Here is a 112,289-nt window from a genome sequence, read left to right as displayed (position 1 = left end):
CGTACTCCGTGGAAAATGACGACACCAGCCCTCACCCGGTCAGGCGCAGTCGATGCACCGTCGCGCGGTGGGTCTGGCCTCCAGGCGCCCGGGCCCGATCGGACGGCCGCACTGCTCGCACGTGCCGTAGTCACCACGGTCGAGCCGCTCGAGTGCGGCGTCGATCTCCTCGAGGTGCGCTCGACCCTGCCGCACGAAGGCGTCGACCTGCGAGCGCTCGAACGCGATCGTCGCACCCTCCGGGTCGTGCTCGTCGTCGGCGTTGCTCCCTTCGCTCGCCTCGACGAGTGCGGTGAAGTCGTCGGTGAGCACCGACAGGCGCTGCAGCGTCGCCCGGCGCTCCTGCTCAAGGCGTGCTCGCTGGTCCTCCATCGGGTCCATCCTTCCAGTCATCGAGCGGGCGGGTGCCCGGTCAGACGCGGCAGGCGCGCTCCCGGCGCACCCGCACGACCAGCGCCCACAGGAGCACGCCGATAGCGGTGGCGGCGATCAGCGGCTGCACGGGCGCGAAGTACTGCAGGGCGCCCGCGTAGCCGAGCGCGAGCAGGACCAACTTGTTGCACACGGGGCAGCCCACGGCGAAGAAGGTCGCGAACGCCCCGACCATGCCCAGGCGGGAACCGCGCTGGCCCCCTTCGTCCGGGTCACGACGGGCAACGTACGTGGCGGTGACCATCCCGGCCAGCACCGAGGTGAGAGTGAGCACCGGCCACGCCCACGCGGTCGTCGGGACGTCCCGGCTGAAGATCGGGGTGGGGACCATCGCGGTGGGGACCGCCGTGACGATCATCGTCAGGACCGCGACCCCTGCCGCGGTCCACCAGCGCCGTGCCTGCCACGTGCGCAGCTCGTCGAGGAGTGACGTCGTCGTCCCCGGCTCCCGGGGCGGGGTCAGGGTGTCCATGTCACTTCTTCCTGCTCACCAGATCGGGGCCGGCGGAGTGCTGCTCCGCGTCGGAGGGGCCGTCGGTCGGCGAGTCGCGCCGCCCATTGCGCTGGCGCCACAGGGCCACTCCACCCAGGACGACGACGGCCGCGACGATGAACCAGACGTCCGAGACCCCGGAGCTCCAGCTGCTCAGTGTCGACTCGGCCGAGCGCTGGGTGCTGACCGTGAAGACGCCGCTGAGGCTGGCGGTGCCCTCGGTGAGGATCAGCAGCACGCCGATGGCGATCGACAGGACCCCGGAGATGACCATCGCCCAGGTGTTGCGCCACGGGCCGATCGAGACCTCCTTGGGGGCGATGACGGCCCGCCCGCGCGTGCCCAGCCGCTTCCAGACCGCCGCGAGCACGAAGAGCGGGACGGTCATGCCCAACGCGTAGAGGGCGAGCACGGAGCCACCGTAGATCGGGCTGCCGCTCACGGCCGCCACCATCAGCACCGACCCGAGGATCGGCCCGGCGCACACCCCGGCGACGGCGTACACCGCCCCCAGGGCGAAGACCGACCCGATCGAGGTGCTGTCGCGCTGCTGGTCGGTGGATCGGGACAGTCCCGGCACCGGCAACCCGGACAGCTGCCACAGACCCAGGAGGATGACCACGGTCGCCGCCACGGTCACCAGCGTCATCCGGTGGGTCGTCAGCAGGGAGCCGAGCGACCCGGAGAAGATGCCCAACGGCACGAGCGTGACGCTCAGGCCCGCGTAGAAGATCGCGGTCCGACCGATGAGAGCGCTCGGTGAGGTGAAGGCGTAGGCGAAGAAGGCCGGGAGCAGCATCACCGAGCACGGACTCAGGAGAGTGAGGATGCCGCCGAGGAAGGCCCCGGTGTATCCGATGTCCATCTAGCCCTCCTCGACGGAGTCGAGCTCCTCGTCGATGATGTCGCGGAAGGCATCCGTCGGCTGGGCGCCCACGATCTTCTGGTCACCGATGACGAAGGTCGGCGTCCCCGTCGCGCCCACCTGCGTGGACGCCTCGCGGGCGTCGGCCTCGACCTTCTCGCGCAGCTGCGGGTCGTCGAGGTCCTGCTCGAACTGGTCCAGGTCCGGCACGTCGGCCTCCTTCGCCCAGGCCATGACCTTCTCGTCGGTGATATCCAGGTGGCCGCGCTGGGGCGCGTCCTGGTACATCGCGTCGTGGTACTGCCAGTACTTGTCCTGCTCGCCGGCAGCCCGGGCGGCCATCGCCCCCTTGAGCGACTCGTCACCGAAGACGGGGAAGTCGCGCCACTCGAAGCGCAGCTTGCCGCTGTCGATGTAGTCCTCGATCAGCACCGGCATGGTGTCGCGGGCGAAGGCACCGCAGAAGGGGCAGCGGTAGTCGGAGTACTCGATGAGCACGACCGGTGCGTCGACATCACCCATGGCGGTGACGTCGTCGGCGTCCCGGCGGGCCAGCCCGACCTCCTCCTCGGTCATGCTTCCCTCGCTGGCGGTCTCCCCCGCGCTCGCGCCCGAGGAGCTCTCGGAGGAGTCGTCACCCCGGTCGGAGAGGAAGACCCCCGCTGCGAGCAGGACGACGACCGCCACGGCAGCGACTATGGTCAGGACGCGTCGGTTGGTGCCAGTCATGACAGCGACGGTACCTCAATGTATAGACATTTCATTCGAGAGGTGGACGTGCGGACACTGCCACGGTGGCGCGAGATCAGCGACGACCTCCTGCGCCGGGTGCAGGAGGGCGAGTTCGCCCACGGCTTCCCGGGTGAGCTCGCCCTGTCCGAGCGCTACGGAGTCAGCCGCGGCACGATCAGGCAGGCCCTGACCCCGCTGCGCGAGCAGGGGATCGTCGGTGGTGGGCGCGGTCGCCGCTCCTACGTGATCAACACCAGCCGCACGTCCGGCCACGGGCCGATGTACAGCCTGCGCGATGCGATCACCGCCCAGGGCAGTCGCGAGACCTCCGAGGTCCTCGCCCAGCGCCTCGTGACCAGCCCCGAGGTGTCCACGGCGCTCGGCCTGGCGGCGGACACCCCCTTCATCCATGTGGCGCGGGTACGCAGGGCCGACGGCGCCCCCTTCGCCATGGACCGGCTGTGGATCATCGCCTCCGCGGCCGAGCCGCTGCTCGAGGCGGACCTGACGCAGGCCTCCGTCTACGACGTGTTGCGCACCCGGTGCGGCATCGAGTTCGACGCCGGGGTGGAGTACACCCACTCCGTCCCGGCAACGGGCGACGTCGCCGCCCGTCTGGAGGTGGACGAAGGGAGTCCCCTGCTGACCATCCGCCGCAAGTCCTGCCTGGCCGGCCGACCGGCAGAGCTGCGGGACACCTGCTCCGTCGGTGACCGGGTCACCCTGACCCACGTCTTCGGCGATGCCTCGGCCGTCCTGAACTGCGGCGGCAACGGGCGTCCCATCGAGATCCCCTGGGATTGATCGAGGGCCGGTGACGTCGCGGCCGTCACGCCGGGATCAGACCAGCAGCGCCGGCACGGACTGCGCGGCGGTGAAGGCGGCGATCGCCAGCACGAGCACCGCGAAGGCCTGCGAGAGTCGGTCCGCAGGGAGCCGATCGGCGACGCGGCTGCCGATGAGGCTGCCGATGACGGCGACCGCAGCGAAGCCGAGGATGAGGGGCCAGTCGAGGTCGCCGACGCCCTGCTGCGCCCGTGCCGCGAGCGCCGTCGCGCTGTTGATGGCGATGACGAGCAGGGAGGTGCCGACCGCCACGGGCATGGTGAAGCCGAGCACGAGCACCAGGGCGGGGACGAGCACGAAGCCGCCACCGACGCCCAGGAATCCGGTCAGCAGCCCGACGAGCGTGGCCGCGACGACGAGCTTGAGCAGGCGCGGGCAGGAACAGCTCAGCGGGCGGAGGGTGAGGATGGGCTCGTGGGGTACGGCCTGGTCCCTCTTCGGCGCCCCGTTGCGGCTGCGTCGCAGCATCAGCACGGCCACGACGACCATGAGCACCGCGAAGACGGTCATCAGGACCTCTCCGGGCACTGCCCGGGACGCCGCCGACCCGGCGAAGGAACCGGCCGTGCCCAGCAAGCCGAAGGCCAGGCCCTGCCCGAACCTCACGCGCTGCGCACGGTGGTGCGCCGGTAGCGAGAGGAGGGAGGTGATGCCGACGATGATCAGCGAGCTCGTGGTGGCCGTGACCGGGTCCTGCCCCAGCACGTGTACCAGTGCGGGCACGGCGAGGATCGAGCCTCCACCACCCAGCGCCCCGAGGGCGAGGCCGATGACCAGGCCGAGGGGGATGACAGCAAAAGGCATGAGGTCGAGCGGTCAGCCGCGCCCGAAGAGTCGGGCGAGAGGCCCGCGGGAGGCGCCGCCTCCCTTCGTCGGGGTGGAGTGTCCGGGGCAGCGCTGACCGCTGGGCACTGACTTCATCACCTGGTCGACGTGCTGGCCGCAGCCGGCCCAGGTGGTCTTGCCGCACTGACGGCAGGTCGCTTGACGGCACACAGGGGTCTCCTTGGGGTTTGGGGGAAGGGGGTGTGTCAGGGGGAGGAGGTCATCGGCAGTCCGGCGTCGCCGGCGCCCGCGAAGTCGTCGTCGACGAGCACGACCGTGTGGTCGCGCGCGGCGAGGACCGACGCGGCGATCGAGGCCCGGTAGCCGCTGCCGCAGTGGATCCACAGCTCGCGCTGCGGGATCTCGTCGATGCGGTCGAGGAGCTCGCCGATGGGGACGTTCTGCGCGTCCTCGACGTGGCTGTCTGCATACTCGCCCGCGAGGCGGACGTCGAGGATGTGCACCGGGCGGTGGTGGCGTACTTGGGACAGGTCGGCGAAGACGGCGGTCTCCAGCGTGCCCAGCGGACGGTCGGTCCAGTCCTGGGGCCCACCGGTGGCGGCGCCGGCGATCCGATCCAGGCCGATCCGCACCATCTCGCGCTGGGCCTCGGCGACCTGCTCGGAGCTCTCACCGAGCAAGGTGACGCGGGCGCCCCAGGGGATGAGCCACCCGAGGTAGGTGGAGAACTGGCCGTCCAGACCGAAGTTGAGCGTCCCGGTCACGTGACCGGCCGCGAAGGCGGTGCGGGTGCGTAGATCAACGACCCACTCGCCGGCGTCGATGCGCTGGGCGAGAGTGTCCTTGTCGGCCCGCTCCGGAGCGCTCAGGTCGGGCTCGCCCGGACCCGCGGCATTGGCCGGGGTCATGTGGACGTAGTACGCCGGGTAGGCGTCCAGCCCCGCCAAGGTGTCGGCGACCCACTGCTCCTCCTGTTGGGTGAGCGCGGGGTTGGAGCGCTTCTCCTGGCCGATCGTCGACTCCGTGGAGCCACCGGTCGACCCGGCCGAGCAGAAGGAACCGAACCCGTGGGTCGGCAGCACCTCCGCCTGCTCGGGCAGCTCGTCGGCGAGGCGGTGGATCGAGGCGAACTGGTGGCGCACGAGCGCACCTGTGTGCTCCTGGCCGAGCAGGTCCGGGCGCCCCGTGGCCCCGAAGAGCAGCGAGCCCCCGGTGAAGACGGCCGAGGCGGTGGCGCCGGAGTCGGTGACCGTCTCCACCGCATAGGACAGGTGGGTGAAGGTGTGACCGGGGGTCGCGATGGCCCGCACCCGCATGCGCGGGGAGACGTCGACGACGTCACCGTCGCGGATCGGCTGCCGGTCGAAGGAGACCTCGTCCTCGGCGTTGACGTGGTACCGGGCGCCGAGGCGGCGCGCCAGGGCCAGTCCGCCGGTGACGTAGTCGTTGTGCAGGTGGGTCTCGAAGACATCGGTGATCCGCACACCGGCCTCCTCGGCGACCTCGAGCACGCGGTCGATGTCGCGCTGCGGATCGATGACGAAGGCGACGTCACCGTCGTGGGCGAGGTAGGAACGGTCGCCCAGGCTCGGGGTCTCGATGGTGATGATCGTGGGTTCCATGGGTGACAAATTAATACCCCTGGGGGTATGGTGTCAACATCGGCCGACGCGGCCGTGCAACGAAGGAGAGCGACATGCAGTACGCCATCACCACCGCCGTGGACGCCCCGTTCGACGAGACGTTGGCCGCCACCCGTGAGGCGCTGGCCGACCAGGGCTTCGGGGTCCTCACCGAGATCGACCTGGCTGCGACCCTGAAGGCGAAGGTCGGAGCCGACATCGACCCGCACGTCATCCTCGGCGCCTGCCGCCCGCAACTGGCCGAGAAGGCCGTCGCCCAGGAGGCCTCGATCGGCCTGCTCCTCCCCTGCAACATCGTCGTACGCGCCGATGGGAACCGGCGCACCCTCGTGGAAGCGCTCGATCCCGACGTGATGGTCGGCGTGACGGAGAATGAGCAGCTGAAGGACGTTGCCAGCGAGGCGCGCACGCGACTCGACGCCGCCCTGACCGCGCTGCCGACCCGCGTCGGCTCACCCGCCTGATCACGAAGGAGAAAACACATGGTCACCTTGGACATGGATGACATGGAGCCGGTCATCAACCGGCTGCGCCGGGCGCAGGGCCAGATCGGCGGGGTCATCCGCCTCATCGAGGAGGGCCGCGACTGCAAGGACGTGGTCACCCAGCTCGCCGCGGCCAGCAAGGCCCTCGACCGGGCCGGCTTCGCCATCGTCTCCTCGGGGCTGCAGGAATGCCTCTCCTCGCCGGACGGCATCGACGAGGACGACAAGGCCGCGATGGAGAAGCTCTTCCTCGCCCTCGCCTGATTCAGCAGATGGACCCACGCGGCCCGTGGGGCTGTCATGAGACCCCACTTTTGCCATTCGGCAACGTAGTTTGCCGAGGAGCGAAGGGGGGCGCATCCTCGACATGACGCGGTCGCACCCAGCGGCCCGAACTGTGCGGAGGAAAAAGATGTCTGATTCGACAATGGCCGTGGGCCCGGTGCGGGACGCGGTGGTCATCGGTGGCGGTGCCGCCGGGCTCGCTGGCGCGGTGACCTTGGCGCGTTCCCGTCGGCACGTCACGGTCGTGGACGCGGGAGCGCCGAGGAATGCACCCGCCGACGGCGTGCACGCCCTGCTCGGCCTCGAGGGGATCAACCCGCTCGAGCTGCTGGCCCGCGGCCGGGAGGAGGTGCGCGACTACGGGGGCGAGATCATCTCCGACACCGTCGTGGGCGTGACCCGGGCCGAGGAGGGCTTCGCGGTCGAGCTCGGCAGCGGGCAGTTGCTGCAGGCCCGGCGGCTCCTCATCGCCACCGGACTGGTCGACGAGCTGCCCGACATCCCGGGGGTGCGCGAGCAGTGGGGCCACGGCGTCCTGCACTGCCCGTACTGCCACGGGTGGGAAGTGCGCGATCAGCAGATCGCCGTCATCGCGAGCGGCCCGATGTCGGTGCACCAGGCGCTGCTCTTCAGCCAGCTGAGTGACAGTGTGCAGTTCCTGACCAACGGCGCAGACATCCCGGACGAGGGCCGCGCGCAGCTGGCCGCGATCGGCGTCCCCGTGGTCGAGGGCAAGGTCTCCGCTGTGGAGAGCTGTGACGGGGTCCTGAGCGGAGTGCGGCTGACGGACGGCCGTCTGATCAGGCCCGAATCCGTCGTCGTGGCGACGCAGATGGTCGCCCGGGCCACCCCCTTCGCCGGGATCGGGCTCGAGGCCACGCCGCACCCCATGGGGGCCGGCTCCTACATCGCGTCCGACGAGATGGGCCGCACCTGCGTGCCCGGGGTGTGGGCCGCCGGCAACTCCTCGGACCTGTCCGCACAGGTGGGGGCCGCGGCCGCGCAGGGCACCCGCGCGGGAGCGCAGATCAACGCCGACCTGGTCATGTCCGACGTGGCCGCGACGGTCCGAGCGGGCCAGGAGGTGGCGTGATGACCCACGACTTCGACAAGGAGTACTGGGACCAGCGCTGGCAGGACCCCGGGCACCGGGAGTCATCCATGCGCACCAACCCGCCCAACCCGCACCTCGTGGCCGAGACCGGATCGCTGACTCCGGGCTCGGCACTCGAGGCCGGCTGCGGCGCCGGCGCGGAGGCGATCTGGCTCGCCGAGCAGGGCTGGCAGGTCACCGCGGTGGACGTCGCGGCCGAGGCCCTGGCGAAGGCATCCCGGCGTGCCGCAGAGCACGACGTCGACGGCATCCGCTGGGTCGAGGCGGACCTGTCGACGTGGACGCCGGAGGGCACCTTCGACCTGGTGACGACGCACTACGCCCACCCGTCCATCCCGCAGCTGGACTTCTACCAGCGCCTCGCGGAGTGGGTGGCGCCCGGTGGCACCCTGTTGCTCGTCGGACACCTGCATCGCACTGGTCACGATGGCGACGGGCACGATCATGCGCACGAGCACGGCCATGGGCACGGGGGCGACCACCACGCGCACGACAACCATCCACCGGCTGCCGCCTCCGTGCGGGCGGACGATGCGGCCACGCGCCTGGACCCCCAGGAGTGGGACGTCGTCACCGCGGCCGAGTCCCGCCGGACGGTCACCGGTCCGGGAGGGAAGGACACCACGCTCCACGACGTGGTCGTGCGCGCTGTACGCCGCTGACCGTTCGCTGGTCCCCCCTGTCGCGCGGGGGCCAGCGGGGATAGCCTCGAGGTATCTGATGAAGGGGGCGAGGGACGATGGCCGCGACAGACGAGATCGAGCACCTCTCGGTCGACACCTGCTGGTCCCTGATGCGCACGACCACGGTCGGGCGTCTGGCCGTGGTCGTGGACGACCAGCCCGACATCTTCCCCATCAACTACGCGCTCGACCAGGGCACCGTGGTCTTCCGCACGGGCGAAGGGAGCAAGGTCGCCGGCGCGCTGTCCGGCGCCGTCGCCCTCGAGGCCGACGGCTACGACCCACGGACCAACCGGGCCTGGAGCGTGGTCGTCAAGGGCAAGGCGCACAGCATCGCCGAGATCGGGGACCTGATGGACACCCTCGACCTGCCGCTCTTCCCGTGGCAGGGAGGCGAGAAGGACAGGTTCATCCGCATCACGCCGGGCGAGGTGACGGGGCGGCGTTTCCCTGTGGTCGATCCGAGCACCTGGACGACGCTGCCCGACGGCCCCCACCGTGCGTCGTGCGAGTAGGCCATCGCGGCATCGCGAAGGGGGGGGGTCGGTCACCTCTCGCAGGCGATGCCGTCCTTGTCCCCGTCGCGGTACCAGCCGTACTCGACCGAGCCTCGACGGTAGGGCCCGTATCCCGCTGAAATGGCCTCGGAGCAGGTGCCGAACCGCGGGTCATTGCCCCGTGAGGGCTGTGGCCGCGCCACGACGGCACTCTTGCCCTTGCTCGGCTTGACGACCATGCGGGTGCGGCTGGAGCAGGTCGACAACGCTCGCTTCAGCGCCGCCTTCTCGCTGCGGTCCACCTTCAGACCCCACCGCCACTTCACCGCCACCCAGTGGCCGGCGTACCAGCAGCGACTGCTGCGCGGCATCCACTGGGCGGGGTCGCGATCCGACTTCGACCTGTTCGTGCTCGCGGAGACCGCGATCAGGGACGGGCCGTAACCCAGGTCGTTGGCGAACCCCTGTCGTCTGGCTGCGGACCAGGACGACGCCCCGGACTCCCACGCCTCCTTCAGGGCGACCACGTGGTCGATGTCGAGATCGGAGGCTCGGGAGAAGCGCCTGTTGTCGTACCGGGACGTCCACGACCCGGTCCTGACGGTGCAAGGCCTGGTGCGGGTGGCCTTCTTCCTCGACTCGGCCATCAGCACCTCGGCCCGGGTGTTGCAGCGATCCCGGTCCGCGTCGGTCCAGTGCGTGAACTTCGTCCGTGCGTACGTGGACCTGTGCCGCTCAGCGGCGACCGGTAGCTGCGCGAGCAGGACGGAGGCGGAGACCTTCTTGGCGGCGGCGTGCGCCGGGCTCCCGGCCGCGATCGATGCCGTCGGCACGATGAGCATGGCAGAGGCCAGTATCGCGATGACTCGGGTGGAGATGCGCACGGGGCATCGGTCCTGTCGAGAAGAGCTGCTGTCAGCTACGAGGGATCGCCCGCGTACTCGCGCGCAGGACCATAGTGCGGCACCCCTCGAGGAATGGGCAACTATCCTGAGCCCGTGTCCCGCCTTCGCGTTGCCCTGCTGGCTCTCCTGGTCATCGTGCTCGTCGCGGTGGTCGGCGGGTACTGGTACGCCCGACCGTTGCTGCTCACCGGCACCGGGTACGCCGCCCACAATGCGTGTGCCCTGCACCAGGTTGCCGGACGCGAGGATCCCGGTGACGACCTCCCGCCCAACCCACTGGTCCCACTGCTGACCAGCGACGTCGACCAGGACGGTGCCACCTCCAGCGTGCTCGGTGCGCTCAGCAAGCAGCGCGCATGGGCCACCGACGGCTACGGGTGCACCCTGGCCGACGAGCGCCCCGAGCTCGCCGAGCCGACCGCGGTGACGGCATCGGCCAACCCCTATGCCGACCCCGGGGAGCCGACGCCCTCACCGGCCGTCGAGGCGGCACTCGACACCGCCTTCGGCCAGGACCTGTCGTCGCAGGAGCAGCAGGACCTGGGCACCCGCGCGGTCGTCGTCCTCAAGGACGGTGAGCTCGTCGCCGAGAGGTACGCGGAGGGCTTCGATCGCAAGACCCCACAGCTGGGGTGGTCGATGGCCAAGAGCGTGACGAACCTGCTGACCGGCCGGCTGGTCAAGCAGGACGTGATCGACCTCGAGGACGACCATCTGCGCCCGGAGTGGGACGACGGACGTGATCAGATCACCGTCGAGAACCTGCTGCGGATGACCAGCGGGTTGTCCTGGGACGAGACGTACGCGCTGGGGACGCCGATCACCCGGATGCTCTACCTCGAGGGGGACATGGGCTCCTACGTCGCCTCCCAGGAGTTGGCGCACGAGCCGGGGGACTTTTTCCAGTACTCCAGCGGCAGCACCACGTTGCTGTGCTCGATCCTCACCGACCGATCCGGGGTCGGGGCGGACCTGCCCCGACAGGAGATCTTCGCTCCCCTGGGTCTGAGCAGCGCCGTGCTGGAGCCGGATGCCTCCGGCACGCCGGTGTGCAGCTCCTACATGTGGGCGACACCGCTCGACTGGGCCGCCGTCGGCCAGTTCGCGCTGCAGGACGGCGTCTGGGACGGCGACCGGTTGCTCCCCCGCGGGTGGATCAAGGAGTCCACGACACCGACGAGCGTCGACGCTGACGGGCAGGCCTACGCGAGCGGCTGGTGGGTCAACAGCCGACCCGACGGAAGCCTCGTGCACTCCGAGCTGCCCGAGGACGCCTACTTCGCGCAGGGACACGACGGGCAGAGCATCACCGTGGTGCCGTCGCAGGATCTCGTCGTGGTGCGCCTGGGGTTCACGCCGAGCCGCGAGGACAACCGCTCGGTCCAGCTCGCCGCCGACCTCGTCGCAGGCCTGGAGTGACATGGCCTGCACACGGTTGCCGATGACCGCCGGATCGGGAGTGCCGGACCTGCGTCGTCGCATCGGAGAGGCCGTTCGCTCCAGGGTGGCCGGACCCGATGCGGACGCGGCCCACGCGCGGATCTGGGACACCCCCGGCCCCCGGTGGTTCGCACCCACGGACCCGATCTGGCGGGTGCACAGCGATGCATCGATGTTCCCCGCCGGGATCACGGCACTGCTCCTGCAGTCCCTGCACCCCTCTGCGATGGCCGGCGTTGCCGGGCACAGCGGGTACCGCGGCGATCCGTGGGGGCGGTTGCAGCGCACCAGCCACTACCTCGCGACGACGACGTTCGGCACCATCGAGCACGCCCAGGAGGCGATCACCACCGTGCGCAGCGTGCACGAACGCGTCCGCGGGAAGGACGCGGAGGGACGCTCCTACCGGGCCAGCGACCCCGCTCTGCTGCGCTGGGTCCACATCGCCGAAGCGTGGTCATTCCTCACCGGCCACCAACGCCACGGCGCTCTCTCGCTGACGCCGCAGGAGGCTGACACCTACGTCGCGCAGAGCGCGGTCTCGGCGGCCGCGCTCGGCGCCACGGACCTGCCGATGACCGTCGTGGAGCTCGATGCGGCCCTGGCAACAGCCCGCTGCGACCTGCAGGCAACACCGGCAGCCCGCGATGCCGCCGTCTTCCTGCTCCGCGAGCCGCCTCTGCCACGGGGCGCCCGCCCCGGCTACCAGCTGCTGGCCCTGGGTGCGGTCGACCTGCTTCCGGACTGGGCCCGCGAGGAGCTCGGCCTGCCCCGTCGCCGGGGCGCGGGCGCAGCCGGAGCCGTGGGGACGCGTCTCGTGCGATGGGGCCTGTCTGCTCTCGATCAGGATCGACAGTGAGAGGCCCCGCACGCGTGAGCGTGACCGGTCCGGCCTCCGCGGAGACGGCGTGGCAGCGCTATCTCGAGCCGAGACTGTGGTCCAGCTGGTCCCCGCAGATCTGGTCGGTCGAGTACGCCCACCCCCAGCTGCTACCGGGGACGAAGGGGGTGGTGCGCACCTTCGGTGGTATCGGTGTCCCGTTCACCATCGAGGAGGTCTCGCCCACGGAGCACACGTGGCGGTGGCGGGTTGTCGCGTTCGGCCTCCCCCTTCGCCTCGATCACGGGGTGCGCGGCCACCCGCGCGGCTGCGAGACCTGGCTCGAGGTCACCGGCCCGCCGGTCATCAGCCGGGTCTACGCGCATCTCGCAACCATCGCGCTCCGCCGTCTCGTGCGTCAGGAGTGAGACAGTTGGGCGACGAGGCCGACGCATCCGCGGACGCACGCCGCCGGGAGGATCACGCCATGGAAGCCACTGGAGTCACCGATGCGAGTCTAGGCCGGCTACGCGTCTGGAACATCGGCCTGACCGTGCTGCACGCGGCCCAGGCCGTGCTCGTACTCGTGCTGGCCAGTGACTTCGCCATCACGGTCACCTCGCAGTATCCACAAGGCCCGCCCGGAACGGCACCGCCGGCGCCGGAGGCGATCTTCGATGTGCGGATCGGCGCAGCGATCGCGGTGTTCCTCGCTCTGGCGGCGTTGGACCACCTGCTCACCGCCACCGCTCTGCGCAGGCGGTACGAAGGGGGTCTACGTGCCGGCATCAACCGGTTCCGGTGGGTCGAGTACTCGGTCAGCGCGACTCTGATGATCATCCTCATCGGCTTCTACACCGGGCTGACAGGGATCACCGAGGTCATCCTCATCATCGGCGCCAATGTCGCGATGATCCTCTTCGGCTGGGTGCAGGAGCTGATGAACCCACCTGGTCGCACTAGGACGACGATGCTCCCCTTCTGGTTCGGCTGCGTGGCCGGGGCTGCGCCGTGGGTGGCGATCCTGGTGAACACCGTCGGAGCCGCCGAGGTCCCGGGCTTCGTCCTCGGCATCATCGCCTCGCTGTTCGTCTTCTTCATCAGCTTCGCGCTCAACCAATGGCTGCAGTACCGGCAGATCGGCCGGTGGGCCGACTACGCCTATGGCGAGAAGGTCTATCTTGTCCTCAGCCTGGTGGCGAAGAGCGCGCTGGCGTGGCAGATCTTCGGGGGGTCGCTCGCGGGATGATCCCTGCCTCGACCACGCGGGTGGATCCACTCTTGACGGCCCGGCGACCACTGGGACCCAGCAGATGGCGGACCGCAACGCAGAGCGCTCACTGCTGCGCGACCTTCTCCGCCCTGCGCCGGATCTGGTCGGACAGGACCGAGGCGAGCGCACCGATGAAGACGAGGTTGAAGGCCATCTGGATCGTCACCAGCACGCGGGCCACCTGACCGGTCGCATGCACGTCCCCGAAGCCGACCGTGGCCAAGGTTGTCATGGTGAAGTACAACGCGTCGGTCTTCGTGACGAGATCCGCGAACTGGTTCCCGCTGTGCTGCTCGATGACGAAGTACCCCAGCGCGAACAGCGGTACGACGAGGTAGATCAGCAGCAGCAGTGACTGGACGCGCACGGCGGTCTCGTGTCCCGCTCGCAGCTGTCGCTTCACCTGGTGGGTGATGGCCCACCCCAGGAGGGCGACGGCGACGAGAAGCGCGACGACGGCCATCGCCCACTCGCCCGAGGAGTCCAGAGGGCGCACCGGCACGGTGTAGTAGAAGAGCATGACTGCCGCGAACGCGGCAACACTGCGGAGGGACTCGTGCCGGGGCTGACGCATCGCGAGCGCTCCTTCTGGTCGACTGCGCGGACGTCGCGCTAGTCGTCCTGCGATGACGGAACTGTCTGCTCACCTCCCGGCCGCAATCGGAAATCAGAGAAGTCCCCTGTGCCGATCGCTTTCTGGATGAGCCGGAAACCGACGGCGAGTGCCACCCAGGTGACGCCGCCCAGGACCGCCTGCCACTGCTCCGTGGGGTCGCGCAGCCACGCCAGCCCTGCGACGAGGACGCCGAGGCCGCTGAGCACGAGGGCTGCTCCGCCGATCGCGGTCCCCCAGGCAACGAATCGCTCCCGCGCCTTCTCAGCCAGCCATCCCGCAGCGAGGGCGACCGCGGGGACGAAGACGACGGCCAAGAGGATGTTCCCCTCGCCCCCTTCGAGGATGCGATAGAGCCGACCTCCGACGATCGCGCCCACGAGCGCACCGACGACGAAGAAGACGAGCGTCGCAGCGACGCGTAGGACGATCCACGCGAGCAGCGCCGTCGACAACGCGATGATGAGTGCGGTGAGGAAGTTCGCCCCGAAGACGCTGGCCAGCAGCCAACCCGCTCCGAACCCACCGGCGACGAGGACCGTCCGGATGGACCACGCTCCGGCAGCGCCGAGCACGAGGCCCACGATGACCATGGCCAGACCACTCATGGCCCCTCCCCTTCATCAGCCGGTGGGTTGATCCCTCCCCCGATCTGTCCATCATGGCGGCAGGGAACGCGCGCCGCTAGTGCATGCCGACCATTTGGTCCCGACCGGGCGACGCAGACGGTCCGTGATGGCACTTCCACGGCGCCACGAGCAGACCCTCGGTGCCGGGAGCGCATCGGGGCCCCGGCTCAGACAGTCGTTGACGATCCGTGCCAGGCGAACTTCTCGAATGGAGCATCGACCGGCGTCTGCGCCACGTGGTTGGTGTAGTTCGACATCACCTTCTGTGAGATGCCGAGGATCACCTCAAGAACCTGACGCTGCGTGAAGCCGGCGTCCAGAAAGGCCTGTACGGCGTCGTCGTCGACGTTCCCGCGCTCGCGGATCATGGCGAGAGTGAAGGTTCGAAGCGCCTCGAGCCGTTCGTTCGGCAGTGGCGTCTCCTCACGCAGAGCCTCGGTGATCGCGTCGTCGACCTTCATGGCCTTGGCGATGCCGGTGTGCGCCGGGACGCAGTAGTGGCAGGAGTGCTCGACGTTGGCCGTCTGCCACACCACGGTCAGCTCCTCCTTGTCAAAGCTCGAGTCGACGAACAGCTGGTGCAGCACTTGGTAGCCCTCCAACAGTCCGGGGGCCTCGGCCATCATGGCGTGCAGGCCCGGGACCCTCCCGTTCTGCTCCTCGGACCGCGCTAGCAGTTCCGCACTGCCCTCGGGCGCCGTGCTCTGGTCGTGCATCTGGAAGTCAGCCATGAGCTCTCTCCTTCGACGGTGAGTCGGCAGCGCCGACTCGAACGTTGAGTTGTGTACCGAACGGTACCTTACGCGCCACGGCTTTTGGTACCAGGAGGATTCAAATACAGGGGGCGGGGTCGTAGACTCGTCGTATGGGCGAGTCTGCGAAGGCCACGGTGGGTCGTCCGCGACTCTTCGACGAGGAGGCGGTACTCCACGACTTGACCGACCTCTTCTGGCGCAAGGGCTACGGGCAGACCTCCATGGCGGACATCGTTCAGGTCAGCGGAGTCCACAAGCCGAGCCTGTACCGGACCTTTGGCAGCAAGGAAGAACTGTTCGCGACAGTGCTGCGCCGCTATCTCGCGCAGCGGATGACGATGTTCGCAGCACTGATCGATCAAGCGGGCCCAGGGGTTCGCGGTGTTCATCGATTCTTGGAGATGTTCGAGGCGGACGCGGTTTCTGAGCGCGGTCGGGACGGCTGCCTGATGGTGATGGCCTCCAACGAACTGCGCGGCACGCTGCCCGGCTACGACTTCTCCACCGACTACCGACAACAGATGCGCGAACAGATCCACGCACTCATCGCCCAAGCCCTGCCTCGCGAGGCGGTCGACTCCGAGATCGTCCGAGCCCGCACCGATCTGGTCACCACCTACCTGCTCGGGCTGCAGGTCATCATGCGCTCCGGCGCCGACGCCGCCGAGATCCATCAGTACCTCGCAGCGATGCACGTCACCGTGGACGCGTGGTAGCACGACCTCGGTCAGCAGGCACAACGTGGCGCATGTCGAGATGCAGCGCAGACTGCGCGAGACTCGCCTCTAGGTTGCACTGAACGGTATTCTCGCTGGCTGGCAGGGAGAGTATCCCTCGGGCAGAACCGGTGATGAGATGGTGCAGCCCGGTCGGTCACGGATGGGCGAGTCGAGTCAGCAACCGTTGGCTGAGCTCGATCTCGTGCGGCAGTTGGCTAAGTTCTTCGGCGTCGATGCACACGCCGTGACGATGCAGGGGTCGGCGAGGTCGACCCAGTGGTCAGCGGCTATATCCGCCTGGGAATGGCGGCCGTATGCCTCATCCGGACCCACCACCACGCGAGCGGTCTCCTGAATTTCCTCGACCGATGTCCTGCGCCAGATGTCGTCACCGCCACAGCTCCAACCACGGTCATCGAGCAGCGTCACCCGATGCCCGTCAGCCAGCACCGCGAATTGCACTGCTGAAAGGTGCATCTCATTCGGGTCGTATGGGTCCTCTGCAGACAGTTGGGGGCCCTCAGTGGTCGCTGCGGGAGCCCCGCCAGCAGGAGGCGGCTCGTCGATCAGGGGTTCCTCATCAGCACAAACGAAGGTCCGAAGGTCTAGGTCGACGACGGTCATGAGGAGGGCAACGACTGGCATGATCTTGCATGCTCGCTTACCGCCACCAAGGCTCTGAGACCGCGAGCCAACTCAGCCTCGGTCGCGAGTGGCTCGCTCGCCGGAGGCGGCGAACTCACGCGGAGGGCGGGTCCTCGTGCGGCATCACGACGACGGGACAGGCGGCATGCGTGACGACGTGCTGACTCACCGATCCCAGCATCAGACTGGCGAAGCCTCCACGACCACGACTACCGACGACCACGAGCTGCGCGCGCTCCGTGGCCTCGGCGACCACTTGCGCGGGGTGGCCCCGCACGGTCCGCTGCTCGACCCGCGCGTCGTCGCCCAGGGCTTCGCGGACGGCATCGGCGAGTGCGTTGCGGGCCTCGCCCTCGACCGACTCCTTGCTTTCCCACTCCTCGAGAACCACGCGCCCGTAAACGGTCTCCAGGTCCCAGGCCGTCAATGCCACCACGGGCGCGCCAACCAGTTGTGCGTAGTCGGCTGCCCACCTCAGTGCACGGACAGAGTCCGCGGATCCATCGACACCGACTGTGATCGGTTTGTCCGTCATGTCGCCTCTCCTGCCAGGTGTGCGAGGGCAGGTGCCCCCCGCCCGGCCGTTGACCCCGCGCGACCGGACACGACCAGAATACTGCTACGTGTCGTAGTGGTCACGCGCAGTCCGGACGACGTGACCTCAGGCACCCATAATCGGGGGCCGATGAACACGACTTGGGACCACCACCGTGGCTACTAGAAGCCACCCGAATCCTTCGCCATGTTCGAGAACCGCGCATAGTGTCCCTGGAAGCCCAGGACGATGTCGGCCGTCGGCCCGTTTCGGTGCTTGGCCACGATGATGTCGGCCTCCCCTTCACGCTCCGAGTCGGGGTCGCGGTCACGGTGGAGCAGGATGACGAGGTCGGCGTCCTGCTCGATGGAGCCGGATTCGCGCAGGTCGCTCATCACAGGCCGCTTGTCAGTGCGCTGCTCGGACCCACGATTGAGCTGGCTGATCGCGATCACGGGGACCTCGAGCTCCTTGGCCAGCAGCTTCAGCGCACGGGAGAACTCCGAGACCTCCTGCTGGCGGGACTCGACCTTCTTGCCCGAGGTCATCAGCTGCAGATAGTCGATGACGATGAGCTTGAGGTTGTGCTGCTGCTTCAGCCGCCGCGCCTTGGCGCGGATCTCCATGAGCGCGAGGTTGGGCGAGTCATCGATGTAGAGCGGGCTGTCGCTGATGCGGCCGACGACGCGGGAGAGCTTGCGCCAGTCCGGGTCGCTCATCTTGCCGCGCCGCAGGTGCTGCAGCTGGATACTCGCCTCCGCCGCGAGCACACGCATCGTGATCTCGCTGCGGCTCATCTCCAGGGAGAAGATCGCCGTAGCCATCCCATGGTGGATCGCCGCTGCGCGGGCGATGTCCACACCCAGCGTCGAGTTGTGCGTGGGGATCATCGATCGGCCAGCCAAGTAGAGGTGCTGACTGTTGTCGACCTCCACACAGCGCACCGGGACCGACTCGATCCGGCGGATGTCCGTGATGGTCCGGCTGGCCACTGCCGGGCGAGACTCCTTGTGGGACAACACCTTGTCAGCCACTCGGAACACATCAGCATCCGCCAGGAAGGCCATCGACCGGGGAGTCAAGGACTCCACCCGATAGCCCAGGCCCACGACGAGCTCGCCCAGCTGACCGAGCAGCTCGCCGCCACCGGCGACGACGACCCGACCTTCCTCATCCACCGATCCGGCTACATCCACCACACCAGCCAAGAGCGCGCTGCGCTGCACTTCGCCCGCCCTCAGGTAGACGGCGTCAAGGTCCACACCACCAACCTGACCCGTGTGATGGAGCAGGAGTGAAGCGGCGCGACCCCCTTCGTCCTCTGCCTCAAGGTGCATCCGCACCTCCGGTGAGAGCTCCCCTCCACCGACGCATTCGAGACCCAGACGGACACCCATCGCGTACGGCGCTAAGGGCAGGTCGACATCAGCCAACTCCAACGGCTGTGTCAGCGCCACTTCGTGCGCGGAGCCCAAACTCTTCGCGAGCTGCTCAGTCGTCCGCACCGCCGAGGCGGTCTGCCACTGGTGCTGCGCGTCAGCAACGATCACGGACCCGTCCGAGAACTCCACCTCGTAGCAGGGCCGGTCACTCATGACCTCAGTGGCCGCGACGACCCTCGTCGGTCGGCCATCTGCGTCGAGCAGCTCGTCGCCGACGGCGACCTCGCCCATCGTCGTCCACCCAGCTGGCGTCGGTAGCGGAGTGTCGAGCGCGAGCGCCTTGCCGACGGCCGGACGCGCCGCGATGACGACCATCTGACCGCCGTGCAACCCGTGCGTCAGCTCGTCGAGGTCGTGGAAGCCCGTCGGCACACCGGTCATCTCGTCGGTGCGACCGGCAGCGACCTCGATCTCGGTCATCGTGTCGTTGAGGGTGTCCCACAGCGGGGCGTAGTCCTCGCCGCCGCGCTTCTCCGCGACGGTGTAGACCTCGGCCTGGGCCTGGTTGACGATGTCCTCGACGTCACCACCGCCCTGGGCGTAGCCCATCTGGACGATCTTGGTCCCGGCCTCGACGAGTCGGCGCAGCACGGCCCGCTCAGCGACGATCTGCGCGTAGTAGCCGGCGTTGGCCGCGGTCGGCACCGACTGGATGAGGTCGTGCAGATAGGCCTGCCCGCCCGCTCGCTGCAGGTCGCCGCGCTTGCTCAGCTCGTCGGCGACGGTGATCGCGTCGGCCGGCTCGCCCCGGGAGTACAGGTCGACGACCGCGTCGAAGATCAGCTCGTGCGCAGGACGGTAGAAGTCCGTGCTGCGGACCGCCTCGTTGACATCACCGATGGCGTCCTTGCTCAGCAGCATGCCGCCGAGCACCGACTGCTCCGCGCCGACGTCCTGCGGGGGCAGGCGGTCCGGAGGGGGCGAGGAGTAGGAGGGCGCGTCGCTGAAGACGCTGGATTCCAACTCGCTCGTCGTCACGTGCTCCCCTTCGGTGTGGCTGCTCCAAGGCCCCCGGAAGGAGCCCACGCGCCCCTGCACAAGAGGGGCTCAGAGCAGACTCGCACCACCCTCTGACAACGCCAAATGACCCTGTGGACGACCATGTGGACAGACTGTGGACGACGCGCCATCGGACTGTGCACAGCCCGTGGAGAACTCTGTGGATCCTTTCCCGGAGTGACCGGCAACACGTGCTCTGACCTGCGCAAACGCAGATTTTCTTGTGTGGACGAGAACTCTTTTTCGTCACGGCCATCCACAAGCTCGCGACACGCCCCACTCACAATTTCCGTCTCCGCGCAAGTGCTGACCGTCCCGTGCCCGTCGTGCGTCCCTCAGTCCCTGGAGAGCACGTCCTTGGTCAGGATGATGACGAACTCCTGCTCGTCGGTGAGCACGTTGAGGTACCCCGAGTCGACGCTGAGAACGTGTCCCGTGACGATGCCTTCCGTGGTCTCGATCGTCTCCTGGGGGACCCAGGGGGTGGTGACGAAGGCCGCAACGACCAGTGCCGACACAGCCGCAACCCAGCTGGCCCGGGCGAGCCCCGCGATCAGGAGATGGCGCAGACTGCTCTCCCTCAGCAGTCGGCGGGTCACCGTGATCGCTGCCAGCACGACGAGCATCGTCGGCAGGAGCCACCAGCTGCGGAAGCTCACGGTGAGGGCGAGCATGGTGACCAGTCCGACCGTGGTCAGCAGCATCACCACCGGTCGGTGCCCGGGCGGACCCCACAGTCTGGCAGCGATCAGCAGCGGCACGACCACGACCAGGACGATCGACGTCACCAGGTGGCCGGCCATCAGCGAGCCGAACATCAGTGCCAGACCGTCGTCGATGCCCAACGTCGTGCTCACGAGGAAGGCCGTGTCCCAGTCATAGCCGGAGACGGCGAAGATCCGCAGGATGAGGAAGACGAAACCCCACGCCGCGAGGTGGGCAGCACCGCCGAGCGCTCCGGTCACTCCCCCACCGGGCTCCGGCGATGTGTCGGTGGTCGTCTCGTCTGCAGCGCTCACGGGGTCAACCTAGGGCAGGTACAGGCGCCCGAGTGGGCGGCGCGTCTCACCCGGTCGCGCCGTAGCGCAGCCGCGCCCGCTCCTTCGCCTTCGCGGCCTCGACATCACGGTCCTTGGGCTCGGCGCTCGTCACCAGGTGGTCAAGCAGGTGCTGCGTGACGGCAGCGACGTCCGCCACCGCCTCGTCGAAGGCAGCCTGGTTGGCCCGACTCGGCTTGCTCGACCCGCTGACCTTGCGCACGTACTGCAGTGCGGCGGCACGCACCTCGTCGCTCGTCGCCGGGGGCTCGAAGTTGTGCAGCTGGCGGATGTTTCGGCACATGCCACCAGTCTCCACCCGGGCACGGCGCGGGGCACCCCCTTCGCCGCAAAGCATTTGGTCGCCGCGCGTGCGGTGCCGGATCATGGACCCCATGCCCACGACCGCGCCCGAGGCGCACCCCGTCACCACGCCTGCGCAGACGACCCTCGTGCTGCGGGTGCTGACGGTCGCGACCTTCGTCGTGATCCTCAACGAGACGATCATGAACAACGCGATCCCGCGACTGATGGCCGACTTCGACGTGCCGGCGACGTCGGCGCAGTGGCTGACCACCGCCTTCATGCTCACGATGGCCGTGGTCATCCCGATGACCGGCTGGATCATGCAGCGGCTGGCGGTCCGGCGCACCTTCGCCCTGGCGATGGGCCTGTTCGCCGTCGGCACGACGCTCGCCGCCCTCGCCCCGACCTTCGAGATCCTCGTGGCGGCCCGGGTGGTGCAGGCGAGCGGTACCGCGGTGATGATCCCGCTGCTGATGACCACGCTGATGAACCTCGTGCCCGTCTCCGACCGCGGACGCACGATGGGCAACGTCTCCCTGGTCATCGCGGTCGCACCGGCCATGGGCCCGGCCGTCTCCGGGCTGCTGCTGCGGCTGGGGTCGTGGCGGCTGATCTTCCTCACCGTCCTGCCGATCGCCCTGGTCGCCCTGTGGGTCGGTCTGCGGCACCTGCCGGACGTCGGCGAGCGCGAGCACAGCACTCTCGACCTGCTCAGCGTCGTGCTGTCCGTCATCGGCTTCGGCGGGATGGTCTACGGCCTCTCCGGCATCGGCGGCGGAGCACCGGGCGAAGGGGGCCCCGCCCCGGAGCCGGTCGTCGACCCGCTCGTGGCGGTCGGCGTCGCGGCGGTCGCGATCGCTGCCTTCGCCTGGCGCCAGCGATCCCTCGTGCGCTCGGGCGACCCGCTGATGGATCTGCGCACGCTGCGCTTCCGCAGCTTCACCGGGTCCTTCCTCACGATGTGTCTCGCCTTCGCCGCCCTGATCAGCTCGCTCATCCTGTTGCCGATCCACCTGCAGGACGGGTTGGGCCTGACCACGCTCGAGGCGGGTCTGCTGCTCATCCCCGGCGGGCTGGCCATGGGGCTGCTCGGCCCGACGGTCGGGCGCCTCTACGACCGTCTCGGCGCCCGACCGCTCATCCTGCCCGGCAGCATCGGGATGACCTTCTCGCTCGCGCTGATGGCGCTGCTCGTCCCGACCTCGGGTCCGTGGACGATCCTCGTCCTGCACGTGCTGCTGTCGCTGTCGCTCGCGCTGCTCCTCACTCCGCTCTTCACCGCCGGCCTCGGTGCGCTGCCGCAGCACCTCTACGCCCACGGGTCGGCGTTGCTCGGCTCCTCGCAGCAGGTCTTCGGCGCCGCCGGGACCGCGACGAGCATCGCCGTGCTGGCGCTGGTCGCCGGCCCGGATCCCACCGCCGCGGACCTGGCGCGAGGGGCCCAGGGCGGCTTCGCGCTGCTCACCGGCCTCGCCGCGATCAGTATCGTCACCTGCCTGACCGTCTCGACACCGCCCGTCGAGGACGGGGCCACCGAGCCAGCCCCGACGGAGGGCGCCGCGACGCACTGACCCGCGGGCTGGGGCGCCTGACTTCAGGGGCCACTCCGCACCATCCGGGCGGGGATGTTGTGCCGCGTGATCACCTGCACCCCGGAGGCGAGGGAGGTCGGGGCGCCCGGCGCGAGTCGATGGTGCTGCAGCACGGCACGGATCGCCGAGCGGGCGTCCTCACGCAGGTCGTGGTGGAGGACGAGGTCGATCTCGCCGGTGCGCAGGAGCTCGACATTGTCCGCATCGAGGTCGTGGCCGACGAAGACGGAGGGGGTGACCCCCTTCGCCCGTAGCGCAGCCAGGATCGCCCGGTTGGCGCCACCGACGGAGTAGACACCGACGAGATCGTCGCCCGGGCCCAGCTCCGCGGTGACGACGTCCGCGGTGGCGGTGTCCAGACCGTCGGCGTCACTGACACGCCGCGGCGACAACCCGGGAGCGTCACGGGCCAGCTGGTCGACGAAGGCCTCCACGCGGGTGCGCTCGCCGACGAAGGACGAGCGGCTCAGCGTGACCAGGACTGCGCCCGTCTCCCGTCCGCTCCACCGGCGGATCAGGTGGGCCGCGGTCCGGCCGGCGGACTCGTGGTCGGGTCCGGCGTATGCGATGCGGGCGCAGCCGGAGACGTCGGTGATGAGGGTGACCGCCGGGATGCCACGCTCGGCCAGGTCGTCGATGGCCGCTGCCACCCGAGGGTGGTCGGGGACCTTCAGCAGCACCCCGTGGCTGGTGCTGCCCCGCCGTCCGATCCCCGCGAGCGTGTCGACGACATCCTCGACGGTGCCCGACTCACGCAGGTGGAACCGTGCCCGCACCGCCGCCGGCCGCAGCCCGGTCAGCTGTGACTCGAGCGCGTCCCGGACCTCCCCGGAGAAGCGGTTGGGCGCCTGCATCACGACGTCGAGGACGAGCGAGCGGGCGCCCAGGCGCAGGGCGCCGGCCTGGCGGTCGAGCTCGATGAGGGCCTGCTCGACCGCCCGGACCGCGCGGGGGCTCGCACCGGGCCGATCGTTGAGGACGCGGTCGACGGTCGCCGGGGACAGTCCCGCCTGCTCGGCGACGTCGACGATGCGGTGGCTGCGCACTCAGACCTGCTGGGCCGCCAGCGCCCGGTCCTGGTGGCAGACCGCGAGCGTGATCAGGGTCTGCCCCAGCACGTAGGTGAGCATCACCCAGAAGCCGTGCAGCGGCAGTTGGAGCGTGGCGAAGGCGCTGATCGCGATCAGACCGTCGGAGACGAGGAAGAGCACCGCCCCGGTGGTCGCGACGGCGTCGATGCCGGTGGCCAGCACCGCCATCCCGACGATGACCAGTCCGTAGAGCAGGACCACGGGGAAGAGCGCGCCGGCACCGTTCGCCGTCACCGCGATGATCACGGCGAGGAGGATGACGTACGGAGCCAGCAGCGCAGGCCTGCGCCGGATGATCGATCGGGAGGCGAAGGGGAGGAAGGCAGCCACGTAGGCCAGCTGCGCCAGGAAGAACGCCCCGAGCATCAGACCGAAGCCGAGGTCGCTCCCGTCCCCGATGAAGCGCGGCAGCGTGTCCCCCAGCCACGACAGGCCCAGAGCCAGGGCGACGAGACGCACCAGGAGGGACTTGGGGTTGGGCGTGCTCGTGAGCAGGACCCACAGCAGGGCCGGCATGAGCAGGATCTGGGTCAGGTCGGCCACCACGCCGTCGGGTGCGGCGACCTGTGCGCCGAGGTGGACGAGACTGACGACCACGAGGGCGAGTAGGGCAATCGGCATGGCCCAGAGACTAGCGACGCGGGCACCGGCACGGTGGGTGGTCGCCGGCGTCGTCGTGAGCCTCATACCCTAGGGGGGTAGCATTCGATGTGCACCACAGACCTCGCGGAAGGACTCCCATGAGCGCCACCACCACCTACACCGTCACCGGCATGACCTGCGGCCACTGCGTCGCCGCCGTCACCGAGGAGCTCCAGACGATCGCCGGGGTCCAGGACGTCGCTGTTGACCTCGAGTCGGGCGCCGTGAAGATCGCCAGCGCCGAGCCGGTCGACGACCCGGCCGTGCGCTCCGCCGTCGAGGAGGCGGGCTACCAACTGGCCTGAGCCGGCCCCGTCGCAGCGAGCTCCTCCCGCGCCACGGCGACGAGGTAACGCACCCCGTCGCCGAGCACGTCGTCGTTGACGTCGTAGTCGCTGCTGTGCAGCGGCGTCCCACCACGGCCCGGCTCGAGACCGTTGCCGAGGAAGGCGAAGCACGCCGGCACGTGCTCGGCGAAGACTCCGAAGTCCTCACTCGGCATGGCCGGTGGGCACTGGCCGTCGACCCGGTCGGCGCCCAGGGCCGTCTCGGCCGCCGCCACTGCGCGCCGGGTCGCCTCGGGGTGGTTGACCGTCGGGGTGAACTCGTGGGTGTAGGTGACCTCGCAGCTCACCCCGTGCGCGGCGGCGATGCCGGTCGAGATCTCCCGGATCCGGGCCTCGAGCAGGTCCTGGACCATCGGGTCGAAGCTGCGCGTGTCCCCGGTGATCCGCACCTGCGTCGGGATGGCGTTGCGGGCACCGTCGGTGACGAACCCGGTGCAGGAGAGCACCGCCGGATCCACGGGATCGACGTTGCGGGACGCGACCGTCTGCAGGGCCAGGACGATCTCGGCGCCCGTCACGAGCGGGTCGACCACCGCGTGCGGGCGAGCCGCGTGGCCCCCGCGGCCGGTCACGACGATCTCGAAGTTGTCCTCGCTGGCCATGAAGCCACCGACCCGCGTGTGCAGGTGCCCCGCGGGGATGCCGGGCATGTTGTGGATGCCGTGGATCGCATCGACGGGGAAGCGCTCGAGCAGCCCGTCCGTGATCATCGCGCGGGCGCCTCGGCCGGGCTCCTCGGCGGGCTGGAAGACCAGTCGCACCGTCCCGTCGAAGCCCTCCTGCGCCAGGACCGTCGCCGCCCCCAGCACCATCGCCATGTGCCCGTCATGGCCGCACGCGTGCATCCGTCCGGGGCTGGTCGATCCGTGGCGACGGCCCTCGACCTCGGTGAGCGGCAGGCCATCCATGTCGGCCCGCAGGCCGACCGATCGGGGGGAGGCCCCCTTCGTCATCGAGGCGACGAGGCCGGTGCCGCCGACACCCCGGGCCACTTCGTAGCCGGCCTCCTGCAGCACGGTGGCGACGAAGTCCCCGGTCGCACGCTCCTCGAAGGCCGTCTCCGGGTGCCGGTGCAGGTGGTGGCGCCAGGTCCGCAGCCGGGCGTCGAGGTCACTCATCGTCCTGCCGCCCCTCGGTGCTCAGCAGGACGATGGTCGCGTCGTCGGGCAGGTCGAGGTCGCGCCACAGGTCGGCATCGCGAAGGGCGGCACGCACCCCGGCGTAGGTGGCGGCACCGCTCGGCCCGGACGAGACACCCTGCGTCACGAGGTCGTCGGAGGCCTGCTGCGCCTCCTCGTCGGTGACGGTGGCAGCGGCGTCGACGCCGTCCCGCAGGACCGGCCAGGCGAGGCTGGAGATCGTCCCGCAGTTGAGCCCGGCCATGATGCTCGAGTCGGTCGCGACGGCCACCGGCTCCGCCGCGTCGAGGCTGGTGACGATGCAGTCGGCGGTGTCCGGCTCGACGACCAGCAGACGGGTGCGGCCGGAGGCGCCGGCCTGTCGGTGGTGGGCGACGACGGCCTGCGCGAGCGACCCGACACCGGCGGGGACGACGACGAGGTCCGGCTGGGCGGCGAGCTGCTCGTCGATCTCCTCGCAGAGGGTCTCGTAGCCCTCGACGATCCACGTCGGGACCTCCTCGTAGCCCTGCCAGGCGGTGTCCTGGACGAGCTCGCGGGACCCGTCGGCGGCGGCGTGCTCTGCGGCGGCCCGCACGGCGTCGTCGTAGTGCCCGTCCACGCGCACCAGCGTCGCGCCCTCGGACTCGATGCGGGTCGCGGCACGCTCGCGCATCCCGCCGGGGATGAAGACGGTGGCGCCCGTCCCCAGGTGCGAGGCCATGCGCGCGACGGCCCGGCCGTGGTTGCCGTCGGTCGCGGTGACGAGCTCGGCGCCGGGATGGCGCTCGATCACGCGGTGGCAGGCCCACGAGGCACCGAGCATCTTGAAGGCGGGCAGCCCCAGGCGCGACGACTCGTCCTTGACGACCACTCGCCCGACGCCGAATTCCTCGGCCGCACGGGGCAGGTCTACCAGCGGCGTCGGCGCGTACCCCGGGAGGGTGCGGTGGAAGTCGCGGACGCTGGTGATCGTCGCGCCCAGCGACCACTGCCGTGCTGCGGGGTTGCTGTAGGTGCTCATACCGCCAGTCTTCTCCGCCCGAACCATCAGGTCCAGCACGCATACTTGGCCATGACCCATCACTTCTGCTGATGAATCGAGGACTGCGTGCTGGACGTGCGACGGATGCGGCTCCTGCTCGAGCTCTCCCGGCGCGGTACCATCGCCGCGGTCGCCGAGGCGCTCGCCTACAGCCCCTCGGCGGTCTCGCAGCAGTTGGGTGTCCTGGAGAAGGAGGCGGGCACCGCCCTGCTCGAGCCCTTCGGTCGCCGCGTGCGGCTCACCCCCGAGGGGGAGGTCCTGGCCGCCCACGCCGAGACGATCCTCACCGAGCTGGAGCGGGCCGAGGTGGACCTCAGCGCCTCCAGCGGCGCGGTCCGCGGGACGCTGCGGATCGCCGCCTTCCAGAGCGCGGTCCTGACGCTACTGCCCGACGCCCTCATCGACCTCTCCCGCGACCACCTCGACCTGCGCGTCGAGGCCACCGAGATGGAGCCCGAGGAGAGCCTGCCCGCGCTGCTCGCCGGCGACTTCGACCTGGCGCTGTGCGAGGAGTACCCGGCGCACCCGCGTGCCGTCCCCCGCGGGCTCGAACGCACCGATCTCGTCACCGACGGCCTGCGACTCGCCGTGCCACAGGCATGGGGTCGGCCCGACCTGCCGGACCTGGCGGACGCCCCCTTCGCCATGGAGCCGGTCGGCTCGACCTCCCGCGACTGGGCCGCCGCCGCCTGCCGCACGGCCGGCTTCGAGCCCGACGTGCGGTACACGACGAACGACCTGCTGGTGCACCTGCGGATGGTCGAGCGTGGGCTGGCGGCCGCCTTCCTGCCCGACCTCGCGCAACCGCAGGATCGACCGGGCGTCACCCTGCGACCGCTCGACGGCCGGCCGGTCCGGCGGATCTTCGCGTGCACGCGTATCGGCTCCACCCGGCGGCCGGCGATCCGGGCGGCGCTGGAGACGCTCGCCGGCTGATCGGCGTCGTCCGGCCTGCCCGGGCGCGACGCCGGTGTCGGTTCCCCCTTCGTCATGGAGCGAAGGGGGCCGCCTCAGGCGGAGCAGCCGTCCGGCGTCGGAGCACACCCGCAGCCCTCGCCGCGCCACGCCGCCAAGCCCTCCCGCAGGGCGACCGCGGCGACGAGGAGTGCGGCGATCGGGTCGGCCCACCACCAGCCCAGGAGGCTGTTGCCCAGCAGACCGACGAGGACCACCGCGGACAGGTAGGTGCACAGCAGGGTCTGCTTCGAGTCGGCGACGACGGATCCGGAGGCGAGCTCACGCCCGGTACGGCGCTGGGCCCAGGACAGCAGCGGCATGATGACCAGCGAGACCGCGGCGACGACGATGCCGATCGTCGAGTGCTCCGGCGCCTGGCCGCCGATCAGGCTGCGCACGGACTCGAATCCGACGAACCCGGCCAATGCGAAGAAGGAGATCGCGATCAGTCGCAGGGCCTGCCGCTCGCGGCTCTCGGGCAGGGCGGTGCGGAACTGCCACAGGATCACCAGGCCGCTGGCCATCTCGACGAGCGAGTCCAGCCCGAATCCGACGAGCGCCATCGATGACGCGGCGGCTCCGGCGGCGATGGCGACGACCGCCTCGACGACGTTGTAGAGGACGGAGGCAGCGGCGAGCAGCTGCGCGCGGCGGCTCAGGGCGGCCCGCCGCTGCGACGTGGGCGAAGGGAGCGTCACGTGCGTGGTCATCGGGTGGCGGCCCCGTACGTCGGGCAGAGGGCGACCGCGTCACCGGTGAGCGCCAGCAGCCGCTCCGCGGCGGCGAGCAGCTCGAACGTCACGTCGGGCTGTGCGAGGGAGTACATCGACGCGCGGCCCTGCGCGCGAACCGCCACGAGGCCGCAGTCGAGCAGGCAGGCGAGGTGCTTGCTCACCGTCGACTGGGCCAGGCCGAGGTGGTCGGTCAGGTCGACCACGCGGTGCTCACCGAGGGTCAGGTGCTGCAGGATCGTCAGCCGGGAGACGTCGCTGAAGCCGTGGAAGAGGCACGCGGCGGCATCCAGTGCGGCCGGCTCCGACCCGGCTCCTGCATCGTCGGAAACTGTTGTCATCGCCATCCAGCGATGATGGCATCCGGGCCGGCACCGCGTCCACCCCCTGGGCCGCCCTGCTGCCCACCCTGGACCCCACGACGATGGGGTGGAAGGAGCGCCGCTTCTACCTCGACCCCGACCACGTCCGCCTGCTCTTCGACACCAACGGCAACGCCGGGACCACCGCGTGGTGGGACGGGCGGATCGTCGGCGCCTGGGTCCAGGACCCGGACGGGGTCGTCGACACGGTCCTGTGCCCCGGCGTCGACATCGGCAGCGAGGGTCGGGCCGCCCCGGTCCGGGAGGCCGAGCGGCTGACGACGTGGCTGGACGGCGTGCGCATCACCAACCCGTACGCCTCCCGACTGATGAAGGGGCAGACCCTTCCCTGACCCGGTCGCTAGGGTCGGTCGCATGAGCATCCTGGACACGCCCATTGCCCGGCTCGACGGCACGCCCGGCACCCTGCGCGACCTCACCGGCGGTCGACCCGCCCTGCTGGTCAATGTCGCGTCGAAGTGCGGCCTGACCCCGCAGTACACCGCCCTGGAGTCGTTGCACGAGGAGTACTCGGCGCAGGGCTTCACGGTCGTCGGCCTGCCGTGCAACCAGTTCGGCGGGCAGGAGCCCGGCACGTCCGAGGAGATCGCGCAGTTCTGCTCCGCGACCTACGGCGTGACCTTCCCGATGAGCGAGAAGGTCGAGGTCAACGGCCCCGGACGGCACCCGATCTACACCGCGCTCGTCGAGACCACGGACGAAGAGGGTGAGAGCGGCGACATCCGGTGGAACTTCGAGAAGTTCCTCATCGCCGCGGACGGCACCCCGGTCGCGCGCTTCGGCCCGCAGGTGGGCCCGGACGACGCGAAGGTGGTCGACGCCGTGAGGGCCCACGCCGGGTGAGCTCGCGGTCAGGCGGCCAGCAGTGCGTCGAGCTGACCGATCGCGGAGCTCGAGCCCTCGATGACGCCCATGTCGAGGACCTGCTGCATCGCCTCGACGCTCTCCCAGGTGGAGGTGTTGACCATGCGGGAGCCGTCCTCGGTGGCGGTGATCTCGATGACAATCCGGGACTCGGGCGCGGACTCGACGGGGTTGCCGTCGGCGTCGGCGAAGAAGTCGCGCACCTCGAGCCGGTGCGGCGCCTCGACGGCGATGACCTCCCAACCGCCCGGGAACCTCTGCCCGTCGGGACCGGTCATGTGGTACTTCACGAGACCGCCGGGCGTCAGGTCGTGCTCGGTGACCGTGGCGGGGTGGCTCTCGGGCCCCCACCACTGCTCGAGCTGGCGCGGGTCGGCCCACACCTGCCAGAGGCGTTCGGGGCTGACGGGGAAGTCGCAGGTCATGACGATGGTGCGGTTGTCGATGTCGGTGGTGACGTCGGTGAGGGGCATGGGAGTCTCCTGGATCAGCTGGTGCCGTCGGTGGTGTCGTCGCGGGCCAGCAGGGCATCGATCCCCTCGACCCGTCCGCGCCAGACGTCCTCGAACTCGGCGAGCATCGTCGCGACCGCACGCACGGCCTCGACGTCTCCGCTGGCCAAGGACTCGCGTCCGCTGCGGCGCTTGGTGACCAGGCCGGACCGCTCGAGCACCGCGACGTGCTTCTGCACGGCCGCGAAACTCATCGGGTAGTGCTCCGCCAGCGCAGTCACCGAGTGCTCTCCGGCGAGGACGCGTCGCAGGATGTCGCGGCGCGTGCTGTCGGAGAGCGCGTGGAAGAAGGCGTTTGCGGCCTTCTCGTCGGTCGGTGTCACCCGACCAACTTACAACCCTTCGGTTGTAGGTTGTCAAGGTAGATCCGCCACGAGTTTTCCGGGTGACCCGAAAATCCCCGCCTTCGCAAGGGTTAGATACTCCTGCGAAGGCGGAGGAAGTCATGCACTGCTGAGCAGCGGTTGCGGGATCAGCCCTTCACGAGCTCCGCGAAGACGACGATGTTGTCCTGGTGCCGTCGGGCGTTCTCGTCGTACGTGCCCCCACAGGTGATGACCCGCAGCTCCGGTCCCTCGGTGGCGCCGTAGACATCGACCTGCGGGAAGTCGGCCTTCGGGTATTCCTTCACCTGGGTGACCTCGAACGTGGCGGTCGTGCCGTCCTTGCGGTCGACCTCGATCCGGTCTCCCTCGCGGGTGTCACCCAGCTCGAAGAAGACCGACGGGTTGTGGTTGCTACCGGTGACGTGCCCCTCGAGGACCGCGGGACCGTCCTCCCCGGGGCTGGGTGAGCCGTCGTACCAGGCGACTTCGTCGTACCGGTCTCCCGAGGGGACCTTCAGTCCGCCCTGGGCGTTGAGACCCAGCGGGTGGACCGGCGACTTCAGGTCGATGGAGGGCAACCGCACCGCCACCGGCTTCGAGGCCGGCATCGCCTCCGCGACCGAGGGCGACGGCGACGATGTGGCTGAGGGCGACTGCGTCGTCGTGCTGGACCCGCCACTCGAGGTGGACGGAGTGGCGGAGGGGGTGGACCCCTTCGTCGAAGTGGTTGCTGCCGGAGGGGCCGGCGGGGGCCCGACCTGCTGGGTCGCTGCCCAGGTGATCGTGCCCCCACCGGCCAGGAGCAGGCCGACACCGCCGGCGACGAGCCCTGCGCGTCGCCGGCCGTGCCCGGGCTGCTTGGTCTGCATCAGCAGATCAGGCGTTCGTCCGCTTGCGTGCGGCGAACAGGCCCGCGCCACCGAGTCCGAGAGCCACGGCGCCGAGGGCGATCGCGGCCGGGTACTCGACGCCGGCGGTGCTCGTGCCACCGGTCTCGACGCCACCCTCAGGCATGGTCATCTGCGCCACGTCGAGCGTGCCGCAAGCGGTCGGGGCGGTCGCCTCTAGCGGCAGGCTGTCGTCCAGCGAGGACTTCGCGTCCCCGTCGTACTTGCCGGAGCCATCCAGGTCGACACCGTGGGCGACGACGACGCCGTCACCGTTGGAGATCTGCTCGGCGATCTCGTCCGAGACCGTGATCGAGCGCGAGTAGGTGTAGCTCTCCCCGGTCGGGAAGTTGGGGACGTCCAGGGCAGCCGACGCGTCGGTCTTGCCCGGGTCCTTGGTGAGCGACACCTGCACGCCGCCATACTGGCCGGCCGCGTCCATGGTCGTCAGGGCGCCGTCAGGACCGGTGCCCTCCTGATCGTTGGTCGGGCAGACGTTCTTGCCGCCGATGTGGATGTGCTGGGCGTGCGGCGCCTCGGCCGTCATGCCCTGGGTCTCGAGCTTGATGTCGACCTTGTTGCCGTCAACGGTGGCCCACGCGGTGCCCGAGGCACCGGAGTCGTTGAGCTGGGTCAGGTTGGCGGTCAGCTCGTGCCCGTCTTGGCCCTGCGCGCTGGCTCCGGCGGCCATCGGCAGCCCGACGATCGCGGCGAGTGCGGTTGCAGTGGCAATACGTCGTGTCGTTCGCATGACAGTCCTCCTGTTGTCGGCGACGAGGTGCCGCCTTGGTTGCAGGGGGACTTCGGGGCGGTGGTTCGTTGCGGATTGGATGAGACGGAATTTTTCTCTCAGGCGTTCCACACGGTGTGCCAGCTGACCTCCCCGCCGCAGTCATCCACCTCCTCGATCTGGGGGTCCCCGCCCTCGGCGGGCTCTCCGAGGCCGAGTTCACCGACCTCGTCCCACCCGACCCCGATGGCGACGGTGTCCTGGTGGTCTCGCCTTCGCTCATCCCCGCTGCCGACCTCGCGCCGCTGCTGCGTCATGCCGACAAGCCCGGCTTCGTCGTCGAGGACATGACCGACCTGGCGGAGTTCGTCCCGATCGAGGGTGAGGTCGTCCCGCATGCCCCGCTGTACTGGATCACCGACGTCGAGCGCGGTGACGCGATGGCGAACTGGTCACCGGCAGAGGCGCTCCCGGCCATCCGCGAGCGCGGCCGCCTCCCACTCACCGTGAGCGAGGGGATCAGCTGGCTGCTGCAGGAACCGGAGCAGCTCGAGCGCGGCAGGTGCTTCATGACCATCGGCTCACGCAAGCCCAAGGCGCGCGGTGGGCTCGACTCGCGCACCCCGGCACTGTGGATCAGCAACGGCACCGGGCGCGACGGGAGCACACGCAAGGGCGCCCCCAAGGTCGGCTGGTGCTGGGCAAAGAACAGGCACACGTGGCTGGGGTTCGCCTCGGCCGGCGACCGCATCCGACCCGGCGGGTGGAAGAACTCGGACGGGCCGTGATCCGCGGACGAGCAACGGACAGCCGCGCCTGGCACTCCTCGGCGGCCCGGGTTACCCGGTTCTGGCCGGGAAACCCGGGCCGGGCCGCGTCGTAGGTCGGCCCGCGCAGGATGTCCTGGCCACCTCAGGGCATCCCGGCCCTCCCCTGCGCAAAGTCCCCCGCAGCGGCCGCTCGGAAGGCCGGGATTCTCGGGTAACCCGATACTCCAGGGGCTGGTGTGACGTCGCTCGACGTCAGCCGGTATGCCGAGCCGCGTTGGCGACGATCGCGTCGTGCAGCCACTGCGCGGTGCCCGGCTCGATGTCCTCGTAGTGCGCGGTGAAGCGCGGGTCCGCGAGGTACATCTGCGCCAGGCACACCTGGAAGGCGTGGTCGCAGTCGTAGTGCCGCTCGATGCTCGCCCGGTGCCGCTCGGCCAGTGTCGCTGCCACGTCGCCCTCGGTGGGCACGCCGTCACGGACAGCAGCGGCGAGGTCTGCCTCGAAGGCCTCGGTCTCGGCCTTGATCCGCGCCCAGTCCTCCTTGGTCATGGTCGCCTGCCGCTGCCGGGACTGCTCCCACTTGTCGGTGTCACCCCACCGCTGCTGCGCCTCGGCCTGGTACTCCTCGTTGTAGCCGTCGCCGAAGAGCGCCTTGAGGTCCTCGGTCGTTGCTGGCTGGTCCGTCATCTCTGCCTCCAGGGCGTGCTCGATCGCGTCGACCAGCTCGGTCATCTGTGCCAGCCGGTCCCTGACCAGATCGCGTTGCCGTCGCAGGTGGTCGACCACCTCGGCCCCGTCTGCCTCGAGCAGCTCGCCGATCTCCTCCAGCGCGAACCCGAGCCGGCGGTAGATGACGATCGAGCTGAGGCGCTGGAGGTCCTCGCTCGTGTAGAGCCGGTATCCCGCACGGGTGCGCTCAGTGGGGCGCAGCAGCCCGACCGCGTCGTAGTGGTGCAGTGTCCGCACCGTCACGCCGAAGGTCTGTGCCACCTGTCCCACCGTGAGCGCCTCCACGGATCCAGTGTGCGACAGCATCGCGATCTCGGTCATGGGTTTGACCCTCCTGCCTCACGTCGCGTGAGGGTCAACCCGCGGAAGACTCCGTGATCACTGGGCAGACGTGGTTGACACCCTCAGCTGCCCCAGCTCTTGGGTACAGCGGGTCAGGGCCACGTACAGCCCGTTGTGGCCGCGCGGCTCGGCGATGATGTCGTCGGGGTCGACGACGAGCACCGCGTCCCACTCCAGGCCCTTGGCCCCGGTGGGCGCGACGACGGGGACGTCCGGGCGCACGGCGGCGCGCAGCCCCGGCACCCGGACGGCGGGGGCGACGACCCCGACGGTCCCGCCGGTCCACCGCCGGGCCAGCTCGTCGGCCGCGGCCGCAGTGGCGGCGGGCAGGCCCCCTTCGTCCACCTGCCGTGTCCACGGGTCGATCCCACTGGAACGCACCGCCCGTGGCGGCTCGTTGTCGCTGCCGGCCGCGGCGAGGACCTCTCCGGTGAGCGCCATCACCTCGCGGGGAGTGCGGTAGCAGATCGTCAGGCGCGACTGCCGCCAGCGCTCGCCGAGGACGTCACCGACGATGCCCTCCCAGGACGTGTGCGTGTGCGCCGCCTCGGTCTGGTCGATGTCCCCGACCGCGGTGATCGAGTACCCCGGTGCGCGGCGCGCGACCATCTGCCACTCCATCGGGGAGAGCTCCTGCGCCTCGTCGACGACGACGTGCCCGTAGACCCAGTCGCGGCGACCCGAGGCCCGGTCCGCGGTGAACTCCGCCTGGGAACCCACCTGCCCGTCGTCCCCGATCAGGTCGCTCATGGCGTCGAGCAGCGGGATGTCGCTGGGTGCCCAACCAGCCGGTTCCGCCGCCACGAGCGCACGCTCACCCGCGCCGAGTCCGGGCACGACCCGGGCGAGCGTCTCCTCGTCGGCGAGCAGGGTGGCCAGCTCCGCCGCCGGGTCGCGGTCGGGCCACCACTGCCACAGCCGGGAGGCGAAGGGGGCGTCGGCCCGGATCCGCGAGCGCAGCGCCTCGATCTCGGCCGGGGTGAGCTCGCCGTCGACGGCTGCGCCGGCTTCGCCGGTGGTCACGCCGCGGTCGTCGTCGCGCGCGAGGCTGGCGTCGACCGAGCCGAGGATGTCCTCCAGTCCCTCCTCCGCAGAGGCGAGGAGCTCGGCGGTGCCGCCGGCCACGAGGTCGGTGGCCACATCGATGAGTTGCGCGAGGAAGGCCCGGCGGGCCGAGTGGTGGTCGCGTCCGGAGCAGGCGGTGCGCAGCAGCCGCTCGACGGTGGCCCGCGGCACGACGTACTCCTCGTCCTCCCAGCGGATCGGCAGGTCCTGTGCGCTCGGCACCAGCGACGCGACGTGCTGCTCGAGCGCGTCCTGCCACCCCGCCCGGCCCTTGATCTCCGCGAGGCGCCGGGACTCCGTCCGCTCGGGGCGCACCCCGGGCAGGATCGTCTCGCAGGTCGCGGAGACCACCGCGGTCTCCCCCAGCGCCGGTAGGACGGACCCGATGTAGTCGAGGAATCGCTGCGAGGGACCGAGCACGAGCACCCCGGCCCGCGCCAGCTCCGGATGGGCGAAGAGCAGGTAGGCCACCCGGTGCAGGGCGACCACGGTCTTGCCGGTCCCGGGCCCGCCCTGGACGACGAGCGCGCCCCGGGAGGGAGCCCGCACGATGTCGTCCTGCTCGCGCTGCAGGGTCGCCACGGCGGTGCCCATGCGACCCGTGCGCCGCTCGTCGAGCGCGGCGAGCAGGGCGCCCTCGCCGACGAGCCCACCATCGCCGGAGCCGTCGAGCACCTCGTCATCGACACCGATGACACGCCTGCCCTCGGTGCGGATGTGGCGGCGACGCGCCTGCCCCTGCGGCTCCACGGCGGTCGCGGTGTAGAACGGCCGGGCGGCCGCCGCTCGCCAGTCCAGCACGAGGGGGTCGTCGAGCTCGTCCTGCCCGGGGACCCCGACCCGCCCGATGCGCCAGACCTCGCCATCGAGGGCGTCGAGCCGGCCGAAGACCAAGCCCGAGTCCGCGCGCTCGAGCTCGATCAGCCGGGTTCGGGTGGACCGCCTCGCCGTGGCGGCGACCGAGTCCTCCTCCACGAGTCCGTCCAGTCGTGCGGTCAGCTCACCAATCGCCTCGTCCCGGCGGGCCAGTGCGATGTCGAGCGCCTGCTGCTCCTGCGCGATGGCGGCATCGGTGATCTCGTGGTCGGGCATGCGTCTCCTGGGTCGAGGTAGGGAGGGGGAGGCATCGGCACAACGTCGGCACGCCGTTCGCTGTTCCCTCCTCTCGGTACGGCCAGGCCATCGCTGAGGCTTTTTTGAGGTCTTTTCGAGCCCGTCGGTACCCGACCGGGAGGACAGGCTGGGGGTATGACGACGACGTCCACCCCCTTCGCCCGGCTGCGCCAGACGGACTGCCGCGTCGAGGACCTGCGCGAGATCCTCGAGAGCCAGCCCACTGCCACCCCGCCGCACGCCGACCACGTCGAGCAGCAGGTGCCGATCTACACCGCGGCGCACCTGCACGAGGTCATCGCGACACAGGCGGGTGCCGCCGAGGTCGAGGCCGAGCTGGCAGAGGTCCTCGCCGAGGGGCCGGGGATCCTCGTCATCACCGGCGCCGTCGAGCCCGCGATGGTCGACCGCGTCTCGAGCGCCCTCGAGGAGATCATCGCCGAGGAGAAGGCGGCCGGAGGCGAGGTGGGTGACCACTTCGCGAAGGGCGGAGTCAATGACCGGATCTGGAATGCCCTGGAGAAGCTCGCCGTCGCCCACCCCGAGGACTTCGTCGACTACTACGCCAACGACCTGCTCGCGCTGGCCGCCCGCGCCTGGCTCGGCCCCGGCTACCAGGTCACCAGCCAGGTCAACGTCGTCAACCCCGGCGGTGTCGGCCAGACCGTGCACCGCGACTACCACCTCGGGTTCACCTCCCCGGAGGTCACCGAGCGCTACCCGCGCCACGTGCACGACCTCTCCCCGGTGCTCACCCTCCAGGGCGCGATCGCCCACTGCGACATGCCGGTCGAGACCGGACCGACCCTCTACCTGCCGCACTCGCAGAAGTACTCCCACGGCTACCTCGCGTACTGGCTCGAGGAGTTCCAGGAGTACTTCCGTCAGCACCACGTGCAGCTGCCACTGGCGAAGGGGGACGCGGTCTTCTTCAACCCCGCTCTCTTCCACGCGGCCGGGTCGAACACGACGAGCGATGTGCGCCGGATGGCGAACCTGCTGCAGATCTCCTCGGCCTTCGGCCGGGCGATGGAGGCCACCGACCGACACCGGATCGTCACCGCGATCTACCCGGCGCTGCTCTCCCGCACGGCTGCCGGCGTCGACGTCGAGCACGCCGTCGCCGCGAGCGCGGAGGGCTACGCCTTCCCGACCAACCTCGACCTCGACCAGCCGGTCGACGGCATGTCCCCACCCACCCAGGCGGACATCGTCCGCCAGTCCCTCACCCGGGGCGCCCCACCCGATGAGCTGGCCGGGCGCCTCGCCGGGTACGCCGCCGCCCGCCGCACCAGCTGACCGACCCCCTTCCTCCCCAGCAGACAGGACCCCCATGGAGCAGCTCCTCACCGACAAGGTCGTCCTCGTCGTCGGCGGCACCTCCGGTGTCGGCGCCGGCATCGCCCGCGCCGCCGCCCGCGAGGGCGCGCACGTCGTCGTCACCGGCCGACGCCCTGAGCCGGGGCGCATCCTGGCCGACGAGCTCGGCGAGCGCGTCACGAGCGTCACCGGTGACGTCTCCGACCCGACCGCGGCGAAGGGGGTCGTCGCCACGACGATCGAGCGGCACGGGCGGGTCGACTGCCTCGTCAACTGCGCCGGCCTGACCGACCGCGGGTCGATCCTCGACACGACGCCGGAGCTCTTCGACGCGCACATCGCGACGAACCTGCGCGGCCCCTTCTTCACCATGCAGGCGGCGATCGCGGACATGACCACTCGAGCGGCACCGGGCACGATCGTCAACATCGCAAGCATCAGCGCACGGGGCGGCCAGCCCTACCTGGCGCCCTATGTCGCCGCCAAGGCCGGTCTGGCCGGCCTGACGAAGAATGTGGCCCATGCGCACCGCTTCGACCGCATCCGGGTCAACGCGCTGAACATCGGGTGGACGCAGACGTCGGGTGAGGACACGACGCAGCGACGCTTCCACGGCGCCGGCGACGAGTGGGTCGAGGAGGCCAACGCGAAGCTGCCCATGGGCAAGCTCGGCCAGGTCGACGAGATCGCCGACACCGTCGTCTTCCTCCTCTCCGGCCGCTCCGGGGTCGTCACCGGCTCCGTCATCGACTGGGACCAGCAGGTCATCGGAGGGCAGGACTGACATGCGCATCGGACTCATCGGACTGGGCCGGATCGGCTCCTTCCACGCCGACACCCTCGCCGGCCTCGAGACGGTCGACGAGCTCGTCGTCACCGACCCGGTGGCCGCCGCCGTCGATGCGGTGACCGGCCGCATCCCGCAGGCGCGGGCCGTCGACTCCCCCCAGGCGCTGCTCGACTCCGGGGTCGACGGTGTCGTCATCGCCGCGGCCACCAACACGCACGCCGAGCTGATCCGCGCAGCGGTGGCGAAGGGGGTCCCCACCTTCTGCGAGAAGCCGGTCGCCGGGACGATCGCGGAGTCGCTCGCAGTGGAGCGGGCCGTCGCCGGCAGCGACGTGCCGGTGCAGATCGGCTACCCGCGCCGCTTCGATCCGGCCTTCGTCGCGGCGCGTGACGCGGTGCGCGCCGGCGAGCTCGGGCGCATCACCACCGTCCGGTCGACGACACTCGACCCGGCTCCCCCGCCCGCGGCCTACCTCGCGGTCAGCGGCGGCATCTTCCGCGACTGCTCCGTGCACGACTTCGATGCCGTGCGCTGGGTGACCGGCCAGGAGGTCGTCGACGTCCACGCCGTGGGCGCGGTCGATCCGGACGCACCCGAGGAGATGTACGCGGCCAACGGCGACCACTCGAGCGCGTCGGTACTGCTGACCCTGGCCGACGGGACGATCGGTGTTGTGTCGAACACCCGCACCAATGGTCGCGGCTACGATGTGCGGCTCGAGGTGCACGGGGTGCGGGACGCGGTGGCCGCCGGGCTGGACGAGGGGCTCCCCCTTCGCTCCACCCAGCCGGGGGTCACCTGGCCGAGCGGCCCGGCCCACGAGTTCTTCATGGACCGGTTGGCGCAGGCCTTCCGGCTCGAGCTCGCCGCCTTCACGCGGGTGGCCACCGGCGCGATCGACAACCCGTGCACCGTCGCGGACGCGATGGGTACGGCATGGACCGCCGAGGCGGCGACGCTGTCCGCGAGTGAGCACCGCCCGGTCTCCCTCGAGGAGGTCCGCGGCACGGCGATGCAGTAGCTCCTCGACGACGCGGTGGGGTCAGCGATCCGTCCCGGGAACGGGCCCGGCACGCACGAGCGCACGGTGCTCTGCGACGATCTGGTCATGGACAACCACGTCGTCATCATCGGCGCCGGCGAGGCCGGCGCCCGGCTGGCGCACGAGTTGCACACCGGTGGCTGGACCGGATCGATCACCCTCCTCGGGGAGGAGGACCGTCCGGTCTACGAGCGGCCGCCGTTGTCCAAGAACGTCCTCGTCGACGACCGCCCCTCCCCGGTCGAGCCCTACCGCGACGGTCGGCTCGAGTGGCCGGGACTGACCGTGCGCACCGGGGTCACCGCCCAGTCGATCAATCGCACCGACCGGACGGTGCGGCTGGCCGACGGCGAGGAGATCCCCTACGACCGGCTGGTCATCGCCACCGGCGCCCGGTCGCGCCGTCTGCCGGATCTCGCCGTCGGTGTGCGCACGCTGCGTACGTGGGACGAGGCCCTGCGGCTGCGGTCGGTCCTGGATGCGGGGGGCTCACTGCTCGTCATCGGCGCAGGTCTCATCGGTCTCGAGGTCGCAGCGAGCGCCCGGTCGCGGGGTCTGGCCGTGAGCGTCGTCGAGATGCGCCCGCGGGCGCTCGAGCGGGCCGTGCCGGAGCCCGCCGCCGAGGTAGTCGTGCAACGGCACCTCGCCGAGGGCGTCTCGCTTCACCTGGGGACGACCGTGGAGAGTCTGGAGGAGCGCGAAGGGGGGTGGCTCGCCCGCCTGTCCGACGGCACCGAGGTCGTCGCGGACGCGGTCGTGGCCGCGGTCGGCTCCGTCCCCGAGACCGCGCTGGCAAAGGCGGCCGGACTGCACGTGGACGACGGGATCGTCGTCGACGGGCAGATGCGCACGAGCGACGAGCACGTGTGGGCGATCGGTGACTGCTGCGCCGGCCCGGTCGACGTGCTCGGCCGGCGGGCGCGGCTCGAGTCCTGGCGCATGGCCCACGACCAAGCGGTCACCGCTGCCGCGGCCATCCGTGGCGAGGACGTGCGACACACCGCCATCCCGTGGTTCTGGTCCGACCAGTACGACCTGTCGCTGCAGGTCGCGGGAGCTGCTGCAGCGGCGAGCACCTGGGTGCAACGTCCCCAGCCGGACGGCAGCACCGTGCACCTCGGGCTCGACGACGCCGGCCGCATCGTCTGCGCCGCCGGCGCGGGCGGCCCCCGGGTCGCCAAGGACGTACGGATGAGTGAACGGCTGATGACCAGCGGCAAGGTCATCGACCCGGCACTCCTCGCCGACGCCGACATCCCGCTGAAGACGCTGCTGCGCTCCTGACCTGCGCCACCGTTGGTCCTGACAAACTGGACCCTGACGCCGACGTCACCCAGGAGGAACCCCGTGAGCTCCATCCCGCCCGAGGACATCGACACCACCGGCCACGCCGGACTGCTCATCGGATCACGATGGAGCCCGCCCGCTGACCCGACCTGGGTCGCGGTCATCGCCCACGGCTACGGCGAGCACATCGGCCGCTACCAGTGGGTGGCCGACCGACTCACCTCCGACGGCGCCGTCGTCTATGCGCACGACCACGCCGGTCACGGGCGCAGTGAGGGCGAGTCCGTCCTCATCGAGGACTTCGAGCCGGTCATCGATGACCTCCACCTGCTCGTGGAGCGTGCGCAGGCAGAGAACCCGACGCTGCCGGTCGTGCTCATCGGGCACTCGATGGGCGGGATGATCGCCGCGCGGTACACGCAGCGCCACGCCGACGCGGTCGCCGCGACGGTCCTGTCCGGACCGGTGCTCGGGTCGTGGGAACCGACGGCGCTGGCCGATCTCGACGAGATCCCGCCGACTCCGATCGACCCGACGACCCTGAGCCGGGAGGAGGACATCGGCCGCGCGTACCAGGAGGACGAGCTCGTCTGGCACGGGGACTTCAAGCGACCCACACTGCGCGCCCTCGCGACGACCCTCGAGAACGTCACTGCCGGCGGGCGCCTGGGCGTGCCGACCATCTGGCTGCACGGTCAGGACGACCAGCTCGTGCCGATCGACCCGAGCCGCGCCGGTTGGGAGCACATCGCGCCCGAGGGCGCGCCCGCGAAGGCCTATCCCGGCGCCAGGCACGAGATCTTCAACGAGACCAATCGCGAGGAGGTCCTCGACGACGTGCTCGCCTTCGTCCACGAGCACATCTGAGGGGCCACCCCTGCGCCGTCTGAACGACTTCCTCGTCGCTGCGCGTCGTTCTCGCTGACGCTCGCCCGACGCTTGCGCCTTCGTCAGTCGTTCTGCGGGAACCCCAGGTTGAGCCCGCCGTGGCTCGGGTCGAGCCAGCGCTGGGTGACCGCCTTGGTGCGGGTGAAGAAGTGCACTCCCTCGATGCCGTGGGCGTGGGTGTCACCGAAGAGCGAGTTCTTCCAGCCGCCGAAGGAGTAGTACGACATCGGCGTCGGGATCGGGACGTTGATCCCGACCATGCCGACCTCGACCTCGTGCTGGAATCGTCGGGCGGCGCCGCCGTCGTTGGTGAAGATCGTCGTGCCGTTGCCGTAGGGGTTGTCGTTGATCAGTGCCAGACCCTCGTCGTAGGAGGGCACCCGCACGACGCAGAGCACCGGACCGAAGATCTCGTCGGTGTAGATCGACATGTCCGAGGTGACCTTGTCGAAGAGCGTCGGCTCGAGGAAGAATCCGGGACCGAGGTCGGCGGCACCCTTCCGCCCGTCGATGACCAGCTCCGCCCCGGAGGCGACACCCGCCTCGACGTATCCCGTGACCTTCGCCAGGTGCGCACCCGTCACGAGCGGACCCATGTCGGACTCACCCATCCCGTCGCCGGTGCGCAGCGTGTGCGTGCGCTCGACGATCTTCGCGACCAGGTCATCGGCGATCGACTCGGTGGCCAGCACGACGGAGATCGCCATGCACCGCTCGCCCGCCGCGCCGTAGCCCGCCGACACCGCAGCATCCGCGGCCAGGTCCAGATCGGCATCCGGCAGGACGAGCATGTGGTTCTTCGCGCCACCCAGGGCCTGCACGCGCTTGCCGGACGCGACACCACGCTCATACACGTGTCGCGCGATCGGCGTCGAACCGACGAAGGAGATCGCCTTGACGTCGGTGTTGTCCAGCAGCGCGTCGACCGCCTCCTTGTCGCCGTGGACGACGTTCATCACGCCGTCGGGCAGACCCGCTTCGCGCCACAGGTCTGCGATGAGGTTGACCGCGGTCGGGTCCTTCTCGCTCGGCTTGATGACCACGGCGTTGCCGGTGGCGACGGCGAGCGGGACGAACCACAGCGGCACCATCGCCGGGAAGTTGAAGGGCGAGATGATCCCGACCACGCCGAGCGGCTGGAGGATCGAGTAGGCGTCGATGTTGGTCGAGACGTTCTCGGAGAAGCCGCCCTTGACCAGGTGCGGGATGCCGCAGGCGAACTCGACGACCTCCTGGCCCCGGGAGATCTCGGCCACCGCGTCCTCGTAGGTCTTGCCGTGCTCGGCGGTGATGACCTTCGCGATCTCGCCCTTGCGCTCCTCGAGCAGTTGGCGGAACGCGAAGAGGACCCGTACCCGCTTGGCCAGGGAGGTGTTGCCCCAGTCCTGCGCGGCGGACTTGGCGTGCGCCACGACCTCGTCGACGAGCTGTGCGCTGGCCAGGTCGAGCGCGCCGGTCACCTCACCCGTCGCCGGGTTGAAGACCTCGCTGGTGCGCTCGGCCCGCCCCTGCCAGGAGGTGTGTCCGACGAGGTGGGTGATGCGGGTGGGGGTGCTCATGTCTGCTCCTTGGACGAGTCTTTGTAAGGACATACTATCAATATGCTCAAGCGCGGATCGCGGGTGCCCGAAGGGCCACGTCGACCGGCGCGCCGGTGGCCAAGGACTCCATGCCGGCCGTGCACACCACGGTCGAGGCATGGCCGTCCCAGCTCGTCGGACCGACGAGCTCGCCGCGGCGCGTGGCATCGACCCAGGCCTGGACCTCGAGGTCGTAGGCGCGCTCGAAGCGAGTGCGGTAGTCAGGATCGATCCCGCCACCCCACGAGCCCGCACCGCCGCCCGGGACCGTCCGCGTGGTGTAGATCCCCGAGGCAGGGCGGCCGATGATCGCGCTGCCGGACTCGGCGACCGCCTCGCAGCGCACCTCGTAGCCGGTGCGGCTGTTGACGAAGACCTCGTTGGTCACGACCGCTCCGGAGGCCATCCGGAAGATCGAGACCTGGGGGTCGACAACGCCCTCGAGTGCATGTCGCGTCGGCGTCGGGGAGATCACCTGCACGGAGGCGATCTCCTCACCGAGGAGCCAGCGCGCGCAGTCGACCTCGTGGACGAGGCTGTCACGCACGATCATCTCCGAGGCGAAGTGCGGGTTGGGCACGGTCAGGTTGCGGTGGACCTGGTGCAGCATCAGGGTCCGCCCCAGGTCGCCGGAGTCCAGGAGCTGCTTCAGCCGCGCGTACTCCGGGTCGAAGCGGCGCATGAAGCCGACCTGCACCAGCGCTCTCCCGCCCGCCCGCTCGGCCTCGATGACCCGCATCGAGGACTCGCTGTCCATCGTCAGTGGCTTCTCGCACAGCACCGGCGTGCCCCGCTCGATGCAGGCGAGCAGCTGCTCGGTGTGCACCGCCCCGGGCGAGGCCAGCAGGACCGCGTCGACGCCGTCGTCGGCGATCAGCTCCATCGGGTCGGCGATCACCCGAACGCCCGCACCGGGCTCGTCGGCGAGCTCCTGCGCACGCTCGGCATCGGGGTCGGCGATGGCCACGAGGGTCGCGTTGGCGATCCGTGTGGCCAGTCGACGGACGTGGTCCGCGCCCATGACGCCGACCCCGACCACACCGACCCGCAGCGGGTGCCCGGACACGGCCGTAGCCGGGTCGGGGGACGAAGGGAGGGTCACACCTCCCCCTTCGTCCCGTCGTCGTGGTCGACAGGCGCGTCGGGGCCGGCCGACTCGTCCTGCGGATCGGCCGTCCTGCCGGAACCGACGCCACCGAGCTCGTGCTGCAGCTCGGCCAGCTCCTGACCACCGGCCATCTCCGCCGTCAGCTGGTCGAGGGAGAGCTCGTCCCGGTGGGTGTCGAGGGTGAGCCTGCCCAGCTTGAGGACGATGAAGCGGTTGCCCACGAGGTACGCGTGGTGCGGGTTGTGGGTGATGAAGACCACGCCCAGGCCGGCGTCACGCGCCTTGGCGATGTACTTCAGGACGACCCCGGACTGCTTGACGCCCAGAGCCGCCGTCGGCTCGTCGAGGATGATCACCTGGGCACCGAAGTAGATCGCCCGGGCGATCGCGATGCACTGCTTCTGGCCGCCCGAGAGGCCGGCGACCGGACGGTCGAGGTCACCGATGAAGATGCCCATCTTGGACAGCTCGTCCTCGGCGATCTGCCGCATCCTCGCCGTGTCGAGGAAGAGACCCCTGCGCAGCTCGTTACCCATGAAGAAGTTGCGCCACACCGACATCAACGGCGCCAACGCCAGGTCCTGGTACACCGTCGCGATTCCCAGGGCCTGGGCCGCACGGGGCGAGGCCAGGTTCCGTTTGACCCCGTTGACGGTGAACGTGCCGGTGGTGTGCTCGTGCAGTCCCGCGATGATCTTGATCAGGGTGGACTTGCCGGCACCGTTGTCGCCCAGGACACAGGTCACCTCACCCGCATGGACCTCGAGGTTGACCCCGCGCAGGGCATGGACGTTGCCGTATGACTTGCCGACGTCCTCCAGGGTGACCAGGGGCGCCGTCTGCTCGGGGCGATCGGTTGTTTCGGGTGCAGTGGTCATCAGCCATCAGCCTTCTTCTTCACGTACATGTTGACCAGGGTCGCCAGCAGGAGCATCACGCCGAGGAAGGTGTAGAACCAGTCGACGTTCCAGCCGGCGTAGTTGATGCCCATCTGGGTCATCCCGAAGATCAGCGCCCCGAGTGCGGCGCCGATGACCGAGCCGAAGCCGCCGGTGAGCAGGCAGCCCCCGACGACCGCGGCGATGATGTAGATGAACTCGTTGCCGACACCCTCCGCCGACTGCATGACGTTGTAGGAGAAGAGCAGGTGCATGCCCAGGACCCAGGCGCAGAACCCGACGAAGACGAACAGACCGATCTTCACCGCCTTGACCGGGACGCCGACGGCACGGGCCGCCGCCGCGTCCCCACCGACGGCGAAGATCCAGTTGCCCACCCGGGTGCGGGTGAGCACCAGCGACCCGACGACCACCAGGAGCAGCCAGTACGCGACAAGGGCCTTGATGCTCACCGGACCGATCTGGAGCTGCCAGGCGAACACGTTCTTCGCGGAGGCGAAGCCGGCCATGTTCGAGATCTGCGGCGTCGAGACCGTCCCGCCGACGAGGCGGGTGACGGCGAGGTTTGCTCCCTGGAGGATGAAGAAGGTACCGAGCGTGACCAGGAAGCTCGGTAACCCCGTACGCATGAGCAACCATCCGTTGAAGGCCCCGACGAGCAGTGAGAAGACCAGGGCGGCCAAAACCCCCACCCACACGTTCAGCCCGAAGTTCCACGCCGTCAGCGCGGCGGTGATGCCGGAAGCGGTGGCCGCCACCCCGGTGGACAGGTCGAACTCGCCGCCCACCATGAGCAGGGACACCCCGACGGCCATGACGCCGATGGCGGCGGCCGCGTAGAGGATCGTGCCGACGTTTCCCACGCTCCGGAAGCTCGGTGCCACGGCGATGAAGAGGATCGCCACGACGATCGCGCCGATGAGCGCACCGACCTCCGGGCGGGCGAAGAGGAGGTTCAGGCTCCCCCTGGACACCACCCGGTCATCGGCGGGCTGTGTGGACTGCGCAGCCACCTGGGATCACTTCTCCAGCAACAGGTCGACGTTGCTCTCGTCGACGAAGGCGGGGCCGGTCAGGACGGGCTGACCGCCGCCGACCTCCATGCCCTTGTTCGCCTTCAGCCACAGCGAGTCGACGGCCAGGTAGCCCTGGACGTAGGGCTGCTGGTCGACGGCCCAGATGATGTCGCCGTCCTTGATCGCCTGCAGCGCCTGGTCGTTGAGGTCGAAGGTGGCCACCTCGGCGTCGCTGCCGGACTCGTCGACGGACTTCAGCGCGATCATCGCGTAGGGGGCACCGAGGGTCAGCACGTGGGTGATGCTGTCGTCCTTCTGCAGCTTCGCGGTGATCGTCGACTGGACGTTCGCCGTGTCGGTGCCCTTGACGTAGATCTTCTCCGACTTGTCGAAGGTCTTCGCGACACCTGCACAGCGCGCCTCGAGTCCGACGTGGCCCTGCTCCTGGATCACGCAGAGGGTCTTTCCTGCCTTCTCCTCCTTCAGTCGCTCGCCGGCGGCCTCGCCGGCCAGGCCGTCGTCCTGACCGAAGAAGGAGAGGATGCCCATCTCCTTCCAGTCGTCCATGCCCGCGTTGAGCGCGACGACGGGGATCTCGGCGTTCACGGCCTTCTCGACATTGCCCTGCATCGCGTCGGGCTTGGCCAGGGTGACCGCGATGCCGTCGACGTCCTTGTCGGCGGCCTGCTGCACGAGCCGGGCCTGGTTCGACCCCTCGGGGTCGGCGGTGTACTGGAGCTCGACGTTGTCCTTCTTCGCCGCGTCCTCGGCACCGGAGCGGACCTGGTCCCAGAAGGTGTCGCCCGGAGCAGCGTGGGTGATGAAGGCGACGGTCATCCGCTCGGTGTCGGCGCCACCTGCGGATCCGCCTCCGTCGTCGTCCGTGGTCTCCTTGCCGCCGGAGGAGGAGCAGGCGGCGAGGAGGAGTGCGGCGGCGGCCGACGTCGCGACGACGCTGGCGCGAGTGAAACGTGACATGGGTTCTGCCTTTCTCGGGCCACCGCAGCGCTGCGGTGGGCGAAGGGGGACGGTGCCCTGCTGGGCACCGGTTTCAGTTGTGGGTGTGGCTGCTCGTCGGGTCGGTGGGGGTCAGGTACGTGCGTTGGTCTGCCTTGTGGCGGATGTAGTCGACGTGGGCCTCCTGGGTGCTCTCCAGCTCGCTGACCTGGCTGACCGGGACGTCCCACCACGAGGCGGAGTCTGGTGCGAAGACGTGGGGGTCGGTCTCGACGTGGATGACGACGGGTCCGCCGTCGGCGGGCGCCCCCTTCGCCTCCCGAATGGCTGCGGCCATGCCCTCGCGGTCGTGGACCTCGATGACCCGGCAGCCCAGCGACCGGGCGTTGGCTGCCAGATCCACGGGCAGTCGCTCGCCCTCGAGCCGCCCGGTCACTGCGTCGCGGGCCCGGTAGGCGGTGCCGAAGCGTTGCGAGCCGAGCGACTGCGACAGCGATCCGATCGAGTGGAACCCGTGGTTCTGCACCAGGACGACGATGACCTTGGTGCGCTCCTGCACAGCGGTGACCAGCTCGGTCGGCATCATCAGGTAACCGCCGTCGCCGACCATCGCGAAGACCTCCCGGCTCGGGTCCGCCCAGCGGATCCCGAGGGAGGCCGGAACCTCGTAGCCCATGCAGGAATAGCCGTACTCGACGTGGTAGGCCCGGCGGTCACGCACCCGCCACGTCTTGTGCAGGTCACCCGGCATGGAGCCGGCGGCACACAGGACGACGTCGCGCGGGTCACTCAGCTCGTTGACCAGGCCCAGGACGGTGCCCTGGGTGAGCAGGCCGTCGGCGAGCGCATCGGTGATCTCGGGCGAAGGGTGGTGGCTGGCTTCGACCTGGGTGTCCCACTGCGTCCACAGCCGCCCCTGCTCGTCCCGGTAGTCCTCGGGGACCGACCACCCCTCGAGTGCGGCGGTCAGGGCGGTGAGGGACTCGCGGGCGTCCCCGATGACTGTCAGGCCCGAGTGCTTCACCGCGTCGAAGGGGGAGATGTTGAGGTTGACGAAGCGCACGCCCTCGGCGGCGAAGGCGGTTCGGGAGCCGGTGGTGAAGTCCTGGTAACGGGTGCCGATACCGATGACGACATCCGCTTGCGCCGCAACCGCATTGGCCGCCGTGGTCCCGGTGGACCCGACCGCGCCGAGGAGCCGGGGGTTGCCGTGCAGGAGCGACCCCTTGCCGGACTGGGTCTCGCCGACGGGAATGCCGGTCGCGGCGCAGAATTCCGCGAGCGCCTCCTCCGCGCCGGAGTAGTGGACGCCGCCGCCGGCGACGACCATCGGGCGTCGCGCGGAACGGATGACCTGCGCTGCAGCGGCGACTCGGGAGGGCTCGGCCGGCGGCCGGGCGACGTGGTGGGTGCGCTCGGCGAAGAGCTCGAGCGGCCAGTCGTGGGCCTCGGCCTGCACGTCCTGGGGAAGGGAGACGGTCACCGCGCCCGTCTCTGCCGGGTCGGTGAGCACCCGCATCGCGGCCAGCAGGATGCTCGGCAGCTGCTCGGGCCGGCGCACCTCGTCGTAGAAGCGCGAGAGCGGGCGAAAGGCGTCGTTGACGGTCAGGTCGCCGGCCTGCGGTGCCTCCAGCTCCTGCAGCAGGGGGCCGGCTGCGCGGGTGGCGAAGGTCGAGCTGGGCAGCAGCAGCACCGGCAACCGGTTGATCGTCGCCAGTGCGGCCCCGGTGAGCATGTTGGTACTGCCCGGCCCGACGGATGAGGTGCACGCCCACGTCTGCAGCCGGTCGCGTTGCTTGGCGTAGGCGACGGCGGTGTGCACCATCGCCTGCTCGTTGCGGGCGAGCACGTAGGGCATGGCAGGGGGCCCGCCGTCGTTGCCCGTGCCGTCGAGCTCGTGCTGGAGCAGCGCCTGGCCGACTCCGGCGACGTTGCCGTGGCCGAAGATGCCCAGGCATCCCGCGAAGAGGGGCTGCCGCTGCCCGTCGCGCTCGCTGAACTGGTTGGCCAGGAAGCGCACGACGGCCTGACCGACGGTCAGACGGACCGTTGCTGTGCCACCCGCCACGGATGACCCCATCTGGGTGCTCACAGTCCACCTCCCAGAGGAAGCCGGGGGTCGATGTCCTGATCGGCCCACGTGGCCCTGATCTCGCCGTGGGCGGGGTCGTCGCAGATGAGCCACGCCCGCTCGGGGCCGGGGCCGGCCATGACGTTGAGGTAGTACAGATCGGCGTCCGGGGCGGCCATCGCCGGCCCGTGCCACCCGTGCGGTACGAGCACCGTGTCACCCGTCGCGACCTCGGCCAGGACGTCGATCGGCCTGCCCCGGGTGCCGTAGACCTGCTGGTAACCGACCGGCTGGCGCCCGTCGTCACGGTCGGTGCCGCGGGTGAGTGGCGAGCGTCCCTCGGCGATGTCACCGACCGACTGCGTCTCGAAGTAGTAGATCTCCTCGAGGACGCTCTCCTGGCCGGGGCGGTCCGTGTCGTGCTTGTGCGGCGGGTAGGAGCTCCAGCCACCAGCGGGGGTGACGACCTCGCAGGCCAGGATCTGCTCGGCATCGGGCAGCGCGTCCGGCATGGCGAAACCACGCACCTCGCGGCTGCAGGCGCCGGCCCCGCGCAGCTCGACCGGCACCCGGTCGATGGGGGTGTGCACGACCCTGCGGCCGCCGCCGGTGGCGTCCTCGACGTGCGCTCCGCACAGGGCGATCCGGGTCGGCACGTCGTCGGTGTTCGTCAGGGTCACCTCGCTCGAGGCGGGCAGGTAGAGGGTGTCACTCGGACCGACGAAGACCGAGGGCCGACCGACCAGCGTGAACTGCCCGCTCTGACCGGCGTAGCTCACCTCGACGGACGCGCCCCCGACGAGCGGGACGAGGACGCCCTCCTCCTGCTGCAGGGTGTGGCTGATCGAGGCCCCAGGGGCGAGGATGGCGACGCGCAAGGAGGTGTGCTCCCAACCGTCGATGGCATCGGTGATCTCGACGGCCCAGCCGGAGCCTCTGGGAGCGAAGGGGTGGAACCAGCGCTCGTTGTCCGCTCCGGCGCGGGGGATGTGGTCAGTCATGCAGAACCTCCGTGGACGAGCTCGGCGGCGATGTCGACGGCGGCGGCCACGTCGCCGTCCGGCGGGTACAACAGAGCCCGGCCGACGACGAGACCACGCACCTGGGGGATGTCCAGCGAGCGACCCCACGCGGCGTAGGTGTCGTGCGGGTCGCCCTGCGGGTCGCCGCCGAGGAGGACCGTCGGCATCGTCGTGGCGTCCATGACCCGCTCCAGGTCGTCGACGACGGGCAGCTTGAGCCAGGTGTGTGCGCTGCTGGCGCCCAGGCCGGCGGCCACGCTGATCGACTTGATCGTGCTGTCGGGGTCGAGCAGGTTGACCACCTTGTCGTCACGCCGCTGCGACCAGAACGGCTCCACCATCGCCATGAGTCCGTGGGCCCCGAGCTCGTCGACGGCCCTGGCGGTCGCCTCGAGCGTCGCGACACTGCCCGGGTCCTCGAGCGCGATGCGGGTGAGCGTCTTGCCACCATCGAGGCCGCGACGGGCGATCTCGTCCGGCGTGTACCCGGTGAGCCGGTCGTCGAGCTCGTAGACCGCCCCCTGCAGGCCGCCGCGGTTCATCGATCCGATGACGACCTTGTCCTCCAGGGCACCCATCAGGACCAGGTCGTCGAGGATGTCCGGGGTCGCCAGCACACCGTCGACGTCGGGTCGGGCGAGGGCCGTCACCAGGCGCTCGAGCAGGTCGGAACGGGAGCCCATGGCCATGGCCCGGTCGCGTACCCCGAGTGCGCCGCGGGCCGGGTGGTCGGCGGCGACGAGGAGCATCCGCCCGTCGTCGCCGAGCAACGGTCGACGCGAGCGCGTGGCCCAGGCGCGGGCGAACGCGCCGGGGTCGCTCGCGCGCACCTGCGTCAGGTGGGCGATGTCGACCGATGTCGCGGCCGCACCGGTCGTGGCAGTCATGCGCTCGCCTCCTTCGTCGTCCAGTCGGCGATGCCGGCCTCGACCTCGTCAGCGGTCGGCATCGCGGTGCTGCACTCCAGCCGGGAGGCGACGATCGCCCCGGCCACGTTGGCGAACTCCAGGACCCGCTGCAGGTCCCACCCCTCGAGGAGGCCGTGGACCAGGGCGCCGCCGAAGGCATCGCCCGCGCCGAGTCCGTTGACCACGTCCACGAAGTATGGCGGAACCTCGACGCGCTCGTCCGCGGTGGCGGCGAGCACTCCCTTCGGGCCCTGCTTGACGACGGCCAGCTCCAGGCCGCGCTCGAGGAGGGCGTCGGCCGCGCGGTGCGGGTCGCTCTCGCCGATGGCCACCTCGCACTCCTCTTTGTTGCCCACCGCGATGGTCACGTGCTCCAGGGCACGGCCGACCTGCGCGGAGGCCTCGCTCGGGTCGGTCCAGAACATCGGTCGGTAGTCGAGGTCGAGCACCGTGTGCCGAGCCCGGCCGCGCGCGGCGAAGGCGACGTGGTGCGCAGCGCGGGAGGGCTCCTGGCACAGGCCGGTCACCGTCGTCCAGAAGACGCGGGCGGAGCGGATCTGCTCCAGCGGCAGGTCGGCCTCGGTGAGCATGAGGTCGGGTGCCCTCGGGTAGCGGTAGAAGTAGAGCGGGAAGTCGTCCGGCGGGTACACCTCGCAGAAGGTCACCGGCGTGGGTGGCCCCTCCCCCTCGATCGGGGTGATGAAGTCGCCGACGACGCCGAGGCGCTCGGCCTCGGCCCGCACGTAGCGACCGAAGGCGTCGGCGCCCGTCTTGGTCACCAGGGCGGCACGTCGCCGGTACCTGGCTGCCGCCACGGCGACGTTCGTCGCGGACCCACCGAGGAACTTCTCGAAGGTGCGCACCTCCTCCAGGGGCACGCCGTGGTCGAGGGGGTAGATGTCCACCCCGGTGCGACCCATGGTGACCAGGTCGAGCACGTCAGGCCCCTTTCGCCAGGGACTCGGCGATCGACGTCAGGTGGGCCACGGAGGTGCGCACGTCCGTGACGGGGTCGCCGCTCCCCTTCGGCGTGGCGGGGTCCGCGGGGTCACCGGGCAGGATCGTGTCCTGCTCGAGCACGTACCACCCGGTGTAACCGGCCCCTTCCACGGCGGAGACGATGGCCGCCACGTCGACGTCCCCTTCGCCGAGCGCCACGTACATTCCGGCGGCCACCGCGTCGGTGTAGGCGGCGGAGCCGTCCTGGACCCTGCGCGCCCAGGCGATGTCGACATCCTTCAGGTGCATGTGGGCGATCCGGTCCGGGTGCTCGACGGCTACCTTGACCGGGTCGCCCCCGCCGATGAGCAGGTGGCCGGTGTCGAGGCAGAGCCCGATCCGCGATCCGGCCAGGACACGGTCGGTCTCCTCTCCCGACTCGACCATCGTGCCGACGTGCGGGTGCAGGGTCGCGGTGAGACCCCGCTCAGCGGCCTCCGCATCGATCCGGTCGAGGTTGGCCAGCAGCGTGGACCAGCCCTGCTCGTCCATCTCCGGGCGCGCGTCGTAGCCCTCCGCCCCGGTGGCCGCGGCGATGATGACGGTCGAGGCCCCGGCAGCGAGGAGCCCGGCCATCGCGGCCTCGACGACCGGAAGGGGGTCGAGCTGCGGGTCGTGGAGGACGACTGGGACGAACTGGCCGACGGCGGCGAGCCCGTACTCGGCGAGGGTGTCGGCCTTCCCCTGCGGGGAGTCGGGCAGGAAACCGTCCGGACCGAACTCCGTCGCGGCCAGGCCCAGCTCACGCATCTGGGTCAGCACGAGGGGAGGTTCGTGCTGGAATCCCCACCCGGGGACCTCGCAGACCCCCCAGCAGATCGGGGCACCGGCGATGCGCTGCGTCAGCGGGGGACGCGATGTGGTCGTCTGGGTCATGGTCACAGTCCTTCGATCTCGGTCAGGGGTACGGGGCGCGCCTGCGCGCGCGAGAGCTCGCAGGCCTCGGCAGTGCGGAACGCCGCCAAGGCATCCGCGATGGTGCAGGGGCTCTGCCCGTGGTCGGCGGCCACCTGCAGGAAGGCGGTGAGCTCGGCCCGGTAGGCGGGCAGGAATCGCTCCATGAAGGTCTGCCGGGAGGGGCCCTGGGGGAAGTCGACGTCGGCCTCCGCGCTACGCATCGGCAGGGCCTGGTCCAGGCCGGCAGCCAGCGTCCCCAGCTGCCCGTGGACCTCCATCCGCACGTCGTACCCGGCGCCGTTGTAGCGGGTTGCGGACACGAGCACGAGGGTGTCGTCGTCCATGGTGAGCACGGCGGCGCCGGTGTCGACGTCGCCGGCCTCGCTGAAGTGGGCGGCGCCCTTGTTCGTCCCGACCGCGTACACCGACGCGACCTCGCGGCCGGTGACGAAGCGCGCGGCGTCGATGTCGTGCACGACGCAGTCGCGGTAGATCCCTCCCGAGGTCGGGATGAAGGACGGGTGTGGCGGCACCCGGTCGTGGCTGGTGGCCCGGATCGAGGTGATGAATCCGAGCTCGTCAGTGGTCACGGCCTCGCGCAGTCGGCGGAATCCCGGATCGAAGCGCCGGTGGTGGCCCACGTGCACCGGTGTGCTCGTGCTCGCCTCCAGACGGGCCAGGTCGATCGTCTCCGCGAGCCCACCCGCGACGGGCTTCTCGCAGAAGGTCGGGACGCCTGCAGCGATGCCCCGGCGGATCCACTCCGCGTGGCCCGGCGTGGCCGTGGCGACGACCAGCCCGTCGAGCCCGTCGAGCAGCTCCTCGGGGCCCACGGCGATCTCGACGGCCTTGTCGGGGTGGGCGGCGCGCAACCGGGTCGCCGTCTCCTGCGTCGTCTGCTCCTGCGCATCGCTGACCACGAGTGTCTTCACGGCCGCCAGCTCGAGCAGGGTATCGGCGTGGAAGGCGCCGATCCGGCCGAGGCCGACCAATCCGATGCGCATCCGGGCGCTCCTTCGCGTAGGTCCACGAACCAGGGACAGTCGAGGTGGTGCGGATCACTCTTGCGCACGCCCAGCCGCCATGTCAATAGTTTGTCAGGACATGCGAACGTATGTCTGTCAGGAGGGGTGCCGTATGCTCACCGGCATGCCAGCCCTGCAGCTCGAGGTGGTCATCGACCGCGAGTCGCCGGTGCCGCTGTACCACCAGCTCGCCGAGCAGCTCACCGCCGCCGTCGACGACGGCCGGCTCGAGCCGGGCGACCCCTTCGAGAACGAGGTCGCCCTCGCCCAGCGGCTGAGCGTCTCGCGACCGACCGTGCGTCGGGCCATCCAGGAGATGGTCGACCACGGCCTCCTCGTGCGCCGCCGGGGCCTGGGGACGACGGTCGCCAACCGCAAGGTGCACCGCAGGGCGCGCCTGTCCTCACTCTTCGACGACCTGCAGGCCGAGGGACGGGAGCCGCACACACGAGTGCTGTCCATGGAGACCCGCACCAACGAGCGCGCCTCCGCGGCACTCGATCTCGGGCCCGATGCGGAGCTGTTGTCCATCGTGCGGGTGCGCCTCGCCGCAGACCTCCCCCTGGCCCTGCTGCACAACTGGCTCCCACCGGCCCACGCGGACATCACAAGAGAGGACCTCGAGGAGGAGGGGCTCTACGCGCTGCTGCGCCGACGAGGCGTCAAACCGGTCGTCGCCCGGCAGTCGATCGGGGCACGCATGCCGACGGCCGAGGAGCGCCGGGAGCTCGACCTCGGCACGGGCCATCCGGTCCTGACCATGACCCGGATGGCTTTCGACGCAGCGGGTGCCGCGATCGAGTTCGGCGACCACGCCTACCGCGGTGAGGACTACACCATCGACCTGATGCTCGACGAGCGCTGAGCCCTGCCTCTGCGGGACCGTCCATGACGGGCCCCGTGCGGGGCCCGTCATGGACGGTCGCACCACCGATCAGCTGGTGATCGTCACCTCGTGGAGGGAGACGCCCCACTTCGTGGCCCGCTTGTCGGTGACCAGCCGGACCTGCCGTGCCGAGGTCGGGTCGATCCGGATGGTGTCGATCCCCCCGTCGCTGCCGGTCACGGTATGCACCGTCTGCCAATCGGCGCCGTCCAGACTCGTCTGGATCCGGTAGTCCTCGGCGTGGGCCCGCTCCCAGTCCAGGGTGATCCGGCTGACCTGACGCGGGGTGTCGAACTCCACCTGCCACCAGGCGTCATCACCCCACTTGCTCGCCCACCGGGTGTTGCGCCGGTCGTCGATGGCGTTGCCCGCGCGGAAGGCGCCACCCAGGGACCACTGGACACTGCTCGCGGACGGCCTCGCTCCCTTCGTCAGGTCCTGCTCGGGCTCCCAGGAGGCGGTGTTCTGCCAGGACCGCAGGTAGGACTCCGGGCCGCGCAGGAGATCCTCGACGACCTCCTGGCCGGCCGGCCCGCCGTTGGAGCGCATGTCCTCGACCCAGTCGGGAACCATCCCGTAGTGGGCCACGCCGTCCGAGTTGTAGTCCCACACCCGCTCACCGGTGACCTGGCGCTCGATGGAGCCCTCGCCGACGACGGGAGTGAAGGGGTAGACCAGCGGCCGCTCGTCGGCGTCCGGACGCGGCGGTGGGGTACCACCGAACCCGTTCATGTCCATCCCGAAGCCGTAGCCGACGTCGTACTCCTCGCGAAGGTCGTCACCCGCCGCTGCCTCGGCGACGAAGCTGTCCGCGTCGTGCCCGTACTGGGCGACGAAACCCCCGAGCTGGTAGATCCGCTCGGTGAAGGACTTGTCCATCCACGAGTGGCTCGAGACGACGCCCGGGTACCCCTCGGACTCGAGGATCTCCATCGTCCGCTTGGCCGCCTTGACGCTCTGGTGGTCCAGCTCGACGAGCATCCCGCGGTCCATCATCCCGCGCAGGGCGTACTCGCCCAGGTCGGTCAGACCGCGCTTGTTGCAGTGCGGACCCTCCGGGTAGACCGGTAGCACCTGGACGGGAAAGGCCTTGGCGACGTCCGGTGGTACCACCCCACCGGCAACCGTGTGGTCGTGCAGGTCGGTGCGGCACTGCTCGACCTGCCAGAAGCTGCCGGTGTTGAGGAAGTTGCCGATGTTGACGATGACCCCCTGGGTGCCCTCGTCGAAGCGGACCCCGCACAGGGCGTTGTCGAACTTGTGGCACAGGAACATCGACCGGATACCGAGGTTCTTCACCTCATCCAGACCGGCATCGATCTGCTTCTTGGTGCACTTCGGGACCCCGAGGGCGACACCGCAGCCGAAGGGGTTGGAGATCTCCATCCCGAGGATGACGGCGAGCTTGCCCTGCTCGATGTAGTTGCGCGCCTCCTGCGGCGTGTAGGCGATCCGGAACCACCCCTTGCCCGGACCTCCGTGGCGCTCGTCGATGAAGGCCTCGAGGTCCTTCGTCTCCTGCACCTGGCGGCGCACGGTGTCCATGTCGTTGCAGGAGTGCTTGTTCACCTGCGTCGGCAGCGAGCACAGGATGTTGTTGTTGACCGCGTCCGCGACCATGATCCGCTGACCGCCGCGCCAGGCCCGCTCGACCCAGCGGTAGTACATCTGCTGATGGGTCAACGAGGACCACTTCGGGGCGTCCTCGAAGGAGGGCCACAGCTGCGTCGAGTGCGGGTCGAAGGGTCCCTTGCCCTCGAGCTTGGTGAGGTTCTCGATCAGGGCCGTGCGCCCGTCGCTGCCGTGGCTGTCGCAGTCGACCAGGGCGCTCTCGATGCCGTCCTCGCTGAAGGTCTCACCGCAGACGATGTCCCCACCGAAGCCCTCGTTCGACATCAGGTGGGTGTGCGCGTCGATGAGACCGCGGACCTGGCCATCCTGCGTCGTCCCGCTCGCGGGTTCGCCGGAGACGTTGACCTGCGAGTCGCGGGCCTGGGGGTCCGACTGCTCGTACCAGGGGAGGGAACCGGCGTTGGCCCCCGGAATCGACAGAGCGAGGAGAGCCGTCACCAGCACAGCGACGAAGGGAAGGGGGCGCCGAGGGCGTGGCCGGGACAAGGGGGACTCCGATCAGTGGCGGGGGGAGACGACGGAGAGGCTACCGATCGGTAATGAAAATGTATACCCCTCAGTAACTTGCGGCCCCTTCCGCGCAGCAACCACCCGAGGTGGAGACTGGCGCCCATGCCCTCGAACTCTGCGACCGTGCCGAGCGCCGGCCCGCGCGAGGTCCTGGCCCTGGCAGTGCCCGCCTTCCTCGCGCTGGTTGCCGAGCCGCTCTTCCTCATGGTCGACGCGGCCATCGTCGGTCGACTCGGTGTCGTCCCGCTGGCCGGCCTGGGAACCGCGAGCTCCGTACTGCTCACTGCGGCTGGAGTGTTCGTCTTCCTCGCCTACGGCACGACCAGCGTCGTGGCCCGCCAGGTCGGCGCCGGCTCGCGGCGGGGCGCGATCGAGGTCGGGGCCGGAGGGGTCTGGCTGGCCGCCGGGCTCGGCGTGGTCGGCGCTCTGGTCGTCGGGCTGCTCGCGCGACCGATCGCAGGAGTCTTCGGCTCGTCACCGGCGGCGCTGGACCAGGCCGTGACCTATCTGCAGATCAGCGCGCTGGGCCTGCCGGGGATGCTCCTCGTCCTCTCCGCGACCGGCATCCTGCGCGGCCTGCAGGACACGCGCACGCCGCTGGCGGTCTCGGTCGTCGGCTTCGGCGCCAACGCCGCCCTCTCGGCGCTGCTCGTCCTCGGTCTGGACCTGGGGATCGCCGGCGCCGCCTGGGGCACCGTGATCGCCCAGTGGGGCATGGCACTCGCCCTCCTGGTCGTCGTGCTGCACCGCGGTCGGGGGGTGGGCGCCTCCCTTCGCCCCCACGTCGGTCGGGTGGTCGGCGCTGCCCTGGACGGCGCGCCGCTGCTCGTGCGCACCCTGGCCCTGCGCGCGATCATCCTGCTCACCGTCTACGTCGCAGCGAGCTTCGGCGATGTGCCGCTCGCGGCCTACCAGGTGACGACGACGATCTGGTCACTGCTGACCTTCGCGCTCGACGCCCTGGCCATCGCCGGCCAGGCGTTGACCGGCGCCTCCCTCGGCGGCGGCGATGCCGACGGGGCGCGAGCGGCCACGACCCTCATGGTGCGCTGGGGCGTGTGGGGCGGCGTCGGCCTCGGCGTGATCGTCCTTGCACTGCACCGGGTCATCCCGCACCTGTTCACCCAGGACCCGCAGGTACAGGCGGCGATCGCCGGCGGCCTCGTCGTCATCGCCCTCGCCCAACCCCTCTCGGGCTACATCTTCGTCATCGACGGCGTGCTCATCGGCGCCGGGGACGGCCGCTGGCTGGCCGGCTCGATGACCCTCGTCCTCATCGCCTACGTCCCGGTGGTCGCGTTGGCACGCGCACTCGGGGAGGGACACGGGGACGTCGTCTCGGTCGTCGTACTCTGGTCCGCGTTCACCGTCTTCATGCTGCTGAGGGGCGCGTGCATGGCCTGGCGGATCCGGGGGGATGCGTGGGCCGTGCTGGGGGCCGAGCGACCGCGACGGAGCTGACCGTTGGGCGCACCAAAGGTCACGGTTGGGTAAAGTCGGGTTCGTGACTGACGTCACATGGGCATGTCGGGTGTTGGGTAACTGCTTATGGTCTCACCACTGCTCATACCGACCGCCGAGTCCGGACCGCTGAAGGCCGTCGAGGACTCGATCGACAGTTTCTTCGAGCCCTTCGCCGCGTGGATCTCCGGCTGGGTGTTCTACGCCTTTCCCGTCGCCGGGATCTCGATCCCGATCGTCGTGGTCTGGCTCGTGGCCGCGGCCACGATCATCACCGTTTTCCTGGGGTTCCCACAGTTCCGCTCGATGAAGCTCTCGATGGAGGTCGTGCGGGGCAAGTTCTCCCACGCTGACGACCCCGGCGAGATCACCCACTTCCAGGCCCTCTCGTCCGCCCTGTCCGGGACCGTGGGCCTGGGCAACATCGCCGGTGTCGGTGCCGCGATGGCCCTCGGTGGCGCCGGCGCCACCTTCTGGATGATCATCTGCGGTCTGCTGGGGATGGCGACGAAGTTCGCCGAGTGCAGCATGGGCGTGAAGTACCGCAAGCAGAATGCCGACGGCACCTTCTCCGGTGGACCGTTCAAGTACATGCCGATCGCCTTCGGCCGCCTCTTCGGCAAGGTCCCGGCGATGATCCTCACCGGCGGCTTCGCGATCGCCATCTTCGGCTTCGGCGTCGGCGGCGGCAACATGTTCCAGGCCAACCAGACCTTCGTCCAGGCCAAGGACGTCACCGGTGGCAGCGATGGGTTCCTCGGCTCCGACGGCGCCGCGCTCATCTTCGGTCTCGTCCTCGCCGGCCTCATCGCCGCAGTCATCCTCGGTGGCATCCAGTCCATCGCCCGCGTCACGAGCAAGCTGGTTCCCTTCATGGGCATCATGTACGTCGTCGCGTGCCTCTTCGTCATCCTCGGCAACTTCTCGAAGATCGGCACCGCCCTGGGCTCGATCATCGAAGGGGCCTTCACCCCGCAGGCGGGACTTGGTGGTCTTGTCGGTGTCCTGATCGTCGGCTTCCAGCGGGCCGCCTTCTCCAACGAGGCGGGCCTGGGCTCCGCGCCCATCGCGCACTCCCCGGTCAAGACCCGTCGTCCCACCTCGGAAGGGTTCGTCGCCCTGCTCGAGCCCCTGATCGACACCGTGGTCGTCTGCACGATGACCGCCCTGACGATCATCATCGCCGACGCACCGTCCTTCCAGGGCGGCATCGACCAGGTGATCGACGGTGGGGCCGTGCCGGACGGAGTCACGCTCACCTCGGACGCCTTCGAGACCTTCCTGCCGTGGTTCCCGATCGTGCTGGCCGTGGCCGTGGCCCTCTTCGCCTTCTCGACGCTGATCACGTGGAGCTACTACGGGGAGAAGGCCTGGGAGTTCTTCTTCGGCCACTCGAAGATGTCGCTGAACCTCTACCGGTTGATCTTCTGCACCTTCACCGTCATCGGTACGGTGCTGACCTTCGGCCAGGTGCTGACGATCACCGACTCGTTCCTCTTCATCTGTGGCTTCATCAACCTCGCCGCGCTGTACATCCTGCTGCCGGAGATCCGCCAGGACATGAGGGAGTACATCGCCGACCGCAAGTCCGGTCGCCTGTACGAGCTCGGCGCCGACGACGACGCCCACCTCGCCGAGATCCGTGCCGAGCACGGCAACACCGGTGAGCTGCCCAAGATGGAGGGCACCGAGCAGGAACACCACACCAAGGAGTAGTTCAACAGCAGCACAGGGGCCCCGGGAGTCATCGACTCCCGGGGCCCCTGTGGGTGTCCGGCCACTGTCGGCTCAGGGCACGGTCGGCCGCTCGGTGTCGGCGTAGGAGTACCAGCCGGAGGCGGCGAGCGCCTCGGCGATCCGACGACGGCCCGTCGGTCCCTCGTTGGTGATCACGTCGAGCTCCTCCGGGCGAAGGGGGGTCACGGACAGCACGTGGATCCTTTCCCCGTCGACCTCGTACCCGGTGCCACGGCCGGGCAGCCGTACCCCCAGGAGCACGCCGAGACGCCCGTCGGAGACCCACTCGGACGGGGCGCCCTCCCCGGTCACCTCCAGCGAGAGCAGCTCGTGCTCGGCGAGGGCGTCAGCGACGGTCGGCGCCGCTCCGGCGACGGCCCCGGCGGTCTCTTCCAGCGCGGCGACGAGCCACCGGCCGGCACCGGTGTCGTCGCCGGTGAGCTCGATGCTCTCGATGTAGAGCTCGAGACCAGGGCCGCCGCCATCGCCGGGCACGTCCCGGCTGCCGGGATCGCTCAGGCCGTCCGTGGCCACGATCGTTGCATGGGCGGACGCCACGTGTCGGTAGGAGGACACCCCACCGGGCCACAACGAGGGCTCGTCGGCGTCGTCGAGGGGTCCGCGGGTGTGGCCGGGCACGCCGACACCACGCCAGAACTCCTCCCGCAGCGCACGGCGCCGGTCATTCGGATCCGAAGAAGTCACCCCTGCATCCTGCCCCGGACCGGTCATCGAGGAAAGCCGAAGGGGTGGTGACGCCTGTCGGCGCGTCGCTCGCGACCGGCGTCCCCGTCAGTCGGCGTACCGCAGCTCGACGCGGCGGTTCTTCTCCCGACCCTCGGGGTTGTCCTCGCCGCCGCGCTCGTTGGGCTCGACCGGGTCCGACTCCCCCTTCCCGCTGACGTCGAGGGTCAGGTCGTCACGCTCGGTCCCGATGACGTCGGCGACTGCCTTCGCGCGCTTCTTGGACAGCTTCTGGTTGTCGGCGTCCGAGCCGATCGAGTCGGTGTGCCCGACGACCTCGACCTCGGCATCATCCGGCAGGCCTGCCACGGCCTCGGCGACCGCGTCCTCGGCCGACGAGCTCAGCTTGGCCTCGCCGAAGCGGAAGAGCACGTCCGTCTGGAGGCTGACGACGGTCTCGTCGCCGGACTCCTCGACCTCGGGCTCGAAGGTGTCGATGTCCGGGATGTCGATGGCTCGGATGTCCGGGATGTCGATGCTGTCGATGTGACCGGAGAGCTCGCTGTCGGTCACCGACGGGAGGGTGTCGACCGTCAGCGGGTCGTCCTCGGCAATGGCCCCCGAGGCACCCAGCACGATCGCGGGGACGGCCAAGGTGGCGACGGCGCCGGCGCGGATCATGGTCCTCCTGCTGGCGATGGTCATGACTGCGGCATCGGGACGTCCTCGATGGCGCCCATCTGCTCCGCCATGCGCAGGTCCATCGCCTCCACCCCGTCCCTGGGCAGGGGGAACGCCGTGAAGTAGTACATCGGGTCACCCAACGGCGCCTTGGTGTACACCGGGCTCGGGCTGAGGTCGTCGACGGTGGTGTACTTCTCGAGGTTCTTCAGATCGATCAGGACCGGGTCGAAGGAACGCTTCCCCATCAGGTCGTAGACCGATGTCTCCGCATTGCCCCGGCCGTCACCGGTGAACCGGAAGACGGCGAGCATGACGTTGTCCTTCGGCTGCAGCTTGAGCAGCTCGATCTTCGTCGACGAGACGTCGTCGCTGCTCGACTTGAAGGTCCCCTCCGCGATCGCCTTCGGCGGGTCCTCCGGGTCGATCCCGGCGGCCAACGCCGTCTGCGTCGTGGCCTCCCCGGACTCGCCCTCGGAGGCCTGGCCGGACTCCGACGACTCGGAGGAGCCGGAGGAGTCACCGTCCGACGAGAGCATCGAGCAGCCGCTCAGTGCGGTGGCGGTGGCTGCTGCGAGCGCGACGGCGCGTGTACGCATGATGATGTGTTCCCCTCTTCGGTCCCTGATGAATCGCTGCGAGGCTAACGCATGCGTTCTCCACGAGCACGACGAGGGGGTCGGTCACCTCGCGGCGACCGACCCCCTTCGAGCGTGTGCTCGGATCAGCCCGCGACGACGTCGAGGCTGACCTTGGCCTGCACCTCAGGGTGCAGGCGCACGAGAGCGTCGGCCGGGCCGACGTTCTTGATCGGGGTCGGGATCTCGATCGTGCGACGGTCGATCTCCGGGCCACCGCCGGCCCGGATCGCCTCGGCGACCTCGCGGCTGGTGACGGCGCCGAAGAGGCGGCCGGAGTCTCCCGCGTGGGCGGCGACCGTGACCTGCTGGGACTCGAGGTTGCCCTTGATGGAGGTGGCTTCCTCCAAGGACTTCACGGCGCGCGCTGCACGACCGGCGGCGATGGCGTCGACCTGCTTCTGCGCTCCCTTCGTCCACTGCGTGGCCAGACCACGACGGTAGAGGAAGTTGCGGGCGTAGCCCGGCTTGACGTCGACGACGTCACCGGCGGTACCGAGGCCGGACACCTCGTGGGTGAGGATGACCTTCATGTTCTGCTCCTGGTTCTTCTCGGCCGCGGATCAGCGGTTGGACGAGGAGTAGGGCAGCAGCGCCATCTCCCGGGCGTTCTTCACAGCGGTCGCGATGCGGCGCTGCTCCTGGACGGAGACGCCGGTGACGCGACGGGCGCGGATCTTGCCGCGGTCGGAGACGAACTTGCGCAGCAGGTTCGCGTCCTTGTAGTCGATGTTCTCGACCTTCGCCGCCTTCAGCGGGTTGGCCTTCTTCTTGGGCTTGCGCACAACGGGCTTGGCCATCGTGGTGCTCTCCTTCGTGTTTCACGAGAGCCCGAGGGTGGTCCTCGGGATGGGGATGTGTGTCAGTGCCCGGACGAACCGGGCGGTGAGAGATCGATCAGAAGGGGGGCTCGTCGTAGCTGGGCGCGTTGCCCCAGCCACCACCACCCTGCTGGCCACCGGCGGGCTGACCGCCGGAGCCGGGCTGCGGCTGACCGCCGCCCTGCTGGCCACCGGTCGCCCACGGGTCGGACTGCTGGCCACCGAAGCCACCACCGGGGCCGGAGCCGCCACCCTGGGGTGCGCCTCCGCCCCAGCCGCCGCCCTGGCCGCCGCCACCGCCGCGCTGGGTCTTCGTCACCTTGGCGGTGGCGTAGCGCAGCGACGGGCCGACCTCGTCGGCCTGCATCTCCATGACGGTGCGCTTCTGCCCGGTCTCCTTGTCCTCCCAGGAGCGGGAGACCAGGCGCCCGGTGACGACGACGCGCGCGCCACGGGTCAGCGACTCGGCAGCGTTCTCCGCGGCCTCGCGCCACACGGAGCAACGCATGAAGAGCGTCTCCGCGTCCTTCCACTCGTTGGTCTGACGGTCGAAGGTGCGCGGGGTGGAGGCAACGGTGAAGTTGGCCACGGCCGCGCCGCTCGGGGTGAACCGCAGTTCCGGGTCAGCCGTGAGGTTTCCGACGACGGTGATGGGGGTCTCGCCTGCCATGGGTTTCCTTCTCGATCGGTGATCGTCTCAGGTGAGGTTGTCAGCAGCTGCCGACAACCTTGGGGAGGACGCCTCAGGCGTCGGCGCGCATGATCTTGCTGCGCAGGACCTGCTCGGAGAGGCCGAGCTGACGCTCGAGCTCCTTGCTCGTCTCCGGCGTGCACGTCATGTCGGCGACGGCGTAGAGGCCCTCGGCCTTCTTGTCGATCTCGTACGCGAGGCGACGGCGGCCCCAGTGGTCGACCTTCTCCACGGTGCCACCGTCCTTGGTGACGACGGTGAGGAACTTCTCGAACAGCGGCTGGACGGCCCGCTCGTCGTTCTCCGGGTCGAAGATGACCATGAGTTCGTACTGACGCATGCTGATAACCCGCCTCCTTCGGTCTGTGCGGTCACGGTCTCTCCGTGACAGGAGGGTCTGTGCATCTGCTCCCGACCGTCGGACGACAGGTCGAGGACAGTCCAGAGTATCGGCTGCACTCCCTTCGCACCAAAGCGTGCCCCGGAGGCGGCCGGAGGGTCAGGCTCGCGCCGGCTCCTGTGGAGAGGGCGCCGGTGTGACGGGAGCCTGTGGACGGGCAACCGGGTTGTCCACCGGCGTGTACCAGACGCTCCACAGCAGGAAGCCCCACGCGATGGTCCGACCGAGCACGACGACCGCGTACCACTGCGCGGGCAGGCCGACGTCCGGGTCCGACATGCCACCGATGTAGACCCACAGCGCGGTGGCGTGCACGGCCTCGACCGCGACGAACCCGAGGTGGGTACGCCACGAGACGCCGGCGAGGATCGCCAGCGGCAGGACCCACAGGGCCGCCTGGACCGGTACGGAGGTCCCGGTGAGGGCGACCACCGGCACGGCGAAGGCCGCCACCTGCGCCCATGTCGCCGGCCGCCAGGCGCGCCGATCCATCACGACCGCCCCGGCGGCCGCCACGAGCCACCCCAGGAGCGCCACGGCCGGCGAGATCCATCCGGGGAGCGCGTGGCCCACCAGGGCCGGAATCCTCAGCACGGAGCCGTAGCCGGCACTCTCGTGCCACCACGACGTGAACGGCCCGGTGACGACCTCCGGGGCGAGGACGAGCAGGACGATCCCGATGCCCACGGCCGTCCCGAGCGCGATGGCCGCGGTGCGCACGGCCTCCTCACGGCCCCCGAGGCGTCGGGATGAGACGAGCAGGGCGAGCAGGACGATGCCGACCCACGCATGACCGGTCAGTGCCAGACCGAGCAGGATGCCCGCCGTCGTCGCCCGGTGGCAGCTGCTCGCGAGCACGGCCGCAAGGACCAGCACCACGACCACGAGATCCGCGGACAGCAGGGCAGCGACGACGTAGACCGGCGACAGCGCCAGCTGGGTCGCCAGGTCGAGTCGCTGCGGCCGCGTCCGGGCCACGCACCACACCCCGACCACCGCACAGAGGGCGATGAGCACCGTCCACATGGCGAAGTACCACCGGGTTGCCTCCAGCCATCCGGAGTCCGCCGGGACGAATCCGCCCAGGAGCGCCATCAGCCCCGACACCAGAGGCATCTGGGTCGGCTCCTGGCCGGAGGTGAACCACCCGGTCAGGCCCGCGTCGAGGCCGGCCAGCTGGTACTGCGCGGGCAGGTCGGAGAAGCACCCCCGCCAGAACTGCTCGTCACCGTTCCACCCCTGGGCCACGCAGTGGCCTTGGCGCAGGACCGCCGCGGCCATGGGCACGAAGACCATGGCGACGATCACGGGCACGAGGTGTCGCAGGGATCGCGCCCGGCCCGCGGCCCGACGCCCGAGCCGACCGCCGATGACGGCGCTGGCGTCCGGCGGGAGCAGGTCACCCGGCACGGACTCCCTGGGCACTATCCGGACCCGTTGCCACGCGTCCGATCGCCCCCCGGTGGCGGCGGTGGGGTGGGCGTCGGTTCAGGGACCGTCGGGGTCGACGTCGACGTCGGGGACGGTGGCGTCGAGGACGACGTGGTCGGGCTCGGTGGCGTCGTCGAGGAGGTCGACGAGCTCGTCGAGGAGGAGCTCGTCGAGCTGCTCGAGGAGGAGGAGCTGGACGAGCTGCTCGAGGAAGAGCTGCTCGAGGAGGAGGAGCTGCTCGTCGTGGGCTCCGGCTCCTGCGTGGTCGTCGGCTCCGGCGGCGGGGGCGGGGGCGTATACGGGGCCGGTGCATCGGAGGGCAGGTCGGTGTGCGCCCGCTTCGTGACGTTGCCCGGTGGTGGCAGCTGCGTGACCGGCTCGCCCTTGAGGGCGCCGATCATGTAGTCGGTCCAGATCCGCGCCGGCACGGTGCCGCCGGTGATCTCGGCGAAACCACCGATGTTGACCAGCTGGTTCTTCTCCACGAGGGTGCCGTCGCCCTTGTACATGCCGACGGCCGTGGCCAGCTGGCCCGGCGTGAAGCCGTCGAACCAGGCCGCGTAGTTGTTCGAGGTCGTCCCCGTCTTGCCGCCGACGGGTCGGCCGAGGTCGGCCACCGTCGGGTATCCGGTGCCGCCGGGGTCGTCAACGCGGCTCATCCCCTGGATCGCGTCGCGGGTGACGTCCTCGGGGAAGACCCGACGCACCTTCGGCGTGGCCTCGTAGTCCATCGAGCGCTCACCCGTACCCGTGACCGAGGCGATGTAGTACGGCTCGGCGCGCTTCCCCTCCGCCGAGATCGTCGCGTAGGCATTGGCCATGTCGACGACCCGGACCGCATCGGTGCCGAAGACATTGGTGGGGTCGGTGTTGAGCGGGACCTGCTTCTCGCCCACCCATGCCTTGACGCCGGCGTCCTCGGCCGCCTCGGCGCTCGCCTTGGGTGTGACCGCGAGGTTGAGCTGGGCGTAGTAGGTGTTGATCGACTTCTGCGTGGCCGTGCGCATGTCCACGGGACCGTAAGAGACGTTGCCGTAGTTGACGACACCGCCCTGCTCCTGGATGTCGCTGGCGCCGGGCCCGTCGTAGATGAAGGCGTCGTCGTAGAAGGGACTGCTGCCGCTGTACATGGTCGACAACGGGAAACCGTCGCGCAGCCCGGCGATCATGGTGAAGGGCTTCATCGTCGAGCCGGCCTGCATCTTGCCGTCCACGGCGGCGTTGAAGTAGCCGAACTTGCCCTCGCCGAACTTCGGGCCGCCGTACATCGCGCGGATGGCACCGTCCCCGGGCTCCACCGAAGCGAGGCCGATGTGCAGGTCGGACGCACGCTCCCCGGTGGGACGGTGTTCCTTGACGGCCTTGGCCGCCGACTTCTGGGCCTGCTTGTCGATGGTCGTGACGATCTTGAAGCCACCGCGGTCGATCTGGGCATCGGTGAGGTCGAGGTTCTCACGCAGCTCGGCGCGCACCTCCTCCGTGATGAACCCGATGTCGTCGTCGCGTGACTGCGAGCGTTCTGGATCCGTCGTCTTGGGAAAGCTCGCATCCTGCCGCTGGGCGGCGGTCATCCAGCCTTCTTCGACCATGCCGTCCAGGACGTAGTCCCACCGGTCCTGGGCCCGCTTCGCCTGTGCCTCGCCGAGTGCCGGGTCGTAGAGGGAGGGCGCGTTGACGACGCTGGCGAGCAGGGCACCCTCGGACGGGGTCAGGTCCTCCACGTCCTTGTCGAAGTAGGCCTCGGAGGCGGTCTGGATGCCGTCCGCGCCACGCCCGAAGTAGATCGTGTTGAGGTAGTTCTCCAGGATCTGGTCCTTGCTCAGCTCGCCGTCGATCTTGACGGAGATCAGGATCTCCTTGAACTTGCGCAGGTAGGTCTGGTCCTGGGTGAGGAAGTAGTTCTTCACGTACTGCTGGGTGATCGTCGACCCGCCGCCGCGGTCCTCGCCGAAGATGACGCCGCTCACGGCACGGGCGATGCCCGTGGGCGAGACGCCGCTGTTGTCGTAGAAGCTGCGGTCCTCGGCGGCGATGAAGGCGTGCTGGACCTCCTTGGGCACCTCGTCCAGGTCGACCGACTCACGGTTGACCTTGGCGATCCGGTCCATCTCGGTCTCGCCGTCGGAGTAGTAGATGACCGAGGCCTGTGCGACCGCCTGGTCGTTCGGCTTGGGGATGTCGATGACCATGTACGCGATGACGAGCCCGACGATGCCCAGGGCGACGAGCGCCGCGAAGGCCAGCAGGAGCGTGCGCAGGACGCCTCCCCGGCGCCGGGCACCACGACGGGCGCGCGGGGACGCGCCACGCCGCCGACGTGCGGCGGCACGCGAGCGTGGTTGATCGGCCATGAGGACACCTCGTCGGGCGAAGGGGCAGTCGTGCGCCACCCAGTATGAACGCTGATCGACACGCACGTGCATTCACGCCCGACATATCTGCTCGATACATCGCGTATGGTTGTGTTCCGTGCGCCGTCGAGAAATGCTCGAGTTCGCCGTGCTGGGCCTGCTCCACGAGAGCCCACTGCACGGCTACGAGCTCCGCCGACGCCTCAACTCCCGGCTCGGCGCCTTCCGCGCCCTCTCCTTCGGCACCCTCTACCCCTGCCTCGCCGGCCTCCAGGGGCGCAACCTCGTCAGCGTCGACCACGACGAGCCCACGACCGGCCGGCGCCAGCGGATCACGTACACCCTCACCGACGAGGGACGGGCGGCCTTCGCCGCCCTCGCCGACCGCAGCGACCCGGGCAGCTGGGAGGACGACGCCTTCGACGTCCGAGTGGCCTTCTTCGCCCGGACCGAGCGCGAGGTCCGGCTACGCATCCTCGAGGGCCGCCGCACCCGGCTGGCCGAGCGCCTGGCCGCCATGCGCAGCGAGCACCCGACCGGCGAGCGCGCGGACCGCTGGACCGACGCCCTTCGCACCCACGGCGAGGACTCGACCGAGCGCGCCCTGGCCTGGATCGAGGACCTCATCGACACCGAGCGCCAGACGCCCCGGGTCCGGCCCGGCAGCCTGACCGACCCCGCCCATCCCGCCTTCAACCCACCACGGAACCAGCCACCCACCAAGGAGAACCCATGAGTTCCATCCGCGTCGCCGTCGTCGGTGTCGGCAACTGCGCCAGCTCGCTCGTCCAGGGAGTCGAGTACTACCGGGAAGCATCAGCCGCTGACTCGATTCCCGGCCTGATGCACGTGACCTTCGGTGACTACCACGTGTCCGACGTGCGGTTCGTCGCGGCATTCGACGTCGACGACAAGAAGGTCGGCAAGGACCTGTCCGAAGCGATCAACGCCTCGGAGAACAACACGCTCAAGATCGCCGACGTCCCCACCACCGGCATCACCGTCCAGCGCGGGCACACCCTCGACGGGATCGGCAAGTACTACGCGGAGACCATCGACGAGTCCCCCGCCGAGCCGGTCGACGTCGTGGCGGCACTCAAGGACGCCGAGGTCGACGTGCTCGTGTCCTACCTGCCGGTGGGTTCGGAGGACGCGGACAAGTTCTACGCGCAGTGTGCGATCGACGCCGACGTCGCCTTCGTCAACGCACTGCCGGTCTTCATCGCCTCCGACCCGGAGTGGTCGCAGAAGTTCGCCGACGCGGGCGTGCCGGTCATCGGGGACGACATCAAGAGCCAGGTCGGCGCGACGATCACCCATCGCGTCATGGCCAAGCTCTTCGAGCAGCGCGGCGTGGTCCTGGACCGGACGTACCAGCTCAACGTCGGCGGCAACATGGACTTCAAGAACATGCTCGAGCGTGAGCGCCTGGAGTCGAAGAAGGTCTCCAAGACCCAGGCCGTCACCTCCAACCTCGACGGGCCGCTGGCCGGCAAGAAGGACGACCGCAACGTCCACATCGGCCCGTCCGACTACGTCGCCTGGCTCGACGACCGCAAGTGGGCCTACGTCCGCCTCGAGGGCCGCGCGTTCGGCGACGCCCCGCTGAACCTGGAGTACAAGCTCGAGGTCTGGGACTCCCCCAACAGCGCCGGCATCATCATCGACGCGATCCGCGCGGCCAAGATCGCCAAGGACCGCGGCATCGGCGGCGCCCTGCTCTCCGCGAGCTCCTACCTGATGAAGTCCCCGCCCGAGCAGCGCGAGGACACCGAGGGCCGGCGCCGGCTGGAGGCCTTCATCGCCGGCGACGAGCCCCGCTGAGCCGAGCCCACCCGAGCGAAGGGGTGTGGTGCCGTCTGCGGGACCACGCCCCTTCGTCATGGCGCGAGGTCATCGACCCGCCCCGGCGCCAACTCTTTTGTACTGTCGGGCCCATGAGTGCGATGAACAGGGGAGAACGACGACCGGGCCTGGGCCCGGCGTTGGCTGGCGCGGCCTCCGTGGCCGCGCTCGTGCTGTCGGGGCTCGCCGTCGCGGCACCCGCACACGCCGAGGACGAGCTGCCGATCTTGGGACAGTCGATGGCGGTGTCCAACCAGGACACGACCGAGACCGTGAGGGATGTCCTGATCACCGTCCACGGTGTGCGCCGGGTCGAGGACGCGACGATGGTGTATTGGTCCGTCGGGTTCACCCCGGACTCCACTGGAGGCGACAAGTTTGTTCTGACCGCAGCCTTCGGCAACGAGTCGGAGTTGTCTCCTCCGCGGTCTGGGACCACGAGCATGGGCGACGTCGCGGTCGTCGATCTGCCCGGCAGGAAGGCCTACACCACCCTGTACGCCGGTGACACAATGTATGACTGTATCTGCCAGTCCTTGAGCAACGCCGTTCCGGATTCGCCGGAGCCTGGCACTGCCTATGCCACCGCAGCGGCTTTGCCGCCGATCCCCGAGGACATGGACACCGTCACCCTGAGGGTAGCGGGACAGCTGTTCCCCGACATCCCGGTCGAGGAGGGGAAGATGACCCCGACGGTGGACGCCGACGAGCCGATCGTGGCCGGGATGGGCTGGCCGGAGGTCGATACCGAGGCAATCAACGAGGTGGATGACCCCTCGGCGTTCATCGTGCCGCTGACCACCCACTCAGTCGTCGAGGACTCCGCCATCAGTGAGCGCTCCGAGGCCGACTCCCGCTCCATCGACCTATCGGCCGACGTCCTCTTCGACGTCGACAAGGCCACCCTGACCGGCAGGGCCAAGAAGGAGATCAAGGCCGCGGCGAAGTCGGTCAAGGAGGCGGACGTCAGCGGCAAGATCACCGTCACGGGTCACACCGACTCCAGCGGCGCCGAGGACTACAACCAGGACCTGTCCGAGCGGCGCGCGCAGTCCGTCGCCGAGGCCCTCGAGCCTCTCCTGCCCTCGGAGGTCACGATCAAGACCGCCGGCAAGGGCGAGGGCGACCCCATCGCCACCAACGGCACCGTCGAGGGCAAGGCCCTCAACCGCCGTGTGACGATCACCCTCCCGGGAGCCAAATGATGACCCGTACCGTGGCTGTCGGCGCCACCGCAGCAGTGCTCGCGCTGGCCCTGACCGCCTGTTCCGACGACACCGGCGACGGTTCCACCGAGACCGGCAGTTCCACCAACTCGAGCAGTTCCAGCACCACCGCGAACTCCACACCACAAGACCGCAGCACGCAGGTCTTCGACGCCTACACACCTCGCGACGAGGTCCTCGCCACGACCTCCGGCAACATCACCATCGGCGTGAGTTCCACCAATGTCGCTCCCGTGAAGTTCGCCGTCACCAGCGTCAGAGCCACCTCGGACTCGACCATCCTGCGCTACGAGCTGTCCTCGACCTCGGGAGAGGACGAACTCCTGGGCATGAGCGGTCGATTCTGGTATGACATGCCGACCCTGCAGACCCCCGGATCCGACAAGAAGCTCCAGAGCGTGACCGCCTCCCTGCCGGAGGGAAAATTTCAGGGCGCGCAGGAGCGGTGTGTGTGCACGAGCACTGACCGGTTTGCACCCGACCCCCGCCCACAGATGGTCATGTACCCCCCGCTGCCCAAGGACGCAACCGAAGTCACCATCACGTTGGATTCACTCGATCCCGTCACCGTCCCGGTCAGCCGGTAGCCTCTCGGCGCACCGGGAACGACGTCTGCGAAGGGAGCCCGATGCGGCTCATCAGTCCCACCCTGCTCAAGGCCGCGCTCGCCATCGGAGGGCTGGTGCTCGTCGCGCTGGTAATCATCTCCATCCTCCTGGCCATGCGGAACTCGGGTGAGCCTGAACTCCTCGCCGACGCCATGGCAGGTCAGCCCACGCAGGTACAGGTGGGAGACGGAACGGCCATGGTGTGGGTCTCCGGCTCCGGATCCGACGACCCTCGTCCCGGGGGTCAGCCCGACCCCGAGCTGTGCAGCGTCACCGGAGAGGGGATGCCCTCCCTCGCCGAGCCCGGCACGACGGACACGTCCACCATCGGTGAGACGACCCTCTACCCGCTCGCCCAGGTCGAGGACTACAAGCCGCCCATGAAGGTGATCTGCTCGGGTGGGTCCATCGACCACGTCTACATCTACGGCACCGTCCCTGAATCAGAGCGCTGAGCACGGCGCCGACGGCCAGGGGGAGGGCGACGATGCCGGCGGGCAGTGACCAGCGCCGCCGGGCGAGGTGAGGACCGATCGCATCAGAACTCCGTCAGGACGTCGTCGGAGATCATCGCGGGAGATACCGGCCGACCACCATGGCCCCGCTGCCCAGGACGAGCGCGACCAGCCCGAAGGCCAGAGCCAACACTGCGATGGTCGTCGTCGACCGGCCGAAGGTCGTCTCATGGGACAGAGCAGCGGATGCCAACGCGTCCCCCGGACAGCGCAGGGTTGCCGACTCGGCCAGCACCTCGATCTCCGCCAGCGGGTGCCAGGTGGTCCCGTCGACGGTGACCGGGTCCATCAGGGCGGCGGCGATCGAGTCGATCCGGGTCCCGGAGGTCACCTTGCCGTCGGCCCGCACGAGCTCGCACCCCCGCGTGAAGAGTGGATCCTCGACGGGCTCCTCCGTGTAGAGCATCACCGAGCCACCCAGGACGGTGGACTGCGCGGGGATGGTGAGCTCGGGCCCGCTGACGACGGTGAGCCGGGTCGGCTGGTTGCCCTCCACCAGAAACACCGCCCCGACCACCAGCATGGCCAGGCCGGCAATGGCCATGCACACGCCGCCGAAGAACGCGACGAACTTCACCCACGAGGTGACCGGTGCCATGGACGCCGGTCACCGCCCCGTGAACGTCGCGAAGATCTCCGGCACCTTGCTCTCGTCGAAGGTCTCGGCGTCACCGAACGCGACGACCAGAACACATGTGCGGCAACTGATCATCTTTACTTCCCGTCGAGGCGCGCGCTGGTGCAACTTCGGCGCGAGTGTATTCGACCCGTCCGGACGAAGGGGGTCGCTGACCCGTTGTCGTCCCCGGCCATGGGCGCCCTCGCGTCGCTGTGCACTCGGGAGCCGTACCCTGTGTGCCATGGGTCACAGGATCGAGTCCGAGCTCGTCGCCAACGTCATCTCCGTGCACGTCACCGAGGGGCAAGCGGTCGCTGCCGGTGACGAGCTGGTCCTCCTGGAGTCGATGAAGATGGAGATCCCGGTACTCACCGAGGGCCCCGGCCACATCGCCGAGGTGAAGGTCACCGCCGGCGACGTCGTCCAGGAGGGCGAGGTCCTCGTGGTGATCGACGACTGAGTCAGTCGACCTCGAGGAGCACCGAGATGTGACCGGCGAGAGCGATGGTGGTGCCCGGCTCGATCGGTTGCGGCTCGCCGGGAGCCATCCGGCGGGGCGCCTGCCCGGGCAGGGCCAGCGTCGTGCCGTTGGTCGAGCCGAGGTCGCGGACGATGACCTGCGAACCCTCCGGGTACACCTCGACGTGGCTGCGGGAGATCTCGTTGTCCGGGCTGGCGACCCGCACCAGGTGCGGCTCGCCCGTGATGCCGATGCCGGCGCTCGCCCGGGGGGCCCGCCCGAGCAGCACGCCGCCGTCGATCTCGACGACCTCCCCCGTCGGGAGGAGGAGTCGGCCCTGCGTCTTCTCCTCCGGGGCGTCGCCGGTGACCGGCAGGACACCCGTCCGGGGACCGGCCCCGTCGGCGGGCCCCACGGAGGCGTCGTCGGCAGGCCCCACGGAGGCGTCGGTGGCGGAGGCGTGTTCCGTGTGGGAGGGATCCGCCTCGGCGCCGGTGGGCTCCCGCGGGGCGACCCGGGCACCCACGAGGTGACCGTCGACGAACTGCGGATGGCTCCCCGCGAGCGCGTCGGGTACCCCCTCGGGAGCCATCTCCGGGGAGACCGCGGCCGGAGCCATCGACTCGGGGGTCGTCGACGGTACGGCCGGCTCGGCCACGGGCGGCTCGGCCACGACCGGCTCCGGCTCGCCGGTGGAGAGCACGGCGGTGATGGTGCCGGTGTCGATGTCCTCGTCGATCCACGGAGCACGCGCGGGTGCGACCACCTCGCGGGTGGTCCCGTCGGTTCCGGTGAGCAGAACCCGGGCCGCGCCGCGCACGAGCACCCGGCGCTCGGCCTCGTCGACGATCGCGAAGTCCGGCGTCTGCCGCACGCCGCCGTCCGTCAGCACGTCGGTCAGCACGTCGGCAGGAGTGTCGCCACCGGCGGCCGCGAGAGCCGAGGCGAGACGTTCGCGGAGGTGGTCCTCCCCCTTCGCCAGGACGTGGACGCCCGCTCGGGTGAGCTCGACCCAGCCGTCGTGGCCGTCGGTCCTGAACTCCATCGTCACTCCTTGCCTCACCGCTCGCCCGCAGGCACCTGGTCGATATCGGCGTCGTCGAGGGCAACCACGACGACGCTCACATTGTCCTTGCCCCCGGCGGCCACAGCAGCCCGGACGAGCTCGTCGGCCGCGGCCCGGGGGTCGGGGTGTGCCTGCAGGATCTCACGCAGCTGCTCATCGGTGAGCTCGTTGGTCAGCCCGTCGCTGCACGCGAGGAAGCGCTCGCCCGGCGTCGGCGGCACCAGCCAGATGTCCGGCCGGTGTCGCAGCGGTGCCCCCAGCGAGCGGGTGACGATGTTGCGGGCGGGGTGCACCTCGGCCTGGGCAGGGGTGATGACTCCCGCGTCGATGAGCTCCTGGACCTCGGAGTGGTCGACGGTGACCCGGGTGAGCCCCTCACCCACGAGTCGGTAGACCCGCGAGTCGCCGACGTTGACGACCGCCCACTGCGCGCGATCCTCGTGGGTGACGAGGACCAGACCGGTCACCGTCGTGCCCATCCCCCGCTGCTGCGGGTGGGTGCGGACCGAGTCGAGGATGCGCTCGTTGGCCCGCAGGATCTGTCCGGTCACGTCGTCGGGGGTCGGCTCGTCGCGGTCGACGAGCTCGCGCATCGTCTCCACAGCGATCCCGCTGGCCACCTCGCCCGCAGCGTGCCCGCCCATGCCGTCTGCGACGACGAGGACGGAGCCCTCGGCGAGCAGGGCGTCCTCGTTGTGGTCCCGGACCCGGCCGGTGTCGGTGGCGCTGCCGATCCGCAGCCGGCCGCGGATCTCGCTGACGGAGCTCACGAGGACAACCGGATCGACTCGAGGATCCGCTCGAGGGTGGCGTCGTCGGCCTCCCGACGGGACCCGGCGAAGGAACCGGTCACCTGGACGACGTCGACGACGTCCCGGCGCTGCCGGGTGGAGAACCAGTGCGTCTGTACGACCGTGCCCGCCTGCGGGTCGAGGAAGGAGATCTCCGCCCCGACGGCCTCACGACCGCCCAGCTCCCGAGTACGCAGCCCACCGAGTTCGCCCTGCTGCCGCTGGCGGGCGTGCTCGCCGAGCTCGGCGGTGACCTCGTCCGCGCCGAAGGGGGCCAGCCGCTGGTAGTGGCGCACGACGAGGTTGGCGAGGAAGTGGCTGGCCCCCTCCGCGTCGTCGCGGATGGCGACGAGGGTGTCCGGAGCCCACACCTGCACCCAGCCCTCGGGCATCTCGAGGTGGACCCGAGGCGGCCCGGGCACGACAGGGCTCGGATAGGTCACGGTGGGCACAACTGCTCTCCTGACAGGACGAAGGGGGTGGCCCGGCGGGGCTGTCACCCCCAGCCTGCCACTTGGCGGCGGCCGGGTGGAGGGGTCAGGCTCGCTCGGCCCACCACGCACGCAGACGCTCGGTGGCGGCGTCCGGGCCGATCAGCCCTTCGTCGAGGCGGACCTGCAACAGGTAACGGTAGGCCTGCCCGATCTGCGGTCCGGGCGGGATCCCGAGCACCTCACCGATCTGGTTGCCGTCGAGCTCGGGTCGCACCGCGTCGAGCTCCTCCTGCTCCAGCAGGCTCTCGATCCGCTCCTCCAGGTCGTCGTAGGCCCGGGCCAGGCGGTTCGCCTTGCGCTGGTTGCGCGTGGTGCAGTCCGCCCGGGTCAGCCGGTGCAGCCGCTGCAGGAGCGGGCCCGCGTCGGTGACGTAGCGCCGCACGGCCGAGTCGGTCCACTGGCCGTCGCGGTACCCGTGGAAGCGCAGGTGCAGCTCGACGAGGCGGGCGACCTGCTTGGTCGTGTCCTTGTCGAACCGCAGCGCCTTCATCCGCTTGGCCGCGAGCTTGGCGCCGACGACGTCGTGGTGGTGGAAGGAGACCCCGCCACCGGTCTCGAATCGCCGGGTTCGCGGTTTGCCGATGTCGTGCAGCAGTGCAGCCAGGCGCAGGACGAGGTCCGGGCCGGGCACGGCACGGTCACGCTCCGCGCCGGGGTCGGACCCCGCTGCGTCCTCCAGATCGATCGCTTGCTGCAGCACCGTCAAGGAGTGCTCGTAGACGTCCTTGTGCCGGTGGTGCTCGTCGATCTCCAGGCGCAGGGCGGGCAGCTCGGGGAGCATGTGGTCGGCCAGACCGGTCTCGACGAGCACGCGCAGCCCTGCGACGGGGTCCTCGCCGAGCACGAGCTTGACCAGCTCGTCACGGATCCGCTCGGCGGAGACGATGTCCAGGGTCGCCGCGGCCTCGGTCATGGCGTCCGTGACCTCGGGAGCCGGGACGAGGCCGAGCTGGGCGACGAAGCGGGCCGCCCGCATCATCCGCAGCGGGTCGTCGGTGAAGGAGACCTCGGGGGTGGAGGGAGTGCGCAGCCGCTTGGCCGCGAGGTCGAGCAGGCCGCCGTGGGGGTCGACGAGCTCGAGGTCGGGCAGGCGCAGAGCCATCGCGTTGACCGTGAAGTCGCGCCGGACGAGGTCGTCCTGGAGGTTGTCGCCGAAGGCGACGACCGGCTTGCGGGTCTGACCGTCGTAGGCGTCGGCACGGTAGGTGGTGACCTCGACGATCATCTCGCCCCCGCGGGCGCCGATCGTGCCGAACTCCCGGCCCATGTCCCACGTGGCATCGCCCCACGCAGAGAGGATGCCTTCGGTCTCCTCCGGTGGTGCGGAGGTGGTGAAGTCCAGGTCGCCGCTCGTGCGGCCGAGGAAGGCGTCCCGGACCGGGCCCCCGACGAGGGCCAGCTCGTGACCTCCCTTCGCGAAGGCCGTGCCGAGCTCGGTCAGCAGCGGGATCACCGGGGCCAGGTGAGCCACGGCGGCGCGCAGGACCTCGGGCGGAAGGGGTGGGGTGGACATGGGGGCCAAGGTTACTTGGACGCGGAGCCGGGCAGCGCGCCCGCGTGCATCCCGGCATGACGGCGAAGGGGGCAACAGTCCGGTTGAGCCCTTCCCACCGGGACCTGCCCGGTGCAGGTGCGATGGCTACAGTGACCACATGAGCCACCCCGCCCCCGCCTCCGGATCGCAGCGGCGCCTGCCCGCGGTCGAGGAGCGCAGTGCGGGTGGGGTCGTCGTGGACATCCACGAGGGGGACGCCCGGATCGCCGTCATCGCCCGGCGCAACCGAGCCGGACGACTCGAGTGGTGCCTGCCCAAGGGGCACATCGAGGGCGAGGAGACGCTCGTGGAGACCGCGGCCCGTGAGGTCGCCGAGGAGACCGGTATCGAGGCGCGCGTGCTCGTCGAGCTCGGGACGATCGACTACTGGTTCGCCACACCGGACCGACGGATCCACAAGTTCGTGCACCACTACCTCCTCGAGGCCACCGGCGGGCACCTGACGATCGACAACGACCCCGACCACGAGGCCGTCGACGTCGCGTGGCTTCCCCTGCGCGAGGCACACCGGCACCTGACCTTCCCCAACGAGCGGCGCATCGCGAGGGAGGCGTGGCAGCGGCTCGCCGGCGACGCCTGAGGCTGACCAGCATCGCGATGCTGCTGCTCGCGTTGTTGGTCCTGCCCTCGGCCGCCGCCACACCCCTGCCCCCGGGGGAGGACTCCACCGACAGCGAGCTGACCATCACCTCGATCACCCCCGTCGTCGACGCAGAGGGGACCGCCCGGGTCGAGGGGGAGCTGTTGAACACCGGCGAGGTCACGCTCGTCGCCCAGGAGGTCTCGCTGGTGGGCCGTTCCGCTTCGGCCGACCGCGACGACATCGCGACGTGGGCCGAGGGGACGCAGCCGGTCGCCAAGGAGCCGCGGGCCACGGTCACCCTCGATGACCTCGGGCCCGGCGAGTCCGCCCCCTTCACCCTCGAGGTCGCTGCCGAGGAGCTCGCACCCGAGCTGACCGCCGGGGCGGCGTGGGTGAGCGTGCAGACGCCGCGGACCGCGGTGCACACCTTCATCGGGGTCCACCGGGCCAAGCAGTACGTCCCCATGGACATGGTCTGGGGGGTGCCACTGCTGCTCCCGACCGACGAGCGCCTCTTCGGCGAGCCCGGCGCCGACCGTCTCCAGGCGTGGGAGGACACCGTCGGCCATGAGTCCCGCCTGTGGCAGCTGACCGATGAACCGCCGGCCGACGATGAGGTGTGGATCCTCGACCCGAGCCTGCTCTCCCTTCCGCCGGAGCCGACGGAGGACACCGACCGGGACCTCGCCCGTGCGCTGAACGCCGAGCGGGAGGTCCGGTCCGAGTGGGCCAGCCGGGTCCGTTCCACCCTGGACCCGGAGAAGACGATCGTCCTGCCTGCCGGGGACGCCGACGTCGCCGCGGCGGCCGGGTCGAAGGGCGTCGCAGAGCTCGTCGCCCCGCAGGTCGAGTCGGGCGTGCGGTCCGCCGACCTGCTCGACGACGCCCACGGCGACATCCAGTGGCCGGTCGACGGAGTCGTCACCCAACCACGCACCAAGGCACTGAACGGGCTCGTGCCCGGGTCCACGCCGCCGACCGTGCTCACCGACACCTCCGCCATCGCGCCCGGCGGGTTCACCCCCACCGGGGCGGCACGCACCACGCACGGGAGTGAACTGCTGGTCGCCGACCACTCCCTCTCCACCCTCGCGGGTGAGCTGTCCTCCTCCGACGACGCGACCCTCGCCCGGCAGCGCGTCGTCGCCGAGTCCTCGGTGCTGCTGGGCGAGCGCCCCGGCACGCCCCGCACGCTGCTCGTCGTCCCCGACCGCGCGAGCGCACCCTCGCCCGAGGCCTACGGTGAGCTGCGCGGCGTCGTCGACGAGATCCCGTGGCTCGAGCGCGGCAGATTCGACGACCTGCTCGACCGGATCGACCAGTCCCCGCAGAACGCCGTCCCCCGGACCGCGCAGCAGATCGCCCGCACCACCGACCAGAAGCAGGCCCCGCCCGTACTCACCGAGAAGTCGGCCGCGCGGATCGCCGAGGACAGGCGATCCATGTCGATCTTCGCCTCCGTGCGCTCCGACGGCGAGATCTGGAAGGAAACGGTCGGCCCGGCGCTCGGCCAGCTGACCTCCGCCCGCTGGCGCAGCGACACCTCGGCCTTCGACGGGTTGCACGACCACCTGAGCGAGGAGGTCACCCTGACCCATGACGACCTCGTCGTCTCGTCCGGGGAGGTCAACTTCTTCGCCGACAAGGGGCGGCTGCAGATCACCATCATCAACTCCACCGACGTCGAGCTGACCAACCTCGACGTCAAGGTCGAGTCGCAGACTCCCTCCTTCCGCATCCAGGGACCGCCCGAGCCCCTGACCATCGGCCCCAACGGGCGGCAGAAGGTCACCGTGCAGGCGACCGCCCTGGCCGCGGGCAGCACCCCCGTGTACGTCGTGGTCACCACCCCGAACGGTCACCAGCTGACCGATCAGGCCACCCTGAAGGTACGTATGCGTCCCACCGGGGAGGCCGTCTACTGGGCCATCGGCGTCCTCGCCGTCCTCCTCCTCGGTGCGGGCACCTGGCGTAGCCTTCGCCGTCGGAAGACGACGACCGTGAGCGAGGACAGTGCATGAGCGAGCCGCCCAGCTCACCGACGCCCGATCGTGACAGCAAGGACGTCACGCCGGGGACGAAGGTGGAGTCGCCCTCGATCGTGCGGTCCAGCGCGATCATGGCCGCCGGCAGCCTGGCCTCGCGCATCCTCGGCCTGATCCGCAACACCCTGACCATCGCCGTCGTCGGCCTGAACCTCATGGCCTCCGACGCGTGGAACGCGGCGAACACGCTGCCCAACATCTTCCACCTGCTGATCGCCGGCGGCGTGCTCAATGCGGTGATCGTCCCGCAGATCACCAAGGCGCTGCGGCACGAGGACGGCGGCGTCGTCTACATAAACCGGCTGCTGACCATCGCCGTCACCGTCCTCGCCGGCGTGACCTTCGTCCTGACACTCGCCGCCCCCCTTCTCATCTCGCTCGTCGTCTCGAGCAGCTGGGACGGACCGGCTCGCGGGCTCGCGACCGCGTTCGCCGTGATCTGCCTGCCCCAGGTCTTCTTCTACGGCCTCTACACGCTCCTGGGGCAGGTGCTCACCGCGCACAACCGCTTCGGCATGTTCATGTGGGCGCCCGCCCTGGCCAACGTCGTGGCCATCGCGGGCCTGTCGTGGTTCCTCCTGACGGGAGCCCAGCTCCAGGCGCCGGTCTCCGAGTGGTCGCCGATGATGATCGCGGTCCTCGGTGGGTCGGCCACGCTGGGCATCGCCCTGCAGGCGCTCGTCCTCATCCCGCCACTGCGTGCCACCGGGCTGCGGTTCCGTCCCGTGTGGGGTATCCGGGGCAGCGGACTGGGCTCCGCCTCCCGGATGGCCGTGTGGGCCTTCGCGGCGGTCTCCGTCGGCCAGCTCGGCTACTTCGTCAACTCCCGCGTACTCACCGACGCCACCCGGCGGGCCACCGACGCCGGTATCGAGGGCGCGGGCCTGACCGCCTACGCCAATGCCTACCTGCTGTTCATGCTCCCGCACGGCCTCGTGACCGTCTCGCTGGTCACCGCGCTGTTCACCCGACTGTCCCACGCAGCCCACGACCGCGACACGGCCGCGGTCACCGCCGACCTGCGCAAGGGCATGACCATGCCCGCCGTGCTGCTCATCCCGGCCACCGCCGTGGTCGTCCTGCTCGCCCCCTACGTCCTCGCCGCGATCCTGCCCGGCACCGACCGGGCCGCGACGAACGCCTCGGTCGGCGTCCTGGTGACGATGATGCTCGGGCTGGTCCCCTACGGCTGGTTCTTCCTCGTCCAGCGCGCCTTCTACGCCTACGAGGACGGGCGCACCCCCTTCGTCCTGCAGATCGTGGTCACGCTCGTCGCGGTCGGCGTCACCCTCATCGGCAGCACGCGAGCCGCGGAGCACGTGGCCACCTGGGTCGGTTCCGGCCAGACCCTGTCCAACCTCGCCGCGGCGGTCATCGGCCTGTGGCTGCTCCACCGCCGACTGGGGTCGTTGGGTCTGCGCCGGGTGCTGCGCCAGAACGTGCGCCTGATCCTCGCGACCGGCGTCGCCACCGCGGCCGGCTGGGGGGCACTGCAGCTGCTGAGCGGCCCCGTCGCCGTCGACACCTGGCTCGGCTCGCTCATCGTCTGCGTGGTCGTCGGCACCATCGTCCTCGTCATCACCCTCGCCATCGCCGCCAAGTTGCGGGTGCGCGAGGTCACCGAGGTCCTCGAACCACTCACGCGGCGGCTCTCCCGCGGCTGACGCGCCCGTGCGGCTCCCCGAGTCGGGACCGTTGTGGATCTAGGATGGCGCGGCAGGCCAGACCACCGACGAGAGGGACACCGTGCACGGGGTGAACCCGGGGACCGAACTCGGTCGCTACACGCTCGACGCGCAGATCGAGACGGTCTCGGGCGGCGAGCGGTGGGCCGCGCGCGACACCATGCTCGAGCGCGATGTGACCCTCCTGGTCATGCCCGCCGACGACACGGAGACCGCCGCGGCGCTCGATGCCGCCCGCCGGGCCGCCGGGGTGGAGAGCGCACAGCTGGTACGCATCCTCGACGTCGGGACCCAGGGGTCGCTCGCCTACGTGTGCGAGGAGCAGGTCGAGGACCCGACCACCTTCGCCACGCTGATCGGCACGAAGGGGGTGCCCGCCGAGGAGGTCCGCCGGATCACCGGCGAGGTCGCCACCGGCCTCGAGGCCGCTCGCATGCGCGGCCTGCACCACCTCGCGCTCACCCCGGAGTCGGTACTGCTGACCAAGGACGGACGGATCAAGGTCCGCGGCCTGGCCACCACCGCGGCCCTCGCCGGCACCGAGACCGAGGGCGAGGACGCCGACCGGGATGACGCCACGGGCGTCGTCGCCCTGGCCTACGCCGGTCTGACCGCGACCTGGCCGCTGGAGACCCCATCAGGCGTGCCCGCCGCCCGCCGCGGCGAGGACGGGCCACCACCACCATCACGGATCGCCGTCGGCGTCCCCGGTGACCTCGACACGATCTGCCGCGAGACCCTCGGGGAGGGCACCGGCCCCGACTCGCCCGGTGACTACGCCGCGCAGGTGGCTCCCTGGTCGCGCATGCCACTGGCCGGCTCGGTGCGCACCACCCCGCTGACCCGTGCCGCCGCCACCGATCTCCCCGACCAGCGCGTCGGGCCCGGGCCCGGGCCCGACGCCGCGACCGCCGACTCCTCCTCGGGCACCCCGGCCGTCGGTGCGGCGGCCGCAGGCGCGGCCGTGGCAGGAGGGGCTACCGCGGCCGCAGGGGCTGCGAATCCTTCCGGGGGTCGATCCACCACCGAGGCGGATGACGACACCGACACCAACGAGATCCCCCAGTACCGCGACGACGCGTCCCCTGCCACCGCAGGTGACACCACGGGTGGGAGCGACCGGTCGGACACCGAGGGCGCGGCGGGCGGCACAGCCAGGGCGGCAGCCGCCGCAGGCGCGGTCGGCACCGGAGCCAAGGTGCTCGGCGATCGCCTCGGCAAGGCGTCCAAGACCGCTGCGGAGCGCTCCCGGGAGGCGCTGAACGAGTCCCGTGCCCGGCGCGATGCCATCCGTGAGGACCGCAGCAGGCACTCCTCACTCGGTGCCGCCCCCGTGTCGGCCGAGGTCGAGGCGCCCGCACCGCTGCTGCCCGCGGAGTCCGGTCAGGCGCCCACCCGCGCACAGTCCAACCTCGTGCTGCTGATCGTCGCCGCCTTCGTCGTCGTCGCCTGTGTGTTCGGCGGCATCGGCGCCGCGCAGATCGGTGACGGCAGCGATCTGGACGAGATCTTCGTCGGCGACGGGAGCACGCCCACGCAGACCGACCCCACCGACGGCTCGACGTCCGCGGACTCCGGGTCGAAGGACTCCTCGTCGAGCGACGAGCCGAACGACGAGCCCTTCGGCATCCTCAATGCCGCGGGCTATGACCCGTCCGGGGACGGCGTCGAGCACAACGCCGAGGCCGCCCGGGTCTATGACGGCGACCCCGACACCGTGTGGACGACCGAGGGCTACGCGACCCAGGACTTCGGCGGGGGCAAGACCGGCGTGGGTCTCGCGGTCGACCTCGGCCAGTCCCAGGAGATCAGCACCGTGACGCTGGAGCTGCCCACCAGCGCCGACGCCACCGTCTTCGCCGGCGACGCACCGTCGAACTCCGGCACCGAGATCGGCACGACCGAGGGCCAGACCGGCGAAGTCACTCTCTCCACGTCCGATCCGGTCTCCGGCAGGTACATCACCGTGTGGTTCACCTCCCTCACGCCCGACGGCGAAGGCCGCTACCGGGCCTCGTTGGGTGAGATCACCATCAAGTGACCCAGCGGGACCGCCCGCCACGACACGGTCGACGACACGTTGCCGGAACCCAGAAGCCCTCCACTTCGTCAGACACTAAGGACCACGCGGTACGAAGGGAGGTGGCCATGACCGATGATCAGGACCCGACCGGTATGAGTCACCTGCTTGCCGGCCTGAAGGAGAGCGGACCGATGCCCGACGATCTCAACGACCGCATTCGAGCCAGCCTGGAGCAGGAGCAGGCGGCCCACAAGGACGAGGCGAGCACGTCCTCCGACGACGGGGACGGTACGGCGTTCTGGTCGAGGATGGACTCCGACGGGCGGGGACCCAAGCGGCGCAGCAGCCCCACCGGCCGCTGGGTGCTGGGCATCGCGGTGGCCGCGGTCGTCGCGCTCGGCGTCGGGGGCGTCTTCGCTCTCGGCTCGGACGGACCGGACCAGAGCGCCGGTGGCTCGGACACCAGCGCTCCCGAGGGCGAAGGGGGCGACTCGGCCTCGTCCTCCGACGAGTCGGGCTCGTCGTCGAGCTCGTCCGACGCACCTGCTCAGGTGCCTGCCTTCGCCATCACCGACACCGGCACCGACTATTCCCGCGGTAACCTGCCCGCGAAGGCAGCCGAGCTCGAGGCCGACCCGCGCGGAGCTCCCGAGCTGGAGGACCCGGCCCGCCTCGACGGCATGGACACCGCCGCAGCAGCCAGTGACTGCCTCACCCGTCTGGGCCAGCCGGAGCTGCTGCCGATCGTCATCGACGTCGCGACGTTCGACGGTCGGGACGGGCTGCTGCTCATGGCCGAGGAGGCGCCCGAGGGCAAGGTCCGGGCATGGGCGGTGACCACCGGCTGCGAGCCGATCTGGGACCAGCCCTTCCCGATACCCGAGGAGTGATCCCGGATCTGGAGCGGTGTCGGGAACAGACGGGATCTACGATGGCGTTGTCACCTGCAGACCCCGCACGGACGGCTCGCCCCGCTCCGGCACCACCAACCCTTCAAGGACCGACTCCGTGGCCGACGCCAACACCTCCACCGTCCGCAACGTCATCATCATCGGATCCGGTCCGGCCGGCTACACGGCTGCCGTCTATGCCGCCCGGGCCAACCTCGAGCCGCTGATGTTCGAAGGCTCCGTCACCGCCGGTGGCGCCCTGATGAACACCACCGACGTCGAGAACTTCCCCGGCTTCACCGACGGCATCATGGGGCCGGACCTCATGCTCAACATGCGTGCCCAGGCCGACCGCTTCGGCGCCGAGATCGTCACGGACGACGTCACCGAGGTCTCGCTCGAGGGCGAGATCAAGGTCGTCACCGACGGCGAGGGCAACCAGCACCGCGCCCACGCCGTCATCCTGGCCATGGGCTCCGCCTACCGCGAGCTCGGTCTCGAGGACGAGAAGCGCCTGTCCGGGCACGGCGTCAGCTGGTGTGCCACGTGCGACGGTTTCTTCTTCCGCGACCAGGACATCGTCGTCGTGGGGGGCGGGGACTCCGCCGTCGAGGAAGCGACCTTCCTGACCAAGTTCGCCCGCTCCGTGACGATCGTGCACCGTCGTGACGAGCTGCGCGCCAGCAAGATCATGGCCGACCGGGCGCACGCCAACGACAAGATCTCCTTCGCGTGGAACTCCGAGGTCCTCGCCATCCACGGCCAGGACAAGGTCTCCGGCCTGACCCTGCGCGACACCATCACCGGGGACACCCGCGAGATCGCGGCAACCGGCCTCTTCGTCGCGATCGGTCACGACCCGCGCAACGAGCTGATCACGGGTGTGGTCGACCTCGACGACGAGGGCTACGTCCTGGTCGAGGGTCGTTCGACCCGCACCAACGTCGAGGGTGTCTTCGCCTCCGGGGACCTCGTCGACCACACCTACCGTCAGGCGATCACCGCTGCCGGCACCGGCTGCTCCGCAGCACTGGATGCCGAGCGCTGGCTCGCCGCACGCGAGGAGGCCGCGGGTCCGGCCGAGGACCAGGCCCTCATCGCGCAGGAGAACCCGGTCGCCGGCACCGTCGGCGCCCGCTGAACCACCCGAACCCCCGCACCACCGAGAGGAAGATCCGCATGGCCACCACCCCGACCACCGACGCCACCTTCGACGAGGACGTCCTCAACAGCGACACGCCCGTCCTCGTGGACTTCTGGGCCACCTGGTGCGGCCCGTGCCGCGCGGTCGCGCCGGTCCTGGAGGAGCTGTCCGGCGAGTACGACGGCAAGCTGAAGATCGTCAAGCTCGACACCGACGCCAACCCGCAGATCACTGCCCGCTTCGGCATCACGTCCATCCCGACCATGCACGTCTTCCAGGGCGGCGAGGTCGTCAAGACGATCGTCGGCGCCATGCCGAAGCCCAAGCTGGTCAAGGAGCTGGAGCCCTTCATCGGCTGAGTTCCGTTGTGGCAGAGCGAGATTCGCTCTGCCACCACCGACGCGGTAGATCGTGTGGGAGTACCCCTTCGATCTACCGCGTCTTTCGTTGTGCGAGAAGCTCCCGCTGCCAGCCCGACCCTCCCACACGAACCACGGCACCTTCGTCATACCTCAGCCGTGGCCCCGTCCGGGCGAGACCGGCCGACGGCTGGTCGGCGTCCGGGCGAGATCGGACGACGCTGGTCAGCCCTCGTCGGGGTCGACTCCCATCTGGCCCAACACGCGGTGCAAGTCCTCCCGAGAGGCGAACTCGATGGTCATGCGCCCCTTGCGCTTGCCCAGATCGATCTTGACGCGGGTGTCGAACCGGTCACTGATCCGCCCCGCGAGGTCGTCGAGCTGGGCGTCACGCTCCTGACGGCCCGGTGAAGCGCTACGGGCCGGGGACTCCGGCTCCACGCCGAGGGCGACGATCTCCTCGACGGTGCGCACGGACAGCCCCTCGGCGACGATCCGTTGGGCAAGGTGCTCCATCTGGCTTCCGTCCTCGAGGGTGAGCAGCGCACGGGCGTGGCCGGCGCTGAGGACGCCCGCAGCGACGCGTCGGGCCACCATGGGAGGCAGGCGCAGGAGGCGAAGGGTGTTGGAGATCTGCGGGCGACTGCGACCGATCCGCTTGGACAGCTCCTCCTGGCTGCAGCCGAAGTCGTCGAGGAGCTGGCGGTAGGCCGCGGCCTCCTCGAGTGGGTTGAGGTTGCTGCGGTGCAGGTTCTCCAGCAGCGCGTCCCGCAGCAGGTCCTCGTCCTCGGTCGTGCGCACGATCGCCGGGATCGTCTCCCGCTGCGCGTCACGACTGGCTCGCCACCGCCGCTCACCCATGATCAGCTCGAACTCGACGCCGTCATCGGGCTCGACACGGCGCACGACAATCGGCTGGAGGACCCCGATCTGCTCGATCGACTGCACGAGCTCGGCCATGTCGTCCTCGTCGAAGACGCGGCGTGGCTGCTTCGGGTTGGGACGGATGGCCGCCACCGGGATCTCGCCGTAGGAGGCTCCGGGCACCGGTGCCAGTCCCGGCTCTTCCTGACCTGCTGACTCCGCACGGGTTGCCGGCTCGTCCTGCGCGGGCTCGCCGGGACCCGGAGCGGCTGGCTGGTTCGGGTCGGTCGTGGGCCGCGACTCCGCCGGATCGGAGGAGCTCGCCGGCACCTCCGACGATCCATCAGCAACCACGTCGGCATCAGCGACCATCCCAGCAGCAGTGTGCGGGACCGACGGTCGGTCCTGGTCCCGGAACCAGACATCGATGGGCCGCTCGGTCACGGGTCGGCCGGCCGTCGTGGCGTCGGGGATGAGGGCACCCAGACCACGGCCGAGACCGCGTCGCTTCTCACTCATGCATCGTCCTTCATTGCTGCACCGCGGTGGGCTATCTCCGCCGCGGCCTCCTGGTAGCACCGGGCGCCGGTGCTCTGCGGGTCGTACGTGATGACGGTCTGCCCGAAGCTCGGCGCCTCGGACACGCGGACCGACCGTGGAATCGTCGCCTCGAGGACCTGGTCGGGGAAGTGCTCCCGGACTTCCTGCGCCACCTGGGACGACAGCCGGGTTCGCGCGTCGTGCATCGTCAGCAGGATGGTCGAGACGTGCAGGTCCTGGTTCAGGTGGGTCTGGATGAGGGTGATGTTGTTGAGCAGCTGGCTCAGGCCCTCCAGTGCGTAGTACTCGCACTGGATCGGGATGAGGACCTCCTGCGCCGCAACGAAGGCGTTGACCGTGAGCAGACCCAGGCTCGGTGGGCAGTCGATGAGGACGTAGTCCAAAGGAGGTTCACCCGCGGTCCGCAGGTCCTGCTGGAGACCGGCGACCGCCTTGGCCATGCGGCTCTCCCGTGCGACCAGCGACACCAGCTCGATCTCGGCCCCCGCGAGGTCGATGGTGGCGGGCACACACCAGAGGTTGTCCACGTCGGGGCAGGGCTGCATGATCTCGCGGATCGGGGTCCCCTCGACGAGCACGTCGTACACGCTGAGGATTTCCGCGTGGTGGGCGATGTTCAGTGCTGTGCTCGCATTGCCCTGGGGGTCGGTGTCGATCAGCAGGACGCGCAGACCGTTCTGTGCGAGGGCGGCCGCGAGGTTGACCGCGCTCGTCGTCTTTCCGACGCCACCCTTCTGGTTCGACACGGTGATCACCCGAGGTTGTCCCGGACGCGGCAGGGTGGGCTCGGTCGTCGTGGAGTGCGACGGGTCGACATCTGCCGGTGACGTACCGACGGATGCCGGTTCAGGGGCTGGGGTGTGGGTCGACGTGGTCACGGGTACCTCCGGTGCCGGGCTGGTTGACTCACCCTCGTGGATGGGGGTGTTGGCCGGGGCGGTCGGGCCGCGGGGCGTCGCCGGCGCCTGCTCGGGTCGGCCGGTCAGCCACCCGACGGGTGCTGATGTCGTCGGTGCGGACAGCGCGGGCCATCCGATTCCCGTGACGACGGATCGTGCGCTGGTCACCGGGTCATTCCTCCTGAAGGCTGGGAGCCCCGCCATACAACCCCACGCGGGGACGACACGCCAAACGGCGTGTCGTCCTCTGGGACCGCAACGGCGGAAGTCGTAGTTTGAGCAGCGTTTCCACACGACGTTTCACGTGGAACGAGCTTCTCGTTCCACGTGAAACACGACGTGCCGTGCCTCGAGCCGGCCGACTCTGTCGACGCCGTTGACGAGGTCACGTCGTCGGCTAGGCCATAGACATCCTGACAGGACCGCATGACCGTGATGTTTCACGTGAAACATCATCCCCGACGGCGCACGTGACAGGTCACCGTGAGTGTCGGCGTCTCCAGCACGTCGGCACCGTGTGAGGTGATCTGGGCTTCGACGAGGCCCAACTTGCGTAACGCCTTGGTCGTCCCCGCCAACTCGTCCTCGACCGACCTGCCCTTCAGAGCCACGAGTTGCCCGTCGCGCTCGAGCAGGGGAAAGCACCAGCGCGCCAGCTTGTCCAGTCGGGCCACAGCTCGAGCCGTCACGTACGGAGCCGTCAGGTGCCCGTGGAACTCCTCGGCGCGGCCACGGTGCACCGTCACATTGTCGAGACCGATCTCAGCGACAGTCGCGTTCAGCCAGTCCGTCCGGCGCTCCATGGGTTCGACCAGGTGGACCTCCAGGTCCGGTCGCGCAATGGCGAGGGCCACACCGGGCAGACCCGCTCCCGACCCGACGTCGACGAGGCGGGCACCGTCAGGAAAGGCGTCCTCGATGACGGCGCAGTTGAGGATGTGGCGATCCCAGAGGATCGGCACCTCCCGTGGACCGATCAGGCCGTGGCTCACTCCGGTGTCCGCCAGGACCGCGGCAAAGACCTCGGCATGCCGAAGGCGCTCACCAAAGAACTGGTGAGCGCCTTCCGTGGGTGGGGGGGCGTCCGTCGTCATGCCCGCAGCGTTTCACGTGAAACGCGGCACGGTCACGCCGGGTCCACCGACTCCTCGGCGATCGATGCGGCCGGCGCGCTGGGTGAAGCGTCGGACCCGGACTCCGTGGCTTCCTTCTCGGTCCCGGGCTCGTCGCCGGTGGCAGGGTGCACCACGACGAATCGTCGCGGCTCCGTGCCGGAGGAGTCGGAGGCGAGACCGCCGGCCAGGACCTCATCGTGCACGACCTTGCGCTCGAAGGCGGTCATCGGCTCGAGGTCGTACGACTCGCCGGACTCCTTCACCGACGCGATGGCCGCACGGGCCACCTCAACCAGCTCGGCGCGTCGTGCCGCGCGGTGACCGGCGACATCGAGCATCAGGCGGCTGCGGTCACCGGTGGCGGACTGGACCGCCAGACGGGTCAGCTCCTGGAGGGCCTCCAGAACCTTCCCGTCCTGCCCCACGAGGCGTCGTGGCACCCGCCCTTCGTCGGAGTCCACGACCGCCACCGCGGCACGGTCACCATCGATGTCCAGGTCGATGTCACCGTCGAGGTCAGCGATGTCGAGCAGGGTCTCGAGGAAGTCGGCTGCGACCTCCCCCTCACGCTCAAGCATCCGGCGGCGGCCACCACCGCGTGCCGAGCCCGGGGCCGCCGTGTTCCCCTCGTCGACCTCATCGGTCGTCACCTCATCGGAAGCGACTGTCGCGTCCTGCTCCGGCTCGTCGGTGCTCATTGGTCCGACGGACATGCTGTTCTCACTCATGCTCTCTCCTGCTGCGTGGTGCGGGTGGTGGCGTCAGGCGTGGCTGCCGGTCGCGACCGAGGTCAGGTGCTGTTGCCGGGCTTCTTCGGCGTCTGTCCGCCAGACTTCTTGGCGCGCTTCTTCGACTTCGGCTGCTGCCGCTGTCCGGACAGCACGCCCTTGGTGCGCAGCTCTTCCTCCATCTCGAGGTCGTGCGCCCGCTCACGGGTCTCCTCATAGGTGTCGATGGGCTTGCCGCGCTTCCTACGGCGATCCTGCATCGCCTTCTCTGCGGCCGAGCCGGGCGCCGGCATACGGCGAATGACGTAGAACTGCTGCAGCATCGTCCACAGGTTGGTGGTGAACCAGTAGATGAGGACACCGACGGGGAAGAAGACGCCGGAGACGGCGAAGATGATCGGGAAGAGGTAGAGCATCATCTTCTGCTGCTGGGCGAACTGACCCTCGAGCGCCGATGCCGGCATGTTCTTGCGCATCAGCTGGTACTGCGTCGTGAAGGTCGTCGCCGACATCAGGATGATCAGCACGACGGTGACGATGCGTACTGACAGGTTCTCTGCCGAGTTGAACTGTGCCGACAGCTGCGCGCCGAAGATCGCCGAGGACTCCGCCTGTGAGGCCACGGACTGGGTGATCGGACCGATTGCGTCGTGGTTGCCGGCGGCGATCTCGTCGAGGGAGTTCAGGACGCGGAAGAGGCCGAAGAAGAAGGGCGACTGGGCCAGGATCGGCAGGCAGGAGGAGAACGGGTTGGTCCCGGTGTCCTTGTACATCGCCATCGTCTCTTCCGTCATCTTCTGACGGGACTCCGGGTCCTTCTTGTCCTTGTACTTCGCCTGGATCTTCTGCATCTCGGGCTGGATGAGCTGCATCTTGCGCGAGGCGTGGATCTGCTTGACGAAGAGTGGGATGAGCGCTGCCCGCATGATGAGCACCAGACCCACGATCGACAGGGTCCAGGTCCAGCCGCTGGTCTCCGGCAGGCCGATAGTGGTCAGGCCCTCGTGCCAGAGATACATGATCCAGGACACGAGCCACTCGAAGGGATAGATCAGGTCGCTGAAGCTCACTCGGTGAACATCCTTTGGTCGGTGACGTCGCGCGCGACGCCGTCGTCGTGGTCCGCCACATCAGCCAGCTGTGGCTTCGCCAGCTCCGGCGAACCACGATCGGCCCAGATGGCGGGCACGTGGTCGATCCCCCCGGCGGACCAGGGGTTGCACCGCAGCAGACGATGCACGGAAAGATAGGCCCCGCGTAACGGACCGAACCGCTGCAGAGACGTCACCGCATACCCGGAGCAACTCGGGTAGTACCGGCAGCTGGGAGGCATCAACGGGGAAATCACCACCTGGTAGGCCTTCACCAACCAGATCAGGGGGAGCGCGAGGATTCTCATGGGTCCATCCCAACGAGCAGGTCGCGCAAGCAGTGCCGAAGGGCGCCGCACAACTCGTGCGACGTGGCATCCGCGGCAGCGGGATTGGCTCGGATGACCACATCGGTCCCGGCCGGCAGAACCGGTAGGAGAGTGGCCATCTGAGCCCGAAGACGACGCTTCACCCGCGTGCGGGTGACGGCGTTGCCCACGGCTTTCGACACGACGAGACCGACGCGCGAGACGGGGTCTCGTGCGTCGGTCCGAGTCGCGTCCGCCGGGCGGGCATGGACCACGAGAAGCCGGGAACCGCGGCGGGCGCTGCCCCGACCCCGGATCGTTGCCGCGAAGTCCGCGCGTTGCGTCAGGCGGTGCCGCGGGGGCAGCACCGTCGGCTCGTCAGGCCGAGAGCTTGCCGCGGCCCTTGGAGCGGCGGTTTGCCAGGATCGAGCGGCCGGCGCGGGTGCGCATCCGGGCGCGGAAACCGTGGGTCTTCGCGCGGCGACGGGTGTTCGGCTGGAAGGTGCGCTTGCTCATGCAGTCTCCGATGATCGGTGGACCCAGGGGTCCGGTGCTCAGGTCGATGGCATCGGTCGCCATCGGAAGCCCACGTCGTACTTCCCTGGTCGATCCGGGACGAGCATGGGCATGCGAAAGCGGCCGACAGGCCTCGCACAAAGGTACGGCAGCCGTGTCTCAGGGGTCAAACCACGAGGAGGGGACCCACTCCTCCTTCGAGGCTCCTTCGTCGCACCTCAGGACACCGCTCCGTCGCGCCGCCCACGCGGAGCGTGGGACCCAAGGACAGCGCTTCGGCCAAACTCGCAGATGTTGCCAGCAGGACGCCCGATCATGGTGTCGACACGCCGTGGAGGAGGAAATTGCCGTCGCCGACAGTTGCCGATTGATGATCCATGTTGTTAGCGTCGCTCCTCATCACCCTGTCACCCGTGGCATACCCACAGTTGTGGACAATGTTGTGGAAATCGACCCCACATGGGGTTCAATGACAGGGACGAGGATCCCGACCGGCCACGGGCCGCAGAAGAATGAGGTGTGCGCACGTGGCCGAAGCCGAGGTCGACTTCGGTCAGGTGTGGCGAACCACCCTGGACACGCTTGACGCCGACGGCGTCCCGGTGACACGACGCGCCTTCCTGAGCATGGCCCGACTCGTCGGTCTCCTCGATGACACCGCGCTGATCGCCGTCCCCGACGACTTCTCCAAGAACTTCGTCGAGCAACGCCTGCGGATGCACGTCACCCAGGCACTGTCCGAGCAGCTCGGCCGGGAGGTCCGTCTCGCCGTCACGGTCGACCCCGACCTCGCCGAGGACGACTCCCTCCCGCCGACCCAGGGCATCGAGGACGAGAACGTCCCGTCAGCGCCCCGTCCCACACGCCCGCAAGGGCTCTCCTCGACGCTTCCCGTGGACGACGTGGACGACGGCCTCGTCGACGAGGACCCCGAGCCGCCGACCCCGGTGCGTCCCCGACGTGGTCGCCCCGAGCCGGAGCAGGTGGAGCTGACCCGGCTGAACCCGAAGTACACCTTCGACACCTTCGTCATCGGCGCGAGCAACCGCTTCGCCAATGCCGCGGCCGTCGCCGTTGCGGAGGCGCCGGCGAAGGCCTACAACCCGCTCTTCATCTACGGCGAGTCCGGGCTGGGCAAGACCCACCTGCTGCACGCGATCGGTCACTACGCCCGCAGCCTCTACCCGCACGTGAAGGTGCGCTACGTGAACTCCGAGGAGTTCACCAACGACTTCATCAACAGCATCCGCGACGACAAGGCGGCGAACTTCCAGCGTCGCTACCGCGATGTCGACGTCCTGCTGATCGACGACATCCAGTTCCTCCAGGGCAAGATGCAGACGCAGGAGGAGTTCTTCCACACCTTCAACACGCTGCACAACGCCAACAAGCAGGTCGTCATCACCTCGGACGTCGCGCCGAAACTGCTCTCCGGGTTCGAGGAGCGCATGCGCAGTCGGTTCGAGTGGGGCCTGCTGACGGACGTGCAGCCGCCCGACCTCGAGACCCGGATCGCGATCCTGCGCAAGAAGGCCATCCAGGAGAAGCTCTCGGTCCCGGCCGACGTGCTGGAGTTCATCGCCAGCCGGATCAGCACGAACATCCGCGAGCTCGAGGGTGCCCTGATCCGCGTCACCGCCTTCGCGAGCCTCAACCGGCAGCCGGTCGACATCGGTCTGGCCCAGATCGTGCTCAAGGACCTCATCCCGAACGAACAGTCGAGCGAGATCTCCAGCGCGACGATCATGGCGCAGACGGCCGACTACTTCGGCCTGAACATCGAGGACCTGCAGAGCCCGTCGCGCACCCGCCTGCTCGTCACCGCACGCCAGATCGCGATGTACCTCTGCCGCGAGCTCACCGACATGTCCCTCCCGCGGATCGGCGAGCAGTTCGGTGGACGCGACCACACGACCGTCATGCACGCCGAACGCAAGATCCGCGAGCTCATGGGTGAGCGCCGCGCCATCTACAACCAGGTGACCGAGCTGACGAACCGGATCAAGCAGCAGGCCGGCTGACCCGCACCACAGAGATATCCACAGGGTTCTCCCCACCTGTGCGCGCCCGCTCGCTGTCGAGTCCTCTCGACCGCCCAGCCACTCGAGAACCCGCTCCTCCCGAGTTGTCCACAGATCCACAGGCTGTGGACAATCTTGTGGGTACCAGCGAGTCGCTTGAACTCGGTCAACACGCCCGGACTCGTCCACAGGACGGGCCACGACACAGCGCCCTCACCACGCAAGAGGCATCGCGTCGCTCCGCGGAACCGAACGACCCGGCTCAGATCGCCGCTCAGCACCGGATTTCCTGCGGACGAGCGTGTGCACAGGATGTGCAGAACCTGTGTACGACGCGCAGAGCCTGGTGACGCGTGAAACTCCCCCACAAGCAGACCCTGTCCGTCCACGTGGCGTCCACAGGTGATCCACACCCGACAACCGCGCCAACAGCGGGACAGAGGCAGTTGTCCACGGTGTCCACACCGCCTATGACAACGATGAGTCCTCTATCCATCCATTCCCTCCCCCACGCATTGCTGGATGCCCGGGTGTGGACGAAGGTTCTTCGGTGAATGACAACAGGCCCCTCAGTTCCACTGATCGGCTCCAACCGCGTAATGTCAGGGAGCCCACGTGTTTTGGCGTGGGTTCCGTGTCATCCCGTGACCTCGCGCTCCCAGCGCGTCGAAGGGTAGGTCTGTCGTGAAGTTCCGCGTCGAGCGCGATGTGCTGGCCGAGGCGGTCACCTGGGTGGCCCGAAGCCTGCCGAATCGTCCGCCCGTTCCCGTCTTGGCAGGTGTCCTCCTTGAGGCCACCGAGGACGGGTCACTGACCTTGTCCACCTTCGACTACGAGGTCTCGGCACGGATCACCGTCGCCGCGGAGGTCAGCGAGTCGGGCACTTCCCTCGTGCTCGGGCGGCTGCTGGCCGACATCTCCCGCAACCTGCCCGGCAAGCCGGTGGACGTCGCGACCGAGGGCGCCAAGGTCCAGGTCACCTGCGGCAGCTCACGCTTCGCCCTGCTGCAGATGCCTGCGGACGAGTACCCGACCCTGCCGACCTCGCCCGAGGGCAGCGGCACCGTGGACGGCACGCTCTTCACGCAGGCGGTGCAGCAGGTGCAGATCGCCGCCGACCGCGGTGACACCCTGCCGATCCTCACCGGTGTCCGGGTGGAGATCGAGGGGGAGAAGATGACCCTCCTGGCCACGGACCGCTACCGCCTGGCGATGCGTGAGCTCGTCTGGCAGCCCCGTGCCTCTGACGCCGACCATGTCGCCCTGATCCCGGCACGGACCCTGGCCGAGACCGCCAAGGCCCTCGGCGCCGCAGGATCGATCGAGGTCTCCCTCGGCACCGCCACCGCTGGCGGCTCCGCCGGGCTCGTCGGATTCGAGGCCGGCCAGCGCCACACGACCAGCCGTCTGCTCGACGGCGAGTACCCCAAGGTCTCGAAGATCTTCCCGACCACGAGCGAGACCGAGGCCGTCGTCGGCACCGAGCTGCTCACCGAGGCCGTCAAGCGTGTCGCCCTGGTCACCGAGCGCAACACCCCGGTGCGCCTGCGCTTCGCCGACGGCCAGGTCACCATCGAGGCCGGCACCGGCGACGACGCCCAGGCCTCCGAGGCCATCGAGGCCACCGTCGAAGGACCGGAGATCGAGGTCGCCTTCAACCCCGGCTACCTCCTGGACGGCCTCGGCGTGCTCGGCACGACCTTCACGCGCCTGTCCTTCACCGCTCCGCTGAAGCCGGCGATGATGACCGGACAGGAGTCGCTCGAGGCCGAGATCGACACCACCTACCGCTACGTCCTCCAGCCGGTCCGCCTGGCCGGCTGACCCCCCTTCGCTCCCTCGCCCGACGTCGACAAAGGAAGGTCCGACATGCAGCTCGGTCTCATCGGTCTCGGCAAGATGGGCGGCAACATGCGTCAGCGTGTGCGCCGCGCCGGTCACGAGGTCATCGGCTACGACACCGATCCGGATGTCAGTGACGTCGAGAGCGTCCAGGCGATGGTCGATGGCCTGCAGGCCCCGCGAGTCGTGTGGGTGATGGTGCCGGCGGGCAAGGTCACCCAGGACGTGGTCTCCGACCTCGCCACCCGCCTCTCCCCCGGCGACCTGGTCGTCGACGGGGGGAACTCGCGTTTCTCCGACGATGTCCCCAACGCCAAGGAGCTGGGTCGGTACGGCATCGGCTACGTCGACTGCGGTGTCTCCGGCGGCATCTGGGGCCTGGAGAACGGCTACGGCCTGATGTGCGGCGGGTCGAGCGAGGACGTCGAGAAGGCGATGCCGATCTTCGACGCGCTGCGCCCCGAGGGACCGCGCGACGAGGGGTTCGTCCACGCCGGCGACGTCGGTGCCGGCCACTACGTGAAGATGGTCCACAACGGCATCGAGTACGGATTGATGCACGCCTACGCCGAGGGTTACGAGCTGCTGGAGAAGAAGGACATCGTCACTGACGTCCCCGGGTCCTTCAAGGCGTGGAGTCGGGGCACCGTCGTGCGCTCCTGGCTGCTCGACCTCATGGTCAAGGCGCTCGAGCAGGATCCCGAGATGAGCGACGTCAGCGACTTCACGGCCGACTCCGGGGAAGGACGCTGGACCGTCGAGGAGGCCATCGACAACGCCGTGCCGATGCCGGTCATCTCCGCCGCGCTCTTCGCCCGCTTCACCTCCCGCCAGCAGGTCAGCCCGGCCATGCAGGCCGTGGCCGCGCTGCGCGGACAGTTCGGTGGGCACCAGGTCATGACGGTCGCCGAGGGCGAGGAGCTGCGTGCGCAGGCGGCGAAGGGGGTGGCCTCCCCTGGCGCCAGCCAGGTCCAGGAGGAGAAGAAGGTCAAGCCGGCCACCGACCCCGGCGAGTCGTCGCAGGGTGACGCGGCCGCAGCCGGCCCCACCTCCGGCACGGACAGCACCGGTGGTTCGCCCGGGCCCACGAGCGGCTCCGGGTCGACCGAGTGACGTGTACGTCCGCCACCTGAGCATCGGCGACTTCCGCAGTTACCCCGCCGCCGAGCTGGCCCTGGAGTCGGGGGTGACGACGCTCGTCGGGCTCAACGGACAGGGCAAGACCAACCTCGTCGAGGCGATCGGGTACGTCGCCTCCCTGACCAGCCACCGGGTCGCGACCGACCAGCCACTCGTGCGGTTCGGCGCCGAACGGGCCATCGTGCGGGCAGCGGTGGTGCGCGACGAGCGGGAGAGCCTCGTCGAGCTGGAGATCACGCCCGGGAAGGCCAATCGCGCCAAGCTCAACCGCTCTCCCCTTCCCCGCACCCGCGACGTGCTGGGCACGTTGCGCACCGTGCTCTTCGCCCCGGAGGACCTTGCGCTGGTCAAGGGTGACCCCGGGGAGCGGCGCCGGTTCCTCGACGACCTGCTCGTGCAACGTCAACCCCGCTGGGCCGGTGTGCGCTCGGACTACGACAAGATCGTGCGCCAGCGGGGTGCCCTGCTGAAGTCGGCCGCCTCCCTGCTGGGCTCGAAGCGGGGTCGCCGCCGCCGCAGCCCGGCCGTCCCCGAGGGCGCCGACCCGGCGGCCGCGGCCGAGGACGCCTTGCGCACCCTCGAGATCTGGGACGAGAACCTGGCCACCGTCGGGGCGCAGCTGCTCTACGCTCGCCTGCGCCTGCTGCGTGACCTGGTGCCGCACCTCCAGGCGGCCTATCGCGAGGTCAGCGCCAACCAGTCGCTGGCCACTGTGGTCTACCGCTCCTCCCTGCACGAGGAGGCCGCCGAGGCGATCGCGGCCGGCGAGGTCCCGGAGGTGGAGGAGCTGCGCTCGATGATCCTCGAGTCCCTCGCCCGGGTGCGCGACCAGGAAGTCGAGCGCGGGGTCAATCTCGTCGGCCCGCACCGCGACGACCTCGTGCTGGGGCTCGGGCCGATGCCGGCGAAGGGGTACGCCTCCCACGGGGAGTCGTGGTCCTTCGCCCTCGGGTTGCGTCTGGCGGCCTACCACCTGCTGCGTCACGACCTCGGTGACGACCCGGTGCTGGTCCTCGACGACGTCTTCGCCGAGCTCGACAGCGGTCGCCGTGAACGACTGGCCGGGCTGATCAGCGACTGCGAGCAGGTGCTCATCACCGCCGCGGTCCCCGCGGACGTGCCGGAGTCGCTGGCGGGGCGGCGCTACACCGTCTCGCTCGGTGAGGTCGGCGAGCCGACGTGAACGATGGTGAGGACGCTGAGGTCGGGCCGAGCATCGAGGACGCGGCCTCGTCCGCTCTCGCCCGCGCCCGCGCCATGGCGACCAAGAAGGGCCTGCGCCCGGGGATGAAGCCTCGGCCCAAGCGGCGCCGGCAGCACCCCCGGGCTCCGAAGGGCGCCCGCGGGCGCGACCCGAAGACCATCGGCGACCAGGTCGATAGCCTCGTGGACAATCGCGGCTGGCAGGTCGATGTCGCAGCCGGCTCCGTCATGGGCCGATGGGACGAGATCGTCGGCAATCAGGTGGCCGAGCACTGCCAACCGGTCAGCTTCGAGGACGGGGTGCTGTCCGTGCGCGCCGACTCGACGGCCTGGGCCACCCAGATCCGACTGCTGTCCAGCTCACTGCTCGGCCGGATCACCGACGCGGTCGGTCCCGACGTCGTCCACGAGCTGCGGGTGCACGGACCCAGTGCCCCCTCCTGGTCACGTGGCCCCCGTCGATCCAGTGACGGCCGCGGTCCGCGCGACACCTACGGCTGAGTCACATGGCACCCGCCTACCGATACCCCAGCACTCGATTGGCGCACCCCCCGGGTTGTTATGGCATCGTGAGGTGCTGCTCTTGATTCCGAGAGCGCGAATGCCTATGAGGAGTTCCCCATGAGCGGTCCGGAGGACGGGCGGGGCGGCGACGCCTTCAACGACTTCTTCGGTGACCCCAGCCCGTCCGGACGGATCCGTCCGGCGGCGGAGCAGCACCCGACGAGCAGCCCCGGTGACGCTTCCACCACGCGCATGGACGCCGGCGGTGGGGAGGACGCTCCGACCCAGCCGACCCCTGCGGCGGAGCCGTCGCACGAGCCGACCGTCGCGACAGGCGCCGTCCCGGAGAGCTGGTGGGCCGACGAGCCCGCACCGACGCCAGCAGCGACCGCGTCGACCTGGGAGACCACGTCGACGCCGCCCCGCCAGGACCGGGAGCCACCACGCAAGGGCATCACTCCCCTCGGCCTCGTGGCCATGCTCATCGGTGGCGTCCTGCTCGGCGGCCTGTTCGTCGGTGGCGTCATGGCCCTGAGCGGTGACGACGACGGGCAGCCGACTGCCCAGGAGACCGTGACCGAGACCAGCTCGCCCACCTCGACCAGCGAGCCGAGTGAGTCGTCCAGTGACACCTCGTCGAGTCCGTCGTCGAGCTCCTCGTCCTCCTCCAGTTCCTCCTCGAGCTCGACGACGGCCGAGCGTACGGGCAAGAAGCCGGACGACGTCTCCCGCTGCGCCGGCCCCTCCGACGGAGTGGCCGTCGGTACCGGCTCGGGCGTGACGTCCTGCGAGTTCGCCCTCGCCGTGCGCGATGCCTATGTTGCGGGCGACTCCGCCGGGAAGGCGAACCTGCGGGTGACCTCCCCGGTGACCAACAAGGCGTACACGATGAGCTGCTCCGGTGACGCGGTCACGACGTGCACCGGCGGCAACAACGCCGTCGTCGTCCTCTACTGATCGTGCTGCGCCGCCTGGCCGGGGCCGTCACCCTGGCCCTGGCGGTGGCCGCGTGCTCGTTCCCGGGTGGTTCCGAGCCGTCGCCGTCGCAGACGGCGCCCACGCCCACGCCCACGCCCACACCCACGCCCACACCCACGGCCTCGTCGACGAGTGACCAGGACCGCCGCGCTCTGGACTCCTCGCTCGTCACGGACCTGACCAAGGTCCTGCGGGCCCACGACGAGGCCGAGGTGTCCCTCGCCCTGACCCCTGTCGGCTCGCACGAGCGTCCACGGGTCCTCGGTGACGCGCCGCCGCTCATCGCCTGGTCGACGATCAAGGTGCCCCTGGCGTTGGCCGTCCTGCACTCCGGGAACGAGGCCACAGCGGACATCGACGCGGCCCTGACCGCGTCGGACAACGCGGCCGCTCAACGTCTCTGGGAGTCCCTCGGCCCCCCGAGCGAGGCCTCCGACGCCGTCGAGGCGCAGCTTCGCCGTGGCGGCGACGCCCGCACGCAGGTTCCGGCAGCGGTGACCGTGCCCGGGTACTCGGCCTTCGGCCATTCGACCTGGCGCCTGACGGACCAGGCCGCCTTCACCGCCGCCCTCCCCTGCCTGCGTGGGTCGTCCCCGGTCACCGACGCGATGAGTCGGGTGGTCGCGGGCCAGCAGTGGGGCCTCGGCGGGATCGACGGTGCCCGCCTCAAGGGCGGATGGGGACCCACTCCCGAGGGCTACGTCGTGCGCCAGCTCGGTATCGTCCCGGGCGCGAAGGGAGAGACCGCTGTGGCCGTGCAGGTGCGCACCGGGACCCACGAGCAGGGGACGGCCATCATGGACGAGGTCGCCGAGGTGCTCGATCACCACCGACGGGACCTGCCCACCGGCTCCTGCTCCTGAGCCGACGAGCACCGGGGACGACCACGACAGGAGCGCGGCTCAGAGCGCCTGAGGAGCCGGTCGACGTACCGGGAGTCATCAACCGCAGGGATATGCAGCGAGAACGGCCGTCATGGGCCCCTCAGATGCGTCGTAGCAGTCCCCGGAGAGGTAGGATCGGGGGGTTGTGGCCGAGGCGCCGACCCTGCCGGGTCAGCCCACGGCAATCCGTGCACGCACTCGAGGAGCACCGTGGCAGACGAGCAGTCGCCGTCAAAGATCCAGCCGACGACACCGGACCCCGGTGGACCCGAGTACGACGCGAGCGCCATCACCGTGCTCGAGGGCCTGGAGGCCGTGCGCAAACGGCCCGGCATGTACATCGGCTCGACCGGCGAGCGCGGTCTGCACCACCTCGTGTGGGAGGTCGTCGACAACGCCGTGGACGAGGCGATGGCAGGCTACGCCGACACCATCGACGTCACGCTCATGGAGGACGGCGCGGTCCGGGTCAAGGACAACGGCCGCGGCATCCCCACCGACATCCACGAGGCCGAGGGCGTCTCCGCGGTCGAGCTCGTCCTGACCCAGCTGCACGCGGGCGGCAAGTTCGGTGGCGGCGGCTACAAGGTCTCCGGTGGCCTGCACGGCGTCGGCTCCTCCGTCGTCAACGCCCTCTCCTCCCGAATGGACGTGTGCGTGCGGCAGAAGGGCCATGCCCACCGGATGTCCTTCGAGCACGGGGTGCCGACCGGCCCCCTTCGCCGGGAGGAGGAGACCGACGCCACCGGCACGACGATCACCTACTGGCCCAACGACGGGATCTTCGAGTCCGTCGACCACGACTTCGAGACGATCCGCGCCCGGTTCCAGCAGATGGCCTTCCTCAACAAGGGCCTGACGATCAACCTCGTCGACGAGCGCATCGTGGAGCCGACCGAGGAGGAGCAGGACGAGGACCTCGACCGCGTCGACGACGACATCACCGAGGTCGTCGACTCGGAGGAGGCCACCGCAGCGCCGAAGAAGGCCCGCAAGGTCTCCTACCGCTACGACAACGGCCTCGTCGACTACGTCGAGCACCTCGTGGGCTCCAAGAAGGCCGAGCCGATCACGAGCGAGATCATCGACATGGAGAACGAGGACACCGAGCGCGAGCTCTCCCTCGAGATCGCCATGCAGTGGACGACCGCCTACAGCGAGTCGGTCCACACCTACGCCAACGCGATCAACACCCACGAGGGCGGCACCCACGAGGAGGGCTTCCGTTCCGCGCTGACCAAGATGATCAACGACTTCGCCCGCCGGCAGAACATGCTCAAGGACAAGGACGACAACCTCACCGGTGACGACATCCGCGAGGGCCTGACGGCGGTCATCTCGGTCAAGCTCAGTGAGCCGCAGTTCGAGGGCCAGACCAAGACCAAGCTGGGCAACTCCGAGGTCAAGGGTTTCGTCCAGCGGGCGATGACCGACGAGTTCGGCCACTGGCTCGAGATGCACCCCAACGAGGGCAAGGACATCGTCCGCAAGGCGATCCAGGCCTCGGCCGCGCGGATGGCCGCGCGCAAGGCCCGCGAGGCGACCCGCCGCAAGGGGCTGCTCGAGTCCGGTGGCCTGCCCGGCAAGCTCTCCGACTGCCAGACCAAGGACCCGACGGTCTCCGAGGTCTTCATCGTCGAGGGGGACTCCGCGGGCGGGTCGGCCAAGGCCGGGCGCAACCCGTGGAACCAGGCGATCCTGCCGATCCGCGGGAAGATTCTCAACGTCGAGAAGGCCCGGATCGACAGGATCCTCGCCAACCAGGAGGTCCAGGCGCTGATCTCGGCCTTCGGCACGGGCATCGGTGAGGACTTCGACATCACCAAGGCGCGGTACCACAAGATCGTGCTCATGGCCGATGCCGACGTCGATGGCATGCACATCCGTACGCTCCTGCTGACGCTGCTCTTCCGCTTCATGAAGCCACTGATCGAGGCGGGCTACGTCTACCTCGCCCAGCCGCCGCTGTACCGCCTCAAGTGGTCCAACCACACCCACGGCTTTGCCTTCACCGACCGGGAGCGCGATGCGCTGATCGCGCAGGGCCAGGCGAAGGGGTGGCGCCTGCCGAAGGACAACGCCGTCCAGCGCTACAAGGGGCTCGGCGAGATGAACTACCAGGAGCTGTGGGAGACCACGATGGATCCCGAGTCCCGGGTCCTCCTGCAGGTGACCCTCGACGACGCTGCCGCCGCCGACGAGATCTTCGCCGTGCTCATGGGCGAGGACGTGGAGTCCCGACGCAGCTTCATCCAGAAGAACGCCCGCGACGTGCGCTTCCTCGACATCTGAACGCTCAGGGGGCTTCGCCCCCCCCCGAGTGCCCCCCAAGACCCGCGGGGCTGGCTCCCCGAGTACCCCCTTCGGCAACGACCCCGAGGTGACCTGACCACATGACAGACATCCCCACCACCGACGAGCAGCACGACCGCAGCGAACCGATCGACCTCAACGCGGAGATGCAGCGCAGCTACATCGAGTACGCGATGAGCGTGATCGTCTCCCGTGCCCTGCCGGACGTGCGCGACGGCCTCAAGCCCGTGCACCGCCGCATCGTCTACGCCATGTACGACGGTGGTTACCGCCCGGACCGCGGGTACAACAAGTGCTCGCGCGTCGTCGGCGACGTCATGGGCCAGTACCACCCGCACGGTGACACCGCGATCTACGACGCGATGGTCCGCCTCGTCCAGCCGTGGTCGCTGCGCTACCCGCTCATCGACGGGCAGGGCAACTTCGGCTCCGCCGGCAACGACGGTGCGGCCGCGCCGCGGTACACCGAGTGCAAGATGGCGCCGCTGTCCCTGGAGCTGGTGCGCGACATCGACCAGGAGACGGTCGACTTCGTCCCCAACTACGACGGCAAGACGATGCAGCCGGACGTGCTGCCGGCTCGCTTCCCCAACCTGCTGGCCAACGGCTCCGCGGGCATCGCGGTCGGCATGGCCACCCAGATCCCGCCGCACAATTTGCGCGAGGTCGCCGCAGCCGCCCACTGGATGCTCGACAACCATGAGAGCACCCGTGAGGAGGCTCTCGAGGCGATCATGGGGATCATCAAGGGCCCGGACTTCCCCACCGGAGCGCTGATCATGGGTACGCGCGGCATCGAGGACGCCTATCGCACCGGCCGCGGCTCGATCATCATGCGTGCGGTCGTGGAGGTCGAGGAGATCCAGGGCCGCACCTGCCTCGTCGTCACCGAGCTGCCCTACCAGGTCAACCCGGACACGCTCGCGCAGAAGATCGCCGAGATGACCAAGGAGGGTCGCCTCTCGGGCATCGCGGACCTGCGCGATGAGACCTCCGGTCGTACCGGCCAGCGCCTGGTGATCGTGCTCAAGCGAGACGCCGTCGCCAAGGTCGTCCTGAACAACCTCTACAAGCACACCCAGCTGCAGACCACGTTCGGCGCCAACATGCTCGCCCTGGTCGACGGCGTGCCGCGCACCCTGCCGGTCTCGGCCTTCATCCGGCACTGGGTCGAGCACCAGATCGACGTCATCGTCCGGCGCACCGAGTACCGGCTGCGCAAGGACGAGGCCGCGATCCATATCCTGCGCGGCTACCTCAAGGCCCTCGACATGCTCGACGAGGTCATCGCGCTGATCCGCCGCTCACCGACGGTCGAGGAGGCCCGTGAGGGCCTGATCGAGCTGCTCGACGTCGACGAGGTGCAGGCTCGGGCGATCCTCGATCTCCAGCTGCGCCGTCTGGCCGCGCTGGAGCGGCAGAAGATCATCGACGAGCACGACGAGATCGAAGCCAGGATCATCGACTACAAGGACATCCTCGCCAAGCCCGAGCGGCAGCGTCAGATCGTGCGCGAGGAGCTGACCGAGATCGTCGACCGCTACGGCGACGACCGGCGCAGCCGGATCCTGCCCTACGACGGTGACGTCGCGATGGAGGATCTGATCCCCGAGGAGGACGTGGTCGTCACCATCACCCGGGGCGGCTACGCCAAGCGCACGCGGGTGGACGAGTACCGGGCCCAGAAGCGCGGTGGGAAGGGGGTGCGTGGCGCCACCCTGCGCGGGGAGGACGTGGTGCGCAACTTCTTCACCACGACCTCGCACCACTGGCTGCTCTTCTTCACCAACATGGGCCGGGTCTACCGGATCAAGGCCTACGAGCTGCCGGAGGCGGCACGTGAAGGCAAGGGCCAGCACGTGGCCAACCTTCTCGCCTTCCAACCGGATGAGCAGATCGCCGCCGTCTACGCGATCAAGGACTACGAGGTCGCGCCGTACCTCGTGCTCGCGACCAAGCGTGGTCTGGTGAAGAAGACTCGCCTGAGCGAGTACGACTCACCGCGTACCGGAGGTCTCATCGCGGTCAAGCTGCGCGAGAACGACGAGCTCATCGGCGCCGGTCTGGTCCACGCGGAGGACGACCTGCTGCTCGTCTCGCGCAATGCCCAGTCCGTGCGGTTCCACGCCACGGACGACGTCATCCGCCCGATGGGCCGGTCGACGAGCGGTGTCACGGGGATGAAGTTCCGCGAGGGTGATTCGTTGCTGGCCCTCAACGTCATCCCCGACGGCAGCGACCCGGACGTCTTCGTCGTCTTCGAGAAGGGGGTCGCCAAGCGCACCGCCGCCTCGCAGTGGACGGCCAAGGGTCGTGCCGGGCTGGGAGTCCTGGCCGCCAACTCCGAGAAGGGAGGCCAACTCGCGGGTGCCCTCGTCGTCGACGAGCACGACGAGGTCATGGTCGTGATGGAGAAGGGCAACATCGTCCGCTCTGCCGTCACCGAGATCAACCGCACCAGCCGCAACACGCAGGGCGTCAACTTCGCGAAGCCGCGCAAGGGCGACTCGATCGTTGCCGTCGCCCGGAATGTCGATCGTGGCGAAGACACGGAGATCGAGGACGGGGAGGTAGCGTCAGACCCTGACGCGAAGTCCGCCGAGACCGACTCGGCGGAAACCAGCCAGCAGGGGGATGCCCCCGGAGGTGACGGCGAGTGAGTTCACCAGGAGACACCACGACGATGAGGACATCGTCCGGCTCGGCGAGCCGTCCGCAGGGCGGTCCCGCCCCCAAGCCCGCACCCAGGGGTGGACGTCGGGTGCGGCTGATGGTCTCCCGGGTCGATCCCTTCTCGGTCATGAAGGTCGGCTTCCTGGTGTCCGTGGCCATGGGCATCGCCTTCGTGGTCATGACGGGTGTCGTCTGGATGCTCATGGGGGCCATGGGTGTCTTCGAGTCCGTCAACGAGCTCGCCGGGCAGATCATCGGTGAGGGCTCGGGCCAGGAGTTCGACATCATGGACTTCGTCGGCTTCGGTCGGGTGCTGTCGCTGGCGATCATCGTGGCCGTCATCGACGTCATCCTGATGACGGCGATCGCGACGCTCGGAGCCTTCCTCTACAACGTCGTGGCGAGCCTGGTCGGCGGCATCCACATGACCCTGACGGACGATTGATCCGCGCCGCGACGCCGTTTTGGAATCGGCGTGCGGAGTGGGGTACTGTCGGGCGTCGCACCAAGGGTGCACGCGGGCCTATAGCTCAGCTCGGTTAGAGCGCTTCCCTGATAAGGAAGAGGTCCCTGGTTCAAGTCCAGGTAGGCCCACCACGGGCGGTGAAGGAGAGATCATGAAGAAGGTTCTCGCCCTCGCCGCCGCTGCCGTAGCCGGGGCAATGTACGCCCGGCGCAAGGTCGAGCAGCAGCGTTCCGAGAAGGACCTGCACGCTGCGACCTCCCGGATGAGGACGTCCACCGCAACGAGCGGTGGAGCATGGGCGGCTGCAACGGACCGCCCGTCCTGATCCACCAGCCCTCGGGGGCGTGGCGCAATTGGTAGCGCACCTGCTTTGCAAGCAGGGGGTTGTCGGTTCGAGTCCGATCGCCTCCACCGAGAAGAACGGCCTCTGACCCGCGGAAACGCAGGGCAGGGGTCGTTTGTCCGTTCGCGGGATGACAGCCCCTCAGCCGCGGCACCCGGAAGTCACCTGGGTATTGTCCTGACACAGGGTCGGCTGTCGTGAGCGACATCGGTGGCATCGCCCCGGATCCGTGTCCTCATTCTTCCAAAGGCTCTTGTTATGCGTACCGTGTTCCGTCCCGACGACCCCGACGTCAATGGATACGATCTGCTGACGAGTCTGGTCGTGCCCCGACCCATCGCCTGGATCACCACCGTTGATGCCGATGGGATCGGTAACCTCGCACCGCACTCGTTCTTCAACGTGGCCTGTGCGCGGCCGCCCATGGTCAGCTTCACGTCGATTGGCCGCAAGGACACACTGCGCAATGTCCTGGCCGTGGGCGACTTCGTGGTCAACATCGTCTCGCACGACCAGGCAGAACTCGCCAATGCCAGCAGTGCACGTTTCGACGCAGATGTCGACGAGGCCGAGGTCCTGGGGATTCGGCTCGAGCGCAGCGACGTGGTTGAGGTCCCGCGAGTTGCGAATTCGATGGCCGCCATTGAATGCACCTTGCACACGAACCTTGATCTGGACACCGCGAATCTGGTGATCGGTGAGGTCAGGGCGATCTCGGTGCGCGACGAGGCGTTGGTCGGCGGGCGACCCGTGATGGACGTGCTCCGGCCCGTCTCGCGCCTGGGCAGGAACGAATGGGGACTTCCGCCGGAGGTGTTCCGGCTGGACCGTCCCGGACGGCCGCCGTCGGGGACTTCCTCGCGACATCGGCCCGGATGAGGGCGCCTGCCCGGGCCACCAGCCACGGGTCGTCGGTGTGCACGAGGTGGAAATGCGGGGTTCGACTCCGTCTCGGGGTGGTCAGCTCGGCCCCGGGGGTGCCTGACCTTCGAGGTCGGCGAGGTCGGCAGCCGTGCCGAGGGTGTCGACGAACGTGTCCAGATGATCCAGAAAGGCCTCGCGCTCCGCAGCCGGCAGAGCGGAGAGCGCGTGCTCGTGGTCGGCGAGCTGCCGCGCGAGGTCGGACCGCAGAAGGCTCCATCCGTCGGCACTGACTTGCACGAGGTACGCGGGGGAGTCCTCTGGGCGGAACCGGGTGATGACGCCCGCGTCGAGGGCGGCGTGCACCTGCCGGTTGACCGTCGACTGCTCCAGTCGCAGTTCCTCGGCGATGCGCCGCAGCGTGCGCGGCTCACCATCCCTCAGCAGCCACAGCAGTCGGCCCTCCGCCACCCGGATCTGCTGCCGCGCCTCGGCCGCCCGGCGCACGGCCGCCCAACGAGCGGTGATGCGCACGGACCTCCAGGCCGGGCCCTCGTCCGGGGTCAGCGACGTCACGGCGGCCTTTCGTTGGTTCCAACAACTCTGTGTATAGTACACAAGTCGATCTGTGTACATTACATACCCCATATGGGGGAAAGGACCTGGATGACCTCCCCTTCGCCGCTGGCCACCTCGCCGAGCCGCTTCTCTCCCGCTCTGGTCATCGCGACCCTCTGCCTGGGCAGCCTCAGCGGCGCTGTCATGCAGTCACTCGTCATCCCCATCCAGGGCCAGCTGCCACGACTGCTGGGGACCGATGCCGGCAGCGCATCCTGGGCGATCACCGCGACGCTGCTGGCGGCGGCCATCACGATGCCCGTCTCCGGGCGACTGGCCGACCTCTTCGGCAAGAAGCAGGTCCTCATCGTCTCGGCTGCTCTCCTGTTCGTCGGCTCCGTCGTCGCGGCCCTGACGAGCAGCCTGGTTCCCTTCCTCATCGGTCGGGTCCTGCAGGGCATGGCGATGGGTTACATCCCCGTGGCGATCAGCATGGTGCGTGAGATCGCCCCGAGGGAACGGCAAGCCGGAGCCGTCGCCGCGGTGAGCGCCACCATGGGCGTCGGCGGCGGACTGGGGCTGCCGCTGTCCGCGTGGATCGCCCAGGACTACTCCTGGCACGGCCTCTTCTGGTTCTCGGCCGGGCTGGCCGTGCTCGTCCTGATCACCACGGTCGTCGTCGTTCCCACCGTCCACGACGCCTACCCCGCGCACATCAACATTCCGGGCATCATCGGGCTCGCAGCAGGACTGTCAGCCGTCCTCATCGGGGTCAGCAAGGGTTCGCAGTGGGGCTGGGGCTCCGGCAGCACGCTGGGCAGCATCGCCGCCGGGGTGGTGGTCCTGCTCGTGTGGGGCGTCTACCAGCTCCACCACGACGACCCGATCGTCGACCTGCGTACGACCGTTCGGCGACCGGTTCTCTTCACCAACATCGCGGCCCTGCTCATCGGCTTCGGGATGATGGCCCAGGCGATCGTCCTCCCGCAGCTGCTCGAGATGCCCGAGGCCACTGGATACGGCCTCGGTCAGACCCTGCTGCAGACCGGACTGTGGATGGCCCCCGGCGGCCTGATGATGATGGTCTTCGCGCCGGTCTCGAGCCGCCTCATCAACGGCATCGGCGCCAAACCGACCCTCGCGATCGGCGCGGTCGTCACGGGGGCCGGCTACGTGGTCGCCACCGGCCTGATGCAGGCCCCGTGGCAGCTCATGGTCGCCAGCCTCGTCGCGAGTGCCGGTGTCGGGATCGGCTATGCCGCGATGCCGACCCTCATCCTCGACAACGTGCCGGCCCACGAGGCGGGCGCCAGCGTCGGCGTCAACGGCCTGATGCGCTCCGTCGGCACCACGGTCGCCGGGGCCGTCATGGCCGCGATCCTCACCAGCCGCACGATCTCGCTGGGCGGGCACATCATCCCCGACGAGACCGCCTTTCGGATCTGCTTCGTCGTGGGAGCCGGGGCGGCCTTCGCCGGCGCGCTCGTCTGCCTCTTCATCCCGGGGAAGAACGCGGAGCAGGTTGCCGAGCCCAGGAGGGGCATGGTCCTGGCTGACGCCTGATGGCCATGGCGCGGGCGAAGGGGGCGACTGCCGGCGTCGCGGAGAGGCCCACCGAGTGGCCCACGCACGGTGTGCACCCCAACCATGACGAAGGGGGCCGACCCGCAGCAGCGGATCGGCCCCCATTCGTCACGCGGGGTGGAGCTCACAGCTTGTCGTCGCCCTCCACCGGGAGGTCACCGTCGAGGTGGTCCGGCGTGAGGTCGGCGTGCTCCGCACCGTCGGTGGTGGACGGGACGGCCGAGTTGTCCGCCCAGTCACGCGCGTTGGTCCACGCGTCGGCTCCCTCGGGCTGGTCCTGCCCGGAGTCGCTCGCCTCGGCCGAGGTGTCCGGGGCGACCGGCTCGGCCGGGGCGGCATCCGCGGCCTCGGCGGCCGGGGCAACGCCCGTGGCAGCGAGACCGCCGGCGACGGAGGAGTCACGGCCGGTGCTCGGGGCCTTGTAGGGGTCGCCGGTGGGGACGGCCCACGGATCCTTCTTCGGCCCCTGCTTCTGCTTGGCCACGACAGCGGCGACGCCACCGGCGACGACCGCCAGGAGGAGCAGCTTGCGCTTGCGGCCCTTCTTCTTGGGCTTGGCGTTGCCCTTGGCGGCCTCGAGGGCGGCGGAGGGGTCCTGCTCGTCACGCAGGGCGGCGAGTACCTCCGGACCGCGCACGACGGCCTCGTCGGCAGCCTTGCGGCCGGCGGCGACACCGGCAGCGGCGAGGCTGCCCGCGGTACCGACGAACTTCTCGCGGGCGTCGGCGACGTCCCGGCCGAGGTCGTCCCTGGTCCGGGCGACCTCCTTGCTCACGTCGTCCTTGGCCTTGCGGGCCTTCTTCCCCTGCTTCTTCGCCTGCTTCTTGGCGTCCTTGGCGGCGGCCTTGCGACGCTTCTTGGCGTCCTTCTTCGCCTCCTCGGCCTGCTGGCGCAGCTCGGCGGCGCGAGCGGACGCCGTCTCGCGAGTGGTCGCGGCCTGCTCGGCGGCGGCGGCCCGAAGCTCCTGCGCGCGCTCGCTGCTGTGCTCGGTCTGCTCGGCGACCTTGTCGATGATCTCGTGGACCTTGACCGCAGCGGTCTCGGCGGTCTCGTGGGCGCGAACGCGCCCGTCCTCGACCTTGTCGTTCTTCTTGAACACCATTCCTCCTGCGCGATGGACTACACCCCCATCCTGCACTGGATCGTGGCGGAGCAAAACCGAGAGCACCACCAGGACCCGGATCGTCCACCTGTCGGAACCGCTGACTACGATGAGGGCATGAAGGCGATCCTGCACACGAACCACGGCGACATCTCCATCGAGCTGTTCCCCAACCAGGCCCCCAAGACGGTCGACAACTTCGCCGGTCTCGCTACCGGTGAGAAGGAGTACACCGACGACGCGGGCCGCTCCAACCCCACGAAGTTCTACGACGGCCTCGGCTTCCACCGGATCATCCCCGGCTTCATGATCCAGGGCGGTTGCCCGCTGGGTCAGGGCGTCGGCGGCCCCGGCTACGCCTTTGACGACGAGATCCACCCCGACCTGACCTTCAGCAAGCCGTACCTGCTGGCCATGGCCAACGCCGGCAAGCAGATGGGCAAGGGCACCAACGGATCCCAGTTCTTCGTCACGGTCGGTGAGACCCCGTGGCTGAATGGCAAGCACACGATCTTCGGCGAGGTCTCCGACGCCCCGAGCCGCGAGGTGGTCGACACGATCGCCGCCGTCCCGACCGGTGCGATGGACAAGCCGGCCGAGCCGGTCACCATCGACTCCGTCGAGATCATCCAGGACTGATCACGTGACCCAGCCGCCCCCCGGCTGGGGAGGAACCACCGGGCCGCACGACGGTGCCGGTGGTTCCGACGTTCCGGTCTGTCCCCGGCACCCCGACCGCGTCTCCTACATCCGCTGCCAACGATGCCGCCGACCGGCGTGCCCTCAGTGCCAGCGCAGCGCCGCCGTGGGTGTCCAGTGCGTGGACTGCGTCCGACAGCAGGCGAAGGGGGAGCGTCGCCCGGTCACCGTCCTGGGCGGGCGAGCCGGTGCCGACAAGCCGTACCTGACGATGACGATCATCGCGGTCTGCGTGCTGGTCTGGATCGGCGAGCAGCTCTCGCCGCGGGTCTTCCAGGAGGTCGCGTTCGCGCCGGCCCTCGGGCCGAGCCAGCCCTGGCGGCTGCTCACCTCGGCCTTCGCCCACAGTCCGAACCAGATCATGCACATCGGCTTCAACATGTTCGCGCTGTGGATCGTCGGCGGCTACCTCGAGCAGATGCTGGGGTGGGTGCGTTACCTCGCCGTCTATCTCGTGACCGCCCTCGCCGGGTCGGTGACGTGGTTGCTCTTCCAGCCCGTCGACCCCAGCGACCCCGGGGCCTACACCCCGATCGTGGGTGCCTCGGGCGCGGTCTTCGGGCTCTTCGCCGCGGTGATCGTGCTCAACCGTCACCTCGGCCGTGACAGCTCGGGGATGCTGGCCATCATCGGCATCAATGCCGTCCTCGGCTTCATCATCCCCAACGTGGCCTGGCAGGCGCACCTCGGTGGGCTGGTCGCCGGGGCGCTCGTCGCGCTGGCCCTGACGGTGGCACGCTCCCGGCGCAGCCCGGTCATCGCCTGGGCCGGGATCCTCGGCGTCCTCGCCGTGGTCGTCGCCCTCGCCGTGGGCAAGTACGCCCTCTCGCCGACCGGGCTGATGCCCCTCATCTGAGCGAGTTACACCCATGTAATTGTCCCCAAGTGGGGACAAGTCTGTGGACAACTCGAGTTGTCCACAGTTACCTGTGGGGAGTGCACGAGGGCCCGCACGTCCGACCAGGACGTGCGGGCCCTCGTGGTCCATCCAGAGCCGGGTGGCTACTTCCACCGGGTCGTCATGGCGAAGCCGGCCAGGATGAAGGCGAAGCCGATCCCGAGGTTCCACATCCCCCAGCTGGGGACGGGGTACTGCTGGCCGGTGATGTAGAACGTCACGACCCAGACCAGGCCGATGATCATCAGCGCGAGCATCACCGGGACGAACCACGG

General features: G+C 69.7%; 118 protein-coding genes, 2 tRNA genes and 1 pseudogene (1 of these 121 only partly in view). 55 read left to right on the top strand and 66 right to left on the bottom strand.

Annotated elements, in window-relative coordinates; translation table 11 throughout:
• Positions 1-39 precede the first annotated feature (39 nt).
• From BJY20_RS08635 to BJY20_RS08620, 4 genes are read right to left on the bottom strand one after another with little or no spacing between them, the layout of a single operon-like run.
• Positions 40-372 (bottom strand): TraR/DksA family transcriptional regulator, encoded by a 333-nt coding sequence (locus BJY20_RS08635; RefSeq protein ID WP_185991154.1) that lies wholly within the window; start codon positions 370-372, stop codon positions 40-42.
• A 40-nt stretch (positions 373-412) separates the two neighbouring features.
• The gene (locus tag BJY20_RS08630; RefSeq protein WP_185991153.1) at positions 413-904 is read right to left on the bottom strand and encodes a hypothetical protein; all 492 of its coding nucleotides are present in this window, start codon (positions 902-904) and stop codon (positions 413-415) included.
• A 1-nt stretch (position 905) separates the two neighbouring features.
• The gene (locus BJY20_RS08625) at positions 906-1,790 is read right to left on the bottom strand and encodes a cytochrome c biogenesis CcdA family protein (protein WP_185991152.1); all 885 of its coding nucleotides are present in this window, start codon (positions 1,788-1,790) and stop codon (positions 906-908) included.
• Positions 1,791-2,519, bottom strand: coding sequence for a DsbA family protein (locus tag BJY20_RS08620; RefSeq protein ID WP_185991151.1), 729 nt, complete (start codon positions 2,517-2,519; stop codon positions 1,791-1,793). It lies immediately after the preceding gene.
• 48 nt (positions 2,520-2,567) lie between these two features.
• Between BJY20_RS08620 and BJY20_RS08615 the strand changes: the two genes are divergently transcribed.
• The gene (locus tag BJY20_RS08615) at positions 2,568-3,326 is read left to right on the top strand and encodes a UTRA domain-containing protein (RefSeq protein WP_185991150.1); all 759 of its coding nucleotides are present in this window, start codon (positions 2,568-2,570) and stop codon (positions 3,324-3,326) included.
• Positions 3,327-3,362: 36 nt separating this feature from the next.
• On the opposite strand, the gene BJY20_RS08610 is transcribed toward BJY20_RS08615, so the two are convergent.
• From BJY20_RS08610 to BJY20_RS08605, 3 genes are read right to left on the bottom strand one after another with little or no spacing between them, the layout of a single operon-like run.
• Positions 3,363-4,172, bottom strand: coding sequence for a sulfite exporter TauE/SafE family protein (locus BJY20_RS08610; protein ID WP_185991149.1), 810 nt, complete (start codon positions 4,170-4,172; stop codon positions 3,363-3,365).
• A 12-nt stretch (positions 4,173-4,184) separates the two neighbouring features.
• Complete coding sequence (locus BJY20_RS16035; RefSeq protein WP_343062825.1) at positions 4,185-4,364, bottom strand: hypothetical protein; 180 nt, start codon at positions 4,362-4,364, stop codon at positions 4,185-4,187.
• A gap of 35 nt (positions 4,365-4,399) precedes the next feature.
• Entirely contained in the window at positions 4,400-5,776 is a 1,377-nt protein-coding gene (locus BJY20_RS08605; protein ID WP_185991148.1) for an MBL fold metallo-hydrolase, read from the bottom strand.
• A gap of 74 nt (positions 5,777-5,850) precedes the next feature.
• Here BJY20_RS08605 and BJY20_RS08600 point away from each other — a divergent pair, with 74 nt between their 5' ends.
• The 5 genes from BJY20_RS08600 to BJY20_RS08580 all read left to right on the top strand — a co-directional run bounded on the left by BJY20_RS08600 (position 5,851) and on the right by BJY20_RS08580 (position 8,879).
• Positions 5,851-6,261, top strand: coding sequence for a DUF302 domain-containing protein (locus tag BJY20_RS08600; RefSeq protein WP_185991147.1), 411 nt, complete (start codon positions 5,851-5,853; stop codon positions 6,259-6,261).
• An 18-nt stretch (positions 6,262-6,279) separates the two neighbouring features.
• Positions 6,280-6,546: a metal-sensitive transcriptional regulator gene (locus BJY20_RS08595; RefSeq protein WP_185991146.1), complete on the top strand. Its 267-nt coding sequence runs from the start codon at positions 6,280-6,282 to the stop codon at positions 6,544-6,546.
• 148 nt (positions 6,547-6,694) lie between these two features.
• Entirely contained in the window at positions 6,695-7,660 is a 966-nt protein-coding gene (locus BJY20_RS08590) for an NAD(P)/FAD-dependent oxidoreductase (protein ID WP_221935285.1), read from the top strand.
• On the top strand, positions 7,660-8,343 hold the full coding sequence (locus BJY20_RS08585; protein WP_185991145.1) for a class I SAM-dependent methyltransferase: 684 nt from the start codon (positions 7,660-7,662) through the stop codon (positions 8,341-8,343). The genes BJY20_RS08590 and BJY20_RS08585 overlap by 1 nt, the downstream gene beginning before the upstream one ends.
• A gap of 77 nt (positions 8,344-8,420) precedes the next feature.
• The gene (locus BJY20_RS08580; RefSeq protein WP_185991144.1) at positions 8,421-8,879 is read left to right on the top strand and encodes a pyridoxamine 5'-phosphate oxidase family protein; all 459 of its coding nucleotides are present in this window, start codon (positions 8,421-8,423) and stop codon (positions 8,877-8,879) included.
• 32 nt (positions 8,880-8,911) lie between these two features.
• Here BJY20_RS08580 and BJY20_RS08575 read toward each other — a convergent pair whose 3' ends face one another.
• Positions 8,912-9,745 carry an excalibur calcium-binding domain-containing protein gene (locus tag BJY20_RS08575; protein ID WP_221935284.1) on the bottom strand — a complete coding sequence of 278 codons (834 nt, stop codon included), beginning with the start codon at positions 9,743-9,745 and terminating at the stop codon, positions 8,912-8,914.
• A gap of 114 nt (positions 9,746-9,859) precedes the next feature.
• On the opposite strand from BJY20_RS08575, the gene BJY20_RS08570 reads away from it, so the two are divergent.
• From BJY20_RS08570 to heR, 4 genes are read left to right on the top strand one after another with little or no spacing between them, the layout of a single operon-like run.
• Positions 9,860-11,185, top strand: coding sequence for a serine hydrolase domain-containing protein (locus BJY20_RS08570; protein ID WP_343062824.1), 1,326 nt, complete (start codon positions 9,860-9,862; stop codon positions 11,183-11,185).
• Positions 11,186-11,207: 22 nt separating this feature from the next.
• On the top strand, positions 11,208-12,065 hold the full coding sequence (locus BJY20_RS08565) for an oxygenase MpaB family protein (RefSeq protein WP_185991142.1): 858 nt from the start codon (positions 11,208-11,210) through the stop codon (positions 12,063-12,065).
• A 14-nt stretch (positions 12,066-12,079) separates the two neighbouring features.
• Positions 12,080-12,454, top strand: coding sequence for an SRPBCC family protein (locus BJY20_RS08560; RefSeq protein WP_185991141.1), 375 nt, complete (start codon positions 12,080-12,082; stop codon positions 12,452-12,454).
• Positions 12,455-12,513: 59 nt separating this feature from the next.
• Positions 12,514-13,275, top strand: a complete 762-nt coding sequence (gene heR / locus BJY20_RS08555) for a heliorhodopsin HeR (RefSeq protein ID WP_185991140.1) — start codon at positions 12,514-12,516, stop codon at positions 13,273-13,275.
• 88 nt (positions 13,276-13,363) lie between these two features.
• On the opposite strand, the gene BJY20_RS08550 is transcribed toward heR, so the two are convergent.
• From BJY20_RS08550 to BJY20_RS08540, 3 genes are all read right to left on the bottom strand, one after another.
• Complete coding sequence (locus tag BJY20_RS08550) at positions 13,364-13,873, bottom strand: potassium channel family protein (protein ID WP_185991139.1); 510 nt, start codon at positions 13,871-13,873, stop codon at positions 13,364-13,366.
• 38 nt (positions 13,874-13,911) lie between these two features.
• Positions 13,912-14,520 (bottom strand): DUF4203 domain-containing protein, encoded by a 609-nt coding sequence (locus BJY20_RS08545; protein ID WP_185991138.1) that lies wholly within the window; start codon positions 14,518-14,520, stop codon positions 13,912-13,914.
• Positions 14,521-14,708: 188 nt separating this feature from the next.
• On the bottom strand, positions 14,709-15,272 hold the full coding sequence (locus tag BJY20_RS08540) for a carboxymuconolactone decarboxylase family protein (protein ID WP_185991137.1): 564 nt from the start codon (positions 15,270-15,272) through the stop codon (positions 14,709-14,711).
• A 134-nt stretch (positions 15,273-15,406) separates the two neighbouring features.
• Here BJY20_RS08540 and BJY20_RS08535 point away from each other — a divergent pair, with 134 nt between their 5' ends.
• Positions 15,407-16,012, top strand: coding sequence for a TetR/AcrR family transcriptional regulator (locus tag BJY20_RS08535; protein WP_185991136.1), 606 nt, complete (start codon positions 15,407-15,409; stop codon positions 16,010-16,012).
• A gap of 177 nt (positions 16,013-16,189) precedes the next feature.
• Here BJY20_RS08535 and BJY20_RS08530 read toward each other — a convergent pair whose 3' ends face one another.
• The 5 genes from BJY20_RS08530 to BJY20_RS08510 form a co-directional block, all read right to left on the bottom strand.
• The gene (locus BJY20_RS08530) at positions 16,190-16,477 is read right to left on the bottom strand and encodes a hypothetical protein (RefSeq protein ID WP_221935283.1); all 288 of its coding nucleotides are present in this window, start codon (positions 16,475-16,477) and stop codon (positions 16,190-16,192) included.
• 277 nt (positions 16,478-16,754) lie between these two features.
• Positions 16,755-17,195: a universal stress protein gene (locus tag BJY20_RS08525; RefSeq protein ID WP_185991135.1), complete on the bottom strand. Its 441-nt coding sequence runs from the start codon at positions 17,193-17,195 to the stop codon at positions 16,755-16,757.
• 182 nt (positions 17,196-17,377) lie between these two features.
• Positions 17,378-19,615: a replicative DNA helicase gene (gene dnaB / locus BJY20_RS08520; protein WP_425484129.1), complete on the bottom strand. Its 2,238-nt coding sequence runs from the start codon at positions 19,613-19,615 to the stop codon at positions 17,378-17,380.
• A gap of 356 nt (positions 19,616-19,971) precedes the next feature.
• Positions 19,972-20,655 (bottom strand): hypothetical protein, encoded by a 684-nt coding sequence (locus BJY20_RS08515; protein ID WP_185991134.1) that lies wholly within the window; start codon positions 20,653-20,655, stop codon positions 19,972-19,974.
• Between the two features lie 46 nt (positions 20,656-20,701).
• Positions 20,702-20,977 (bottom strand): DUF2277 domain-containing protein, encoded by a 276-nt coding sequence (locus BJY20_RS08510; RefSeq protein ID WP_185991133.1) that lies wholly within the window; start codon positions 20,975-20,977, stop codon positions 20,702-20,704.
• A gap of 91 nt (positions 20,978-21,068) precedes the next feature.
• On the opposite strand from BJY20_RS08510, the gene BJY20_RS08505 reads away from it, so the two are divergent.
• Positions 21,069-22,550: a DHA2 family efflux MFS transporter permease subunit gene (locus BJY20_RS08505; RefSeq protein WP_185991132.1), complete on the top strand. Its 1,482-nt coding sequence runs from the start codon at positions 21,069-21,071 to the stop codon at positions 22,548-22,550.
• Between the two features lie 23 nt (positions 22,551-22,573).
• Here the strand turns inward: BJY20_RS08505 and BJY20_RS08500 are convergent, their stop codons facing one another.
• Positions 22,574-23,617, bottom strand: a complete 1,044-nt coding sequence (locus BJY20_RS08500) for a substrate-binding domain-containing protein (protein WP_185991131.1) — start codon at positions 23,615-23,617, stop codon at positions 22,574-22,576.
• Positions 23,618-24,283 (bottom strand): lysoplasmalogenase family protein, encoded by a 666-nt coding sequence (locus BJY20_RS08495; RefSeq protein ID WP_185991130.1) that lies wholly within the window; start codon positions 24,281-24,283, stop codon positions 23,618-23,620.
• A gap of 119 nt (positions 24,284-24,402) precedes the next feature.
• Between BJY20_RS08495 and BJY20_RS08490 the strand changes: the two genes are divergently transcribed.
• Positions 24,403-24,609 carry a heavy-metal-associated domain-containing protein gene (locus tag BJY20_RS08490; protein ID WP_185991129.1) on the top strand — a complete coding sequence of 69 codons (207 nt, stop codon included), beginning with the start codon at positions 24,403-24,405 and terminating at the stop codon, positions 24,607-24,609.
• Here the strand turns inward: BJY20_RS08490 and BJY20_RS08485 are convergent.
• Positions 24,594-25,769: a M20 aminoacylase family protein gene (locus BJY20_RS08485; RefSeq protein WP_185991128.1), complete on the bottom strand. Its 1,176-nt coding sequence runs from the start codon at positions 25,767-25,769 to the stop codon at positions 24,594-24,596. The two genes, BJY20_RS08490 and BJY20_RS08485, sit on opposite strands and share 16 nt — an antisense overlap.
• Positions 25,762-26,793, bottom strand: a complete 1,032-nt coding sequence (locus BJY20_RS08480) for a pyridoxal-phosphate dependent enzyme (protein WP_221935282.1) — start codon at positions 26,791-26,793, stop codon at positions 25,762-25,764. Before BJY20_RS08480 ends, BJY20_RS08485 begins: the two co-directional genes overlap by 8 nt.
• An 87-nt stretch (positions 26,794-26,880) precedes the next feature.
• Between BJY20_RS08480 and BJY20_RS08475 the strand changes: the two genes are divergently transcribed.
• Positions 26,881-27,750 (top strand): LysR substrate-binding domain-containing protein, encoded by an 870-nt coding sequence (locus BJY20_RS08475; RefSeq protein WP_185991127.1) that lies wholly within the window; start codon positions 26,881-26,883, stop codon positions 27,748-27,750.
• Between the two features lie 74 nt (positions 27,751-27,824).
• On the opposite strand, the gene BJY20_RS08470 is transcribed toward BJY20_RS08475, so the two are convergent.
• A complete protein-coding gene (locus tag BJY20_RS08470; RefSeq protein WP_185991126.1) occupies positions 27,825-28,481 on the bottom strand; it encodes a cation diffusion facilitator family transporter in 657 nt (218 codons plus the stop codon).
• Positions 28,478-28,849, bottom strand: coding sequence for an ArsR/SmtB family transcription factor (locus BJY20_RS08465; protein WP_185991125.1), 372 nt, complete (start codon positions 28,847-28,849; stop codon positions 28,478-28,480). The genes BJY20_RS08470 and BJY20_RS08465 overlap by 4 nt, the downstream gene beginning before the upstream one ends.
• Here BJY20_RS08465 and BJY20_RS08460 point away from each other — a divergent pair.
• Together BJY20_RS08460 and BJY20_RS08455 are read left to right on the top strand one after the other, a co-directional pair.
• Positions 28,837-29,217 (top strand): DNA glycosylase AlkZ-like family protein, encoded by a 381-nt coding sequence (locus tag BJY20_RS08460; RefSeq protein WP_246297135.1) that lies wholly within the window; start codon positions 28,837-28,839, stop codon positions 29,215-29,217. The genes BJY20_RS08465 and BJY20_RS08460 overlap by 13 nt on opposite strands.
• Before the next feature lie 22 nt (positions 29,218-29,239).
• The gene (locus BJY20_RS08455) at positions 29,240-29,728 is read left to right on the top strand and encodes a glutathione peroxidase (protein ID WP_185991123.1); all 489 of its coding nucleotides are present in this window, start codon (positions 29,240-29,242) and stop codon (positions 29,726-29,728) included.
• Positions 29,729-29,736: 8 nt separating this feature from the next.
• Here the strand turns inward: BJY20_RS08455 and BJY20_RS08450 are convergent, their stop codons facing one another.
• From BJY20_RS08450 to BJY20_RS08435, 4 genes are all read right to left on the bottom strand, one after another.
• Entirely contained in the window at positions 29,737-30,222 is a 486-nt protein-coding gene (locus BJY20_RS08450) for an SRPBCC family protein (protein ID WP_185991122.1), read from the bottom strand.
• Between the two features lie 14 nt (positions 30,223-30,236).
• Entirely contained in the window at positions 30,237-30,584 is a 348-nt protein-coding gene (locus BJY20_RS08445) for a metalloregulator ArsR/SmtB family transcription factor (protein WP_185991121.1), read from the bottom strand.
• Between the two features lie 149 nt (positions 30,585-30,733).
• Positions 30,734-31,456, bottom strand: a complete 723-nt coding sequence (locus tag BJY20_RS08440; protein WP_185991120.1) for a class F sortase — start codon at positions 31,454-31,456, stop codon at positions 30,734-30,736.
• 7 nt (positions 31,457-31,463) lie between these two features.
• Positions 31,464-32,225 carry a CHRD domain-containing protein gene (locus BJY20_RS08435; RefSeq protein WP_185991119.1) on the bottom strand — a complete coding sequence of 254 codons (762 nt, stop codon included), beginning with the start codon at positions 32,223-32,225 and terminating at the stop codon, positions 31,464-31,466.
• A 116-nt stretch (positions 32,226-32,341) separates the two neighbouring features.
• On the opposite strand from BJY20_RS08435, the gene BJY20_RS08430 reads away from it, so the two are divergent.
• The gene (locus BJY20_RS08430; RefSeq protein ID WP_185991118.1) at positions 32,342-32,992 is read left to right on the top strand and encodes a DUF5701 family protein; all 651 of its coding nucleotides are present in this window, start codon (positions 32,342-32,344) and stop codon (positions 32,990-32,992) included.
• Positions 32,993-33,226: 234 nt separating this feature from the next.
• Here BJY20_RS08430 and BJY20_RS08425 read toward each other — a convergent pair whose 3' ends face one another.
• Positions 33,227-34,024, bottom strand: a complete 798-nt coding sequence (locus BJY20_RS08425) for a MerR family transcriptional regulator (protein WP_246297134.1) — start codon at positions 34,022-34,024, stop codon at positions 33,227-33,229.
• Between the two features lie 57 nt (positions 34,025-34,081).
• The gene (locus BJY20_RS08420) at positions 34,082-36,202 is read right to left on the bottom strand and encodes a HelD family protein (RefSeq protein WP_185991117.1); all 2,121 of its coding nucleotides are present in this window, start codon (positions 36,200-36,202) and stop codon (positions 34,082-34,084) included.
• 156 nt (positions 36,203-36,358) lie between these two features.
• On the opposite strand from BJY20_RS08420, the gene BJY20_RS08415 reads away from it, so the two are divergent.
• From BJY20_RS08415 to BJY20_RS08395, 5 genes are all read left to right on the top strand, one after another.
• Entirely contained in the window at positions 36,359-37,522 is a 1,164-nt protein-coding gene (locus BJY20_RS08415) for a phytanoyl-CoA dioxygenase family protein (protein ID WP_185991116.1), read from the top strand.
• 34 nt (positions 37,523-37,556) lie between these two features.
• On the top strand, positions 37,557-38,327 hold the full coding sequence (locus tag BJY20_RS08410; RefSeq protein WP_185991115.1) for an SDR family oxidoreductase: 771 nt from the start codon (positions 37,557-37,559) through the stop codon (positions 38,325-38,327).
• A gap of 1 nt (position 38,328) precedes the next feature.
• On the top strand, positions 38,329-39,354 hold the full coding sequence (locus tag BJY20_RS08405; protein ID WP_185991114.1) for a Gfo/Idh/MocA family protein: 1,026 nt from the start codon (positions 38,329-38,331) through the stop codon (positions 39,352-39,354).
• 87 nt (positions 39,355-39,441) lie between these two features.
• Positions 39,442-40,659: an NAD(P)/FAD-dependent oxidoreductase gene (locus tag BJY20_RS08400; RefSeq protein WP_185991113.1), complete on the top strand. Its 1,218-nt coding sequence runs from the start codon at positions 39,442-39,444 to the stop codon at positions 40,657-40,659.
• 63 nt (positions 40,660-40,722) lie between these two features.
• Positions 40,723-41,529: an alpha/beta fold hydrolase gene (locus tag BJY20_RS08395; protein WP_185991112.1), complete on the top strand. Its 807-nt coding sequence runs from the start codon at positions 40,723-40,725 to the stop codon at positions 41,527-41,529.
• Positions 41,530-41,612: 83 nt separating this feature from the next.
• Here the strand turns inward: BJY20_RS08395 and BJY20_RS08390 are convergent, their stop codons facing one another.
• The 11 genes from BJY20_RS08390 to BJY20_RS08340 form a co-directional block, all read right to left on the bottom strand.
• A complete protein-coding gene (locus BJY20_RS08390; RefSeq protein WP_185991111.1) occupies positions 41,613-43,109 on the bottom strand; it encodes a CoA-acylating methylmalonate-semialdehyde dehydrogenase in 1,497 nt (498 codons plus the stop codon).
• Between the two features lie 46 nt (positions 43,110-43,155).
• Complete coding sequence (locus BJY20_RS08385; protein ID WP_343062823.1) at positions 43,156-44,232, bottom strand: Gfo/Idh/MocA family protein; 1,077 nt, start codon at positions 44,230-44,232, stop codon at positions 43,156-43,158.
• A complete protein-coding gene (locus tag BJY20_RS08380; protein WP_185991110.1) occupies positions 44,229-45,116 on the bottom strand; it encodes an ATP-binding cassette domain-containing protein in 888 nt (295 codons plus the stop codon). The genes BJY20_RS08385 and BJY20_RS08380 overlap by 4 nt, the downstream gene beginning before the upstream one ends.
• Positions 45,116-46,150, bottom strand: coding sequence for an ABC transporter permease subunit (locus tag BJY20_RS08375; protein ID WP_185991109.1), 1,035 nt, complete (start codon positions 46,148-46,150; stop codon positions 45,116-45,118). Before BJY20_RS08375 ends, BJY20_RS08380 begins: the two co-directional genes overlap by 1 nt.
• Positions 46,151-46,156: 6 nt before the next feature.
• Entirely contained in the window at positions 46,157-47,131 is a 975-nt protein-coding gene (locus tag BJY20_RS08370; RefSeq protein WP_185991108.1) for a sugar ABC transporter substrate-binding protein, read from the bottom strand.
• A 73-nt stretch (positions 47,132-47,204) separates the two neighbouring features.
• Positions 47,205-49,190 carry a 3D-(3,5/4)-trihydroxycyclohexane-1,2-dione acylhydrolase (decyclizing) gene (gene iolD / locus BJY20_RS08365; RefSeq protein ID WP_185992525.1) on the bottom strand — a complete coding sequence of 662 codons (1,986 nt, stop codon included), beginning with the start codon at positions 49,188-49,190 and terminating at the stop codon, positions 47,205-47,207.
• Between the two features lie 8 nt (positions 49,191-49,198).
• Positions 49,199-50,182 (bottom strand): 5-deoxy-glucuronate isomerase, encoded by a 984-nt coding sequence (gene iolB, locus BJY20_RS08360; protein ID WP_185991107.1) that lies wholly within the window; start codon positions 50,180-50,182, stop codon positions 49,199-49,201.
• A complete protein-coding gene (locus BJY20_RS08355) occupies positions 50,179-51,090 on the bottom strand; it encodes a class I fructose-bisphosphate aldolase (RefSeq protein WP_185991106.1) in 912 nt (303 codons plus the stop codon). Before BJY20_RS08355 ends, iolB begins: the two co-directional genes overlap by 4 nt.
• Positions 51,087-52,031, bottom strand: a complete 945-nt coding sequence (gene iolC / locus BJY20_RS08350) for a 5-dehydro-2-deoxygluconokinase (protein WP_185992524.1) — start codon at positions 52,029-52,031, stop codon at positions 51,087-51,089. The genes BJY20_RS08355 and iolC overlap by 4 nt, the downstream gene beginning before the upstream one ends.
• Positions 52,032-52,050: 19 nt before the next feature.
• The gene (locus BJY20_RS08345) at positions 52,051-52,986 is read right to left on the bottom strand and encodes a TIM barrel protein (protein ID WP_185991105.1); all 936 of its coding nucleotides are present in this window, start codon (positions 52,984-52,986) and stop codon (positions 52,051-52,053) included.
• Positions 52,987-52,988: 2 nt separating this feature from the next.
• Entirely contained in the window at positions 52,989-54,011 is a 1,023-nt protein-coding gene (locus BJY20_RS08340; RefSeq protein ID WP_185991104.1) for a Gfo/Idh/MocA family protein, read from the bottom strand.
• A 145-nt stretch (positions 54,012-54,156) separates the two neighbouring features.
• Here BJY20_RS08340 and BJY20_RS08335 point away from each other — a divergent pair, with 145 nt between their 5' ends.
• Positions 54,157-54,897 carry a GntR family transcriptional regulator gene (locus tag BJY20_RS08335; protein WP_281366030.1) on the top strand — a complete coding sequence of 247 codons (741 nt, stop codon included), beginning with the start codon at positions 54,157-54,159 and terminating at the stop codon, positions 54,895-54,897.
• 69 nt (positions 54,898-54,966) lie between these two features.
• Here the strand turns inward: BJY20_RS08335 and BJY20_RS08330 are convergent, their stop codons facing one another.
• Positions 54,967-56,988 carry a discoidin domain-containing protein gene (locus BJY20_RS08330; RefSeq protein WP_343062821.1) on the bottom strand — a complete coding sequence of 674 codons (2,022 nt, stop codon included), beginning with the start codon at positions 56,986-56,988 and terminating at the stop codon, positions 54,967-54,969.
• Between the two features lie 174 nt (positions 56,989-57,162).
• Here BJY20_RS08330 and BJY20_RS08325 point away from each other — a divergent pair, with 174 nt between their 5' ends.
• Positions 57,163-58,521 carry an MATE family efflux transporter gene (locus BJY20_RS08325; protein WP_185991103.1) on the top strand — a complete coding sequence of 453 codons (1,359 nt, stop codon included), beginning with the start codon at positions 57,163-57,165 and terminating at the stop codon, positions 58,519-58,521.
• Positions 58,522-58,608: 87 nt separating this feature from the next.
• Positions 58,609-60,237: an alanine/glycine:cation symporter family protein gene (locus BJY20_RS08320; protein WP_185991102.1), complete on the top strand. Its 1,629-nt coding sequence runs from the start codon at positions 58,609-58,611 to the stop codon at positions 60,235-60,237.
• A 72-nt stretch (positions 60,238-60,309) separates the two neighbouring features.
• Here the strand turns inward: BJY20_RS08320 and BJY20_RS08315 are convergent, their stop codons facing one another.
• The 9 genes from BJY20_RS08315 to BJY20_RS08275 form a co-directional block, all read right to left on the bottom strand.
• The gene (locus tag BJY20_RS08315; RefSeq protein ID WP_185991101.1) at positions 60,310-60,963 is read right to left on the bottom strand and encodes a hypothetical protein; all 654 of its coding nucleotides are present in this window, start codon (positions 60,961-60,963) and stop codon (positions 60,310-60,312) included.
• 87 nt (positions 60,964-61,050) lie between these two features.
• Entirely contained in the window at positions 61,051-61,647 is a 597-nt protein-coding gene (locus tag BJY20_RS08310) for an OmpA family protein (protein ID WP_185991100.1), read from the bottom strand.
• A complete protein-coding gene (locus BJY20_RS08305; RefSeq protein WP_185991099.1) occupies positions 61,644-62,222 on the bottom strand; it encodes a hypothetical protein in 579 nt (192 codons plus the stop codon). Before BJY20_RS08305 ends, BJY20_RS08310 begins: the two co-directional genes overlap by 4 nt.
• 125 nt (positions 62,223-62,347) lie before the next feature.
• Complete coding sequence (gene rplI / locus BJY20_RS08300; protein WP_185991098.1) at positions 62,348-62,794, bottom strand: 50S ribosomal protein L9; 447 nt, start codon at positions 62,792-62,794, stop codon at positions 62,348-62,350.
• 30 nt (positions 62,795-62,824) lie between these two features.
• Positions 62,825-63,061, bottom strand: a complete 237-nt coding sequence (gene rpsR / locus BJY20_RS08295) for a 30S ribosomal protein S18 (RefSeq protein ID WP_159298264.1) — start codon at positions 63,059-63,061, stop codon at positions 62,825-62,827.
• A 97-nt stretch (positions 63,062-63,158) separates the two neighbouring features.
• Positions 63,159-63,752, bottom strand: a complete 594-nt coding sequence (locus BJY20_RS08290; protein WP_185991097.1) for a single-stranded DNA-binding protein — start codon at positions 63,750-63,752, stop codon at positions 63,159-63,161.
• A gap of 73 nt (positions 63,753-63,825) precedes the next feature.
• Positions 63,826-64,113, bottom strand: a complete 288-nt coding sequence (gene rpsF, locus BJY20_RS08285) for a 30S ribosomal protein S6 (protein WP_185991096.1) — start codon at positions 64,111-64,113, stop codon at positions 63,826-63,828.
• A 159-nt stretch (positions 64,114-64,272) separates the two neighbouring features.
• Positions 64,273-65,598, bottom strand: coding sequence for a hypothetical protein (locus tag BJY20_RS08280; protein ID WP_185991095.1), 1,326 nt, complete (start codon positions 65,596-65,598; stop codon positions 64,273-64,275).
• The gene (locus BJY20_RS08275) at positions 65,598-67,955 is read right to left on the bottom strand and encodes a transglycosylase domain-containing protein (RefSeq protein WP_185991094.1); all 2,358 of its coding nucleotides are present in this window, start codon (positions 67,953-67,955) and stop codon (positions 65,598-65,600) included. The genes BJY20_RS08280 and BJY20_RS08275 overlap by 1 nt, the downstream gene beginning before the upstream one ends.
• Before the next feature lie 118 nt (positions 67,956-68,073).
• On the opposite strand from BJY20_RS08275, the gene BJY20_RS08270 reads away from it, so the two are divergent.
• The 5 genes from BJY20_RS08270 (at position 68,074) to BJY20_RS08250 (ending at position 72,089) form a co-directional block, all read left to right on the top strand.
• Positions 68,074-68,691 (top strand): PadR family transcriptional regulator, encoded by a 618-nt coding sequence (locus BJY20_RS08270; protein ID WP_343062820.1) that lies wholly within the window; start codon positions 68,074-68,076, stop codon positions 68,689-68,691.
• The gene (locus BJY20_RS08265) at positions 68,688-69,779 is read left to right on the top strand and encodes an inositol-3-phosphate synthase (RefSeq protein WP_185991093.1); all 1,092 of its coding nucleotides are present in this window, start codon (positions 68,688-68,690) and stop codon (positions 69,777-69,779) included. The genes BJY20_RS08270 and BJY20_RS08265 overlap by 4 nt, the downstream gene beginning before the upstream one ends.
• A 113-nt stretch (positions 69,780-69,892) precedes the next feature.
• Positions 69,893-71,005 (top strand): OmpA family protein, encoded by a 1,113-nt coding sequence (locus BJY20_RS08260; protein ID WP_185991092.1) that lies wholly within the window; start codon positions 69,893-69,895, stop codon positions 71,003-71,005.
• Positions 71,005-71,613 carry a hypothetical protein gene (locus BJY20_RS08255; RefSeq protein ID WP_185991091.1) on the top strand — a complete coding sequence of 203 codons (609 nt, stop codon included), beginning with the start codon at positions 71,005-71,007 and terminating at the stop codon, positions 71,611-71,613. The genes BJY20_RS08260 and BJY20_RS08255 overlap by 1 nt, the downstream gene beginning before the upstream one ends.
• 41 nt (positions 71,614-71,654) lie before the next feature.
• Positions 71,655-72,089, top strand: coding sequence for a hypothetical protein (locus BJY20_RS08250; protein WP_185991090.1), 435 nt, complete (start codon positions 71,655-71,657; stop codon positions 72,087-72,089).
• A 112-nt stretch (positions 72,090-72,201) separates the two neighbouring features.
• Here BJY20_RS08250 and BJY20_RS08245 read toward each other — a convergent pair whose 3' ends face one another.
• Positions 72,202-72,747 (bottom strand): hypothetical protein, encoded by a 546-nt coding sequence (locus tag BJY20_RS08245; RefSeq protein WP_185991089.1) that lies wholly within the window; start codon positions 72,745-72,747, stop codon positions 72,202-72,204.
• A 262-nt stretch (positions 72,748-73,009) separates the two neighbouring features.
• Here BJY20_RS08245 and BJY20_RS08240 point away from each other — a divergent pair, with 262 nt between their 5' ends.
• Positions 73,010-73,228 (top strand): biotin/lipoyl-binding carrier protein, encoded by a 219-nt coding sequence (locus BJY20_RS08240; protein WP_185991088.1) that lies wholly within the window; start codon positions 73,010-73,012, stop codon positions 73,226-73,228.
• 1 nt (position 73,229) lies between these two features.
• Here the strand turns inward: BJY20_RS08240 and BJY20_RS08235 are convergent, their stop codons facing one another.
• From BJY20_RS08235 to BJY20_RS08220, 4 genes are all read right to left on the bottom strand, one after another.
• Positions 73,230-74,273: an FHA domain-containing protein gene (locus BJY20_RS08235; protein ID WP_185991087.1), complete on the bottom strand. Its 1,044-nt coding sequence runs from the start codon at positions 74,271-74,273 to the stop codon at positions 73,230-73,232.
• 14 nt (positions 74,274-74,287) lie between these two features.
• On the bottom strand, positions 74,288-75,064 hold the full coding sequence (locus BJY20_RS08230; RefSeq protein ID WP_185991086.1) for a protein phosphatase 2C domain-containing protein: 777 nt from the start codon (positions 75,062-75,064) through the stop codon (positions 74,288-74,290).
• A complete protein-coding gene (locus tag BJY20_RS08225) occupies positions 75,061-75,528 on the bottom strand; it encodes a hypothetical protein (RefSeq protein ID WP_185991085.1) in 468 nt (155 codons plus the stop codon). Before BJY20_RS08225 ends, BJY20_RS08230 begins: the two co-directional genes overlap by 4 nt.
• A 94-nt stretch (positions 75,529-75,622) precedes the next feature.
• Entirely contained in the window at positions 75,623-77,092 is a 1,470-nt protein-coding gene (locus BJY20_RS08220; RefSeq protein WP_185991084.1) for a CCA tRNA nucleotidyltransferase, read from the bottom strand.
• Between the two features lie 139 nt (positions 77,093-77,231).
• Between BJY20_RS08220 and BJY20_RS08215 the strand changes: the two genes are divergently transcribed.
• From BJY20_RS08215 to trxA, 7 genes are all read left to right on the top strand, one after another.
• On the top strand, positions 77,232-77,714 hold the full coding sequence (locus BJY20_RS08215; RefSeq protein WP_185991083.1) for an NUDIX hydrolase: 483 nt from the start codon (positions 77,232-77,234) through the stop codon (positions 77,712-77,714).
• Positions 77,687-79,738, top strand: coding sequence for a DUF6049 family protein (locus tag BJY20_RS08210; protein WP_185991082.1), 2,052 nt, complete (start codon positions 77,687-77,689; stop codon positions 79,736-79,738). Before BJY20_RS08215 ends, BJY20_RS08210 begins: the two co-directional genes overlap by 28 nt.
• Complete coding sequence (murJ, locus tag BJY20_RS08205) at positions 79,735-81,426, top strand: murein biosynthesis integral membrane protein MurJ (RefSeq protein ID WP_185991081.1); 1,692 nt, start codon at positions 79,735-79,737, stop codon at positions 81,424-81,426. The genes BJY20_RS08210 and murJ overlap by 4 nt, the downstream gene beginning before the upstream one ends.
• Before the next feature lie 91 nt (positions 81,427-81,517).
• Positions 81,518-83,488: a protein kinase family protein gene (locus tag BJY20_RS08200; RefSeq protein WP_185991080.1), complete on the top strand. Its 1,971-nt coding sequence runs from the start codon at positions 81,518-81,520 to the stop codon at positions 83,486-83,488.
• Positions 83,489-83,595: 107 nt separating this feature from the next.
• Positions 83,596-84,360, top strand: coding sequence for a hypothetical protein (locus BJY20_RS08195; RefSeq protein WP_185991079.1), 765 nt, complete (start codon positions 83,596-83,598; stop codon positions 84,358-84,360).
• A gap of 118 nt (positions 84,361-84,478) precedes the next feature.
• Complete coding sequence (trxB, locus tag BJY20_RS08190) at positions 84,479-85,501, top strand: thioredoxin-disulfide reductase (RefSeq protein ID WP_185991078.1); 1,023 nt, start codon at positions 84,479-84,481, stop codon at positions 85,499-85,501.
• Between the two features lie 38 nt (positions 85,502-85,539).
• A complete protein-coding gene (gene trxA / locus BJY20_RS08185; protein ID WP_185991077.1) occupies positions 85,540-85,863 on the top strand; it encodes a thioredoxin in 324 nt (107 codons plus the stop codon).
• A gap of 225 nt (positions 85,864-86,088) precedes the next feature.
• On the opposite strand, the gene BJY20_RS08180 is transcribed toward trxA, so the two are convergent.
• The 9 genes and pseudogenes from BJY20_RS08180 to rpmH all read right to left on the bottom strand — a co-directional run bounded on the left by BJY20_RS08180 (position 86,089) and on the right by rpmH (position 91,945).
• On the bottom strand, positions 86,089-87,246 hold the full coding sequence (locus tag BJY20_RS08180; protein WP_185991076.1) for a ParB/RepB/Spo0J family partition protein: 1,158 nt from the start codon (positions 87,244-87,246) through the stop codon (positions 86,089-86,091).
• A complete protein-coding gene (locus tag BJY20_RS08175; RefSeq protein ID WP_343062819.1) occupies positions 87,243-88,355 on the bottom strand; it encodes a ParA family protein in 1,113 nt (370 codons plus the stop codon). The genes BJY20_RS08180 and BJY20_RS08175 overlap by 4 nt, the downstream gene beginning before the upstream one ends.
• Before the next feature lie 284 nt (positions 88,356-88,639).
• Entirely contained in the window at positions 88,640-89,281 is a 642-nt protein-coding gene (rsmG, locus tag BJY20_RS08170; protein WP_185991074.1) for a 16S rRNA (guanine(527)-N(7))-methyltransferase RsmG, read from the bottom strand.
• 32 nt (positions 89,282-89,313) lie between these two features.
• Complete coding sequence (locus BJY20_RS08165) at positions 89,314-90,015, bottom strand: Jag family protein (protein ID WP_425484176.1); 702 nt, start codon at positions 90,013-90,015, stop codon at positions 89,314-89,316.
• A 77-nt stretch (positions 90,016-90,092) separates the two neighbouring features.
• A complete protein-coding gene (yidC, locus tag BJY20_RS08160; RefSeq protein WP_185991072.1) occupies positions 90,093-91,100 on the bottom strand; it encodes a membrane protein insertase YidC in 1,008 nt (335 codons plus the stop codon).
• Positions 91,097-91,219, bottom strand: a complete 123-nt coding sequence (locus tag BJY20_RS16455; protein WP_343062959.1) for a hypothetical protein — start codon at positions 91,217-91,219, stop codon at positions 91,097-91,099. The genes yidC and BJY20_RS16455 overlap by 4 nt, the downstream gene beginning before the upstream one ends.
• A gap of 9 nt (positions 91,220-91,228) precedes the next feature.
• Positions 91,229-91,429: pseudogene (yidD, locus tag BJY20_RS16450) on the bottom strand (membrane protein insertion efficiency factor YidD); the annotation flags it as partial.
• On the bottom strand, positions 91,426-91,797 hold the full coding sequence (gene rnpA, locus BJY20_RS08150) for a ribonuclease P protein component (protein ID WP_185991071.1): 372 nt from the start codon (positions 91,795-91,797) through the stop codon (positions 91,426-91,428). The pseudogene yidD and the gene rnpA, both read right to left, overlap by 4 nt.
• A gap of 10 nt (positions 91,798-91,807) precedes the next feature.
• Complete coding sequence (gene rpmH, locus BJY20_RS08145) at positions 91,808-91,945, bottom strand: 50S ribosomal protein L34 (RefSeq protein WP_185991070.1); 138 nt, start codon at positions 91,943-91,945, stop codon at positions 91,808-91,810.
• Positions 91,946-92,472: 527 nt separating this feature from the next.
• Here rpmH and dnaA point away from each other — a divergent pair.
• The 14 genes from dnaA (at position 92,473) to BJY20_RS08075 (ending at position 107,191) form a co-directional block, all read left to right on the top strand.
• Entirely contained in the window at positions 92,473-93,966 is a 1,494-nt protein-coding gene (gene dnaA / locus BJY20_RS08140) for a chromosomal replication initiator protein DnaA (RefSeq protein ID WP_343062818.1), read from the top strand.
• A gap of 684 nt (positions 93,967-94,650) precedes the next feature.
• Positions 94,651-95,790, top strand: coding sequence for a DNA polymerase III subunit beta (gene dnaN / locus BJY20_RS08135; protein WP_185991068.1), 1,140 nt, complete (start codon positions 94,651-94,653; stop codon positions 95,788-95,790).
• A 45-nt stretch (positions 95,791-95,835) separates the two neighbouring features.
• Positions 95,836-96,921: a phosphogluconate dehydrogenase (NAD(+)-dependent, decarboxylating) gene (gnd, locus tag BJY20_RS08130; protein WP_185991067.1), complete on the top strand. Its 1,086-nt coding sequence runs from the start codon at positions 95,836-95,838 to the stop codon at positions 96,919-96,921.
• A gap of 1 nt (position 96,922) precedes the next feature.
• Entirely contained in the window at positions 96,923-98,131 is a 1,209-nt protein-coding gene (gene recF, locus BJY20_RS08125; RefSeq protein WP_185991066.1) for a DNA replication/repair protein RecF, read from the top strand.
• Positions 98,128-98,652, top strand: coding sequence for a DciA family protein (locus BJY20_RS08120; RefSeq protein WP_343062817.1), 525 nt, complete (start codon positions 98,128-98,130; stop codon positions 98,650-98,652). The genes recF and BJY20_RS08120 overlap by 4 nt, the downstream gene beginning before the upstream one ends.
• Positions 98,653-98,772: 120 nt before the next feature.
• Positions 98,773-99,612, top strand: coding sequence for a hypothetical protein (locus BJY20_RS08115; protein WP_185991065.1), 840 nt, complete (start codon positions 98,773-98,775; stop codon positions 99,610-99,612).
• A gap of 2 nt (positions 99,613-99,614) precedes the next feature.
• Entirely contained in the window at positions 99,615-100,496 is an 882-nt protein-coding gene (locus tag BJY20_RS08110; protein WP_185991064.1) for a serine hydrolase, read from the top strand.
• A 231-nt stretch (positions 100,497-100,727) separates the two neighbouring features.
• On the top strand, positions 100,728-102,809 hold the full coding sequence (gene gyrB, locus BJY20_RS08105; protein ID WP_185991063.1) for a DNA topoisomerase (ATP-hydrolyzing) subunit B: 2,082 nt from the start codon (positions 100,728-100,730) through the stop codon (positions 102,807-102,809).
• Positions 102,810-102,910: 101 nt separating this feature from the next.
• Positions 102,911-105,490 carry a DNA gyrase subunit A gene (gene gyrA, locus BJY20_RS08100; RefSeq protein WP_185991062.1) on the top strand — a complete coding sequence of 860 codons (2,580 nt, stop codon included), beginning with the start codon at positions 102,911-102,913 and terminating at the stop codon, positions 105,488-105,490.
• Positions 105,491-105,513: 23 nt separating this feature from the next.
• Entirely contained in the window at positions 105,514-105,948 is a 435-nt protein-coding gene (locus tag BJY20_RS08095) for a DUF3566 domain-containing protein (protein ID WP_246297132.1), read from the top strand.
• A gap of 74 nt (positions 105,949-106,022) precedes the next feature.
• Positions 106,023-106,100: transfer RNA gene (locus tag BJY20_RS08090), tRNA-Ile, on the top strand.
• A 20-nt stretch (positions 106,101-106,120) separates the two neighbouring features.
• Positions 106,121-106,294, top strand: coding sequence for a DLW-39 family protein (locus BJY20_RS08085; RefSeq protein WP_185991061.1), 174 nt, complete (start codon positions 106,121-106,123; stop codon positions 106,292-106,294).
• 13 nt (positions 106,295-106,307) lie between these two features.
• Positions 106,308-106,380: transfer RNA gene (locus BJY20_RS08080), tRNA-Ala, on the top strand.
• A gap of 190 nt (positions 106,381-106,570) precedes the next feature.
• Entirely contained in the window at positions 106,571-107,191 is a 621-nt protein-coding gene (locus BJY20_RS08075; protein WP_185991060.1) for a flavin reductase family protein, read from the top strand.
• Between the two features lie 81 nt (positions 107,192-107,272).
• Here the strand turns inward: BJY20_RS08075 and BJY20_RS08070 are convergent, their stop codons facing one another.
• Positions 107,273-107,749: a MarR family transcriptional regulator gene (locus tag BJY20_RS08070; RefSeq protein ID WP_221935280.1), complete on the bottom strand. Its 477-nt coding sequence runs from the start codon at positions 107,747-107,749 to the stop codon at positions 107,273-107,275.
• A 90-nt stretch (positions 107,750-107,839) separates the two neighbouring features.
• On the opposite strand from BJY20_RS08070, the gene BJY20_RS08065 reads away from it, so the two are divergent.
• Positions 107,840-109,294: an MFS transporter gene (locus BJY20_RS08065; protein ID WP_221935279.1), complete on the top strand. Its 1,455-nt coding sequence runs from the start codon at positions 107,840-107,842 to the stop codon at positions 109,292-109,294.
• A 145-nt stretch (positions 109,295-109,439) separates the two neighbouring features.
• Here BJY20_RS08065 and BJY20_RS08060 read toward each other — a convergent pair whose 3' ends face one another.
• Positions 109,440-110,414, bottom strand: a complete 975-nt coding sequence (locus BJY20_RS08060; RefSeq protein WP_185991057.1) for a hypothetical protein — start codon at positions 110,412-110,414, stop codon at positions 109,440-109,442.
• A gap of 120 nt (positions 110,415-110,534) precedes the next feature.
• Here BJY20_RS08060 and BJY20_RS08055 point away from each other — a divergent pair, with 120 nt between their 5' ends.
• The gene (locus BJY20_RS08055; RefSeq protein WP_185991056.1) at positions 110,535-111,056 is read left to right on the top strand and encodes a peptidylprolyl isomerase; all 522 of its coding nucleotides are present in this window, start codon (positions 110,535-110,537) and stop codon (positions 111,054-111,056) included.
• Positions 111,057-111,237: 181 nt separating this feature from the next.
• A complete protein-coding gene (locus BJY20_RS08050; protein ID WP_343062816.1) occupies positions 111,238-111,972 on the top strand; it encodes a rhomboid family intramembrane serine protease in 735 nt (244 codons plus the stop codon).
• 146 nt (positions 111,973-112,118) lie between these two features.
• On the opposite strand, the gene BJY20_RS08045 is transcribed toward BJY20_RS08050, so the two are convergent.
• Positions 112,119-112,289 carry the end of a cell division protein CrgA gene (locus BJY20_RS08045; RefSeq protein WP_185991054.1) on the bottom strand. It continues 186 nt past the right edge of the window, so 171 of the gene's 357 nt are visible here — the last part of the coding sequence; the start codon falls outside the window, past its right edge; its stop codon occupies positions 112,119-112,121.

Origin of the sequence: Janibacter cremeus (assembly GCF_013409205.1) — a bacterium.
GTDB classification, from domain to species: Bacteria; Actinomycetota; Actinomycetes; order Actinomycetales; family Dermatophilaceae; genus Janibacter; species Janibacter cremeus.
Note: the sequence above shows the minus strand (reverse complement) of the source record. Positions and strands in the feature narration are given on the sequence as shown.

Bases quoted from the DNA above. Each gene is read 5' to 3' on its own strand.
- BJY20_RS08635 (WP_185991154.1), bottom strand. From the start codon at position 372: ATGGAGGACCAGCGAGCACGCCTTGAGCAGGAGCGCCGGGCGACGCTG.
- BJY20_RS08630 (WP_185991153.1), bottom strand. From the start codon at position 904: ATGGACACCCTGACCCCGCCCCGGGAGCCGGGGACGACGACGTCACTC.
- BJY20_RS08625 (WP_185991152.1), bottom strand. From the start codon at position 1,790: ATGGACATCGGATACACCGGGGCCTTCCTCGGCGGCATCCTCACTCTC.
- BJY20_RS08620 (WP_185991151.1), bottom strand. From the start codon at position 2,519: ATGACTGGCACCAACCGACGCGTCCTGACCATAGTCGCTGCCGTGGCG.
- BJY20_RS08610 (WP_185991149.1), bottom strand. From the start codon at position 4,172: ATGCCTTTTGCTGTCATCCCCCTCGGCCTGGTCATCGGCCTCGCCCTC.
- BJY20_RS08605 (WP_185991148.1), bottom strand. From the start codon at position 5,776: ATGGAACCCACGATCATCACCATCGAGACCCCGAGCCTGGGCGACCGT.
- BJY20_RS08600 (WP_185991147.1), top strand. From the start codon at position 5,851: ATGCAGTACGCCATCACCACCGCCGTGGACGCCCCGTTCGACGAGACG.
- BJY20_RS08595 (WP_185991146.1), top strand. From the start codon at position 6,280: ATGGTCACCTTGGACATGGATGACATGGAGCCGGTCATCAACCGGCTG.
- BJY20_RS08590 (WP_221935285.1), top strand. From the start codon at position 6,695: ATGTCTGATTCGACAATGGCCGTGGGCCCGGTGCGGGACGCGGTGGTC.
- BJY20_RS08585 (WP_185991145.1), top strand. From the start codon at position 7,660: ATGACCCACGACTTCGACAAGGAGTACTGGGACCAGCGCTGGCAGGAC.
- BJY20_RS08580 (WP_185991144.1), top strand. From the start codon at position 8,421: ATGGCCGCGACAGACGAGATCGAGCACCTCTCGGTCGACACCTGCTGG.
- BJY20_RS08565 (WP_185991142.1), top strand. From the start codon at position 11,208: ATGACCGCCGGATCGGGAGTGCCGGACCTGCGTCGTCGCATCGGAGAG.
- heR (WP_185991140.1), top strand. From the start codon at position 12,514: ATGGAAGCCACTGGAGTCACCGATGCGAGTCTAGGCCGGCTACGCGTC.
- BJY20_RS08550 (WP_185991139.1), bottom strand. From the start codon at position 13,873: ATGCGTCAGCCCCGGCACGAGTCCCTCCGCAGTGTTGCCGCGTTCGCG.
- BJY20_RS08545 (WP_185991138.1), bottom strand. From the start codon at position 14,520: ATGAGTGGTCTGGCCATGGTCATCGTGGGCCTCGTGCTCGGCGCTGCC.
- BJY20_RS08540 (WP_185991137.1), bottom strand. From the start codon at position 15,272: ATGGCTGACTTCCAGATGCACGACCAGAGCACGGCGCCCGAGGGCAGT.
- BJY20_RS08535 (WP_185991136.1), top strand. From the start codon at position 15,407: ATGGGCGAGTCTGCGAAGGCCACGGTGGGTCGTCCGCGACTCTTCGAC.
- BJY20_RS08525 (WP_185991135.1), bottom strand. From the start codon at position 17,195: ATGACGGACAAACCGATCACAGTCGGTGTCGATGGATCCGCGGACTCT.
- BJY20_RS08510 (WP_185991133.1), bottom strand. From the start codon at position 20,977: ATGTGCCGAAACATCCGCCAGCTGCACAACTTCGAGCCCCCGGCGACG.
- BJY20_RS08505 (WP_185991132.1), top strand. From the start codon at position 21,069: ATGCCCACGACCGCGCCCGAGGCGCACCCCGTCACCACGCCTGCGCAG.
- BJY20_RS08495 (WP_185991130.1), bottom strand. From the start codon at position 24,283: ATGCCGATTGCCCTACTCGCCCTCGTGGTCGTCAGTCTCGTCCACCTC.
- BJY20_RS08490 (WP_185991129.1), top strand. From the start codon at position 24,403: ATGAGCGCCACCACCACCTACACCGTCACCGGCATGACCTGCGGCCAC.
- BJY20_RS08485 (WP_185991128.1), bottom strand. From the start codon at position 25,769: ATGAGTGACCTCGACGCCCGGCTGCGGACCTGGCGCCACCACCTGCAC.
- BJY20_RS08480 (WP_221935282.1), bottom strand. From the start codon at position 26,793: ATGAGCACCTACAGCAACCCCGCAGCACGGCAGTGGTCGCTGGGCGCG.
- BJY20_RS08470 (WP_185991126.1), bottom strand. From the start codon at position 28,481: ATGACCACGCACGTGACGCTCCCTTCGCCCACGTCGCAGCGGCGGGCC.
- BJY20_RS08465 (WP_185991125.1), bottom strand. From the start codon at position 28,849: ATGGCGATGACAACAGTTTCCGACGATGCAGGAGCCGGGTCGGAGCCG.
- BJY20_RS08455 (WP_185991123.1), top strand. From the start codon at position 29,240: ATGAGCATCCTGGACACGCCCATTGCCCGGCTCGACGGCACGCCCGGC.
- BJY20_RS08450 (WP_185991122.1), bottom strand. From the start codon at position 30,222: ATGCCCCTCACCGACGTCACCACCGACATCGACAACCGCACCATCGTC.
- BJY20_RS08440 (WP_185991120.1), bottom strand. From the start codon at position 31,456: ATGCAGACCAAGCAGCCCGGGCACGGCCGGCGACGCGCAGGGCTCGTC.
- BJY20_RS08435 (WP_185991119.1), bottom strand. From the start codon at position 32,225: ATGCGAACGACACGACGTATTGCCACTGCAACCGCACTCGCCGCGATC.
- BJY20_RS08425 (WP_246297134.1), bottom strand. From the start codon at position 34,024: ATGACCGAGATCGCGATGCTGTCGCACACTGGATCCGTGGAGGCGCTC.
- BJY20_RS08420 (WP_185991117.1), bottom strand. From the start codon at position 36,202: ATGCCCGACCACGAGATCACCGATGCCGCCATCGCGCAGGAGCAGCAG.
- BJY20_RS08415 (WP_185991116.1), top strand. From the start codon at position 36,359: ATGACGACGACGTCCACCCCCTTCGCCCGGCTGCGCCAGACGGACTGC.
- BJY20_RS08410 (WP_185991115.1), top strand. From the start codon at position 37,557: ATGGAGCAGCTCCTCACCGACAAGGTCGTCCTCGTCGTCGGCGGCACC.
- BJY20_RS08405 (WP_185991114.1), top strand. From the start codon at position 38,329: ATGCGCATCGGACTCATCGGACTGGGCCGGATCGGCTCCTTCCACGCC.
- BJY20_RS08400 (WP_185991113.1), top strand. From the start codon at position 39,442: ATGGACAACCACGTCGTCATCATCGGCGCCGGCGAGGCCGGCGCCCGG.
- BJY20_RS08390 (WP_185991111.1), bottom strand. From the start codon at position 43,109: ATGAGCACCCCCACCCGCATCACCCACCTCGTCGGACACACCTCCTGG.
- BJY20_RS08380 (WP_185991110.1), bottom strand. From the start codon at position 45,116: ATGACCACTGCACCCGAAACAACCGATCGCCCCGAGCAGACGGCGCCC.
- BJY20_RS08370 (WP_185991108.1), bottom strand. From the start codon at position 47,131: ATGTCACGTTTCACTCGCGCCAGCGTCGTCGCGACGTCGGCCGCCGCC.
- iolD (WP_185992525.1), bottom strand. From the start codon at position 49,190: ATGGGGTCATCCGTGGCGGGTGGCACAGCAACGGTCCGTCTGACCGTC.
- iolB (WP_185991107.1), bottom strand. From the start codon at position 50,182: ATGACTGACCACATCCCCCGCGCCGGAGCGGACAACGAGCGCTGGTTC.
- BJY20_RS08355 (WP_185991106.1), bottom strand. From the start codon at position 51,090: ATGACTGCCACGACCGGTGCGGCCGCGACATCGGTCGACATCGCCCAC.
- iolC (WP_185992524.1), bottom strand. From the start codon at position 52,031: ATGGGTCGCACCGGGGTGGACATCTACCCCCTCGACCACGGCGTGCCC.
- BJY20_RS08345 (WP_185991105.1), bottom strand. From the start codon at position 52,986: ATGACCCAGACGACCACATCGCGTCCCCCGCTGACGCAGCGCATCGCC.
- BJY20_RS08340 (WP_185991104.1), bottom strand. From the start codon at position 54,011: ATGCGCATCGGATTGGTCGGCCTCGGCCGGATCGGCGCCTTCCACGCC.
- BJY20_RS08335 (WP_281366030.1), top strand. From the start codon at position 54,157: ATGCCAGCCCTGCAGCTCGAGGTGGTCATCGACCGCGAGTCGCCGGTG.
- BJY20_RS08325 (WP_185991103.1), top strand. From the start codon at position 57,163: ATGCCCTCGAACTCTGCGACCGTGCCGAGCGCCGGCCCGCGCGAGGTC.
- BJY20_RS08320 (WP_185991102.1), top strand. From the start codon at position 58,609: ATGGTCTCACCACTGCTCATACCGACCGCCGAGTCCGGACCGCTGAAG.
- BJY20_RS08310 (WP_185991100.1), bottom strand. From the start codon at position 61,647: ATGACCATCGCCAGCAGGAGGACCATGATCCGCGCCGGCGCCGTCGCC.
- BJY20_RS08305 (WP_185991099.1), bottom strand. From the start codon at position 62,222: ATGCGTACACGCGCCGTCGCGCTCGCAGCAGCCACCGCCACCGCACTG.
- rplI (WP_185991098.1), bottom strand. From the start codon at position 62,794: ATGAAGGTCATCCTCACCCACGAGGTGTCCGGCCTCGGTACCGCCGGT.
- rpsR (WP_159298264.1), bottom strand. From the start codon at position 63,061: ATGGCCAAGCCCGTTGTGCGCAAGCCCAAGAAGAAGGCCAACCCGCTG.
- BJY20_RS08290 (WP_185991097.1), bottom strand. From the start codon at position 63,752: ATGGCAGGCGAGACCCCCATCACCGTCGTCGGAAACCTCACGGCTGAC.
- rpsF (WP_185991096.1), bottom strand. From the start codon at position 64,113: ATGCGTCAGTACGAACTCATGGTCATCTTCGACCCGGAGAACGACGAG.
- BJY20_RS08275 (WP_185991094.1), bottom strand. From the start codon at position 67,955: ATGGCCGATCAACCACGCTCGCGTGCCGCCGCACGTCGGCGGCGTGGC.
- BJY20_RS08265 (WP_185991093.1), top strand. From the start codon at position 68,688: ATGAGTTCCATCCGCGTCGCCGTCGTCGGTGTCGGCAACTGCGCCAGC.
- BJY20_RS08260 (WP_185991092.1), top strand. From the start codon at position 69,893: ATGAGTGCGATGAACAGGGGAGAACGACGACCGGGCCTGGGCCCGGCG.
- BJY20_RS08255 (WP_185991091.1), top strand. From the start codon at position 71,005: ATGACCCGTACCGTGGCTGTCGGCGCCACCGCAGCAGTGCTCGCGCTG.
- BJY20_RS08250 (WP_185991090.1), top strand. From the start codon at position 71,655: ATGCGGCTCATCAGTCCCACCCTGCTCAAGGCCGCGCTCGCCATCGGA.
- BJY20_RS08245 (WP_185991089.1), bottom strand. From the start codon at position 72,747: ATGGCACCGGTCACCTCGTGGGTGAAGTTCGTCGCGTTCTTCGGCGGC.
- BJY20_RS08240 (WP_185991088.1), top strand. From the start codon at position 73,010: ATGGGTCACAGGATCGAGTCCGAGCTCGTCGCCAACGTCATCTCCGTG.
- BJY20_RS08235 (WP_185991087.1), bottom strand. From the start codon at position 74,273: ATGGAGTTCAGGACCGACGGCCACGACGGCTGGGTCGAGCTCACCCGA.
- BJY20_RS08220 (WP_185991084.1), bottom strand. From the start codon at position 77,092: ATGTCCACCCCACCCCTTCCGCCCGAGGTCCTGCGCGCCGCCGTGGCT.
- BJY20_RS08215 (WP_185991083.1), top strand. From the start codon at position 77,232: ATGAGCCACCCCGCCCCCGCCTCCGGATCGCAGCGGCGCCTGCCCGCG.
- murJ (WP_185991081.1), top strand. From the start codon at position 79,735: ATGAGCGAGCCGCCCAGCTCACCGACGCCCGATCGTGACAGCAAGGAC.
- BJY20_RS08195 (WP_185991079.1), top strand. From the start codon at position 83,596: ATGACCGATGATCAGGACCCGACCGGTATGAGTCACCTGCTTGCCGGC.
- trxA (WP_185991077.1), top strand. From the start codon at position 85,540: ATGGCCACCACCCCGACCACCGACGCCACCTTCGACGAGGACGTCCTC.
- BJY20_RS08180 (WP_185991076.1), bottom strand. From the start codon at position 87,246: ATGAGTGAGAAGCGACGCGGTCTCGGCCGTGGTCTGGGTGCCCTCATC.
- rsmG (WP_185991074.1), bottom strand. From the start codon at position 89,281: ATGACGACGGACGCCCCCCCACCCACGGAAGGCGCTCACCAGTTCTTT.
- BJY20_RS08165 (WP_425484176.1), bottom strand. From the start codon at position 90,015: ATGTCCGTCGGACCAATGAGCACCGACGAGCCGGAGCAGGACGCGACA.
- rpmH (WP_185991070.1), bottom strand. From the start codon at position 91,945: ATGAGCAAGCGCACCTTCCAGCCGAACACCCGTCGCCGCGCGAAGACC.
- gnd (WP_185991067.1), top strand. From the start codon at position 95,836: ATGCAGCTCGGTCTCATCGGTCTCGGCAAGATGGGCGGCAACATGCGT.
- BJY20_RS08115 (WP_185991065.1), top strand. From the start codon at position 98,773: ATGAGCGGTCCGGAGGACGGGCGGGGCGGCGACGCCTTCAACGACTTC.
- gyrA (WP_185991062.1), top strand. From the start codon at position 102,911: ATGACAGACATCCCCACCACCGACGAGCAGCACGACCGCAGCGAACCG.
- BJY20_RS08095 (WP_246297132.1), top strand. From the start codon at position 105,514: ATGAGGACATCGTCCGGCTCGGCGAGCCGTCCGCAGGGCGGTCCCGCC.
- BJY20_RS08085 (WP_185991061.1), top strand. From the start codon at position 106,121: ATGAAGAAGGTTCTCGCCCTCGCCGCCGCTGCCGTAGCCGGGGCAATG.
- BJY20_RS08075 (WP_185991060.1), top strand. From the start codon at position 106,571: ATGCGTACCGTGTTCCGTCCCGACGACCCCGACGTCAATGGATACGAT.
- BJY20_RS08065 (WP_221935279.1), top strand. From the start codon at position 107,840: ATGACCTCCCCTTCGCCGCTGGCCACCTCGCCGAGCCGCTTCTCTCCC.
- BJY20_RS08055 (WP_185991056.1), top strand. From the start codon at position 110,535: ATGAAGGCGATCCTGCACACGAACCACGGCGACATCTCCATCGAGCTG.